Consider the following 94843-nt stretch of genomic DNA (forward strand, 5'->3'; position numbering starts at 1 on the left):
GAGACTCTGGAATGAGTAAGCTCAGCTTTCGCCAAAAGCTTTGGCTGCCGCTGATCATCAGCCTTGTCGCGCTGACCTTGATCTCGGTATTCAACGCGTATCAGGCGCGCGAGATCCGCGTCGAGGAGCGCAAGAACAACCTCGTCAGCGTGACGACCATGGCCGTGAACCTGGTCAAGCAATATGACGACCTGACCAAGAACGGCACGTTGAGCAAAGACGCCGCGCAGAAAGAGGCGCTCGACCGCTTCAAGGCGCTGCGCTACGACAAGGACGGCTACTTCACCATCACCAGCTCCAACAACGTGGTGGTGATGCACCCGATCAAGCCCGAGTTCATCGGCAAGGACCAATCCGGCTTCAAGGACGCACAGGGCAATGCCGTCTACGTGGGCTTGTCCAACGCGGCCAAAGATCCGAAGGGCGGATTCACCAGCTATGTGTGGCCGAAAGTCGGCGGCTCGGAGCCGGTGCCCAAGACGGCTTTCGCGATGCGCTATGAGCCGTGGGACTGGGTCTTCTCGACCGGCGTCTACATGGACGACATCAATGCCGCGTTCATGACTTCGCTGTACCAAACCGGCGGGCTGCTGGTATTGGTCGGCGGTTTGCTGTTGCTGCTGGGCGGCGTCGCGAACCGCAGCCTGCAGCGCACGCTGGGCGGCGACCCCGCCTACGCGGCTGATGTGGCCAACCGCATTGCCGGCGGTGACCTGACGCTGGAGATTGCCACCCGCGCCGACGACAACAACAGCCTGCTCTACGCCATGAGCCGCATGCGCGGCGCGCTGGTGGACACCATCGGCCGCATCAAGGGCGCGTCGGAGACCATCGGCACCGCCACGCGCGAAATCGCCAGCGGCAACCTGGATCTGTCGTCGCGCACCGAGCAGCAGGCCAGCTCGCTGGAAGAAACGGCTTCGGCCATGGAGCAGCTGATGTCGACCGTGCAGCAGAACGCCGACAACGCCCAGCAGGCCAACCAGTTGGCCGCGTCCGCCTCGGATGTGGCCGTGCGCGGCGGCGACGTGGTGACGCGCGTGGTGGAAACCATGGGCTCAATCAACGCGTCGTCACGCAAGATCGTCGACATCATCGGCGTGATTGATGGCATTGCGTTCCAGACGAACATCCTTGCACTCAATGCGGCAGTCGAAGCCGCGCGTGCGGGGGAACAGGGCCGTGGTTTTGCTGTGGTGGCCGGTGAGGTGCGCAGCCTTGCGCAACGCAGCGCGGCTGCCGCCAAAGAGATCAAGGCGCTGATCGATGATTCCGTCGTCAACGTGGATGCAGGCAGCGCGCTGGTGGAAGAAGCCGGCACGACCATGCGGGAGATCGTCGCGAGCGTGAAGCGCGTGACCGACATCGTTGGCGAGATTTCGTCGGCCAGCCAGGAACAGCGCTCCGGCATTGAAGAAGTGAGCCACGCCGTCACGCAGCTTGACGACGCCACGCAGCAGAACGCTGCGCTGGTGGAGCAGGCCGCTGCTGCTGCGCAATCGCTGGAAGAGCAGGCCGTGAGCCTGACGCAGGTGGTGGCGCAGTTCCGCCTCGATGCGCATGCGCTGCGTGCGCCGGCCATGGTGGCGCGGGTTGAGCCGGCTGTTGCGCCGGTCAAGCCCGTGGCACTCGCAACGCCGATGGCACCGGCATCACCCAAGGACGAAGCGCCGCGGCGCGGGGCCGCCAGGCCGAGCACCGAAGCTGCCAAGCCCAAGCTGACGTCGCGCAAGCCGCCTGTGTTGCGAAAGGCTGCTGCCAAGCCGGTCGAGCGAACCGAAAAGAGCCTGGCTGCACCGGCAGCGATACCCGCGAGCCTGGCCAAGGCGAAGCCTCTGGTCGCCGCTGGAGACAACGCTGACTGGGAAACGTTCTGACCCACGATTGACCTTCACCTCGTTGACCCCGCACACCGCAAGCATGGGTTTGCCTGCCGGGACCCCGGAGACAAGATGGACCGCATTTTGAAGAACACCAGCGTGCGCGCTGGCCTGCTGGCGATTCTGATCACCTTTGCACTGATGATCGTGGTCGGCGCGGCGGTGGGTGTGCTGGCCTTGCGCACCACCAACGCGGCCACCGAGCGCGTGCATCAGATTTCCGACCGCAGCATGCTGTTGAACGACGCGTACAAGGACATGCAGCGCGCGCGCACCGGCATGTCGCGCCTGTACAGCGTCCTGCGCGAGAACATGGATGGCGCTGCCAAGACGACAGCGCTTGCCAGCTCGGAGAAGGGCCTGAAGAAGTCCATCGAACAGGTCGAAGCCTTCAAGAATGCGCCGCCCATCGAAGGTGTGGACGAGTCGCTGCGCCAGGCGATCGTGCAGGCCGCACAGACGCACATCGAAGCCGTGCAGCGTGGCATGGCGGCCTTGCGCGCAGGTGATGCCTCAGCTTATGCCCCGATCAACTACAAGGACGTGACCGATACCGGTGCAGCGTGGTCGGTGCAAATCGAGAATTTCCAGCAGCTCGTCAAGAAGCTGGCCAAGGACGAGGCCGACAGCGGCCGCGCGCGCTACGAAACGATCCTCAAGTTCGTGGCGCTCGGTATTGCCATGGCGCTCGCGTTGATCGTGGCGGTGTTCTACGGGCTCAAGGCCTTCGTGATCACGCCGCTCAACGAAGCCGTGACCGTGCTGAGTCGCGTGGCTGAAGGCGATTTGGCCGTGCATGTCAAGACGGGTGGCCGCAATGAACTGGGCCGCCTGCTGGCTGCCGTGGGTCGCATGCGCGAAAGCCTGGTGAACACCGTTCGCCAGGTGCGTAACAGCTCGGATTCGGTCAACACCGGCGCGCACGAAATCGCCAGCGGCAACCTCGATCTGTCTTCGCGTACCGAGCAGCAATCCGCCTCGCTCGAGAAGACGGCTGCCAGCATGGAGCAGATGACCTCCACCGTCACCAACAACTCCGAGAACGCCCGCCAGGCCAGCGCGCTGGCGTCGAATGCGGCAGACCTGGCTTCGCGTGGCGGCGATGTAGTGCGTGGCGTGGTGGCCACCATGGACGACATCAGCGCGGGCTCGCGCAAGATGGCCGACATCATCGGCGTGATTGACGGCATTGCGTTCCAGACCAACATCCTGGCGCTCAACGCTGCCGTGGAAGCTGCCCGCGCCGGCGAGCAGGGCCGCGGCTTTGCCGTGGTGGCAGGCGAAGTGCGCGCGCTGGCTCAACGCAGTGCTGCTGCGGCCAAGGAAATCAAGACGTTGATCGACGATTCGGTGTCGCGCGTGCAAGCGGGCCACACGCAGGTGGCGCAGGCCGGCGAGACTATCACCGAGACCGTGGAGGCCGTGCGCCGCGTCGCCAACATCGTTGAAGACATTGCCTCCGCATCGGTCGAGCAGACGCAGGGCATCCTGCAGATCGGCCAGGCCGTGACGGAAATGGAGCAGGTGACGCAGCAGAACGCCGCGCTGGTCGAACAGGCGGCCGCCGCCGCGCAATCGCTGGAAGAGCAGGCGCAGAACCTTACGCAGGTCGTGTCGCAGTTCCGGCTGGATGGGGCAGGGAACGCCGCGATGGCTGTGCGCAAGCCCGAGAAGGTTTCCAAGCCGGTGGCCAAGGCCGCTGCACAGCCGGTCAGCGCGGCCAAGCCGGCACGGGCGGCGCTGCGCAAGCGCGAACCGAAGATCGCAGTTCAGCCGGTGGCTTCGGTGCCGGTCGCACCTGCCGCTGCCGCCCGGAAGCAACAGCAACCTCTGGCCGTAGCCGGTGGCAGTTCCGACGCGGATTGGGAAACGTTCTAAACGGTTGAGAACTCAGGCTTCGAGCGCTGGGCCATCGATGCGTCTGGCCCAGCTTTCCACCTCGCCACGTGCGAGGCGGCCTTCCACCAGCTTGCGCCATGAGGGCGTGAGCGGCAGCGTCAGCATCTCGGCCAGCGCCGCACGATCGAGCATGTTGCGGTAAAGCACATCGAGTACACGCGCCAGCGGCCAATGCGGCCATGGACGCTCGAACCATTCGAGCATATCGCCCGCGCGCAGCGTGCCACCTTCCAATACCCGGTAATACCAGCCCGTGCGGCCCGTGTGCTGCACGCGGCGCGCCATGTCGCGCGTGTTGAACCGGTCGTTGAGCTTCCAGCACGGCTGACGGAGTTGCGACACTTCCAGCACCACGCTGCCCGCACGCAGGCGGTCACCTACGCAGATGTCGGCTTCGGTGATGCCCGTCGTGCTCAGGTTCTCGCCAAACGCGCCGGGCTGTGCGAGCATGGGATGCGCGCCGATATCCGCCTGCCAACCCGCGTAGTGGTCGAACGGGTAGTGATGGATTGCTTTGTCGGGGCCGCCGTGCACACGCAAATCGCCTTGCTCATCACCGACGATGCCGTTGATGCCTACCTCCACCGCATCGTGCACGGGGCGCTTGTCAATGGCGCTGCGCGAGCCTGGGCGGGTGTAGTCGACAGCGCGCCCGGTGAGGACGGTATCGATGCAGACGGGAGCCGGCAGCGTCATGCGGCCTCCGCGCGATCCAGCCAAGCGGTGAAGACCTCTCGCGCGCATTGCGACAGGCGTTCCGCAACCGCCGGCACCTGCGCGCGGAACGCACGTGGGTCGATGCCCGCTGCGCCGAGTTCCGCCGCATGCCCGATCAGCCAGGCTTCAAGCTCGTCCAGGTCGGCCTCCAGATGGAATTGCAACCCCAGTGCGTGGTTGCCAATGGCGAAAGCCTGCTCGGCGCAGATTTCAGTGAATGCCAGCCGTTGCGCGCCGGGCGGTAAGTCGTACTGGTCGCCATGCCAGTGCAGCACCGGCGTGCCGTCGGCCAGCGGCGCGAGCGGTGAGCCTGCGCCTGCGGCCGTGAGCGTGATGGGTGCAAAGCCGATTTCCTTCACGCCCATCGGCTTGACCGCCGCACCGAGCGCGCGAGCGATCAGCTGGGCGCCCAGGCAGATGCCAAGCAGCGGCTTGCGTGCGGCCAGCCGCTGCGCAATGGCGGCCGCTTCATCGCGCACGAACGGATACGTTGCATCGTCATACGCGCCGATGGGTCCGCCCAGCACGATCAGCAGATCCGCATCCACCACGTCGTCGGCCGGCACCGGCTCCACGCCCACGTCCACGGTGCGCACCGTGTAGCCCCTCGCTTCCAGCAGCGGCTGCAGTATGCCGAGATGCTCGAACGGAACATGGCGCAGGGCGAGGGCGTTTTTCATGGCAGTCGATGGCGTTGAGGGCGAGGCTCATTGTGAATGAGGGGCGAGGCGCGCAAAACCCGTTCGGCTTGCGGGGGATTGTTTCGGGGCATTGGCAGGTTGCTCGACACGCTCGCCGATGGGGTGGTCCGCGCCGCCGGTAGCGAACCTGCTACCGAACACGCCGGCTAAGCGTCGCTTATATCGGTTGTTAGTAACGTGCATTGCACTCCCCACGAAAAACCCGATTCGAGGGGGTGTCAGTCTCGCGTCATCTCATTGAGATCGTTCTCCACAGAGTGCCGCCTCGGTACCGATAAAAAAGATTCTGGAGGGAGTTGTGCAGAAGCCAATGCTGCATTGGGCTGTGGCGTGCATTGCCGTGGCTTGCCTGGGCGCGTGCGCGCCGATGGTGTCCACCGCACCAGCCACGCTGGCCAGCGACAACGCGACAGGCCCGTCGCGCATTCAGTTGAAATCTTCAACGGAGATACGCCTGGAAACTGGCTATACGCGCACGCTTGCGGCCGGCTCCAACTGGCAGCGCGTGGGTACGCTGTCGCAAGGCGCTGTCTATCGCCCGGTCGGCACGATCTTCACGATTGAAGGCCGCCAGGTCCACGAGGCCTATCTGGTGATCGCCGGTCAACGCCTGGTCGGGTTTTACCTGCCAGGCGAGCAGGCGTACTCCCCGCTTTCTACCGCTGTATCCATCACAACAGGAGAATCACAATGAAGGGAGTTTTGCGCGCATTGGCTTCGGCCATCGGTGTCACGGTTCTGATGGCGGGTTGCGCGTCGGGCGTGAAGTATTCCGAAATGGCTTCGTCGATTCCGACGCTCAAGCAGGATCAAGGGCGCGTGTACTTCTTCCGCTCGTCGTCGCTGATCGGCGCGGCACTGCAGCCGGACATCAAGCTGAACAGCGAAGTGATTGGCCAATCCAAACCGGGCGGCTTCTTCTTCGTTGACCGTCCGGCTGGCAAGTATGTCGTGTCAACAGCCACCGAGACCGAGAAGACGCTGAGCTTCGCACTGGACGCCGGTGAGACAAAGTACGTGCGCACGTCGCCGTCGCTGGGTCTGATTGTCGGCCGCGTGGTGCCCGAGCTTGAAACGCCGGAAAAGGCGCAGGCCGAACTGCCCTCGTTGAGCTTCGCGCCCAACGAGCCGCCGGTTGCCAAGAAGTAAGCTCCGAGACGTGAAAAAGCCCGCATAAAGCGGGCTTTTTGTTGGCGGCTACTGGCGCAGCGCCGCAATCAAGCTTCAGCCTTCGACCGCGAGAACGGCGAGGTGATCTTGATCATCTGCACGAAAGCCTTCGGGTTGCCGGCCAGGATTTCACCTTGGTCCAGATAGCCCGATTCGCCGGTGTAGTTGCCCACCAGGCCACCCGATTCCGTCACGAGCAGCGAGCCTGCGGCCATGTCCCACTTGCTCAGGCCTTGCTCGAAGAAGCCGTCGAGGCGGCCGCAGGCGACGTAGGCGAGGTCCAGCGCGGCAGCGCCTGGGCGACGCAGGCCGGCGCAGTTTTCCGTCATGGTCGCAAACAGGCGGGTGTAGTCGTACAGGCCTTCCAGATCGCGGTAGGGGAAGCCCGTGCCGATCAGGCAGTCAGCCAGCTTGTCGCGGCGCGTGACGCGGATACGGCGGTTGTTCAAAAACGCGCCGGCGCCCTTGGAGGCGGTGAAGAGTTCGTCGCGCGTCGGGTCGTACACCACGGCCTGCGTGACGACGCCACGCTGCATCAGCGCGATCGACACACCATATTGCGGAAAGCCGTGGATGAAGTTGGTCGTGCCGTCCAGCGGGTCGATCACCCAGACGTTTTCGCTGGCGGTTTCGCCGTCGGCCCAGGATTGGCCTGACTCTTCCGCTAGAATCGCGTGATCGGGGTAGGCAGTCTTGATGACTTCGATGATCGCCGCTTCCGCTGCACGATCGACTTCGGTGACGAAATCGTTGTGTTGTTTGCGCTCGGTGCGCAGGCTATCAACGTCGAAGGACGCGCGGTTGATGACGGTGCCGGCCTTGCGAGCAGCCCGGACGGCGATATTGAGCATCGGATGCATGTGGGATCTCCGCGCCTGACGCGCCGATTTTTCGGAAGCGGCCGCAGGCGAAACAACACAACGAATTGTAGAAGAACGAGCGGCGGGCCAATCTTGCGATCCTGCCCGCCGTCAAAAGAGTGGCCGTATTGTATATGAACCCCGCCCCCCGGCGCCCCGCGAATTGCGCCAATGAGCACACCGAACACCACACCCGCCGACCCGGAAATCCTGCGCCAGCAAGCCACGCGGTGCCGCTTCGTGCTGGTCGAGACCAGTCACCCGGGCAATGTCGGCTCCACGGCACGTGCGCTCAAGACCATGGGGTTTGGCGAGCCCGGTAGCTTCGTGCTCGTCCGCCCGCGCGAGGCCGACGCAAAGCGCCACGCTGATGCCGTTGCCATGGCAAGTGGCGCCGATGACGTGCTGGCCGCCGCCCGCGTCGTCGACGACATTGGCGAGGCGTTGGCCGGTGCCTCGCTCACGATTGCGCTGACGGCCCGCCCGCGCGAATTCGGTCCGCGCCGCATCGGCCCGCGTGCTGCGGCAGAAGAAGTGGCCGCATTGCTGGCCGCGCCGGACGCCACCGTCGCCTTCGTCTTCGGCAACGAGCGATTCGGCTTGCCCAACGAGGTGGTGGAGCGCTGCCACGTCGTCACGCACATTCCAGCCAACCCGGCGTATGCCTCGCTGAACCTGTCGCAGGCCGTGCAGTTGATTGCGTACGAGGTGCGCATGGCGCTGCTGGCCGGCACCGGCACGGGCGACACGCGCATGGAAGGCGTCGGCTTTGTCGGCGAGCCGGCCACGGCCGAGCAGATCGACGGGATGTTCGAACATCTGGAGCAGGGCTTGGTCGAGATCGGCTTTCTCGACCCGGCCCAGCCGAAAAAGCTGATGCCGCGCCTGCGACGTCTGTTCGCCCGCACGCAGCTGGAGACCGAAGAGGTCAACATCCTGCGCGGCATCGCCAAGCGCATGCTCGGCCGCCGTGCCGAAGCCACCACGCCGCCCACCGGCGCCGCCGACGACTGTCGCTGATCGCCCAGAAAGCCGCCTCCTGGCTGATCCAGCAGGGCGGCATTTCCTGCATGTCTGGTTAAAACCCTTGCCGCAGCGCGGTAAGGCAATGCCTTACACTGCCCTCAGCGCATCGCGCATATAGATATAACAATCTACACACCTCAAGATGTTCACACGCATTCGCGAAGATATCGGCGCCATCATGGAGCGAGACCCGGCTGCGCGCAGCCGCTGGGAAGTGCTGACCTGCTACCCAGGTCTGCACGCCATCATCGTCCATCGGGTCGCGCATGCGTGTTGGCACGGCGGCTTCCGGTGGCTGGGGCGCTGGTTCTCGCACCTCGGGCGCTTTCTCACCGGCATCGAGATTCATCCCGGCGCGACGGTCGGCCGGCGCGTGTTCATCGACCACGGCATGGGTGTCGTGATTGGCGAGACGGCCGAGATCGGTGACGACTGCACGATCTACCAAGGTGTCACGCTCGGAGGCACGTCGCTCTACAAGGGCGCCAAGCGGCATCCGACGCTCGGCAAGGGCGTGGTGGTGAGCGCGGGCGCCAAGGTGCTTGGCGGCTTTGTCATCGGGGATGGAGCGCGCGTTGGCTCCAACGCGGTCGTGCTCAAGCCGGTACCGCCGGGTGCTACGGCGGTTGGCATTCCGGCGCGCATCATCGAACGCGATGTGGCCACCGAAGCCCAGTCTGCGCTGAAGCAGGAGTTTTCCGCCTACGGCATCACGCCGGATGCGGACGATCCGGTATCGCTGGCACTCAAGCGGCTGATCGACCACAGCGAGCTTCAGCAGGAGCGTATCGAGTCGATTCTTTCTGCGCTGGATCGCCTGGGCGCGCACCTGGAAAACTCGCCGAACGATCCGTTCGATGCGAGCGAGCTGAAGCGGATGCTCAAGTAAGCAAAGGGCCGGTGGCGACGGCTTATGTCGTCACTTGCTCGACCGTCAGCGTGCCGTCTTGCAGTTTGAGGAAACTGCCGCGCGGGTGTGCTTGATCGAAATCCCAGTCGGAAAGTACCCAGCGGCTGCCGCTCGGCTCGTGATGCAATTGCGGGCGGTGCGTGTGGCCGTGGATGAGCGTGGACGTATTGGATGCCTTGAGCAGCGCGTCCACCGCATCAGGTGCGACGTCGCCCATCATCGCAGCGGCGCGGGGTTCGCCGGCAACATTGGCGGACATGGCGCGGCCAGCTTCGCTTTCTGCGCGCATCTTCTGCGCGATCTTCAGCCGCCAGCGCAGCGGCATCGTCAGGAATATCCGCTGCACCCAGCGCTTGCGCGTCCAGTGGCGAAAGCGCATGTAGGCCGCGTCGCGCGTGCAGAGGGCGTCGCCGTGGGCAAGCACGATGCGCTGGCCATCATCCGCTTCCAGCACGGTGGGATCAGGTAGCAGCGTAGCGTGCGCGGCATTCAAGAAACGCTTGCCGAGCAGGAAGTCGCGATTGCCGTGCATGAACAGCACGCGCGTGCCGGCCACTGAAAGCTCTGCGAGCAGGCTGGCGATGTGCTGGTGGAACGGATCAGCCAACTCTTCATCGCCGACCCAGTATTCAAAGAAGTCACCCAGGATGACGAGCGTGCGTGCCTCGCGGGCGCGCGTGCGCAGGAAGCGCTCGAACGCAGCGGCGGTGGCCGGCATGCTGGCCGTGAGGTGCAGATCCGAAATAAAAAACACCGGCCCGGAAACCCGGACCGGTGTCTTCAGCGCGGAGGCCTGTGCGGCGTGCGCTGCGTCGATCATTCGATCACTTCGGCGCTTTCGATGATCACGTCTTCCATCGGCACGTCCTGGTGGAAGCCGCGGTTGCCCGTGCGCACCGAGCGGATTTTGTCGACCACATCCATGCCTTCGGTCACTTTGCCGAACACGGCGTAGCCCCAGCCTTGCGGCGTCGGCGAGGTGTGGTTCAGGAAGTCGTTGTCGACCGTGTTGATGAAGAACTGCGCCGTGGCCGAGTGCGGGTCGTTGGTGCGAGCCATGGCAATGGTGCCGCGCTCGTTCTTCAGTCCGTTGTTGGCTTCGTTGTCGATCGGCGCCTTGGTGGGCTTCTGGCTCATCTTCTCGCCCGGCTCGAATCCGCCGCCCTGGATCATGAAGCCCTTGATGACGCGGTGGAACACCGTGCCGTTGTAGTGGCCATCCTTCACATAGGCGACGAAGTTGGCAACCGACTTGGGTGCCTTCTCAGCGTCCAGGGCCAGGGTGATGTCGCCGTGGTTGGTGTGCAGCTTGACTTGGGTCATGGTGAATTCCTTGGGTGGGGCAAAAATGCGTTACTTGGAGACGACGGTGGCCGATTCAATCACGATCGGCTTCACGGGCACGTTCTGGTGCGGGAACTTGGTGGTGGTTTCCACCGCCTTTATCTTGTCGATGGTGTCAGTGCCGTCAACCACCTTGCCGAAGACGGTATAGCCGTAACCGTCCTGACCAGGGTAGTTCAGCATGTTGTTGTCGACCACGTTCACATAGAACTGCGCCGTGGCGGAGTTCGGGTCCATGGTGCGTGCCATGGCGATCGTGTACTTGTCGTTCTTCAGGCCGTTCTTCGATTCGATCTCGACCGGCGGGCGCGTGTCCTTCTGTTTCATGTCGGGCGTGAAGCCGCCGCCCTGGATCATGAAGCCGTCCATCACGCGGTGGAAAATCGTGCCCTTGTAGAAGCCGTCCTTCACGTACTGCAGGAAGTTGGCGACCGTCTTGGGCGCCTTGTCCGGATACACCTCAACGGTGAAGTTACCCATCGATGTCTTGAACTGGATGCGCGGCGCGGACGCGGTGGCTGCCGTGGCTGCGGTGGCGGTTACGGCCAGTGCACACACGAGCCCGGCAAAGAGGGAGCGAATACGGAGCATGGTCAGGAAGAGAGAGCTTGTGGGTGGGAAAGCAGGATCGGGCCGCGTCTTCTTATTGACGCTTCGCCGGCTTGGCAGTCACACCGCTGGCTGCAGGCAGCGTGGTCGTGACAGGTTTGGTGGCAGGGTGCACGCCCGGCAGGTCGGGCAGGGCATCCAGACGTGCCCGGGCGGTGGCGTTCTTGGGGTTCAGCTTGATCGCGCTCTGGTACGACTGCGCGGCCAGGCGGACGTAGACATCGCCAAGATTGAATTGCGCCAGCGCATTTTCCGGTGCCACGCGGTTCGCCATGATCAGGCTGTCGCGGGCACGGAGCAGCTCACCGCGCTCGGCATACAACGCAGCCAGGTTGATGTATGGCTCGGGCAGTTCCGGGAAATCCTGTGTCATCTGGCTGAAGGCCACGATGGCGTCGTCCGCGCGGCCCAGGCCGGCAAGTGCAACACCGCGCTGGAAGCGTGCCTGCGCGTTGCGCGGCTGGGAGGCGACGTCCTTGTCCAGCTCTGTCAGCGCCTCGGCGTATTGCTTCTTGGTCAACGCGTCGTCGATGCGCTTCTGGCGCGCGACCTGCGGCGCTTGCTGCGTGCTGGGCATCAAATCGGCCGGCAAGGCAAAGCCGGCGGTCTGGGCGAAGGCCGGTGCCGCCGACATGGCAAGCAGGCAAGCCAGGGTTGCAGCGGTCTGACGCAGCGGTCTGTTCATGAGAATCGGTTCCGTTATACTCCGCCGCATTCTAACAAACCGTCTTTGTGCGCAGCAGCGGCCGTGCGCGCCAGGAAAGGTTCTTGACGGGGAGCATGCCTCACGCACTGGCAGGCCGCCCTGTCAGCGCAGTTCCGGTAAGATATGCCGCTAGTTTTGCAGGCGCCGTGCCGGCGCCGATTGCCTCCAATTTAGTCCGCCCGCAACGTTGTACCTCGCATGCGCGGCGCGCTGAGTCTCCCGACACCGCTTCATGGAATCACTCAAGATCTACAACACGCTCGCGCGTGAGAAACAGACGTTCGTCCCCATCGAGCCCGGCCGCGTGCGCATGTACGTGTGTGGCATGACGGTGTACGACTACTGTCACGTCGGGCATGCGCGGGTCATGGTGGTGTTCGACATGGTGCAGCGTTGGCTGCGCGCGGCCGGTTACGACGTCACCTACGTGCGCAACATCACCGACATCGACGACAAGATCATCAAGCGTGCGGTCGAGAACGGCGAGACGATGAGTGCGCTGACGGGCCGCTTCATCGCTGCCATGCACGAAGACGCCGATGCGCTTGGCGTGCAGCGCCCGGACCACGAACCCCGCGCCACCGAATACGTGCCGCAGATGCTGAGCATGATCGGCAGGCTGCAGACGAACGGCCTCGCCTATCAGGCGACCGACGGCGATGTGAACTACGCGGTGCGCAAATTCCCCGGTTACGGCAAGCTGTCCGGCAAGTCGCTCGAAGACCTGCGCGCCGGCGAGCGCGTGGCGGCCAATGATGCCAAGCAGGACCCGCTCGACTTCGTGCTGTGGAAATCCGCCAAGGCCGACGAACCGGCTGAATCGCGCTGGGCGTCGCCGTGGGGCGAGGGCCGTCCGGGCTGGCATATCGAATGCTCGGCGATGAGCTGCGAGCTGCTGGGCGAGCATTTCGATCTGCACGGTGGCGGCGCCGATCTGCAGTTCCCGCATCACGAGAATGAAATTGCGCAGTCCGAAGGGGCGACCGGCAAGACGTTCGTCAACATGTGGATGCACAACGGCTTCGTCCGTGTGAATGACGAGAAGATGTCGAAATCGCTCGGCAACTTCTTCACCATCCGTGACGTGCTGAAAGTGTACGACGCGGAAGTCGTGCGTTTCTTCATCCTGCGCTCGCACTATCGCAGTGACCTGAATTACAGCGACGCCCACCTCGACGACGCGCGCCATGCGCTCACGCGCCTGTACACCGCGCTCAAGGATGTGCCGGCGGCGGTGGGTGCAAAACCCGACTGGAGCGAGTCGCATGGCAAGCGCTTCCTCGAAGCGATGAACGACGACTTCAATACGCCGGTCGCCGTGTCGGTGTTGTTTGAACTCGCGAGCGAAGTGAACAAAACGCGCTCGCCCGAACTGGCCAGCCAACTGGCTGCGCTGGCCGGCGTGATCGGCCTGCTCGGCCGCGATCCGCATGTGTTCCTGCAGGGCGGTGTGTCGGCCGATGGTGTGGACGCGGCAGAAGTGGAAGCGCGTATCGAAGAGCGCCGCGCCGCCAAGGCTGCCCGCGATTTTGCCCGCGCTGATGCCATCCGTGCCGATCTGCTGGCCGCCGGCATTGTCCTCGAAGACAAACCGGGTGGCCTGACCGAGTGGAGACGCGCATGAGCGCGGTGGCCAAGAAAGCCAACGTAGGACGCAGCACCGCTGCCAAGAAGCGCCGGCGGTGACGGTGTCGGCTGCCAAGAAAGCAGTCGCCAGAAAAGTCGACGGCGTGGCGAGCAAGACGGTCGTCGCCAAGAGCGCACCGATCAAGGCCGCCAAGGCCCCGGCCAAACGCGTGCCTGCGAGCAAGGTGCCACTGCCCGAAGCACTTGCCGCCAGCGAGACGCTGCCTGTGCCCGCCGAAGTGGTGCTCTCGGGGCCGCCCGAGTACTGGCAAGAAGCTTGCGCAGACCTGATGAAGCGCGACCGTATCCTGCGCAAGATCATTCCGACGTGTGGCCCGGCGCACTTGGCTTCGCGCGGCGATCCGTTCGTCACGCTGGCGCGCTCGATTGTCGGGCAACAGATTTCCGTGAAGGCTGCGCAGTCGGTGTGGGAACGCGTCGTGGGTGTGTGCCCCAAGCTCGTGCCCGCCCAGTTCCTGCGTGCGGGCCAGGAAAAGCTGGCGGGTTGCGGCCTGTCCAAACGCAAGGCCGAGTACATCCTTGATCTGGCCGATCACTTTCGCAACGGCACCGTGCACGTCGCCAAGTGGGCCGAGATGGAAGACGAAGACGTGATCGCCGAGTTGACGCAAATCCGCGGCATCGGCAGATGGACAGCAGAGATGTTCCTGATGTTCAATCTGATGCGCCCGAACGTGCTGCCGCTGGACGATATCGGCCTCATCAACGCGATTTCCCAGAATTATTTCAGTGGCGAACCCGTCACTCGCAGCGAGGCGCGGGAAGTGGCCGCCAACTGGGAGCCATGGCGCACCGTGGCCACTTGGTATATGTGGCGCAGCCTAGACACGGCGACCACCTATTGATCTGTTCATTTCGATGAAACGGAGCGCGTCGCCGGGCGGTCAAAATCCGGTAGAATGCGCGCCTTCAAGAGCCTTTCAGAAGATCCATGAAAACAACCTTCCTGGAGTTCGAGCAGCCGATCGCAGAACTTGAGGCGAAGATCGAAGAACTTCGCTTCGTACAAGACGATTCCGCTGTCGACATTTCTGAAGAAATTTCCCGCCTGGCTTCCAAGAGCCAGCAGCTCACCAAAGATCTGTACGCCAACCTGACGCCTTGGCAGGTCGCGCAGATCGCCCGGCACCCGCAGCGTCCATATACGCTCGATTACGTCCGCGAGATCTTTACCGACTTCCACGAACTGCACGGCGATCGCACCTTCGCCGACGACCTGTCGATCGTGGGCGGTCTGGCGCGCTTCAACGGCCAAGCTTGCATGGTGATCGGTCACCAGAAGGGCCGCGACACGAAGGAACGCGCGCTGCGCAACTTCGGCATGTCCAAGCCCGAGGGCTACCGCAAGGCCAAGCGGCTGATGGAGCTGGCGGACAAGTTTGGCCTGCCGATCTTCACGTTTGTCGATACACCGGGCGCATTCCCGGGCATTGATGCGGAAGAGCGTGGCCAATCCGAAGCCATCGGGCACAACCTGTTTGTGATGGCTGGCCTGAAGGTGCCTCTGATCGCCACCATCATCGGTGAAGGCGGTTCGGGCGGCGCACTGGCCATTGCCATGGGCGACTCGGTGATCATGCTGCAGTTCGCCACCTACGCCGTGATCTCGCCGGAAGGCTGCGCGTCGATCCTGTGGAAGACCGCAGAGAAGGCGCCGGAAGCCGCTGAGGCACTGGGCCTGACCGCGCATCGCCTGAAGGCGCTCGGCCTGATCGACAAGATCGTCAACGAGCCGCTGGGCGGCGCACACCGTGATCCGAAGAGCATGGCGACGATGCTCAAGCGCGCGCTGGCCGAATCGCTGCGCCAGTTCCAGGGCATGAAGACGTCGGAACTCCAGGCGCGCCGTCACGAGCGCCTGATGGCTTATGGCAAGTTCAAGGAAACCGAAGGTCGCTGATTCGTCGGCTGATCTCGTCAACAAGGTCGCACAACGCGTTGCCGCGTGTGCGGCCTTTGTTGTTTCTGGCGAGATCGAAACACCGACCGTGGCGATTGCACTGTCGGGCGGGCGGGATTCCGCCGCGCTCCTGCACGCGTGTGCTGCGTGGCGGGATGCGGGCGCCCGTGTGCAGCTCGTTGCCCTGCATATTCACCACGGCTTGCAGGCCGATGCCGATGTCTGGGAATGTGCCTGTCAACGTATGGCCCAAGCCGCTGGCGTGGCGTTTCATGCGCGTCGCGTCTACGTAGAGATTGATGCGGGGCAGGGCGTTGAAGAAGCGGCGCGCGAAGCCCGGTATGCAGCGCTCGAAGCGCTGTGCGCGCAGACAGGCGCCTCCATTCTGCTGACGGCCCATCATCAGGATGACCAGGCTGAGACGGTACTGCTGCAATTGATGCGCGGCGCCGGCCTCGATGGCCTCGCCGCCATGCCGATGGCCCGGGCGGGTGCAGTCACGTTGCTGCGTCCATGGGTCGATGCACCGCGCAGCGAGATCGAGCTGTACGCACACGCCCACGCGCTCTGCTGGGTCGAAGACCCGTCCAACACCGACGCACGCTACGCACGCAATGCATTGCGTCCACTGCTCGCAGGCATGGCGGACCATTTCCCGGCCTATCGCGAGGCGCTGTCGCGCAGCGCGGCACATCTGGCGGATGCGGCCGCATTGATCGACGAGATCGCTCAGGCGGATTTGACGCGCATTGCTTCGGCGAATGGACTGGATGTAGCGGCGCTGATTGCGCTGTCCGCGCCACGTCAGCGTGCGGTGCTGCGTGCATGGTTGACCAAAGCGGGCATGCGCGCGCTGTCGAGTCGCCGCCTGGAGGATCTGCATACGCAACTGATTGACGCACGAGATGACGGTGCACTGCGCATTGAATTGCCGACTGGGCAGGTCAGGCGCTACCGTGGCGTTGCATGGATCGACACTGGCGCCAACGATCGCCCCGGGCAGGCCGCGGTCGCCATCGGGGCCCAGCTGTTCGAGCCGGCGCATCCGGCCGAGCAGCGTGTGACGGTGGACGCATGGGGCGGGGCGCTGTTGTTTGCGCCCGTGGCGAGCGATGGCGTTGCGACGCAAACTTTGCAAGCGCCGCTGGTCCTGTCGCCCCGGCGCGGCGGCGAGCGCATCGCGCTGCGCCCGGGCGGGCCGTCGCGGGCGCTCAAGCAGGCTTACCAGGAAGCCGGCATTCCTGCGTGGGAGCGCCAGCGTTTGCCACTGCTCTATGCAGGCGAAATGCTAGTGTTTGCCGCGGGGCTGGGAATGAACCAGGCGGCCACGCATAGCGGTACTGGCTGGCGCATCACGTGGCGTCCTGGCCTTGAGGGTGCGTCGTGATACGCATCGTCACCGGCGGATTGCTTGCCGATCGATGCAAATTGCTGTATTTTCAAAAGCTTTTGCACCGCTCCGCCTCCTCCTGATCTTTCCAAGATGGCTCTCATCGTTCACAAATACGGTGGCACCTCGATGGGTTCGGTTGAACGCATCAAGAATGTCGCCAAGCGCGTTGCCAAGTGGCACCGTGCAGGTCACCAGATCGTGGTCGTTCCGTCGGCCATGTCTGGCGAAACCAACCGCCTGCTGGGTATGGCCAAAGAGATTTCGGCCCAACCCGACCCGCGTGAACTCGACATGATTGCCTCGACTGGCGAGCAGGTGAGTGTGGGTCTGCTGGCCATTGCTCTGCATGCTGAAGGCATCGATGCCCGCAGCTACACCGGCTGGCAAGTGCCGGTGAAGACCGATTCGGCCTACACAAAGGCGCGCATCCAGTCGATCGACGACGAGCGTGTGCGCGCCGATCTCGACGCCGGTCGTGTGGTGGTCATCACGGGCTTCCAGGGCATCGACAGCGAAGGCCATATCACCACGCTGGGCCGTGGTGGCTCGGATACCTCGGCCGTGGCGGTTGCCGCCGCGCTCGAAGCCGAGGAATGCCTGATCTACACCGACGTCGACGGTGTCTACACCACCGACCCGCGCGTGGTGGACGACGCTCGCCGGCTGGACAAGATCACCTTCGAAGAGATGCTGGAAATGGCCAGCCTTGGCTCGAAGGTGCTGCAGATTCGCTCGGTGGAGTTTGCCGGCAAGTACCGCGTGAAGACGCGCGTGCTGTCGTCGCTGACCGACCCGCTGATGCCGCTCGACATTGAGATGAACTCGGGCACGCTGATTACTTTTGAGGAAGATTCGAACATGGAAGCCGCCGCCATTTCCGGCATCGCCTTTGCCCGCGACGAAGCCAAGATCACCGTGATCGGTGTGCCGGACAAGCCTGGCATCGCTTATCAGATCCTGGGCCCGGTCGCCGACGCCAACATCGACGTCGACATGATCATCCAGAACCAGTCGGTGGAAGGCAAGACGGACTTCACCTTCACCGTGCCGCGCGGCGAATACCAACGCGCCTTGGCGATCCTGAACGACAGCGTGAAGGCGCACATCGGCGCGGCCAGCGTGTCGGGCGACCCGAAGGTGTCGAAGGTGTCGGTGGTGGGTGTGGGCATGCGCTCGCACGTGGGCATCGCCAGCAAGATGTTCCGCACGCTGTCGGAAGAGGGCATCAACATCCAGATGATCTCCACCTCGGAAATCAAGATCTCGGTGCTGATCGATGAGAAGTACATGGAGCTGGCCGTGCGCGCGCTCCACAAGGCGTTCGAGCTGGATCAGGCGTAATCGGCTGAACTGGCACTGTATGGCCGGGGTGGCGCCCCCCGGGGGCCACAGATTCTCACCGCGTGTCATGCAGTTGTCGTTGACCGGGTGGGGTGAAGTGGCTAGAATACGCGCTTCGTTGCACGGGCTCCTTCGTGCAACGCGAGTTTGGGAGACGTGGCCGAGAGGTCGAAGGCACTCCCCTGCTAAGGGAGCATCCGGGCCAAAACCTGGATCGAGGGTTCGAATCCCTCCGTCTCCGCCAGTTTGGCGCTTCTCGCGGGAAGCGCACACAACAGGCGGATGCGAGTCGAGCTGACGTGACGGCTCGCATTGCAATGCACGTCAAAAAGCCCGCATGGCGCAAACCATGCGGGCTTTTTCTTTGTCTGCTGGGGTCTTGTACGCGTCGCGCCCTGACTTGCAAGCGCCATCCGAAGATGGCGCCGCTTGCACCCATCAATCAATGCATCAGCCTTGGCCGACGCTCTCCGGCACGCCTGCGGTCACGTTGAAGCCGCAGTCGACGTAGGTGATCTCACCGGTCACGCCGCTTGCCAGGTCCGACAGCAGGAACGCGGCCACGTTGCCGACTTCCTCGATCGTGACGTTACGGCGCAGCGGGGCGACATCTTCCATGTACTTCAGCAGCTTGCCGAAATCCTTGATGCCGGAAGCAGCCAGCGTCTTGATCGGGCCAGCCGAGATGCCGTTGGCACGAATGCCCTTCGGCCCCAGCGCGCCGGCCAGGTAGCGCACGCCGGCTTCCAACGACGCCTTGGCCAGGCCCATCGTGTTGTAGTTCGGGACGATGCGCTCAGCACCCAGGTACGTCAGGGCGAGCAGCGAAGCAGTGGGCGAGAGCATCGGCAGCGCGGCCTTCGCCAGCGCCGGGAAGCTATATGCCGAGATGTCGTGCGCGATGCGGAACGACTCGCGCGACAGGCCTTCGATGAAGTTGCCGGCAATCGCTTCGCGCGGCGCAAAGCCGATCGAGTGCACCAGGCCATCGAAGTGGCCCCAGTGCTGGCCAAGATCTTCGAACACCTTGGCGATCTGTTCATCGCTGCCGACGTCGCAATCAAACACCAGCTTGCTGTCGAACTCGGTGGCGAATTCAGTAATGCGGTCTTTGAAGCGTTCGCCGACGTAGGTGAACGCCAGTTCCGCGCCTTCGCGCTTGCAGGCGTTGGCGATGCCGTAGGCGATCGAGCGATTGGACAGAAGGCCGGTAATCAGAATGCGCTTGCCAGCGAGGAATCCCATAGTTTCTCCGTACAAATGTGGGGCAACGTCGCGCCCGTATGTTGCTGTGGTCACTCGTCGCTGCGGTTGCGCAGCGGCGGTATCCGGGGCACGAGGCAATTAGGTGGGCGCGATCATACCGGAAAGCACGGGGCAGCTCCGCATTTGCGCAGTGCCGCACAACCCCTGCCAGCCTTGTCAATGCGGGACGATCCCCGGGGCCGGAATTGGCGGGATTGCCGCGTGAGGGCGTTAGAATCGTCTGAAACAGTTTTTCAGACAGCGATCAATCGGATCAACGCATGCAAGGACAATGGGGGCTAGGGGCGCAATGAGCGTGCGCGTTGCGACACACAAGCGATTCATGGCGCTGGTCTGCCTGCTGGCGGCAATCTGCGTGACACCCGCCTGGGCGGCACACGGCTACGCCGAATATGGTGACCTCAAGTATCCGGCCGGTTTCTCGAACTTCGGCTATCTGAACCCGAAGGCGCCCATCGGCGGCATGCTGCTGCTCGGCAACCCAGACCGCCGCACGAGCTTCGACAAGTTCAATCCGTTCACGATCAAGGGAACGTCGGCGCCGGGGTTGAATCAGCTGGTCTTTGAAAGCCTGCTCATTACAAGCTGGGACGAAACCGCCAGCGGCTATGGTCTGCTTGCGGACGACGTGACGGTCGCCCCCGACGAGCTCTCGGTCACCTTCCACATCAACCCGCGCGCACGATTCTCCGACGGCGATCGCGTGCGCGCGTCCGACGTCAAATACTCCTACGACATGCTGATGGGCAAGGGGGCAAGCCCCGCCTACCGCAGCATGACCGCGGATGTGGCCAAGGTCACGGTGGTGGACGCGAGCACCATCCGCTACGACTTCAAGCGCAGGAACAAGGAGTTGCCGCTCATCGTCGGTGGGCTGCCGGTGTTCTCGCCAAAGTGGGGCAAGGGCAGTGGCAAGCCCGATGATCCGGACGGCGGCAAGGATGTCGCGTTCGACAAGCTGACCTTCCAGGACCCGGTCGCGAGCGGCCCGTATGTGATCGAGCGCTTTGACCCGTCGCGCGGCATTACCTTTCGGCGCAATCCCGCTTACTGGGGGCGTGACCTGAACGTGCGCCGTGGCTCGTTCAATTTCGAGCGCATTCAGTACAAGCTCTACAAGGACGAAACCGCCCGCCTGGAAGCGTTCAAGGCCGGCGAATACGACGCCATGGTGGAGTACCGTGCCAAGAACTGGGCCAAGAGCTATGTCGGCGTGAAGTTCCGCAGCGGCGAGCTGATCAAAAGCGAATTCCCGCATCGCAACGGTGCCGGCATGCAGGGTTTTGTGATGAACCTGCGGCGGCCGCTGTTCCAGGACCTTCGCGTGCGCAAGGCGCTGACGTTGGCGCTCGATTTCGAATGGCTCAATCGCCAGCTCTTCTATGGTGCGTATCGCCGGCTTGACAGCTACTTCGCCAACAGCGAGCTGGCCGCGTCGGATTCACTCACGGGCATGCCCAGCGCGGGCGAACTGGCGTTGCTGGAGCCGCTTCGCAGCAAGCTCGACCCAGAGGTGTTTGGCGTGCTGCCCGCACCCCCCTCGACTGATGCTCCCAGCTCTCTGCGTGACAACCTGCGGCAGGCGCGTCGCCTGCTGGCCCAGGCAGGTTGGACATACTCCGATGGCGCGCTGCGCAACACCAAGGGCGAGCCGTTTGTCTTCGAGATGCTCGACGATGGCGGCGCCATGAGCCGCGTCATGGCGGCATATGCGCGCAACCTTGAGAAGCTCGGCATCCAGGTCAACCAGCGCATGACCGATTTCGCGCTCTACCAGAAGCGACTGGAAGAGTTTGATTTCGACATGATCTCGCTGCGCTTCCCCGATTCGCAAAGCCCGGGCAACGAGCTGAAGGACCGCTTCGGCTCCGCCGCAGCTGACGAGGCCGGCTCGGACAACGTGATCGGCCTGAAATCGCCAGCCGTGGACGCGCTGATCGACGATGTACTGCGTGCCAACAATCGCGACGAGCTGGTCACGGCTTCACGCGCGCTCGACCGCGTGCTGATGCGCGGCTGCTATGTGATTCCGCACTGGTATTCGGCCTCGCACCGTGTGGCTTACAACAAGAACCTGATGTACCCGGATCGTTTGCCGTACTACTACTCGGCCGAAGCCTGGGTGCTGACGGCTTGGTGGCGGACGCCGGACTCCGCCCAATCGGCTGCCAAATGACCGCATCGGTGACACCATGTTCGCGTACCTGATCAAACGGTTGCTGCTTCTGATCCCGACGCTGATCGGCGTGGTCACGCTGACGTTCGTCGTGATCCAGTTCGTGCCTGGCGGCCCCATCGAACAGATGATGATGGAGATGAAGGGGCGAGGCGGCGGAGGCGAGGCCAGCGGTGGCGGCGCGTTCGACTATCGCGGGCGTCGCGGCGTAGACGCCGAGAAGATCAAGGAAATCCGCGCGTTGTATGGCTTCGACAAGAGCCCCGTCGAGCGCTACTTCCTGATGCTCGGCCGCTTTGCGCGCTTCGACTTGGGCGAGAGCTATTTCCAGCACCGCAGCGTGTGGGATCTCATCAAGTCGAAATTGCCGGTATCGATTTCGATCGGGTTGTGGACGTTCTTTCTCACGTACCTGATAGCTGTGCCGCTCGGCATTGCGAAGGCCGTGCGTGCGGGCAGTCGGTTTGATCTGGTGACGAGCATCATCGTGCTGGTGGGGTATGCCATCCCGGGCTTCGTGCTGGGCGTGCTGCTGCTGGTGCTCTTTGGTGGCGGCACGTTCTTCCAGTGGTTCCCGATCCGGGGCATCACTTCCGACAACTGGGATCAGCTCAGCCTGCTCGGCAAAATCACGGATTACCTTTGGCACATCACGCTGCCTGTCATGGCGTCGGTGGTGGGCAGCTTTGCCGTCATCACCATGCTGACGAAGAACGCGTTCCTGGAGGAAATCCGCAAACAGTATGTGCTGACCGCGCGTAGCAAGGGCTTGTCGGAGCGGCGCGTGCTGTGGAAGCACATTTTCCGCAACGCGTTGCTGCCGCTGGTGACGGGCTTCCCGTCGGCCTTCATTGGCGCATTCTTCACAGGTTCGCTGCTCATCGAGCAACTGTTCTCGCTTGATGGCATGGGCCTGCTGTCGTATGAGGCGGTGATGCGACGCGATTATCCGGTCGTGCTCGGCACGCTGTACTTGTTCACGCTGATTGGCCTGGCTGCGCGGTTGATTTCCGACGTGTGCTACGTGCTGGTTGATCCGCGTATCCATTTCGGCTCGGTTGGGCGATAGGCGGGCCGGCGACCATGACCCAGTATTCGCGCACTTCAACGCATGCACCCAACACGGCAGCGCCACATCCGGTGCGCCACTCGCCGTCGCCGCTCAAGCGCGCGTGGCGGCGCTTCAAGCAGCATCGGCTGGGCTATTGGAGCCTGCTCATCTTCGTGGTGCTGTTCGTGCTCAGTCTGGGCGCCGAGTGCATCTCCAATGATCGGCCGCTGGTGGTCAGGTACCACGGCAACTGGTATTTCCCGATCGTGAAGGCATACCCCGAGATGACCTTCGGGGGGGATTTCCCCACACCGACGGACTACCTTGATCCGTTCATCCGGGACAAGTTCAAGGAGCCGGGAAGCTTTGCGATTTACCCGCCCAATCCGTATTCGTACGAGACGCTGAACTACTTTTCGAAAGAGCCCAATCCGGCGCCCCCTTCTGCGGAAAACTGGCTCGGCACAGATGATCGCGGCCGCGACGTGTTTGCGCGGCTGCTGTATGGCTTCCGTGTCTCGGTGCTGTTCGGGCTGGCGCTTACGGTGCTTGGCGTGCTGGTCGGCACGCTGACCGGCGCGCTGATGGGCTTCTTCGGCGGGCGCTTCGATATGGTGTCGCAGCGCCTGATTGAAATCTGGAGTTCGATGCCGGAGCTGTACCTGCTGATCATCTTCGCGTCGATCTTCACCCCCAGCCTTGGGCTGCTGATCATCCTGCTGTCGCTGTTCGGCTGGATGAGCCTGTCGGATTACGTGCGCGCCGAGTTCTACCGTAACCGCTCGCTCGACTATGTGAAGGCCGCGCGAGCGATGGGCCTGTCCAGTTGGCAGATCATGTGGCGCCACATCATGCCCAACAGCCTGACACCGGTGATCACGTTCCTGCCGTTCCGCATGAGCGCGGCCATTCTTGCGCTCACGAGCCTCGATTTCCTTGGCCTTGGCGTACCGCCATCCACCCCGAGCCTCGGTGAGCTGCTTGCCCAGGGTAAGGCCAACCTGGACGCGTGGTGGATCTCGCTGTCGACTTTCGTGGTGCTCGTGCTGACCCTCGTGCTGCTGACTTTCATGGGCGACGCGCTGCGCGATGCCTTCGACACGCGCCTGTCATTCGCGCAACTGCGCACGCGCCAGAAACCGGCGGGGGTGAAATGACCCGCGTCGATCTGCGTTCCTCAGCGCCGAAGTACGACGGCCCGCTGCTGCGCCTGGATGACCTGTGCGTGCATTTCGAATCCGAGCACGGCGAGGTGACGGAAGCCGTCAAGCATGTCTGCTTCGATTTGCACGCCGGCGAGCGGTTCGCGTTGGTGGGCGAATCCGGCTCGGGCAAGTCCGTCACCGCGCTATCGATCATGCGCTTGCTGGCCGACGCGCAATACAGCGGCCGCATACTGCTCGAAGGGCGCGACCTGCTGGCCGCCAGCGAGCGCGAAATGCGCGGCCTGCGTGGCGCCGACGTCGCCATGGTGTTCCAGGAACCGATGACAGCGCTCAACCCGCTGTACACGATCGGCAACCAGATCGTCGAAACGCTGGAATTGCACGAGGGACTGGACAAGCGCGCTGCCAAGGCACGTGCGATTGCGCTGCTGGAACGCACCGGCATTGCCGAGGCGCCGCGCCGGTTTGACGCCTTCCCGCACCAACTGTCGGGTGGTCAGCGCCAGCGCGCAATGATCGCCATGGCGCTGGCGTGCTCGCCCAAGCTCCTGTTGGCCGATGAGCCGACCACCGCGCTCGACGTGACGGTGCGCATGCAGATCCTGCAGTTGCTGCGCGAACTGCAGGCCGAGTTCGGCATGGCGATCATGCTGATCACGCACGACCTGAACATGGTGCGTGCCTTCGCCGAGCGCGTCGGCGTGATGGAGCGCGGCATCCTGGTCGAAACCGGCAGCACGGCCGACGTATTTGCCGCGCCCCAACATCCGTACACCGTGCGCCTGCTTGAGAGTCGTCCGCAGCGCGACGTGCTGCCGCTAGTGCCGCTTGCGCCCGTGCTGCTCGAAGCCGACAAGCTGACGGTCATCTACGAGCGCCATCGCCCCGGGTTTGCCGGCTGGTTCAGGGCAGATCCGTTCACCGCGGTCGATGCCGTGTCGCTGCAACTGCGCGAAGGCGAGACGCTCGGCATCGTGGGTGAATCCGGCTCCGGCAAGACCACGCTCGCGCAGACGCTGCTGGGTCTGCAAGCAGCAAAGAGCGGCGACTTGCGTTTCCTTGGCAACTCGCTGCTGCACATTTCGCGCGACGAGCGCCGCGCGGTGCGTGCGCGCATGCAGGTCGTGTTTCAAGACCCGTATGGCTCGCTGTCGCCACGCATGACGATTGAGGAGATCGTCGGCGAAGGACTGGCACTGCACCAACCGCATGTCAACGTTACAGAGCGGCGCCACCGCGTGATCGAGGCGCTGCGCGAGGTCGGCCTCGACCGCACGGCGCTGGGCCGCTATCCGCATGAGTTTTCAGGCGGGCAGCGCCAGCGCGTCGCCATTGCCCGAGTGCTTATCCTCAAGCCGCAGCTGCTGGTGCTGGATGAACCGACTTCGGCACTTGACGTGTCGATCCAGCAGCAGGTGCTCTCGCTGCTGTCTGCCCTTCAGAAAAAGTACAACCTGTCGTATCTGTTCATCAGCCACGACCTTGCTGTCATCCGCGCGATGTCACATCGCGTGGTGGTGATGAAGGATGGAAAAGTGGTGGAAGAGGGCGACACTGAAGCGGTATTGGCGTCGCCTTCGCACCCCTATACCTGCAAGCTAATGGCGGCGGCTTCGCTCATCCCCACCCGGGATAACCCGTAAAATCCACCGTTTTCGCCCTAGGGCAGTGCAGTTTAGATGCGCTGTTTTTGTAAGAATGCGCATCTAAAGTCATGTCTAAGTACATGATTTGCATGTGGATTCCGAGGAATTTGTAACGACCTTTGACAAGTCAACGTGTCACTTTTATCATCCTGCGAGATTGTTTTAACAAGATTCGGACTGTTCTCATTTGCGGCGGCGTATGTGCGCCGCATCATTACAAGTTTCCGAGGGAGAACCAATGCAGCATTTCGTACTTCATTCCATGGCGCGCCTGGCGGTAGGGGTTGTGATCGGCTGCGGCGTGATGCTGTCGAATGCAGTGCATGCTGATACGGTCTTCAAAGACACGGAAGTCCGCGCCGACGTCAAGCCCGAGGCCAAACCGGGCCTCATCTCAAACGTGATGAGCAAGACCGGCGACGTCGTCATGAACGCTCTGGGCATGATCGGGCTGCGCTACCGTTTCGGCGGCAACACGCCGGAATCGGGCCTCGACTGCAGCGGCTTCGTCCGCTACGTCTTCAACGATACTTTCGGCTTCCTGCTGCCGCGTCGCGCCGTGGAAATGAGCCGCGTTGGCACCAGCGTGGACACGGCGGAACTGCGTCCGGGCGATTTGGTGTTCTTCAACACCATGCGCCACACGTTCTCGCACGTCGGCATCTATATCGGCGACAACAAATTCGTGCACGCTCCCTCCACCGGCAGCAAGATCCGCGTGGATGACATGACCGCTTCGTACTGGGTGACACGCTACAACGGCGCCCGCCGCATCGAGGGCAAGTCCGGTGCCGCAATCAAGGACGGCGCCGACAACTTTGTCGAGCAACTCAAGCGTGTCGACCCGAATGCCGCCGGCAAGCCGCTGGCAATGTACGGCGGTTGATTCGCTCTGATGCGCATCACGCAATAGAAAAAAGCCACGCAGCTACGCGTGGCTTTTTTTTGTTCGCTGACCCGTCCTGAATAAGGTTGACACTTTTTCCCCGCCAGGGAGTGAGGGTCAAGATGGACGGGCAGAAGAAGCGAACGCAGAGGGACTACACGCTGGCTTTTAAGTTGGCAGTGGTTGAGCAGGTGGAAAAAGGCGAGCTGACCTACAAAGAGGCGCAGCGACGCTATGGCATTCAGGGTCGCTCGACGGTGCTGGTATGGTTGCGCAAGCACGGACGACAGGACTGGAGCGCCTCGGCGGCGGCCAAAACCACGATGGGAAATCAAACCAGCCAGCGCAAGCCGCTCACGCCTGAGCAGCGCATCAAGGAATTGGAAGTGCAGTTGCGGGAGGCCCAAGAGAAGGCACGCCTGTTCGAGGCGGTGATCGACGTGATCCAGAAAGAGCATGGGGCGCGCGTCGTAAAAAAGCCTTCGGGCAGGTCCTCACGCAAAAGCTCGTCCAAGGGCTGAGTGTGGGCAGGGCCTGCCGCTACATTGGCATCAGCCGCCAAGCGTACTACAAACGCCAGCAAAGCGAGACACGGCAAATCGCGCGTGAGGCCAAGGTCTGTGCGTTGGTCAACCACTTACGGCTGCGCCAGCCGCGCTTGGGTACGCGCAAGCTCCAGCACGTGCTGCGCACGCCGCTGGCCGAGGCAGGCATCCAGGTTGGCCGGGATCGCCTGTTCGATATCCTGCGTGCAGCCCGGCTGCTGGTCGTGCCGCAGCGGGCGTATCACAAGACCACACACAGTCATCATCGCTTCCGGCGCCATCCCAATCTGCTCAAGGACGGCCCGAACCAGGTCATCCCCACCGGGCCGGAGCAGGTCTGGGTGGCCGACATTACCTATCTGCCGACCGCCCAGCGCTGTGCGTACCTGAGTCTGGTGACTGACGCCTACTCGCGCAAGATCGTGGGCTACCGCGTGCATGACAGCCTGCATGCCGAGTCGGTCGCCCAGGCGTTGAAGATGGCGCTGAAGACGCGCCATACGCGACAGCCTCTGGTTCATCACTCGGATCGGGGCATCCAATACTGTTCAGCCGAGTACCAGCGCATCCATCAGCGGCACGGCATCACGTGCTCCATGACCGATGGCTACGACTGCTACCAGAATGCCCTGGCCGAACGGGTCAACGGCATCCTCAAAGGGGAGTTGCTGCTCAAGCGCCCCGCCGACCTAGAGCAGGCCGCACGCATGGTGGCGCAGGCCGTGCATATCTACAACCACGAACGGCCTCATCTGGCCTTGAAATACAAAACGCCCGATGCGGTGCATCGGGCGCTCGGAGACTGAGCACAGTGTCAACCTATGGCAGGACTTGACACCGCTGACAGGGGTGTCAGTGCGGCGGCAACGGGGTGCCCACGATGGTCTGCGTCAGATGCAGCTTTTCCCGCAGCAGCGGCATGGCGGCCTGAGCAGCCTGCTCGCCCGCGAGAATCGCCTCGTTGCGCGCGGTAAAGTCGCTGCCCTTCACAAACGGCAGCGACGGTGTGATGACCACATCGGCCTGGGCCAGCTCGGTCTTGCTGATGCTCTGACCCATGATGGCTGTCGTCTGCAGCAGCATGCTCGCCTGTCCCGACACAGCCTGGTTGGCAGGGTCTGCCGAGATGTTCACTGCAATCACGAACGTCGCGCCCATCTGCTTGACGTAGGTAACCGGCACTGGCGCCACCAAGCCGCCGTCCACATATTGGCGACCGCTGATCGTTACCGGCTGGAACACGCCCGGGATACTGCAGGACGCACGCACCGCCTGACCGGTATTGCCGCGCCGGAACAGGATCGGCTTGCCGCTCGCCAGGTCCGTCGCAACGATGCCGAGTGGAATGCGCATCTGCTCGATCGTCTTCTGCTTGACCAGCCGGTTGATGTATTTCTCCAGCGCCTCGCCCTTGAGCCAGCCGCCGAAGCGCGTGCCGAAGGGCAGCGCCCAATCGGCGATCATGGCCTCGTCCATCTTGAGCGCCATGCGGTTCATCTCCAGCCCCGACATGCCCGACGCGTAGATCGCCGCTACCACGCTACCCGCGCTCGTGCCGGTGATGAAGTCGATCTGAATGCCTTGGGCTTCCAGCATCTTGATGACGCCGATGTGCGCAAAACCGCGCGCGGCACCTCCGCCCAGTGCCAACCCGATCCGCACGGGCTGTGTGGCTGGTTGAGTCGTGGGCGGCAGCACGGCCGTGGCGGGGGTGACGGGCGTTTCGGTTTTGCCGGACGAGAAACCCGTCACGGTGCAGGCGGAGAGCACGGAGGCGCCGGCGGCACCCAGGAAAAGGCGGCGTTGCATGAGTGAGTTGGGGCGGTTGGTATGCCGCGCAGTTGTGTTCAGTCGTGACCGAGCGCACTGCGGCCGGCCGCCATTGTGCCAAAGTTCAGCGACAGGGTCGGCCAGACACGTGCAGGACGGTTGCTATAATTTCAGTTTTGATAGAGGCCGCTCAGGATCCGCGCTCAGGGTTCGATCACGCGGCCTTATTCGTTCAGCCATTCCTATGACACAGCGCGTCCGTACTCGTTTCGCTCCCAGCCCCACCGGCTTCATCCACCTCGGCAACATCCGCTCGGCACTCTATCCGTGGGCCTTCGCACGCAAGATGAAGGGAGACTTCATCCTGCGCATCGAAGACACCGACGTGGAGCGCTCCAGCCAGGAAGCCGTCGACGTGATCCTGGAAGCGATGGATTGGCTCGACATGGACATCGACGAAGGCCCGTTCTACCAGATGCAGCGCATGGACCGGTACCGCGCCGTGGTTGCTCAGATGGTGCAGCAGGAACTCGCCTACCCGTGCTACATGAGCACCGAAGAACTCGACGCCCTGCGCGAAGCGCAACGCGAGCGCGGCGAGAAGCCCCGCTACGACGGCACCTGGCGCCCCGCACCCGGCAAGATTCTGCCGCCGCCGCCGGCCGGCGTGCAGCCAGTGATTCGCTTCAAGAACCCCATCGGCGGGAGTGTCGTGTGGGACGACGCCGTGAAGGGCCGCATCGAAATCTCCAACGATGAACTCGACGATCTCGTGATCGCGCGCCCGGACGGCACGCCTACGTATAACTTCTGTGTGGTCGTCGACGACATGGATATGCAGATCACGCATGTGATCCGCGGCGACGACCACGTCAACAACACGCCCCGGCAGATCAACATCCTGCGCGCGCTGGGCGGTACGCCGCCGGTCTACGCACACCTGCCGACTGTGCTAAACGAGCAGGGCGAGAAGATGAGCAAGCGCCACGGTGCCATGGCTGTCACGGGCTATCGTGATGCGGGCTATCTGCCAGAAGCCATCGTCAACTACCTCGCCCGTCTGGGCTGGGCGCATGGCGACGCCGAGATCTTTTCGCGCGAGCAGTTCATCGAGTGGTTCGACCTCGAGCACCTGGGCAAGTCGCCGGCGCAATACAACCCTGAGAAGCTTGCCTGGTTGAACAACCACTACATCAAGCAGGCTGACAATGTGCGCCTGGCGGGGCTGGTGAAACCGTTCATCGAGGCGCTGGGTGGCAAGGTGGATGGCGGCCCTGTGCTGGCTGACGTGGTTGCGCTCGTGAAGGATCGCGCCAACACGCTGCGTGAAGTCGCCCAGACAGCGCTGCTGTTCTATCGCTCGGATCTGGCTGTCGAGCCGGAGCTCGCTGCGCAGCACCTGACCGACGACGTGCGTCCTGGCATTGCGGCGCTGGCTGAGAAGCTCGGGGCGCTGCCCGAGTGGAAGCGCGAGGCCATCGGCGCAGTCTTCAAGGAAGTTCTGGCGGCCCACGGCTGGAAGATGCCCAAGCTGGCGATGCCGGTGCGCCTGCTGGTGGCAGGGCAACTGCAAACGCCGTCGATTGATGCGGTGCTGGAGTTGTTCGGTCGCGACGTCGTTCTGCATCGTCTGGCGGCGTGACGTGTGCAGCGCAAAAATTTTTGCGAAAGGGTATTGCCAAGCGCCAAATACTTCCCCTATACTCTTGTTTTCGCTGCAACACGAAGCGAAATGCAGTAAGAAGCAAGCAGTAAAAGGCAGTACCTCGGGGCTATAGCTCAGCTGGGAGAGCGCTTGCATGGCATGCAAGAGGTCAGCGGTTCGATCCCGCTTAGCTCCACCAAAATGCCGGAAGATTCGATTCAAAAAATAAATTTGAAAAGAGGCTTCCAAAACGCAAAGAAGTTCGTTATAGTAGCGGACTTCGCAGCGTAAGACAGAAAGCGTTGCAAAACAGTTTCTGTCCCCTTCGTCTAGAGGCCTAGGACATCACCCTTTCACGGTGAGTACAGGGGTTCGAATCCCCTAGGGGACGCCAAAATAAGAGCTTAACCAGAAGCTCATTAGCAAAATCAGTCTCTAGCTGATTTTGCAACCGACACGGAGCGGTAGTTCAGTCGGTTAGAATACCGGCCTGTCACGCCGGGGGTCGCGGGTTCGAGTCCCGTCCGCTCCGCCAAATCAAAACCCGCTGCTTGCAGCGGGTTTTTTCTTTTGCGCTTTCTATTCAATTCTAGTCATTCCAGATTGACGTCGTTTTAAAGCGGCGGCGAATGGCTTTCTTTAATCGGGCGCACGGCTAACTCGATTGAAATAGCTGACCAGCAACGCGCCGGCCACCATCAAACTGAGCGCATTGGCCGCCCAGAAGCCGGCTGCGCCACGCAGAGGCGTCGCAAACTCGCCCAGTAGTCCAAATCCGAGCACGTAGCCGCCGCCCAGACCCACGCCCCACAGCGATAAGGCGTAGATGACGGTCGGGATGAGCGCGATCTTGTATGCGCGCAGGATGAATGCAGTCATGACCTGCAGCGCATCGAACATCTGATAGAAGGCGATGAAAGGCAGCAGCGGCACCGCAATCGCCAGGACAGTAGCATCGTGCGTGTAGAGGCTGACCAGCTCGCGACGCAAGAACAGCACGGCCGCGCAAACGATGATCGCGCACATCACCGCCAATTTGATGCCGTTCAGCGAGATGCGTCGGGCCGCAACGCGATCGCGCGCGCCGATCGACTGCGCAGCCAGCGTCGACGTCGCGATCGACAAGGACAGCGGCACCATGTAGGCCACTGCCCCGAGGTTGGCGGCAATCTGATGCCCTGCCAAGACCACCGTACCGAGACGCGCGATGAAGATCGCCATCAACGTGAACGATGTGATCTCGATCAGGTAGGTGAAGCCCATCGGCACACCCAGGAGTACGAGTGCCCACAGCCGCGCGCGATTGGGTGGCGAGTAGTGCGTGAAAATCGCAAGCGGCTTGTACGCTGGATTGCGCATCAGGATGGCGGCCGCAGCCACAAACCATAGCCAGCTGATAATCATCGAGGCGAGTGCACAGCCCGGGCCACCCATCGCGGGGACGCCCATGCCGCCGTACAGAAACAGTGCGTTGAGCGGAAATTTGATGGCGAGGCCGGCGAGCTGCAGCACCGTCACCATCACTGGGCGCGACAGCGCGTTGTTCAACGCAGAGTAGATCCGGAAGCCGAGCGCAGCAGGCAATGCGAGTGCTTCATACCGCAAATAGGCGGTGGCTTTCTCGGTGAGTTCCGGTGTCGCATCCGCCAGTTGCAGTAGCGGCGCAGGGAACCACAGGATCAGCATGCCGATAGCCGCGAGCACCAGCCCGAGCCAGACAGCCTGGCGCACTTCTTCGCCGATCTCGCTGTGCCTTTGCGCGCCATACAGTTGGCCGGCGATGGGCGAGAGCGCTTGCAGCACACCCATCAGGCTGATGTACACCGTCACGTAGATCGACCCGCCGAGTCCGATGGCCGCGAGGTCTGCTGCAGTCGCGCGGCCAGCCATCGCCGTATCGAGTACGCCGAAAGCGATGACCGCCAACTGGCCGATCAGCACCGGCCAAGCCAGTGCGGTAATGCGGCGGACGTCGGCGACAAACATGTGGGTACGACCGAGAGCGTTATTGGCGCAGCTTGCGCCGGCGTGTGGTGGCCGGCGCGGGCGGCGGATGTGTGGCGGTGGCCGCCTCGGTCAGGCGGTACATGCGGAAGTGCTCGTCGCGGTCGGCGGGGCGTCGGCCTTCCCAGATCGGGCGCCACTCGTAGTTGGAGACGCTCGTCGGTGCACCGTAGTCGTACGGGTCGTGACGCAGCAGGATGTCGCAATTGTCTTCTGCATTGCCAAAACGGATGTGGCCGAAGTACGCGAACGAGGCAAGCTGCGCATCGCCCATGCGGATCGGCTGCACGCACACGTAGGAACGCGGCAGCGCAAGCGCGGCTGACTGCGCGACATCGCGGTACGTCTTGGCGTAGTTGATGGTGGGCAGCCACAGCGTCATCATCAGCACCCACATCAGCGTGGTGCCGGCGGCCGAGATCACCACTGCGCGCCAGATCGCCTTGGGTGCGCGCGATGTGCGCCAGACGACGATGAGCACCCACGCGGCCGTCACGAGCAGTGCGCAGACCAGTGCGGTCCAGCTGAACTCAGGCCGATAGCCCGGCACGATGCGGTAGACGTTGCGCGCAAGCTGAGGCGGAAAACCTGTCATCTTGGCGATCCACAGTAGCCATAGCGTCCCGCCCAGGATCGTGAAGGCCAGCAGCGCAAACCAGTCGATCGCGCTGATGGCGCCGCGCTTGAGCGTCGGCAGCGCGAACGTGGCCATCACGGCCATCGGTGGAATCAGCAGCAGGAAGCCGTCGTCGCCCGGGTGGGGCTGCATGAGCAGCAGCACCAACTGCGGCAGCAGCACGGCCAACGGCAGCGTGATATGCGGGGCGGTGCGCATGCCGCCCCAGCTCTTCCACGCCCACGCGGCCAGCGGCCAGACCGGCCAGGCGAACAGTGGCAGGTTGCGTGCGACAAAGCCAAGCGAATGCGCCGTGGGGCCGGCGTATTGATGGCGATCGAAGCGCGCCCATTCGCGGACGTAGGTCACGGCGTCCGTCGGATTGTTTGCCAGCAAGTACGTCATCACCGGCCATGAGCAGCCGAGTATGAGCGACACGGGCAGCGCCACTGTCAGCAGGGGTCGCAGCGGCAGTACGCGCGTGGCATGCGCGGCCATCAATACGGCCACCGTGATGGCCAATGGCAGGATTGGCCCGCCCGCCAGCGACAGGCAGCCGATGCCGATGCCGTAGATGAGGCTGCCGTGCACCGGCTTGTCGAGCGCTCGGATCAAGCCATACACCGCGACAGCCACGAAGCACAGCGCCCCGACCAGCGGTGTCGTTTCGTGACCGCGCTGTGCCAGGCCCACGCAGGCGAGGAAGATCAGCAGTGCTCCATCTGCCAGCGTACGGCCGTAGTCGCGCGTGTTTGGCTGGCCGCCAAAGACGAACTCAAACGGTTGGACTTCTGGGCGCCGACCCAGCAGATAGGCCCCGTACCAGATGCAAGCGCTGGTAACGAAGAAGAAGAGGGCGGTGGCCAGGCGAGACGCGTCCGCGGGGCCGAGCCATTGTCCGAAGAGGCGAATGAACGCGCCACCGATCCAGAACACCAGTGGCCCAGATTGCACGACGGGGCGCCCGACGATGTTCGGCATCAGCCAGTCCTGCGCATTGCCGGTGGCCAGTGTCCACATCGCGCCGAAGCCGGCGGCGTCTTCGTTCTTCCACGGGTCGCGCGAGAACAGCCCTGATAGGCCGTAGATCACGCAGATGGCGAGCAGCAGCCAACGCGGCAACTCGCGGGTGGCGGCGGCAGTCAGGCGGATGCGCGAGACGCGGGTGGTGTTCATCGAGTGTCAGGCCGGGCGAGCCCAGCCGGGATTGCACAGCGACGTGCGGATCGTAAAGAGGGCCAAATCAACGGCCTACCATGTGCCGAGAAACAAAAAAGGCAGCCGGAGCTGCCTTTTTCTGACCACTAAGACGGTCTGCACTGAGCGAGTCATGCGCTGAGCCGTCTCCGGCGCCGATATTACTTGGCAGCCTTGCCGATCTTGCTGCCGAACTTGTTGCGGAACTTCTCGACGCGGCCGGCCGTGTCCAGAACCTTTTGCTGGCCCGTGTAGAACGGGTGCGATTCGGACGAGACTTCAATCTTGGCCAGCGGATATTCCTTGCCGTCCAGCGTGATCATTTCCTTGGTCTGGATGGTCGAGCGGGTGATGAACTTGAAGTCGCTGGACATGTCCTGGAACACGACTTCGCGGTAATTCGGGTGAATGCCTTCTTTCATGATGGGCCCTGGGGTAGAGGTAGCCAATTCGCGGCGCGCTTCAGGTGCTCACATGGTAGGAGCCACCGTGCGACCAGCCCTCGAATCACTTGCCGGGTGGAGAAACGAGGATTATGCCAGAGAAACAAGGGCTTGAGCAACGCGCCTGCCGCAAAATCCGTCGTGTCGGGGCATCGAAAAGTGACTCGAAACGCTTATTTCGATCAAGGTTTGCCGAGGCGCTCGATCGTAAGCATGCCGTGACCGTCCAGATCCATGGTCTTGGTGTCGCCGACGCGCAACGAGGTGTCGAGGTTGCGTGCCCAGGTGTCGACCCGGGCAGGGGACTCGGCGTCGGGCGACGGCTGGAACCGATGCAGCGTTACGCCGATGGACAGCGTCTGGAACTCGCCCGATACGACCATCGGCCGCAGGGTGACATCGACGCCGGTCTTGGCCCAGCGGTGACGTATGAATTGGCACGTGGTGGTGTCGCAGCCCAGCGGGATCGTGTCGTCGGGCAGGCCGGCGGCGAAGCGCGCCTCCCATTCCTTGCGTGGTATCGAGCCGCCCACGTCGTACGTATGGGTGCGTTCGAGCAGTGCGACGTGCTGGCCCGTGGTGGATGTTTCGGCCGAAAGCGTGACGCGTTTGGTTTCGGATTGCCCATCGAATTGCGCGGTGACGCTGAGGATCACGGGCGTGGTTGGTTGCGCCAAGGCTGGGGCGGCGGCGAGGCAACAACCGAGCAGCATTGCACGAACCGTTTGGCGAATCGTCATGGCAGGAATCCCTCCTGGCGTTGTTCAGAGTCCAGCACGCGCCGTGCCGGATCTTGCAGGTAGAACGCTTGCAGGAGCGCGTACAACGATGGCAGCGTCTCAAGCAGGGCCAACGGTTCGACGAAGAACGCCTCTGACGCCACCGCAAAGAACTCGGCAGGATGCTGCGCGCCATAGGGATCGAGCAGCGAAAGAATCGGATCCTCGCCCCACCGGCGCTCCGGAAGCTGCTCGCAACGATTGGCAAAGGCGTCGTACTCCGCGTAGAGATCATCGGCCCATTGCTCGCGGTCAACGTTGGCATGCAAGCGCGATGAAAACGCAGGGATGCCGTCCGACTCGCCGTTGAGCATGTCGAGCTTATGCGCGAACTCATGCACCACCACGTTATACGGCTGCGCACCCGGCTCGGCCAGTGCGCCCCCGAGTTCGATGTCCTGCCACGAGAGGATGACCGGACCGTGCTCCCATGCCTCACCGGCGGCTTCTTCGCGCACGTTGTGCACGACGCCGTCTTCATCCATGACTTCCTTGCGGATGACGAACTCGCCAGGGTAGATGACGACGCCGTGCCATCCGCTGTACCACGTGATGCCCAGCTCCAGGATCGGCACGCTGGCTTGCGCGGCAATGCTGACCACCATGTCGTCGGTGAGCGGCAAATCGTGCGCGGTGGTGAATTCCTTTTCGGCGATGAAGAGCGTGGCCGTTTCACGCAGGCGTGCGAGGTCCGTGCCGGGCCAGTCGAGCAAAAAGGGCAGTCCATCCAGCGCGCGTGACCACCGCGCGTCTGAGATGGCGTAACGCGTCAGGCGCCGCGCACGTGCGCGGCCTGAGAACCAGCGGAAAACGGACGAAAGCATACGGCCAGTATATCGACCGTCGCGCGCGACTTCGCGACGCGCGCTTTCATTTGGGGATGGGGTCAGGCGACCGACAGCAGGCGCGCGCCGCGCTGGTTGGCGACGTACACGGCCTCGGTACGGCTGCGTACTTTCAGGCGCCGATACAGGGTGCTGATATGCGCCTTGGCTGTCGCCTCGGAGATGTTCAGCATGCGGCTGATCGTCTTGACCGGATGCCCGCGCGAGAGCAGCACCAGAATCTCGTACTGCCGGGGCGTAATGCCGAGCAGCTTCGGATCGGTCTGAGGGTCGCCAGCGAGCGCAGGGTTGGGCGCACCGTCCAGGCGCGATTCCGGCAGCAGTGCGCTGGCCGGAATGTATTGGCCACCCACCAGCACCAGTTCCAGCGAAGCCGCGATGACTTCGCCCGGCGAATGCTTGAGCGTGTACCCGGACAATCCCATCTGCATCAGCGTACGGATGATGTCGGGCGATTCGGATTCAGCCAGCACGACCACGTGGCGCGCGTGCGGCCGGTGCATGATCTCGCCGATGGCCGACAACTCATCGAGATGTGGCAGCGGCAGGCCGATGACAAGAAGACCCGCGTCGGCATTGGTTTCGATGGCGTCGAACATCCCTTCGTCTGGCTCGACGACAGTGACGCCGGTGACGCCTTTGAGCGTCCGTAGCAGGTGCGCAATGCCTGTACGCACCAACGGATGGGCTTCGATCAAAACAGTGTTCATCGTTGTTCTCGACCTGTTACCGATCTTGCGAACATCCTTGTCGCCCAGGCGAGATACAGGCCGGAGCAGACCCCCGTTCCGAATCATTTTAGTGGCGGAAGTCAAAAATGACAGCCGCCACGGCCATGCCTCGGGACTCTCGTTGCTGCGTCCAGGCTACTGTAGCCCAGCGTTTGCCAGGGCGCGCAATTCGACCACTGGAGAGCCTGCGCCCGACCACCGCGATTTTTGATGGCGACAGCTGTTTCAGTCGCGACACAAAATCGCCTGTCATGCCGGGTTGGATGGTTCTCCGCGTTGAAAATATCCCGTTAAAACAAGGCGTTAGCCGTCATGGCATGGATGTCGCTCTATCCCCGACGGGGAGGAGCTAGCCATGCCGACAATCGCGCAGCGCTGTGCTCGACGTTTGCCGTTCGGGTGGACGGTCGAGAGGACCGGAGTGGTGGCAAACCGCGCGGCCATGATCGTCATGATGCCGGCGCTCGCAATAGACGGCGACCTCATCGTGCGGCGTGCAATCGCGCTGCTGGTCGCCCTTCGAAGCGTTCTCGCCGATACGTTGCCGGCGCGACTCGCATTCGGTCTTGTTCCCACCCGCGCATTCGATCCATCCACCGGTTCTGTCGTGTCCGCACTCACGGACGGCGAACTGAGTACGTCGCATGCGTGGCTTAACAATCCAACGGCGAGGGGGCTTGCGCAATCCCCCCGGAAGTGGGGTGTATCCGGGTGTGTGTCAGCTACCACGCCGGATGATCGGCGCCGCGACAGTCTCTTGGCGCAGGTCGGCGCTGTTGGTGCGACTCCGCGTGCACTAAATGTGGCGCTTTCGCAACGTACGCTGCAGGAGCAGGTACGGCGGCTGTTCAACGGTTTCGTGCTCCGTCCCCCGGCGGGCACTCTTTTCTCATTAGCCATCCTCAAGCGGGATCCCGATGCAAGCCAACCTGACCGCATTTGCCGCGCTAGCGCCGCCGATTCCTTCGCATGCCAGCTGCTGGGTTCAGCGCACTGAACCAAGTATTGGATGAATCGGGTGAGGAAAGCGAGAGGCTGGCCGGGGCGCCATTCCTTCGGCTTGCCCAAAAAAAAGCGCATCCGGGGGGCATAGCACCCACGCTATGCCCCCGCCGATCGGAATGAAAACGATGAGCCCAGGCCTAGGCCGGGTGCAGTGGATGCTCTGCTCGAATGCCGTGCTTCTGCATCAACCGATACAGCGTGACGCGAGACACCGCCAATTCGCGCGCGGTCATGCCCATATGGAAGCCGTTGCGGGCGATGGCCGTGCGGATGGCATCGGACTCTGCACCCTCGCGCGCTTCCTCCAGTGTCTGGCCCGAGACGGATGCATAGCCTTCGAGGTGCAGGTCGGCCGCGGAGATCTTGCGGTTGTCGGTCATCACCAGCGCGCGGCGCACGCGGTTGATGAGTTCGCGCACGTTGCCCGGCCACGGGTAATGCATCATCGCGTGCAGCGCGCAGGGCGTGAACCCGCGGATCCGGTGCGACGCCTCGCTGGCATGCTGGGCCAGGATGTGTTGGGCCAGCAGCACGATGTCGCTGCCGCGCTCGCGAAGCGGTGGCACCGACAAGGTGAGCACGCACAGTCGATGAAACAGATCGGTGCGAAATCCGCCGTGGTGTTGGGCGGCTTCCAGATCCACGTGCGTTGCCGAAATGATGCGGATGTCCAGCGGAATCGCCTGGTGCCCGCCAAGCCGCGTAATCGTGCCTTGTTGCAGGAAGCGCAGCAGGCTGACTTGGCTCTCAAGCGGCAGGTCGCCGATTTCATCGAGGAACAGCGTGCCGCCGTTGGCATGCTCGACCCAGCCGATATGACGCTGATGCGCGCCGGTAAACGCGCCTTTTTCGTAGCCAAACAATTCGGACTGGATCAGGTGCGGCGGAATCGCCCCGCAATTGATGGCGATGAACGGCCCGCCTGCGCGCGAGGAAGCCTCGTGAATGGCCTGGGCAGTCAGCTCCTTGCCCGTGCCTGACTCCCCCGCGATGAAGGCTGGCGCGCTGTTCTGCGCGACCTTGCGGATGGCGCGAAACAGGCCGTGCATGGCAGGGCACTCGCCCAGCATGCGCGCATGATTGGCCTTCGGCGCTGGCGTGACTTCCTGCGCGAGCGAGGCCATGCCCCAGGCGTGACGCAGCGAATACGCAGCCTCGTCCGTGCGCAGCGGCATCTGCACGTAGTCCACGCAGTAATCGCGCACGAGCTGGCGCACGCGTTCGTGGTTCAGCATGGCCGGCGGCAGGGCCGCCACCCAGCCCACATGCGAGACTTGCATGCAGCGCTCGAGCAAATCCAACTCCGCAGCAGAGAACGCGCTGCCGAAATCGACCAAGCCCGCCTTGGGAACGCCGTCACGAATGGCACAGCCCAGTTCGCGCATCGACGCTACGCGTCGCACGTGCCAGTCCGCACCCAAAATCGTCTCGTCGATCTCCCCCATCCCCGCGCGTGACGCCACTACGACGGTTCGGCACGCGGCAGTACATTCCAGCGACTCTTCGCGCATGGTTTCCCCCGTTCGATTTTTCGTGTGGTTCGTTCTTTGCCGAGGCGGCCCGGCCAGGGCAGGCTTGCAGTATGGTTGCCGGGTTTCTCTTTTGCGATGACGTTTAAGGACGATGGTGGCAAACGCTTGCGCGCCCGGACTGTAATGCAAATGAACTAGCGAATTTCACGACTTTGACAAGAGAACACCGAGGAAAAACTTGTAGTTGACACAGCAATAAAAAAAGCGCACCACGATGGGTGCGCTTTTCGCTATGCAGGCAGGAGACTTAGCCGCCGCGTCGCATCATGTCGAAGAACTCAGCGTTGTTTTTCGTCGTCTTGAGTTTGTCGAGCAGGAATTCCATCGCCTCGACCTCATCCATGTCATGGATGAACTTACGCAGAATCCACACCTTCTGCAGGATGTCCGGCTTGATCAGCAGTTCTTCCCGGCGCGTGCCCGACTTGTTCAGGTTGATGGCGGGGTAGACGCGCTTTTCGGCCAGGCGGCGTTCCAGGTGCACTTCCATGTTGCCGGTGCCCTTGAATTCTTCATAGATCACGTCGTCCATGCGGCTTCCGGTTTCGATCAGCGCCGTACCGATGATGGTGAGCGAACCGCCTTCTTCCAGGTTACGTGCCGCACCGAAGAAACGCTTCGGGCGCTGCAGCGCATTGGCGTCGACACCGCCGGTTAGCACCTTGCCCGAGGTTGGCACCACAGTGTTGTAGGCGCGGGCCAGTCGCGTGATCGAGTCCAACACGATCACCACGTCCTTCTTCAGTTCGACCAGGCGCTTGGCCTTTTCGATGACCATTTCGGCCACCTGCACGTGACGCACGGCAGGCTCATCGAACGTCGATGCCACCACTTCACCGCGCACGGTGCGCTGCATTTCGGTCACTTCTTCCGGGCGCTCGTCGATCAGCAGTACGAACAGCTCGGCTTCCGGATGGTTGGTCGCGATGGCGTGCGCAATGTGCTGCAGCATCACGGTCTTGCCCGACTTCGGGCTTGCTACCAGCAGCGCCCGCTGGCCGCGACCGATCGGGGCGATCATGTCGATGATGCGGCCAGTGATGTTCTCTTCGGCCTTGATGTCGCGTTCGAGCGTGAGCGGCTTGTTCGGGTGCAGCGGCGTCAGGTTCTCGAACATGATGCGGTTCTTCACCGCTTCAGGAGGCTGCGTATTGACCTTGTCGACCTTCACCAGCGCGAAGTAGCGCTCGCCATCCTTGGGCGTGCGGACTTCACCTTCGATGGTGTCACCGGTGTGCAAATTGAATCGGCGGATCTGCGACGGGCTGATGTAGATGTCGTCGGTGCTGGCCAGATACGAGGTTTCCGGCGAGCGCAGAAAACCGAAGCCATCGGGCAGCACTTCAAGTGTGCCGTCCCCGAAAATCGTTTCCCCCTGTTTCGCCTTCTTTTTCTAGGATGGCAAACATCAATTCCTGTTTGCGCATGCGCTGCGCGTTATCGATCTCCAGCTGCCCCGCCATTTCCAGCAATTGGGACACGTGCAAGGATTTCAGTTCTGTCAGATGCATAGACGAAAGATGAGGGAAGGGCCCGAACGGGCGGCGAAACGAGAAACGGGGGAGGGGGGGCAGGTCGAGCGAACGCTCGGGGAAACAGATTGGCTGCAATCTTAGCACAACGCTGGCGGGCTTCCAGGCGGAAGTGCGCCAGCGTGTGTGTGGGGCAACGCGAAAGGTCGCCTATAGCCGAAAAACGGCTTACAGGTGGCTGTCCAGGAATGCAGTCAGTTGCGACTTGGACAGCGCGCCCACCTTTTGCGCGGCCACAGCGCCATTCTTGAACAGAATCAGCGTTGGGATGCCGCGAATGCCGAACTTGGCCGGCACGCCCTGGTTCTCATCGACGTTGATCTTGGCGATTTGCACCTTCTCGCCGTAGTCCTTGGAAACCTCGTCCAGGATCGGGGCGATCATTTTGCAAGGACCGCACCATTCGGCCCAGAAATCGACCAGCACGGGTTTGTCGGACTTGAGCACGTCTGCCTCGAAGGACGCGTCGCTCACATACTTGATCTGTTCGCTCATGGCGGGAACCTCTGTTATTTCGTAAAAGCTGGCGACGTGCGCCGAACCCATACATTACACGATTACACGGACCGGCGTGCATTGAGACCACTGTCGGCGCGGATGCTGCTGATATAGTACCGACGCCTCTATTTTCAACCGATTCGACTGTTGATTGTGGCTATCTCGCAGATAGCCGCAGGTCTTCGCTTCCCGGTATATCGCCATATTCCCTCGCATGCAGACGCTTGCCTTCGCGCCTGGCCCAGCATTCCTTTCCCGTGCCGCCGACGCTGCATGGCGCTTTCTGGATGCGCATGCGCAATCCCCCGGTACCGCGACGATCGTCGTGCCGACAGCCGCGCAGATTCCCGGGGTGCGCAGTGCCCTGCATGCCAATGCGCAAGCGGCCGGCACGCCGCGTTTGCTTCCGCGCATTCTGACCCTGGGGCATTGGCTGCTCGATTTGCCACCGGAAGCAGGTTCGCCCGCCGGGCGCACGCCGCTGTCGCGATTGCTTGCGGTGCAGCAGGCGCTCAAGACGCAGGCTTGGCTGCGTGAAGCGCTGGGCGCGCAGGACGATGCCGCCCTGTGGGGCGTAGCGCAGGTGCTCGTGACGGTGTCGGACGAGTTGTCGCAACGTTGGCTGACGCTTGATGCCGCACACAGTGGCGCAGATAGGCGGCCTGATGCGCTGGAGTCGGCGTTGGCGGAAGCGTTGGAGCGCACTTACGCACAATTGTCCGAACGCTTTCTCGGCACCGAATCGCGCATTGTGCTGACGTTCTGGCGGTTGCTTTCAGGCGCGGCGGACCCGATTCCAATGCGGCTGCGTGCCATGCGGCGCTTGCTGGACGAATTGCACGGCCCCATCGTCTGGATGAGCCCGTCGGACCCTGAGGCGGTCGATCTGGATTTCCTGCAGCGTGCCGCCGAGCGCGTGCCAGTGCTGAGCATCGGCTACGACTGGAATGCGCCCGAGGCCGGCACATCTGCGACGCCTTCCACGCATGCGGATTTCCGCGACTTGCTGCTGCACGCCTGGCCTGAGTGCGCGACGGCCGCACAGGCTGCGGACGATGGCGCCGATGCGCGGATGCAGGCGCCAATCCTGCGCATTGCTGGTGCTACACGCTTTGAGGACGAAGCGGCCTTCGCCGCGCATACGCTGGTCGATTGGTTGAACGCCGGGCGCCGCTCGTTGGCGTTGGTGGCGCAGGATCGCATCGTTGCGCGGCGCGTTCGCGCATTGTTGGCGCGCGTGAACGTGCCGGTGCGGGACGAGACCGGCTGGAAGCTTTCCACGACGCGCGCCGCCGCAGCGCTCATGCGCTGGGTCGACGTGGTGCAGGGCGATGGCGACACCGCTGCGCTCCTCGATCTCGTCAAAAGCCCTTTCTGTCTGCGTGACGCCGATGCCGGCACGGCCACGCCCGCATGGGTCGCAGAACTGGAGCGCCGAGTGCGCCGGCACAACGTTTCGGGTGGCTGGGGGCGGCTGCGCCGGCTGGTGGCGGATCGCCCCGCCAATGATGCCGATGCCGATGCCGATGGCGAAGCGAAGGTCAGCCGCCTGGCCGATCGCCTCGGCGTGCTGGCCGACGAAGCTGCGCTGTGGCGCCGTGTCGGCAGCGCGACGCTTGACGCGTGGGTAACGCTGCTGGCAGGCACGCTCGATCGTCTGCATATGCGCACCGGCTTGCAGAACGACGACGCAGGGCGCCAATTGCTCGATTGGATCGACCGCCTGCGGGCATCCATACATGGCAGCACCGATGCGGGCGCGCGTTTTTCGCTCACGGAGTGGCGTGCACTGCTGTCGATGCTGCTCGAATCTGCGGTCTTCAGTGAGCCTTCACCGCCTGCTGATCGGCGTGTTGTCATCCTGCCGCTGAATGGTGCGCGCATGCGGCGCTTTGATGGTGTCGTGGTGGTGGGTTGCGACGATGCGCAGTTGCCGTCGGCGCAGCCGGAGTGGCTGTTTTTCTCCAACGACGTGCGCCGTGAACTGGGTTTGCCCGACCGCGCGCAGCGCTTTGCGCAGCAGGCGCGCGATTTGGCTGAAGTGTTGCTCAACCAGCCCGAGGTCGTGTTGACCTGGCAGCGCCACGGCGGACGCGGCGAGCCGCATCGCCTTTCCGGTTGGCTCGAACGCCTGCAACGCCGGTTGGCGGTGTGCGGCGTGCGTATTGATACGTCCGTCGTGTTGCCCAGCCTGCAGACCACGAGCCAACCAGCCGGCATGCCAGCGCCGGCCGCGCCTGTGCTGGTGCCGTCCACGCTGAGTGCGGCCGCGTACAACAGCCTGCGCCGCTGTCCGTACCAGTTTTTCGTTGGTCGCATGCTTCGCCTGGGCGAGCTGGAAGAGGTCTCCGACGAGCTGGAGAAACGCGACATCGGCGAAATCCTGCACGCAATCCTGCATCGCTTTCATCGGCAGTTGCTGGAAGTGCCGATGCATGACCCGGCTGATCGTCAGGCGCTCCTGCAGGCCATCACCGACGAACAGTTCGGCCCGCTGCTGGCCGAGGATGGCAACGCACTGCGCTTCTATCGGCGTTGGCTCGGTGTGATGCCGTCGTACCTGGCGTGGCAGGCCGCGCGCGAGGCTGACGGCTGGCGCTTTGAGGCTGGCGAGGTCGATGTCGATACGTCGATCACGTTGCGGGACGAGCGCCCGCTGCGCTTGCGCGGCCGTATCGACCGCATTGACGTGCACGACGAACACGGCGTGGCGGTGCTTGATTACAAGACGCAATCGCAGATGGTGCTGGTGCGTCGCGCCAAGGCACCGTTTGAGGATTGCCAGCTCCCGTTTTATGGCGTGCTCGATGCGCGTGCAGTTGCGGGCGGCTGGGTTTCGCTCGACGGCGAGGCGCGCGGGGACAAGCGCGACGTTGCGTTGCCCGACTTCACGCAAGTCGTCGACTGGTTGATTGAACAGATGCAAAAGGACATGACGGCTCTCTCAGCCGGTGCGCCGCTGCCGGCCTTCGGTGATGAATCGGCGTGCCGTTACTGCGCGGCGCGCGGCCTGTGCCGCAAGGGATACTGGACCGACGGTGCTCCGCGCGAGCCGGAGAGCGCGGCATGAGCGATCACGCTTACGAATGCGACGGCGCACCCGTCTCGCCTGAAGCCTTCTCGCGCGCTGCGTGCGAACCGCAGCGCTCGGTCGTGGTGGAAGCATGTGCGGGCAGCGGCAAGACGTGGCTGCTGGTCACGCGTATGTTGCGCTTGCTGCTGGCGGGCGCCGCGCCGTCGGACATTCTCGCCATCACGTTCACGCGCAAGGCCGCCGAAGAAATGCGCCAGCGTTTGCTGGACATCCTCGCGCAACTGGCCGCCGCCGACGATGAGGGCGTCGTGCGCGAACTCGTCGCGCGCACGGTGGACGAGCGCGATGCGCCGGCGCTGATTGAAACCGCGCGAGGCTTGTATGCGCGCGTGCTGGAGTCGCCCTCGCGCATGGCGATCGATACGTTCCACGGCTGGTTCGGGTCGCTGCTGCGCGGTGCGCCGCTGTCGTCGGGGGTGCAGCAGGGCGCGTCGTTGCGTGAAGATGCCGGACGGCTGCGGCGTGAAGCGTGGGCGCCTTTCTGGCGCGGCCTGCTGGCGGAAGATCACGCTGAGTTGCGCGCCGCGTATGAAACGCTTGCCGATCTGGTCGGCGATTTCCAGGCCGGTCGCCTGCTCGATGCAATGTTTCATCAGCGCAGCGATTGGTGGGCGTACAAGGCGCAGGCGGGCGGCCGTCCGCTGGCTGCGTTGGACGAACTGCTTGGCGACGATGCGACGGTCGATCCGTTGATCGAAGCGCTGCAGGATGCGGCATTGCTGGCCGACATGCTGCACGTGTCCGGCTGGCTTGGGCAGGGCGGTGCGGCCGAAGGCAAGCGCGCGGTGGCCATCGAATCGGCGGTGACTGCTGCGCGCGGAATGGATGTCTCTGATGAAGCCGCGCGCGTACGAGCATTTGATGCGCTCTTTGCGGCCTTCCACACGCAGGCCGGCAAGGCGCGTGCCTGCAAGCCGACCAAGGCACTGATCAAGGCCGTCGGCGACGAACACGCGCGAACGCTGGTGACCCTGCACACTGCGCTCTGCGAGGCGCTGACCACCATCCAGGCGCGGCGCCAGGAAGCCCGCGTGCGCGCCGCCAATGCTGCATTGTTCGCTCTGGGTGACGCACTCATCGATCGCTACCAGGCGTACAAACGTCAGACGCGCGCGATGGATTTCACCGATCTCGAATGGGAAGCGGCGCGCCTGATGCAGCAAGACGACACGGCCGCCTACCTGCAGGTGCGGCTCGACGCGCGCTACAAGCATCTGCTGCTCGACGAGTTTCAAGATACGAACCCGATGCAGTGGCGCATCCTGCAAGGCTGGCTGGCCGGTTATGCGGGCACCGGCACGCAGCCGAGCGTATTCCTGGTGGGCGATCCCAAGCAATCGATCTACCGTTTCCGTCGTGCGGATGCCCGGCTGTTCGATGCTGCGCGTGAAATGCTGGTCGCAGAATTCAACGCGACCGTGCTGCGCACCAACCGCACGCGTCGCAACGCGCCGGCGGTGCTGGAGTGGGTTAACGCCGTGTTCCTGCAGGCGCGGGCGCGCGGCGACTATCCCATCTACGCCGAGCAAAGCACGGCCGTGGATGCGCCTGTAGGCAAAGCGCTGCTGTTGCCGCTGGTGCCCGTGTTGGAAGCCGAGCGGGTCGACGAAACCACGCCACGCGACACGCTTACCGAACCGCGCGAAGAGGCCGGCGATTCGCAGCGATATGCAGAGGGCCGCCAAGTAGCCGCCTGCCTGCGCGCGTTGCACGCCAGCGAGCGCATTCGCGAAGGCGGCGTCGAGCGCTCCGTGCGCTGGAGCGATTTCCAGCTGCTCGTCCGCCGCAAGCGCTACCTCGCCGATTACGAACGTGCGCTGCGCGACGCCGGCGTGCCGTATCTGAGCCCGCGCCGTGGCGGTCTGCTGGCGACGCTCGAAGCCCTCGATCTGTGCGCGCTGCTTGATTTTCTGATGACGCCGCAGGCCGATCTGTCGCTTGCACATGTGCTGCGCAGCCCGGTGTTCGCCGCCACGGACGATCACCTCATCGCACTGGCGCAGTTTGGCGAAGGCACTCTCGCATTGACATGGTGGGAGCGGTTGACTGCCTTGGCCGGTCAGGCTGATGCGTCGGACACCTTCCACTATGCGCATCGCATGCTGTCGCGCTGGCTGGCGGTGGCGCCCACGCTGCCCGTGCACGATCTGCTCGATCACATCGTCTACACCGGCGAACTCAAGCGCCGCTATGCCGAACGCGCGCCCGCCGCCAATCGCGATCAAGTGCTCGCCAACCTGGATGCGTTTTTGAAGCTCGCCCTCGATCTGGACGGTGGCCGCTATCCGAGCCTGCCGAAGTTCATGGCGGAGCTGCGGGCCATCCGCCAGGGCGACGAGGACGAAAGTCCCGACGAAGGCATGCAGGGCGACACCGATGCGCCGGATGCCATCGATGCCGAAGTTGCCAGCGAAGGCCTCGATGCCGCACAGATACTGACCGTACATGCCTCGAAGGGGTTGGAAGCGCCGTTCGTCGTGCTGCTCGACAGCCACCATAGCGACGCGCGTGTCGATACCGCCGGCATCCTGATCGACTGGCCGCCGGGCGCGCAGGCACCTACGCATTTCTCCGCGTTTGGCAAGACGTCCGAGCGGGGCCTCGCACGCGATCCGCTCTTCAAGCAAGAACATGATCTCGCCGAGCGCGAGAACTGGAATCTGCTTTACGTGGCGATGACGCGCGCGCGACAAGCGTTGATCGTTTCCGGCGTCGCAAACAAGCGTGATGCCGCTGCAGCCCAATCTGTCGATGAGGGCGACGCGCCCGAAGTGGACGGCACGGCGAGCTGGTACACACACCTTGCCACGGCGGGCGTGGCGTCACCCGCGCCCATGGTGGATGGCGCAGCCGATTCGGCTGACAATGCGGCAGGGCCTGAGGCAGTCTCCTATCACGACTTCCGCGCGCCGCTTACGGTGACAGTGCGTGTCGGCGCCGCTGGCGCATCCGCCGAGGGCCCCGCCGATATCGTCTTCGACCAAGGCGCCGTCGCACAGGGCGAACTGCTGCATGCGGTGCTCGAGCGCCTGACGCGTCGCGGCTTGCCCGAACAGGCGCCCGACGCTGAGACGATCGCGCGCTGGTTCAGCGCCACCGGCGTCACGCAGGCCGACGCCACACGCACCGCTGACGCCGTGCGCAGAATGTTTTCAGCCGAGACGCTGATGCATGTCTTCGACCCTGCGTGTTTCGACGCCGCACATAACGAGATCGAGCTTTTCGCTCCGGACGGTGCGCTGTTGCGCATCGATCGCCTGATCGAACGCGGTAACGACATCCTCGTGGTCGACTACAAGCTGCGCCTGCTGCCCGTCGAACGCGCCGCCTATGCGGATCAGCTGCGCGGCTATGTGGCCGCCATCTCGCCGATGTACCCGGGTCGCAACGTGCGCGCGGGCGTCGCCACCGCGCAGGGCGAATGGATCGACCTGGACGCGTTACCCAAGCCGGTACAGACGTCACACGACGACAGCCAAGGCGCGCTGTTCTGATGCGGGCGGCACAGACGACACAGACGAAAAAGGGGAGGGTGATGCGGGAGGAGGAAAGAGAAGGGGGACGAGCCTGACCCTCGGCACTGGCGGAAAACGGCTGTGGCTGCTTCGTTCCCGACCTGACCAGGTTGACCGCGCCACCATGCGAGGAGGCCCGTCCGACCGCCATTGTAACCGACTCGCACGTCCCCACTTGAATATCCTTGCAATTCGCTCGGCGCGCATGGAGGTTGACGCCTCCAAAACCGCGTCGGAAATCCACCTCGCTTTGCTACAATCCGCCGCATGAGTTATCAAGTGCTCGCCCGCAAGTGGCGCCCTCGCGATTTCACCACGCTGGTCGGTCAGGAACACGTGGTGAAAGCGCTCACGCATGCGCTCGAACAGCAGCGCCTGCACCACGCATACCTGTTCACGGGTACGCGCGGTGTCGGCAAGACGACGCTGTCGCGCATCCTTGCCAAATCGCTCAATTGCGTCGGCGCGGACGGGCAGGGCGGCATCACTGCGCAGCCGTGCGGCGTGTGCCGCGCCTGCACTGAAATCGATGCCGGGCGCTTTGTCGATTACATCGAGATGGATGCCGCCTCCAACCGCGGCGTCGACGAGATGGCCCAGTTGCTGGACCGCGCGGTCTATGCACCCACAAGCGGCCGCTTCAAGGTCTACATGATCGACGAAGTGCACATGCTGACCAACCACGCCTTCAATGCGATGCTGAAGACGCTGGAAGAGCCGCCCGAGCACGTCAAGTTCATCCTCGCGACCACCGATCCGCAGAAGATTCCGGTGACGGTGCTGTCGCGCTGCCTGCAGTTCAACCTCAAGCAGATGCCGCCGGGGCACATCGTGTCTCACCTCGATCGCATCCTTGGCGAAGAGGGCATCGCCCACGAGCCGAACGCGCTGCGTCTGCTGGCCGCCGCCGCCCAGGGTTCGATGCGTGATGCGCTGTCGCTCACCGACCAGGCCATCGCGTACAGCGCCGGCGACGTGAGCGAAGCCGCCGTGCGCGGCATGCTCGGCGCGATTGATCAGAGCTACCTCGTGCGCCTGCTCGATGCACTGGCCGATGAGAACGGCGCCGCGCTTGTCGAGATTGCCGACGAAATGGCCGGGCGCAGTCTGAGCTTCTCGGGCGCGCTGCAGGATCTTGCATCCCTGCTGCAGAAGATTGCGCTGGCGCAGGTCGTGCCCGCCGCTGTGCAGGACGATTGGCCAGAGGCTGATGATGTACGCCGCCTTGCCGAGCGGTTCGATGCGCAGTCCGTGCAACTGTTCTACCAGTTTGCCAACCTGGGCCGCAACGAATTGGCGCTCGCGCCGGATGAGTACGCCGGCTTCACGATGACGCTGCTGCGCATGCTTGCGTTCCAGCCCGGGCAGTCGGGTGGGGACACGGCGCCGCCTTCTGGCGGTGGCGGCGGGAAGCGCGCGATGCCGTTGGCTGCAACGCCAGCCGCATCGACGCGTCCGGCGGTTACGGCGACTGCGCCTGTGGCGGCGCCGGTTGCTCAGGTGGCGCCGGTGGCGGTGCGTCCGGAGCCGGTGGTCGAGGCGCCGCGTGCGACTTATCAGGCAACACCGCCGGCGCCTGCGCCCGTTGCTGCGGTTGCGCACACGCCGGCTGCAGCGCCAGCGCGTCGCTCGCCGGCGATGGAAGCCTTGGCCGCAGCCCGCCAGGCTTCGAACCGTGGCCGTGGCGGTGCTTCCGCACCTGTCGCCTCGCCGGTAGCCGCGCCTGCGCCTGCCGCACGTCCAGCTGCGCCCGCTGTGGGTCCACGTCCGAATCCTGCTGCTGCTGCGCCGGCATCCGCGCCGCCGCGCCGCGAACAGCCGGCTGGCGCTGCCGCTGCGTCCGATGACGGGCCGCCGCCCTGGGATGAAATGCCAGGCGAATTTGCTTCGCCGCCGCTTGACGAGATGGACGCCGCGTTTGCCGGCTGGGATTCCGCGTCGAGCATGCGCCCCGGTGCGCCTGAACCGGCAGCACGTCCAGCGCAGATCGAGGCGCCGTCAGCCGCGCTTGTGCCGGTCACGACGATCGCCCCGGAGCCGTTCGCCGCTGCTACGCCGCCTGATCTGAGCGCCAGCAGTCTTACAACGTTCGACGGCAGTTGGCCGGCGCTGGCGGCCAGCCTGCCGATCCGCGGCCTGGCTCAACAGCTGGCTTACCAGAGCGAGTTGGTGGCCGTGGAAGGCGCCACGATGCGCCTGCGTGTTCCGTTGCCCCCGCTGACCGACGCCAATGTCGTCGAGCGTCTGGAGGCAGCACTCACGGAACACTTCAGCACGCCCGTTCGCGTGGCGTGTGATATCGGACCGGCGCGCGCCACCGCGGCGGCGGTGGACGCCGAGCAGCGCGCCGAGCGCCAACGTAGTGCCGAAGACGCCATCGCCGCCAACCCGTTTGTTCAGGCTCTGGTCCGGGACTTTGCTGCGCAGGTCGTCCCCGGATCGATCCAACCGCACGCGCACTGAACGGAATTTCAGGACTGAACATTGAACCCCGGCGTGCCCCGCTGAGCGGCACGCCTTGCACGACCCATTCCAAGGAGCAATGACCATGATGAAAGGCCAGATCGCCGGGCTGATGAAGCAGGCCCAGCAGATGCAGGAAAACATGAAAAAGGCGCAGGAGCAGCTCGCCCTGATCGAGGTGGAAGGCGTGTCCGGCGCGGGCCTCGTGAAGGTAGTGATGACCTGCAAAAACGACGTGAAGCGTGTGTCGATCGACCCGAGCCTGCTGGCCGAAGGCGAAGACAAGGATCTGCTGGAAGACCTGATCGCCGCCGCATTCAACGACGCCGTGCGCAAGGCCGAGGCCACCACGCAAGAGAAGATGGGTTCGCTCACTTCAGGCCTGGGCGGTATGGCCGGCATGCTGCCGCCCGGCTTCAAGCTGCCCTTCTAAGCAACGCCCGCCAGGATTGCGCCATGGTGCTGGAATCTGCACTGCTGCACGTCACGCCCGGCCAGGAAGCCGCCTTCGAGACGGCCTTCGGCGAGGCTCGCCACATCATCGGTGCGATGCAGGGCTTCGTTTCGCTGTCGCTGTCGCGCTGCATGGAGAAGACGAGCGACTATCTGTTGCTGGTGCAGTGGCAGACGCTGGAAGACCACACCATCGGCTTTCGGCAATCGCCCGAGTACCAGCGCTGGCGTGCGCTGCTGCACCACTTCTATGATCCGATGCCGGAAGTGCTGCACCACACGACTGTTGTGGAGCACGCGTGATGCGTAACGCTCCAGGCACGCCGTCGGCGCTGCAGATGCTGGTTGAAGCCTTGCGCGTGCTGCCGGGCGTGGGCCCCAAGTCTGCCCAGAGGATGGCGTATCACCTGATGCAGCATGACCGCGAGGGGGCGGCGCAGCTGGCACAGGCGCTGTCTGAGGCAACGGAATCGATCCAGCACTGCAGCCGCTGCAATACCTTTACCGAGCAGGAAGTTTGCGAGACCTGCTTGGACACGCGCCGCGATGCATCGGTCCTGTGCGTGGTGGAAACGCCCGCTGATCAGATGATGATCGAGCAGACGCTGACCTATCGCGGCCAATACTTCGTGCTGATGGGGCGGCTCTCGCCGCTGGACAACATCGGCCCGAAAGAGATCCACCTCGAACGCTTGCTGGCCCGTGCGACCGATCCTGCGCTGGGCGGGCCGTGCACCGAGGTCATCCTCGCAACCAACTTCACCAGCGAAGGTGAGGCGACAGCCCATTACATTGGCGAGATGTTGAAGGCGCGCGGCATCAAGGCGACGCGTCTTGCGCGTGGCGTGCCGGTAGGCGGTGAGCTGGAATACGTGGACGCGGGTACCATCGCTCGCGCCGTGCTGGACCGGCGCCAACTCTGATCTTCCGCAGTTGCTTAAAATTCAGCGTGGACGCGTGCCCCGACGATTGATACCGGGCCGCGATCCCGGTTGTACGCCGGATGGACCACATACTGGTAGTTCAGGCCCAGCGTGAGGTGTTTGATGGCCGCCCAGTTGTAGTACAGCTCGGCGATGCGTTCGGTGCCGTAGTTGAGGGCGCCATCACCAATCAGTACGCCCATGCCGCCGGCCGCGAAATATTGGCGTGCCGCGCGCGACAAGCCGTTCACCACCACGGCGGCACCGAACGTGTCGTTCGGGCGTCCCCAACGATTGCCTTTCAGGGAGAACCCGGCCGACACCGACTGGTTGATGTCGGTGAACTCGAATGTTTCCTTGCTGCCGTCGTTCATGCTGGCCCGTGCGAAGACGCCCAGGTCGGAGGTGATTTCCTGCTCCAGGTTCAAGGCAACACCGGGGCGCCAGGCGAGGCGCCGCACGAGGCCCGTGTCCGGCGTGTTGCCCGTCTGTTGGGCGAGGTTGACCGCATCGCCATAACCACCCATCCGGCCTCGCGTTGCAAAGGCGAGCAGCTTGACCTTGCCCGGGCGGCCGAACCAATCATGGCGCGCTTCAAATTCGCCCACCCACTGGTACTGCTTCCACGTGGTGTCGATCGTGACACTGTTGGGTACCATCGAAAGCGCGAAGAGTCCGCCGCGCAGCGACCACCACGATTGCGTCCATTCCACCGCCAGACCATGCGTGTAGCCCCAGGCGTCCGCTGCATAGTCGAATGCGCCGGCATCGATCACCGCCCAGTTCAGGAAATCGCCCCGCGGGTCGTGCGCGTACGTGTTCGTGTCGAATATGTCTGCCACCGAGAACTTGCCGACGGTGATGGTGACGTTGTCTGCCGAGCGGCTGCCGGCAAGCTGGTTGGGGGCTGACTCTACTGCCTGCTGCTCGCCGCCGAGATTGATGACCTGCCGCAGGAACAAGCGCGGCAGCTTGCGGTAGGGAGCATTGTTGCCGATCTTGTAGGCCTCCCCGCTTGAGAAGCCGGCCAGGCCGACCGTATTGCTTAGTCCGAAACCTTGGTCGATTTCCGGGTTCGCGTACAGCTCGGCACCCTTCCACAGGCGCAGCCCGAGGTAGAGCGTGACGTCGACCGTCTCCTTGGTGTTGTTGTCAGGCGTGAGGCTATTGGTGCCGCTGTACGGCGAGCGGAACGACGGATGCCATTGCGTCACATTGGTGAACTGTCCATGCACGTTCCATCGCTCCGGCTCTGGGATGTCCGTGGCAGGCGTATCGGCGCCAGCCGCCAGCGCAGCGCTTTGCAGACTCAATACGAGCATGAAGGCCGCCGTGGCTTGTTGCACGGCTCCCATCAGAGTGAATGGACGGCGAGGGATGACGTGAAGAGGCAGCGAGGGCATGAGGCACGACAAATGGGGCAACCGCTAGAATTCCGGGCTGGCGCAGCCGGAATGAGGCAAAAACCCGGCCATGCTAAGCGCTATGTCATGACTTGCCGATGAAAACTGTAACGATTCGCATTGACCTGTCGCGTTTCTCCAACTCCGCCGGATTATCCGCATCATGAATCTCGCCCGCTTCGATCTCGTCACCCTCGGCCTGTTTGTGGCGGTGGCCCGGCTGGGCAGCATCTCGGCCGGGGCGCGCCAATCGCACCTGGCTGTGGCGGCGGCCAGCAAGCGGATTTCCGATCTGGAAGCGGCCGTGGGCGCGCCGTTGCTGTATCGCCATGCCGCGGGTGTAGAACTGACCGAAGCGGGGCAGGCGTGCTTCCGCCACGCTGTCGGCATCCTGCAGGACGTCGAGCGTATGGCCGGCGCGCTGTCGGACTTTGCCGCCGGCACGCGCGGGCTGGTACGCGTGTGGGCCAATACCTCGTCGATTACGCAATTCCTGGCTGACGACCTGGCCGCCTTCATGCTGGCCAATCCGGCCATCCGCATCGCGCTGGAAGAGCAGGACAGCGGCGATATCGTTGCCGCGCTGCGCGAGAACCGCGCGGACCTCGGCATCTTTGCGGCCGGTACACCGTGCGAGGGGCTGCAATCGTTCGACTATCGCGAGGACGATCTCGCCTTGGTCACGCCGCGCGGGCATCCATTGGCCGGGCGCAAGCAGGTTCACTTCGCCGACGCCGTGGATTTCGACTTCGTCAGCCTGCCGCCGGGCACGTCGCTGGCCGCGCAACTGGTCGACGAAAGCTTGCGTCTGGGCAAGCCGTTGCGCCTGCGCATCCAGGTGCGCAGCTTTGAAGCCGTTTGCCGGATGGTGGCCTCCGGCCTGGGCGTGGGCGTGTTGCCGCGCATCGCCGCACAAAGCCATGTATCGAGCCTGCCGGGCGCCGGTCTGGCGCTCGTGGCGCTCCAAGACGAATGGGCGCATCGCCGCCTGCTGGTGGGCGTGCGTGACCCCGATGCGCTGACCAGCTCAGCACGCCTGTTGATGACGCATCTGCTTGGCAACCCCGCCGCACTCTGAATTCAACGCTCTCTATACGACCATGCCGACACAGGTTTTGCAGGACATCCGCGTGCTCGAACTCGGGCAACTGATTGCCGGGCCGTTTGCCGCCAAGACGCTCGCCGACTTTGGCGCACAGGTCATCAAGATCGAGCCGCCGGGGCAGGGCGATCCGCTGCGCAAATGGCGGATGCTGCATGAGGGCACGTCAGTCTGGTGGGAAGCGCAGTCGCGCAACAAGCAGTCGGTCTGTGTCGACCTGCGTGTCCCGGAAGGACAGGAAGTCGTTCGCAAGCTGGCTGCCGAAGCCGATGTGCTGATCGAGAATTTCCGCCCCGGCACGATGGAAAAGTGGGGGCTGTCGTACGAGGCGCTGTCGACCGACAACCCGAAGCTCATCATGCTGCGCGTGTCGGGCTATGGCCAGACGGGCCCCAAACGGGATGAACCGGGCTTTGCGGCCATTGCCGAAGCCATGGCCGGCCTGCGCTATTTGACCGGTGAGCCGGGGCGCCCACCTGCCCGTGCAGGGCTGTCGCTTGGCGACACGATCGCCGGCCTGCATGGCGCGCTGGGCGTGTTGCTGGCCTTGTACGAACGCGATGCGCGCGGCGGCAAGGGGCAGGTGATCGACGTGGCGCTCTATGAATCCGTGTTCAACCTGACGGAGAGCCTGTTGCCCGAGTATTCGGTGTTCGGTGCGATCCGCCAGCCGGCGGGTGGGGCGCTGCCGGGCATCGCGCCGTCGAACGCCTACCGCTGCGCCGGCGGTGAATACGTCCTGATTGCCGCCAACGGCGACAACATCTTCCGTCGCCTGATGCAACACATGGGCCGGCATGATCTGGCCGACGATCCCGGCCTGGCCCGCAACGACGGCCGCGCGGCGCGTGCCGAGGAAATCGACGCTGCCGTCAATGCTTGGACAAGCACGCTCCCCATCGCCGATGTTCTGGCTGCGCTGCATGCGGCCGAAGTGCCCTGCGGTCCGATCTACACCGTCGCAGACATTGCCGCCGACCCGCACTATCGCGCACGCGGCGTGATCGAAACGGTGCGCGCGCAGTCGGGCATCGAGGTGGAGATGCCGGGCGTGGTGCCCAAGCTTTCCGCCACGCCGGGCGCCGTGCAGGCGAGCGCGCCGCGCCTGGGCCAGCACACGCGTGACGTACTGCGCGGCCACGGCCTGACCGATGGGCAGATCGATGCGCTGGTTTCGCAAGGCATCATTGCCGAAGTCAAAAGCTAAACAGCTAGGACGATCCCGCATGTTGTGTTGCAAATCGTTGCGGTAATATCGCCGCCGAGGCAGTGAACGCACAGAACAGGAGACAGGCATGGGGACACAAGTCATCGGGCGCTGGGCAAAGTGGATGGGCGCTGCACTGTGTGCGACGAGCCTGCTGGCTGCCAGTCCAGCCGTTCTGGCGCAGGGCAAACCTGAAAAGAGCAAGGTCACCATCGCGGTGGGCGGCAAGGCGTTGTTCTACTACCTGCCGCTGACGATTGCAGAGCGTCTGGGTTACTTCAAGGACGAAGGCCTGGACGTTGAAATCGTCGACTTTGCTGGCGGCGCAAAAGCCCTGCAGGCCGTGGTGGGCGGTAGCGCCGACGTGGTGAGCGGCGCGTACGAGCACACGCTGGTGCTGCAGGCCAAGGGGCAGATGTACCAGGAGTTCGTGCTGCAAGGGCGGGCCCCGCAGATCGTGCTGGCGGTCAACAACAAGACGGTGCCCAACTACAAGTCGATTGCCGATTTGAAAGGCAAGAAGATCGGCGTGACGGCTCCCGGTTCGTCGACCAACATCATGGTCAACTATGTGCTGGCGCGCGCCGGCATCAAGCCGAACGAAGTGTCGATCATCGGCGTGGGTCCGAGCAGCGGGGCGATTGCCGCCGTGCGTGCTGGGCAGATCGATGCCCTGGCCAACCTGGACCCGGTGATGTCGATGCTCACGCAAAAGAACGAAGTGCGCGTCGTGTCCGATACCCGCACCCTGGCCGATACCAAGGCGGTGTTCGGTGGCAACATGCCGGCCGGCTGCCTGTACGCGTCTACCGCGTTCATCCAGAAGAATCCCAACACGACGCAGGCGATGACCAACGCCATGGTGCGTGCGCTCAAGTGGCTGCAAAAGGCGGGCCCGTCGGACATCGTCAAGACGGTGCCCGAAGCCTATCTTTTGGGCGACCGTGCGCTGTATCTGGCGGCGTGGGAGAAGGTGCGTGAGGCCATCTCGCCGGATGGCACGATGCCGGCCGACGGCCCGGCTACGGCGCTGCGCACGCTGTCGGAGTTCGATGCGGAAGTGAAGGGCAAGCAGATCAAGCTCGACCAGACCTTCACCAATACCTTCGTGCAGAAGGCCAACGCCAAGTACAAGTAAGTCCCACAGGCTTTCAGCAACGCGCCCGGTTCCGCCCGGGCGCATTGCTTTTGGACCGCAGACCATGTCCCATCCCGCGCTTTCGTTCGATCAGATCACCTGCACGTTCATCTCGCCCGACACGCCGGGCCAGCGTTACACCGCTGTGCAAAACACCTCGCTGGAGGTGCATGCCGGCGAGTTCGTTTCGGTGGTGGGCCCGACGGGTTGCGGCAAATCCACGTTGCTGAATCTGGCGGCCGGCCTGTTGCAGCCGTCTTCCGGGCAGGTGCGGGTGTTTGGCGAGCCGCTGGTCGGTATCAACCGTCGCGCCGGCTACATGTTCCAGGCCGAGGCGCTGATGCCATGGCGCAGCGCGCTCGACAACGTGATGGCCGGGCTGGAGTTTCGAGGCATGCCCGACAAGGAGGCGCGTGATTTGGCGATGTCCTGGCTTGCGCGCGTGGGTTTGGCCGGCTTTGAAGACCGCTACCCGCATCAACTCTCCGGCGGCATGCGCAAGCGTGTAAGCCTGGCGCAAACGCTGGTGCTCGACCCCGACATCATCCTCATGGACGAGCCGTTTTCCGCGCTCGATATTCAGACGCGCCAGTTGATGGAAAACGAGGTGCTCGATCTCTGGGCCGCCAAGCGTAAGGCGGTGCTGTTTATCACGCACGATCTGGACGAAGCGATTGCCATGAGCGACCGCGTGGTCGTTCTGGCTGCCGGCCCCGGCACGCACCCGATCGGCGAATTCACCATCGACCTTCCGCGCCCGCGCGATGTGGCAGAGATTCGCGATCAGGCCGGCTTCGTCGACCTGCACTCGCGCATCTGGGATGTCCTGCGCGAAGAAGTGCTCAAGGGCTATGCGCAGCACCGCCGCGTGGCTTGACCTGAATCTGAACGATTGCATCCATGGCTAACCGTCCGCTTTCTCCATTTGCGCTGCGCACCTGGCAGCTTGGCCTGTTGGTCGTCACGTTGGGTGTGTGGCACTTCGCCACGCGCTCGCAGGAAGTCGCGTTCTTCTTTGGGGAACCGCTGATCGTTGCCCAGCGCATCTGGGCGTGGTTCGTGACCGAAGGCGATATCTATCAGCACCTTGGCGTGACGCTGGCCGAGACGGTGCTGGCATTTGCCATCGGCACGGCCACCGGCCTGGGTGCGGGGCTGTGGCTGGCGCTGAGCCCGGCTGCCTCGGCGGTGCTTGATCCGTACATCAAGGCCGCCAACTCGATGCCGCGCGTGATCCTGGCGCCAATCTTTGGCGTGTGGTTCGGACTGGGGATCTGGTCAAAGGTCGCGCTGGCGGTGACGCTGGTGTTCTTCATCGTCTTCTTCAACGTCTATCAGGGCGTGAAGGAAGTGAGCCCGGTCGTGCTGGCCAATGCACGCATGCTGGGCGCATCGCAGCGGCAGCTGCTGCGCTTCGTCTATCTGCCGAGCGCGACGAGCTGGGTGTTCTCATCGCTGCATACGTCAGTGGGCCTGGCCTTCGTCGGGGCGGTGGTGGGCGAGTACCTGGGCTCGCGCGCGGTGTCGGTTACTTGATCCTGCAGGCCGAAGGTACGTTCGACATCAACACTGTCTTTGCGGGCATCGTCGTGCTGACGGTCTTTGCGCTGGTCCTGGACTGGCTCGTGGGCTTGATGGAAAAACGCCTGATGCGCTGGCAACCGAAGAGCGGCGAGACTGAAAAGCTCTGAGCGCGCTGACGACGCGAACGTCACATCGACCCTGCCAGGAGCAGGGTCATGCAGCTAGACGGTCGGTCTACTACAATGCGATCGGTCATGAGCAAGCACCCCGAACCCGTCACCGCTGAAGGCGCCGAAGCCCGGCACGACACCCGCGACCGCATCCTGGACGCTGGCGCCGAGCTGATCCTCGGGCGCGGTTTTTCGGCCGTCGGTTTGGCGGAAATCCTTGGCCGTGCGCAGGTACCCAAGGGCTCGTTTTATTACTACTTCGGGTCGAAGGAAGAATTTGGCGTCGCCATGCTGGAGCGCTATTTCCAGGACTACGACGCGGGCGTTGTCAGCCTGTTCAACGACACGCGCATCACCGCCCGTGAGCGGCTGCTGCGCTATTTCTTGGCCTGGATCGATCTGCATGAGCGCAGCGCGTGCGAGGTCACGTGCCTGGCGGTCAAGCTTTCAGGCGAGGTATCGGATTTGTCGGAGCCGATGCGCAAGGTGTTGTCGACAGGGATGACGCGCATGGTCGAGCGCATTGCCACCGCGATCGAGGCCGGTGTCGCCGACGGCTCGTTGGCGCCGGTGCAGGACGCGCACGAACTGGCCGAAGGCCTGTACGCCATGTGGATGGGTGGTGCACTGCTGGCCAAGGCGCACCGCACGGTCGACGCGTTCAAGAGCTGTGTCGCGCAAACGGAAGTGCTGCTGGCCAAGCCCAAACACTGATTCCATTCTGAAACCAATTGCCTGCGAGGCACGTTCCTCGCTTTTTCTTTGATTCCGGTTCTAGATGACCGGTCGAATAGTCCCTCTTCCAGGAGCTGATATGACTCAACAACTGCTGTCCCCGGTTCAGACCGGCCGTACGACCCTCGCGAATCGTGTCGTCATGGCGCCGCTTACGCGCTCGCGCGCCGGCCAGCCGGGTGATGTGCCGACCGAATTGAACGTGACCTATTACGCGCAGCGCGCAACCGCTGGTTTGATTGTCACGGAAGCCACGCAAATTTCCCGCCAGGGCCAGGGCTACGCCTGGACGCCGGGCATGTACACCGATGCACAGGAAGCCGGCTGGAAGACCGTGGTGGATGCTGTGCACGCCAAGGGTGGCCGCATCTCGCAACAGCTTTGGCACGTGGGCCGCATCTCCAACACGCTGCTGCAGGAAAACGGTCAGGCTCCCGTCGCGCCGTCAGCCATCGTCGCCAAGGGCGCGCAGAGCTTTGTCGTGCAGCCCGACGGCACGCCCGCCAATGTGCCGACCAGCGAGCCACGTGCCCTGGCCACGGAAGAAATCCCCGGTGTGATCGCGCAATACCGCCAGGCCGTGCTGCGCGCGCGCCGCGCCGGTTTCGATTTCGTTGAAATCCACGCCGCCAACGGTTATCTGCTGCACCAATTCCTGTCGACCAACAGCAACCAGCGCACCGACCAGTACGGCGGCTCTCTGGAGAACCGCGCCCGACTGATTCTCGAAGTCGTTGACACTGCCATCGACGAGATTGGTGCAGATCGCGTCGGCATTCGCCTGTCGCCGCACTTCGTCGCGCATGACATTGCCGACGCACAAGCCGAAGAAAGCGCGTTGTACCTCGCCCGCGAGCTGACCAAGCGTGGCATCGCCTACCTGCACATCGCCGAGCCGGATTGGGCCGGCGGTCCCGAGTTGACCAACGATTTCCGTCGTCAACTGCGCGACGCCTTCAAGGGCACGCTCATCGTGTGCGGCCAATACACGGCGGAAGAGGGCGAGCAAATGATTGCCTCCGGTCTGGCCGATGCCGTGGCGTTCGGACGCCCGTTCATCGCCAACCCCGACCTGGTGGCGCGCTTCCGTGCCGGCGCATCGCTCAACAAGCCGGATCGCGAAACGTTCTACGGCGGCCAGGAAAAGGGCTACACCGACTATCCGACGCTGGAGGAGGCGGCCTGATAAGTCGCTGCACCAAAGAAAAAGCCGCGCAGGTTGATCGCCTGCGCGGCTTTTTTTGTCTGGCGCCTAAGTCTTTAAGGCTGGATCACCACCTTGCCCGTCACCTTGCGTGCGGCCATGTCCAGCAGCGCTTGTGTCGTCTGCTCCAGCGGATAGCGCGCCGAGATATGCGGGCGGATCTTGCCTTCCTGCATCCAGCCGAGCATCTGCATCATGTTCGCCAGATTCGCCTTCGGCTCGCGGCGAGCGAATTCGCCCCAGAACACCCCAACCAGCGATGCGCCTTTCAGCAGTGCCAGGTTCAGCGGCATCTTGGGGATCTCGCCATTGGCAAATCCGACAACGAGGTAGCGGCCACGCCAGGCAATTGAACGGAACGCCGGTTCCGCATAGATGCCGCCGACCGGGTCATAGATCACGTCCGGGCCCTTGCCGTCGGTCAATTCCTTGATGCACTCGCGCAGGTCTTCGGTCGAATAGTTGATGAGCGCATCAGCGCCGTGGTCCTTGCAGACCGCCAGCTTCTCGTCGCTCGATGCTGCGGCGATCACGCGTGCGCCGATCGCCTTGCCGATCTCGATGGCCGCCAGCCCGACGCCGCCCGCAGCGCCCAGCACCAGCATCGTCTCACCAGCCTTCAGTTGCCCGCGATCGACCACCGCGTGGTGCGACGTACCATACGTGAGCGTGAATGCCGCAGCGGTGTCGAACGCCATGCCCGGCGGCATCGGCATCACCACCTTGGCCGATGCCTTCACCTGTGAAGCAAACGCGCCCTGGCCAAGAAAGGCGATCACGTGGTCGCCGGCCTTGAGGTGCGACACGCCTTCGCCTACTGCATTGACCACGCCCGCGACTTCCGAGCCGGGGGTAAACGGCAGCTCCGGCTTGAACTGGTACTTATTCTGGATGATCAGCACGTCAGGAAAATTCACCCCCGCAGCCTTCACGTCGATCACGACTTCGCCAGCACCCGGCGAGAGGTCCGGCAGCGTTTCGATCACCAGCGACTCGGGCGGGCCCCAGGTCTTGCAGACGACGGCTTTCATCATGTGTCTCCTCAACAGTCTTGCGTTGGATTGTTCGCCATCTCGCATGCATTGCACGCGATCTCGTCTGGCAGTGTAACCGAATAAAAGCACGATCGTTCGATTTGACCGGCTGCGATGAAGCGTCCAGCCTGTCGATGCGTATTTTGTAAGCGTGTAGAACGTGTGCCCAAGCACGATTCGCGAACGTTGCTCGGTTACAATCCGCGCCATGCATATTCTCATTGCCAACGACGACGGATACCTCGCCCCCGGGCTTGCAGCGCTGCATCGCGCGCTGAGCCCCCTCGGCCGCGTGACGGTGGTCGCACCAGAACAGAACCACAGCGGCGCGTCGAACTCGCTCACGCTGCAGCGTCCGCTTTCGGTGTTTGAAGCGACCGACGGTGCCCAGAAGGGTTTTCGCTTCGTCAACGGCACGCCGACCGATTGCGTGCACATCGCGCTCACCGGCATGATCGAAGAGAAACCCGATCTTGTCGTCTCCGGTATCAACCAGGGCCAGAACATGGGTGAAGACGTGCTGTATTCCGGCACGGTCGCCGCCGCCATCGAAGGTTACCTGTTCGGTATTCCGTCGATTGCGTTTTCGCAGGCCGACAAGGGCTGGGCGCACCTTGACGCTGCCGAGCGCGTCGCCCGCGAGGTGGTCGAGCGCTATCTGTCCGATCCGCTGGACGGGCCGGTCCTGCTGAACGTCAACATCCCGAATCTGCCGTACGCCGAGCTGGCAGGTTGGCGTGCGACGCGTCTGGGCAAGCGGCATCAGTCGCAGCCGGTGATCCGCCAGGCCAATCCACGCGGCGAGCCGATCTTCTGGGTCGGTGCCGCCGGCGATGCGAAAGACGCCAGCGAGGGCACCGATTTCCACGCCGTTGCGCACGGCTTCGTCTCGCTGACACCGCTGCAGCTCGATCTGACCGATACGGCCCAACTGCGCACCGTGCGCCGCTGGCAGACGCCATGATCGCCACGGTGGCTCATGTCTGAACGCCCGCGCGATCGGCGCTTCCCGTTGACGCTCGACGCGGTGGTCGAGCGTAAGCCCGTGGAGCGCCAGCGTGAGACGCGTATCTCGTCTGGGGTGAGCGCGGTGTCACGTCCCACGCCGGTGCGTGCGGCATCCGTCGAACGCGCGTCACCCGCATCCGCCCCCGCACCTGCGCGCAACGCGTGGCGGGGGTCGACGCTGCGGTCGGCGCCGTCGCTGCGAGCGCCGTGCAGGCACGCACGGCGGCAGCGCATGCGGCGGCGGGCGGCATGGCGTCGGACCGCGCGCGTCAGGCATTGGTTGGCCGGGTGCAAGCAGGTGGCGTGAGTGACAAGCGCGTGCTGGCAGCAATCGGCACTGTGCCACGCCATCTGTTCGTCGATGCCGGCCTGGCGTCGCAGGCGTATGAGGATTCCGCATTACCGATCGGCCATCAGCAAACGATCTCGAAGCCGTCAGTGGTCGGACGGATGATCGAGTTGTTGTTGAGTGGACGGTCGGGCCGCACCGGCATGCCGCTGGCACGTGTGCTGGAAATTGGCACCGGCTGCGGCTACCAGGCAGCCGTTCTGGCGCAACTCGCCGACGAGGTGTACTCCATCGAGCGCGTTCGCCCGCTGCACGAAAAAGCCAAAGCGAACTTGCGGCCACTCCGCGTGCCAAACATCCGTCTGCACTATGGCGACGGCATGCTGGGGCTGCCGAAGGCCGCGCCGTTCGACGCCATCATCCTGGCGGCGGCGGGGCTGGAGGTGCCGCAGGCGTTGCTCGACCAGCTGACCGTCGGCGGCCGGCTGATCGCCCCCGTTGCCACCGACCGCAACAGCGGTCCGGCGCAGCAGCTCGTTCTCATTGAGCGTCGCAGCCGCTTCGAGTTTCACAGTACCGCGCTTGAAGGCGTTTTCTTTGTCCCGTTAAAATCAGGAACTGTTTAGCATGTTCATTTCCCGGAGCTCCATGAACCGTCCAAGCCCCGCACGCGCAGGCCGGCTCGCCGTGGCGATGGTGTCGGCCGCACTACTGGCGGCTTGCGCATCCTCCGGCAACCAGGCCCCTGTTCTCGACCGCACCTCGCGTGCAGGCAACGCTGGCACCGTGTCGCAAGAGCCGCCGCCCCCCGGCTACTATCGTGTCAAGCGTGGCGATACCTTGTACAGCATCGCATTGCGTAACGGCCAGGCGCCGCGAGACCTGGTAGCCTGGAACAATATCGCCAACCCGAACCAGATCGAAGTCGATCAGTTGTTGCGCGTTGTACCGCCGAACGCGGATGTCAGCAGCACTGGGGCCGTCGTTACGCCGGTTCGCCCGACCAATACAACTACGCAGCCAGTCGATTCCATCGCGGTCACGCCGCCGCCCACTGCGTCGTCCAGCGCTCCTGCCGGGGCAAGCGACAGTGCAATCTCGCTGGGCTGGCCGGCACGCGGCTCACTCATCAACCGTTTCGATGACAAGAGCAACAAGGGCATCGACATTGGCGGCAAACGTGGCGACGCGGTGGTTGCTGCTGACGACGGAAAAGTGATCCACGTTGGACCCTTGCGTGGGTACGGGAATCTTGTCATCATCAAACACAACGACACGTTCCTGACCGCCTACGGCAACAACGACAAGGTTCTGGTCACCGAGCAATCCACGGTCAAGAAAGGGCAGAAGATCGCCGAAATGGGCAGTACCGATGCGGATCGCGTGAAGCTTCATTTTGAAGTGCGCCGCAACGGTAAGCCGGTCGATCCGATGCGCTACTTGCCGCCTCAATAGAGGAATGCATGCCGCGCCAGAAAGCCGCCACGCCCGTCACCCCAGCCGATGACAACATCGACGCTGCTGTAGAGGGCCAGCGCACCCCAAACGGGCGCGCTGGGCGGCGTGCGCGCGGTGCGGCGCAGCCTCCTGCTGAAGAGATCGAAGTCGTCGATGCGCTTGTCGACGACCTCCCTGTTGCCGATTCCGCCGATCTGAACGACACGTCCGACAGTGCTGACGAGTCGGACGAAGAAGAGGAGGAGGGCGAAGAGGCCGAGGAGGCTGCACCCGAGGAAGATTTCCGCAAGGTGCTGCAGGCCGAGCTGGCCGCCGACACTGTTCAGCACTATCTCAATCGCATCAGCATCAAGCCGCTCCTGACGCCAGCGGAAGAGCTGCATTTCTCGACGCTGGCCAAGGCGGGCGAATTTGCCGCGCGTCAGGTCATGATCGAGCGCAACCTCCGCCTGGTCGTGAGTATCGCCAAAGGTTATCTGAACCGCGGTGTGCCGCTGCTCGATCTGATCGAGGAGGGCAACCTGGGTCTGATGCACGCGATCGAAAAGTTCGATCCGGAACGCGGGTTCCGCTTCTCGACGTATGCAACGTGGTGGATCCGCCAAAGCATCGAGCGCGCGATCATGAATCAGGCGCGCACCGTCCGTTTGCCGGTGCATGTGATTCGCGAGCTCAATCAGGTGCTGCGCGCTAAGCGCCATCTGGAAAAGAGCGGCGTGGATGGCCGAGACGCGAGCCTTGAAGACATCGCCCACCTGCTTGGCAAGACCACGGAAGAAGTGCAGGACGTGCTCTCGCTCAACGAGCACACGACTTCGCTGGATACGCCGTTTGATCTTGATCCGGGCACGAGCCTGCTCGACTTCCTATCGGACGAGCATGGCGCATCGCCGGATCAGGAAGTGGCCCATCGCGAGCTGTCGCAGTTGATGAAGTCGTGGCTCGCACGCTTGTCCGACAAGCATCGCTATGTGGTCGAGCGCCGCTTTGGCCTCAACTACATCGAGCCTGCAACGCTGGAAGAACTGGCCGCCGAGATGGGTTTGACGCGCGAACGCGTGCGGCAGATCCAGCAGGAGGCGCTGGTCAAGCTAAAGCGTCATTTCGCCTCTCAGGGCGTACGCAAAGACGCGGTGCTGTAAGGCGCCGCTGTCCCTCTTTCGTTCCCCTTTTTCAGTCGTTCCGCAGCGCCAGCAGCATCGGTTGATGATCCGATGCCTGTGTAGCGCTGTTGATTTCCAGGCGCAGCACACGCGGTTTCAGTGGCTCGCTAATCAGCATGAAATCGCACGCGTAGGCTGGTTCAGTCCAGTCAGCGCGGTCGTAGACACCGAAGGTCGGCGGCTGCGGCGTTGCGCCGTGCGCAATCTCCCACGCATCATGCAAAGCGGGTTCGCGAGCGAATGGCGCGGTGGCCAAGCGCTTGGGCATGGAATCCGCTTTGCAGTTGAAATCACCGCAGATGATGGTTGCCTTGGTCTGCGCGAGCGGCCGGAAAGGGCCCGCTTCGGGTTCTGCGCCAAGCGTGGCTGGTTGATTCGCACGCGCGCAACCTTCCGTGTGGATGGCTCGCAGCGCATCGATTTGCGCCACACGTTGCAGCTCCGAGTAGTACTCCAGATGGGTGGTGACGATGCGCAAGACACCAAACGGCGCCTGCACCACCGCCTCAATGGCCATTCGCGGCATGCACGGTGTGGCATCCGGCGGACAGGGCAATGCATGGCGCTGGATGTAATGCACGGGCAGGCGGGTGGCAATGGCGTTGCCGAAGCGCTGCACATGCGCGCCGTTGTGGCGCTCCAGCGCGAAGCCGCCGATGACGGTGTACTCGCTGCCAAGCGCCTCGGCGAGCTCGCTCCATTGGTCCGCGCCTGGTTGCCCCGGCAGATCACTGAAGCCGGAGGTGACTTCCTGCAGGCACAACACGTCGAATTCGGCCATCTCCCGCCCTTGCTTGAGTTGGCGCGCGAGGCTGACGTGCCCGTCGGCGCCACGGCCCCACTGGATATTCCACGTCAGGATGACGGTGCCCATGCTGGTCCTCCGGTATCTTACAATGCCGCCCTTGTCCTCATTTTGCCCAGGCTCGCTCGTGTCTCAAGCTGCACCCAACGTCACGCCTTCCTCTTCTGCTCCAGTAACGGTCGCGCCGGACACGCCGCCGGCCAAGCCTCGTGGTCGCCGCAAGCCCGAAATGCCCGTGGCGGGCCCGCTCGACATCGTCTCGCTGGATGGCGAAGCGCGCGGCATCGGCCGTTTGACCAACGAGGACGGCACGCCGGGGAAGGTTGTGTTCGTGGAAGGCGCGTTGCCGGGGGAGCGGGTCATGTACCGCAGTCACCGCGTAAAGCCGTCGTACGAGCAGGCGGGTGTCGTCAACATTCTGCGCCAGTCTGCTTCACGCGTGACGCCGCAGTGCAAGTTCTTTGGAGTGTGCGGTGGCTGCTCGATGCAGCATCTGGATTCGCGCGCACAGGTTGCGATCAAGCAGCGCGTGCTGGAAGACGACCTCTGGCATCTGGCCAAGCTGCGTCCCGACGTAGTATTCCGCCCCATTGCTGGCCCGGATTGGGGCTATCGCTATCGCGCCCGTCTGACCGTGCGCCATGTTGCGGCCAAAGGCGGCGTACTGGTGGGTTTTCACGAGCGAAAGAGCAGCTATGTGGCGGACATGACGTCGTGCGAGGTGTTGCCGCCGCACGTGTCCGCGCTGCTGGTTCCGTTGCGCGAATTGGTGGGCCGCCTGTCGATCGTACAACGTATGCCGCAGATCGAACTGGCGGTCGGCCAGGATGTAACCGCGCTGGTGTTGCGCAACCTAGAGCCGATTACCGCTGAGGATGAGGCGGAGCTGCGTGCTTTCGCCGATCATCACAACATCCAGTTCTGGCTGCAGCCGAAGGGCCCGGATACGGTCTATCCGTTCTATCCGCTCGATCGCACGCTGACGTACACGTTGCCCGAGTTCGGCATCACCATGCCGTTCAAGCCGACGGATTTCACGCAGGTCAATCACCAGATCAACCGGGTGCTGATGTCGCGCGCGCTGAAACTGCTCGACGCGCAGCCGGGCGATCGGCTGCTCGACCTGTTCTGCGGTATCGGCAATTTCACGCTGCCGATGGCCACACGTGCCCGCGAGGTTATGGGCATCGAAGGCAGTGAGGCGCTGACGACACGTGCGCTTGCCAACGCCCAGCACAATGGCCTGCACACGAAGACCTCATTCGCTTGCCGCAATCTGTTTGAGGTGTCGGCTGATGACGTTGCCGCGCTGGGCAAGTTTGATCGTTGGCTGATCGATCCGCCCCGCGAAGGGGCGCTGGCCGTGTCCAAGGCGCTGGCCGAGCTGTCGCAGAGCGGCGGTGATGCGGCCGATTTGCTGCCGAAGCGCATCATCTATGTGTCGTGCAATCCGGCGACGCTGGCGCGCGACGCAGGCTTGCTGGTGCACGAGGCAGGCTACCGACTGGCGGGTGCGGGCGTGGTGAACATGTTCCCGCACACGTCGCATGTTGAGTCGATGGCGGTGTTCGAGCGCGACTGATCTGAGCGATTCCGCGTCTCACGGACAAAGAAAAACCGGCGCACCAGGCGCCGGTTTTTTTCGCTGCGCTGTTGCCAGCGTGCTGTGCGTGCTTAGTTACGATTGCCGCCGAAGATCCCCAGGATCGCCAGCAGGTTCGTGAAGATATTGTAGACGTCCAGGTAGATCGCCAGGGTGGCGGTTACGTAGTTGGTCTCGCCGCCGTTCACGATGCGCTGCACGTCGAACAGGATGTAGGCGGAGAAGATCGCGATGGCCAGCACCGAAATCGTCAGCATCATCGCCGGCAATTGCAGCCAGATATTGGCCACCGAGCCAACGATCAGCACCAGCACGCCCATGAACAGCCATTTACCCAGGCCCGAGAAATCGCGCTTGCTGACCGTGGCTACCGTCGCCATCACACCAAAGATGATCGCCGTGCCGCCGAACGCCGTCATGATGAGCGACGCACCGTTCGAGAAGCCCAGAATCATGCCGATCAGCCGCGACAGCATCAACCCCATGAAGAACGTGAAGCCGAGCAGCAGTGCCACGCCCAGGCTGCTGTTCTTGAAGCGCTCAATGGCGTAGAAGAAGCCAAAGGCCACTGCCATGAAGATGACGAAACCCATCAGCGGGTTACGCCCCATCAGGTTGAATCCGGTGGCGACACCAATCCACGCACCGAGGATGGTGGGGATCATGGAAAGCGCGAGCAGCCAATAGGTATTGCGCAGCACGCGGTTGCGGACGGCCAACGCGCCGGCGGTGCCGGAAGCGCCAAAACCGTACGTGTTGAGTTGGTTGTCCATGCGAACTCCTTGGGTGAATGACATTGCAGACAATACGACGATACAGCGAATGTGGCATCCGAACCGGGCTTTTGCAAGCCACACCGTCCCTACTTGGAGAGTCAGCATGCCACGCGGTTCCGACTACTGGTGGGCGATCGCGCCGGAAAATGCCCTTGACGGGTGATTTTTTGTGCTCTCGATAAGGGGATGCTAAGGCGTGTTCGTCGGGCCGACGAGCCCTGTAGTGAAACGTGACGATATCGTCTCCTGATGCGGCCGGCGTACGCGGCATCCGGTTGCACCGCTTGACATCCATCCGGTTCCCTCCCGTGTTAGAATCTAACGTTTATCTTTCACGTAACACCTTCATTTTTTGGAGTTTTTGATGGCGCTCGAACGCACTTTGTCGATTATCAAACCGGATGCCGTGGCCAAGAATGTCATCGGCCAGATCTACGCCCGCTTCGAAGGAGCCGGCCTGAAGATCGTCGCAGCCAAGATGATCCACCTGTCGCGCGCAGAAGCCGAGCAGTTCTACGCCGTGCACAAGGAGCGCCCGTTCTTCAAGGATCTGGTGGACTTCATGATCTCTGGCCCGGTGATGGTGCAGGCTCTGGAAGGCGAAAACGCAATCGCCAAGAACCGTGACCTGATGGGTGCTACCGACCCGAAGAAGGCTGAGAAGGGCACGATTCGCGCCGACTTCGCTGACAGCATCGACGCCAACGCCGTGCACGGTTCGGATGCTGCTGAAACGGCTGCCGTGGAAGTCGCCTTCTTCTTCCCGGGCCTGAACATTTACAGCCGCTAAGCGTCAACACTAGACTGGGATTGGTGGTTTCGGGTTGCAAGTCATGAGCGATGTGGTGAATCTCCTCGATTTCGACGCACAGGGTCTTCTCGCGTACTGCGAGAGCCTGGGTGAGAAGTCGTTCCGCGCCAAGCAATTGCAGCGCTGGATTCACCAGTCGGGTGCGTCCGAGTTTGGCGAGATGACGGATCTCGCCAAGTCGCTGCGCGAAAAGCTCGCGACCCGCGCCAACATCCAGGCGCCGGCGGTCATTTCCGATCACCTTTCGTCGGACGGCACACGCAAGTGGCTGGTCGACGTTGGGCAGGGCAATGCCGTCGAGACGGTCTACATCCCCGAAGAGACGCGCGGCACTCTATGTGTGTCGTCTCAGGCGGGGTGTGCCGTCAACTGCCGGTTCTGTTCGACCGGCAAGCAAGGTTTCTCGCGCAATCTCAGCACTGGCGAGATCATCGGCCAGCTCTGGATGGCCGAATTCGCCATGCGTAAGCAGCTTGGCCGTGGCCCCAAGGACGACCGCGTTATCACCAACGTGGTGATGATGGGCATGGGTGAGCCGCTGCTGAACTACGACGCTGTGGTGCCGGCTCTGGCTCTGATGCTTGACGACAACGCGTATGGCCTTTCGCGCCGGCGCGTAACGGTATCCACGTCCGGCGTGGTTCCGATGATGGACCGCCTTGCGCGGGATGTGCCGGTGGCGCTTGCTGTGTCGCTGCATGCGTCCAACGATGCGCTGCGCGACGTGCTCGTGCCGCTCAACAAGAAGTACCCGCTGGCCGAACTGATGGCTGCCTGCCGCCGCTATCTCGAGTTTGCCCCGCGTGATTTCATCACCTTTGAATACTGCATGCTCGACGGCGTCAACGACACCGTCGAGCATGCCCGTGAACTGCTGCGCGTCGTGGCCGACGTGCCGTGCAAGTTCAACCTGATCCCATTCAACCCGTTCCCGGAATCGGGCTTGAAGCGCTCGAACAATGAGCAGATCCGCCGCTTCTCGCAAGTGCTGCTGGATGCCGGCATCGTCACCACCATCCGCAAGACGCGGGGCGACGACATCGATGCGGCCTGCGGCCAGCTCGCTGGCGAGGTCAAGGACCGCACGCGCTTGGCCGAGCGCGGCAAGTTCGGCAAGATCGTCGAGATCCCCGTGGTCGGGGCCGACTCAACTCACCGCATGGGTACCGCATGAAGCGTTGGTCGACTGCTGTCAGTCTGGTCTTCACGCTGGCAGCCGCCGGGTGCGCGTTGTCGCCGCCGGTCCAGACACAGACACGAGAAGTTACAACAGTACCCGATCAAAAGGCCGACGCCGGTCGCCGGGCCGCGATCCGATTACAACTCGCGACGCAGTACCTGGAAGCCGGCCAGAATGCGACAGCGCTTGAGGAAATCAAGAACGCCATCGCGATCGACTCGAACGTGCCGAATGCGTATCACATCCGCGCGCTGGCTTACATGAACCTTGGTCAACGCGAACAGGCTGACGAGAGTTTCCGCAGCGCTCTGGCCGCGACACCACGAGACGGTGACCTGCTGAACAACTACGGCTGGTTCCTGTGCTCGCAAGGCGGCAAGCCAGATCAAGGCATGGCGATGCTGCGCCAAGCCATCGAGGCGCCGGCCGCCGGCAGCCCCGCCAAACCGTGGACGAACCTGGGCGTTTGCCAGATGCGTCAGGGCGATCTGGATGGCGCCGAGAAGAGCTTGACGCGCGCTACCTACATCGATGCAAACAATTCGCTGACCAACCTGACATTGGCGCAGCTGTACTACAAACGCCGCGAATATTCGCGTGCCATGCCGTTTATCGAGCGTGTGAATGGCCGCGGCAATCCGACGGCAGAAAGCCTGTGGCTGGGCGCTCGCATCGCGCGCCGCCTCGGCGACACTTCGCAGCAGAACGCATGGAGCGCGCAATTGCAGCGCCGCTTCCCCAATGCGCCCGAAGAGGCGGCATTCGAACGAGGAGCCTGGGATGACTGACCGCGAGGTGGCAAGCGCTGCCGATTTTTCTCATGGCGCGGCGCCTGTCTCGAATCCGCCTGCCGCCCCTTCGCCGGAGCGCGACGATGCGCTGCGCGAGATTGCCGAACGTCTGCGTGCCGGCCGTGAGCGTCAACGGCTGACTGTCGACGATCTGGCCACGCGCCTGAAAGTGGCCCCGGGCAAGTTGTTGGCGGTGGAATCGGCGGATGTCAGTGCGTTGCCTGACATGACGTTTACCAAGGGCCTCATGCGCGCCTATGCGCGCGCCCTGCAGGTCGATGTCGATGACCAGGTTGCGCGTTTGAACGCGCGTGCGCCGGTCACCAACATCGGCTTGCGTCCCGAGGGCGGGCTGGGTGAATCGTTTTCCGACAAGCCGAGTTTCGCCAAGCGTCGCGGCGGCAATGGCCGCTGGCTGATTGGTGCGCTGGTTGCGGTGATTGTGGCGGCCGGTGCGCTGGCCGGTATGGACCGTCTGAAGCAATGGTTCGCCACGCAAACGGCAGCCACGCAAAATACCGAATCCACCGCGAAGGAAACGCCGGCTGCGGAGCAAACCGCGCCCGCGCAAGTGGCTCCAGCAACTGAGCAGGCTCCGTCCGAAACGCCGGCCGCTTCGATGCCGACACCGCTGACGCCTGTTACACCGGCCGCTCCAGCATCGGGTGTGGTGACTGCGCCATTGGCGCCGCCGCCTACGCTGCCGCGTTCGGACAACGGTGCCGTTCCGGCGCCCGCCGTAGCGGCTGCGGGTGGCAAGCCGGCTGTCATCAACGTCGAGGCTCCGGTCGCTGCTCTGCCGACAGAAGCTGCCAAGCCGGCTGAATCGGGCGGCGGTTCGGTCTCGGTGCGCTTCTCCGGTTCGTCTTGGTACGAGATCAAGGACAAGACCGGCAAGACGCTCGCCAGTGGCATTTCCAAGGAAGGCGACGCGCGTGATCTGACCGGCACGCCGCCGTTCAAGGTCGTCTTCGGCAATGCAGGAGCCGTTGAATCGCTGGCCGTGGGTGGCGCGACCGTCGATCTGCAGAAGTACGCCCGCAATCGCGTGGCACGGGCCACGTTGCCCTGAACCGTTTTGTAATTGGCGCGGTGCCTGTAGGCAGCGCGCCCTGTCTGATCATGGAAATCTCCACGCCTCTCGATTGCGCTCCAGCCTTGGTGGGCCCGCTGCCGCGCCGGAACTCGCGCGCCGCGCAAATCCGCTGGGGTGATCGTGTCGTGCACGTCGGTGGCGACGCGCCGGTCTGCGTGCAATCGATGACGAATACCGACACTTCGGACGCCATCGGTACCGCAATCCAGGTAAAGGAGCTGGCGCGTGCCGGCTCTGAGTTGGTGCGCATCACAGTGGATACCCCGGCCGCCGCGGCCGCGGTGCCTGCCATCCGCGAGCAGCTCGACCGCATGGGTGTGGATGTGCCGCTTGTCGGCGATTTCCACTACAACGGCCACAAGCTGCTGCAGGACTATCCGGAGTGCGCGCAGGCGCTATCCAAGTACCGGATCAACCCCGGCAACGTCGGGCAGGGTGCCAAGCGCGACACGCAGTTCGCGCAGATGATCGAGATTGCTTGCCGCTATGACAAGCCGGTGCGTATCGGCGTGAACTGGGGCAGCCTCGATCAGGATCTGCTTGCGCGCATCATGGACGAGAACGCGCAACGTGCAACCCCCTGGGATGCCCGCGCCGTGATGGTCGAGGCGCTGATCACCTCCGCGATCCAGTCCGCGCAAAAGGCTGAAGAACTGGGCTTGCCAGGCAGCCAGATCATCCTGTCGTGCAAGGTGTCGGCGGTGCAGGATCTGATTGCTGTGTACCGCGAGTTGGCGCGTCGCTGCCATTACGCGCTGCACCTGGGCCTGACCGAGGCCGGCATGGGGAGCAAGGGTATCGTCGCTTCCACGGCGGCGTTGTCGGTGCTGCTGCAGGAAGGCATCGGCGACACGATCCGCATTTCGCTCACGCCGGAACCGGGTGCGCCGCGCGAGAAGGAAGTCATCGTCGCGCAAGAGATTCTGCAGACCATGGGCCTGCGCAATTTCACGCCCATGGTGATCGCGTGCCCGGGTTGCGGGCGCACGACCAGCACGGTGTTCCAGGAACTGGCGGCGCGCATCCAGTCGTATTTGCGCGAGCAGATGCCGGTGTGGAAGGAGCAGTACCCCGGCGTCGAAGAGATGAATGTGGCCGTGATGGGCTGCATCGTCAACGGCCCCGGAGAGAGCAAGCACGCCAATATCGGCATTTCGCTGCCAGGCACGGGCGAGTCGCCGGCGGCGCCGGTTTTCGTTGACGGCGTGAAGGTGAAAACACTGCGCGGCGAGCGCATCACAGAAGAATTCCAGGCGATCGTCGACGAGTACGTGCGGACGCATTACGGCGCACAGACTCCTGCGACGGTCTAAAGCGACATCAGGCTTCGGAAACCAAAGCCGAAGCACGAAACGACCGGCCGGCTCTGCATGAAGGTAGATGCGAGAAGTCGGCTTTCAACGTGACATCATGAGCGATACACAAAAACAACGCGTGCAGAAGATCGCTGGCGTCAAAGGCATGAACGACTTGCTGCCTGCTGATGCCCCGCTGTGGGAGCACTTTGATAACGCCGTGCGCAGCATGCTGCGCGCCTATGGCTACCAGCAGATCCGCACGCCGATCGTTGAGCAGACGCAACTGTTTGTGCGTGGCATCGGCGAGGTGACGGACATCGTCGAGAAGGAGATGTACACCTTCACCGATGCGTTGAACGGCGAACAACTGACCATGCGCCCCGAAGGCACCGCTGCCGCTGTGCGCGCCGTGATCGAGCACAACCTGCTGTACGACGGCCCGAAGCGCCTGTGGTACACCGGCCCGATGTTCCGCCACGAGCGTCCGCAGCGCGGCCGCTATCGCCAATTCCATCAGGTGGGTGTGGAAGCGCTGGGCTTTGCAGGCCCGGACATCGACGCTGAAGTCATCCTGATGTGCCAGCGCCTGTGGGACGACCTCGGCCTGGTCGGCCTGAAGCTGGAGCTGAACTCGCTCGGACAGGCGGAAGAGCGTGCCGCGCACCGTGCCGATCTCATCAAATATCTGGAAGGTTTCCAGGACGTTCTGGATGAGGACGGCAAACGCCGTCTGTACACCAACCCGCTGCGCGTGCTCGACACCAAGAACCCCGCGCTGCAGGACATGGCTGCCGGCGCGCCGAAGCTGCTCGACTACCTGGGCGACGAATCGCGCGCGCACTTTGAAGGCGTGCAGAAGCTGCTCAAGGCGAACAACATTCCGTTCATCATCAACCCGCGTCTGGTGCGCGGGCTAGATTACTACAACCTCACGGTCTTTGAGTGGACGACCGACAAGCTGGGCGCGCAAGGCACAGTGGCGGGGGGTGGCCGCTATGACCCGCTGATCGAGCAGATAGGCGGCAAGCCTGCCCCCGCATGCGGCTGGGCGATGGGCGTGGAGCGCATCATCGAATTGTTGCGTGAGGAAAAGCTGGAGCCTGAAGCGCAAGGCTGTGACGTCTACATCGTCCACCAGGGCGACGAGGCGCAGGTTCAGGCGCTGATCGCGGCAGAGCGACTGCGCGACGCCGGCCTCGACGTCATCCTTCACGCCTCGCCGGAAGGTCGTAACGGTAGCTTCAAGTCGCAGTTCAAGCGTGCTGACGCAAGTGGCGCATCCTATGCGGTTATCATTGGCGACGACGAAGTCACCCAAGGCGTCGCCCAGATCAAGCCGCTGCGGGGCGATCCGACCGCGGATGCCCAGCAGACCGTGCCGTCGGACCAACTGGTCGACCGCCTGATCGACGCCATGGTGGCCAATAACGACTAACAGCGGGCAGCTGACCTCGGCAGCGAACGACCGCGATTCACTCCCAATATTCAAGCTCTGCAAAGCATGGCCTACGATCTCGAAGAACAGGAACAAATTGAGAGCCTCAAGCACTGGTGGCGTGATAACGGCAACGTAGTCACATGGGTCGCCATCGTGGTGCTGCTGGCTGTGGCCGGTTGGTTTGGCTGGAAGAACTGGCAGCGCAAGCAGGCCGGCGAAGCGTCCGTGCTGTACGAGCAGGTACAGAAGGCCGTTGATGGCAAGGATGCTGAGAAGATCAAGCGCGCCGCCACTGACATGGAAGACAAGTTCGGCGGCACGGCTTACGCGCAGATGACCGCGCTGGCCGCAGCCAAGGCGCTGTACGAAGCCAACGATGTAGCCAGCGCCAAGGCGCAGCTGCAATGGACGGTTGATCATGCGCGCGACGACGAATACAAGGCGCTCGCCAAGCTGCGCCTGGCTGGCCTTCTGCTCGATGAGAAAGCCTACGATCAGGGCATCGCGCTAGTCTCCGGCGACGTTGCGCCGGCGTTCGCCGGGCTCTACGCCGATCGTCGCGGCGATCTGCTGGCCGCGCAGAACAAGAACGAAGACGCCCGCGCTGCCTACAAGCTGGCGTTGGAAAAGTTCGGTCCGGCTGACGCTTCGGCGCGCCAGATCGTGCAGTTCAAGCTGGATGCCCTGGGCGGCGCCTGATTGGCGCACCCTCGTGCAGTTCAACGCATAACAAAAGGATCCCGATTTCATGATTCACGCACTTGAGCAGGGTGGTGTCGCGCGCGGTATTGCACAGGCGGCGCGCGTGGCAGTGCTGGCACTGGCAGCGACGGCTGTCCTTGGCGGTTGCTCGCTGTTCAGCAGCAAGAACAAGCATGAGCCGGCCAAGCTGATGGAAGTTCAGCAAGTGCTGGCCGTGCGTCAGGTGTGGAGCGTCAGCGTCGGCAAGAGCGGCCGCTATGTGATGCAGCCGGCTGTGGCGGGCAACAACGTCTACGTGTCGGCCGCCGGCGGTACTGTGACCGCCCTGGATGGCGCGACCGGCCGCACGGTCTGGCAAGGCAAGGCGGACGTGGACCTGACCACTGGCCCTGGCAGCGACGGCTCGCTGACCGTCGTGGCGGGTGAGAAGGGCGCGGTCATCGCTTTCGACGAGAAGGGCACGCAGAAGTGGAAAGTCGCCGTCAACGGTGAAGTCCTGACGGCGCCGCTGGTTGGCCAGGGATTGGTGATCGTCCGCACGACGGATGGCCGCGTCCTGGGTCTGGACCCAAGCAATGGCGAACGCAAGTGGATCTATCAGCGTTCTCCCTCGGCGCTGAACCTGCGCAGCAGTCTGCCGATGATTTTTGCCGGCGATAACATCATCCTGGGTTTTGCCGGTGGCAAGCTGGGCGCGCTGTCGGCCAGCAATGGCGCGCTGCGCTGGGAAGCTGCCGTGTCGTATCCGCGTGGCGTATCGGAAATCGAGCGGCTGAACGATGTGACCGGTGCGCCGTCGGTCAACGGTTCGCAAGTCTGTGCAGCCAGTTTCCAAGGTCGCGTGGCGTGTTTTGATATGAGCACTGGCGCCCCGCGCTGGGGTCGTGATTTCTCGTCGCCGACCGGCGTGACGCAAGATGATGGCGGGTTGTTCGCCGCTGACGAGAAGTCGGTTGTCTATGGCTTTAACGCACAAAACGGTGCCGACCTCTGGAAAAACGACGCGCTGCTATGGCGCGACCTCGGTACGCCGCTGGCGTTTGGCCGTGCGGTCATCGTGGGCGATTCCGAAGGTTGGCTGCATTTCCTGTCGCGCGATGATGGCAAGTTCGTCGCGCGCGTGAAAACCGACGGCAGCGCCATTGGCGCAGCACCTGTGGTGGTCGGCCAGACACTCGTCGTCCAAACCCGCGGCGGCGGTGTCTACGGCTATCTGCCGAAGTAACATTCGCGGCCGCGGCCCGAGTGGTCTGCGGCGGCACACGCATCACATCGGGGCGGCTGCGCCGCCTTGAACTTGCGCCCGCGTACTCCGCGGGCGTCTTGCATCTGCGTCATCAGGCATTCAGCCGTGCAGATGCCAACCGCAGTTGCAGCAACCAGAATTTGCCGTGGCGCCATTCGCGTACGGCACACAAGCATGAAACCAGTCATTGCCCTTGTAGGGCGGCCGAATGTCGGCAAATCGACCCTCTTCAATCGTCTGACCCGCTCGCGTGACGCGTTGGTCGCGGATATTCCTGGCCTGACGCGCGATCGCCACTACGGCGAAGGCCGCGTGGGCGACCGTCCGTTCATCGCCATCGATACCGGCGGCTTCGAACCCGTTGCCAAGGAAGGCATCGTGGCTGAGATGGCCAAGCAGACGCGCCAGGCCGTGGTTGAAGCCGATGTCGTGATCTTCATCGTCGATGGACGCCTGGGACTGGCGCCGCAGGATCGCGTGATCGCCGATTACCTGCGCAAAACCGGGCGCCGCATCCTCCTCGCCGTCAACAAGGCCGAGGGCATGCGCTACACCGCCGTCGCCAGCGATTTCTACGAGCTTGGTCTGGGCGATCCGGCTGCCATTTCGGCCGCGCACGGCGACGGAGTCAATGATTTGGTGGCGGAGGCGCTCGACCTGGCATTTGCCGAGCGCCCCGAGCTTGCCGAGGCAGCCGACGCGCACGACCACGGTACCCGTATCGCCATCGTTGGCCGTCCGAACGTGGGCAAGTCGACGCTGGTGAACGCGCTGATCGGCGAAGAGCGCGTGATTGCGTTCGATATGCCCGGCACCACGCGCGACGCCATCTACGTGGATTTCGAACGTAACGGCAAGCCTTACACGCTTATCGATACGGCAGGCTTGCGCAAGCGCGGCAAGGTGTTTGAAGCAATCGAGAAGTTCTCGGTGGTGAAGACGCTGCAGTCGATTGCCGACGCCAACGTGGTTGTGCTGATCCTCGATGCGCAGCAGGACATTTCTGATCAGGACGCGCATATCGCCGGCTTCATCGTCGAATCCGGCCGCGCGCTGGTAATCGGTGTGAACAAGTGGGATGGCCTGACCGGGCATGCCCGCGATCGCATCAAGCACGATATGGAGCGCAAGCTGCAGTTCCTGTCGTTTGCCAACGTGCATTACATCTCCGCCAAGGAACGTACGGGCATTGGTGCGCTGATGAAGTCCGTGGACGCCGCTTATGCTGCCGCCATGGTCAAGCTGCCGACGCCCAAGCTCACGCGTGTGCTGATGGAGGCGGTCGAGTATCAGCAGCCGCGACGCGCAGGCGTTTCACGCCCTAAGCTGCGCTACGCGCACCAGGGCGGTTCCAACCCGCCGATCGTGGTGATTCACGGCAATGCATTGTCGAATATTCCTGAAACCTATCGCCGCTTCCTGGAAGGGCGTTTCCGCGAGGCCTTCCAACTGAAGGGCACACCGCTGCGGATCGAATTTCGTACGAACAAAAACCCGTACGCCCAATCGAACGATTGAGCAGCGCGCGGGCGGTGCTCGTCGGCAGGGGCGTGTGACGCGGGGGCATTCGAACGGGGGATCACCAAAAAGGCCGAGCCAATTCATATGGCGGGGTCATCGGTTTTCCGTTTGCTTTCCCTGATTTCTAAGGCTAAATTCTCGAGACATGGCGCTTGGTGTCTGCAAACCCCAGGCGCCATTGGCGTCATTTGGACGCGTCTGGCCGACTCTTTTGACGAACTTTTTTTGCGTCGCCTGCTTGAACCCGGGCTTCCTAGCCCCATAACCCATCACTAAACCTATAAATCTGGAGTGTGCCATGAGCAACAAAGGGCAATTGCTACAAGACCCGTTTCTGAATGCGCTGCGTAAGGAGCATGTGCCGGTGTCGATCTACCTCGTCAACGGTATCAAGCTGCAAGGCAACATCGAGTCGTTCGACCAGTACGTCGTGCTCCTGCGTAATACCGTGACGCAGATGGTGTACAAGCACGCAATCTCCACCGTGGTGCCGGCCCGTGCCGTGAATTTCCGTGTGGACGAAGCGCCTGACGCCTGATTCTGCCTCGCTCCCGCCGCCGTCCGCGCGGCGGGACGCACCCACCCCGTTTCTCCCTTCTCCATTCCCCGTTTGGCATCCCATCCCACCTCCAGCTCGGAGCCGACACGCGCTATTTTGGTCGCAGTCGATTTCGGCAAACATGATTTCCAGGAAAGTCTGAGTGAACTGGCGCTACTGGCCTCGACCGCCGGCTCTGAACCGCTGCGCGCGGTTACCGGTAAGCGCACCAGGCCCGATGCGGCGCTGTTCATCGGTGCTGGCAAGGCGGAAGAAGTGAAGATCGCCGCAGACGAGGAGGATGCGGAGATCGTCATCTTCAACCACGCGCTGAGTCCCGCTCAGCAGCGTAACCTCGAGCGCTTTTTCGGGCGCCACGTAGTCGACCGGACTGGCCTCATCCTTGACATCTTCAGCCAGCGCGCGCAGAGCCACGTGGGCAAGGTGCAGGTAGAACTTGCTCGCGTGCGGTACCAGGCGGCCCGTCTGGTCCGGGCGTGGAGCCACTTGGAACGCCAGAAGGGCGGCGTCGGCCTGCGCGGCGGCCCGGGCGAGCGTCAGCTCGAACTGGACCGCCGGATGCTGGACGAACGCGCCAAGCGTCTGTCGTCCGAGTTGGACAAACTCCAGCGTCAGCACGACACCCAGCGCCGTTCACGCAGCCGCAACGACGCGTTTTCCGTCTCCCTGGTCGGCTATACCAACGCCGGCAAATCGACGCTGTTCAATGCGCTGACCAAGGCACGCGCGTACGCTGCCAACCAGTTGTTCGCCACGCTGGATACGACCTCTCGCCGTTTGTACCTGGAAGGGCTGGGCAATGTGGTGCTGTCGGACACGGTCGGTTTCATCCGCGATTTGCCGACGCAACTGGTGGCCGCATTCCGTGCCACGCTGGAAGAAACCGTGCACGCCGACGTGCTGCTGCATGTGGTGGACGCCGCCAGCACAGTCAAGCACGAGCAGATGGAGCAGGTCGATCGCGTGCTGGACGAAATCAATGCCAGCGGCATCCCCCAAATTCTGGTGATGAACAAGATCGACGCGGCTGAGGAGCTGCGCGCGGCTGGCCCGCGCATCGAGCGAGACGAAACCGGCGCTGTGCGGCGCGTGTTCGTTTCCGCCATAGAAGGGACCGGGCTCGATCTGTTGCGCGAAGCGCTGGTCGAGACTGCGATCCGCCTGCGTGAGCACCCCGCGTCGCATGGCGGCGATTTCGATCCGCGCTTCGACACCCGACGTGATTCGCCGCCGGCCCACCGTGACGAACTGTCGCAAAGCTTGCCGAGCAGCGGTTCTTCCGCCAAAGGTGACGAAGAGGGCTGATAGAATGGCCCGCTACTTCTTCGCAGTCAGACAATCAGGACAAGCCCGACCGCTCATGCCCGAGATTTCGACCCAGTCTTCTTCCATGGCCTCGCCGCGTCCGGCGCGAGGTTTGTGGCACCGCTTGCGTGTGCTGCTTTCGCTGAACGATCCGCGCTGGGGTCGCGGCGATGACAACAACAACGCCGAGCGCGAAGGCAACAAAGACGAACCAAAGCGTCAAAGCAAACCGCCTCAGGATGGCCCCCCCGACCTTGACGAGTTGTGGCGCGACTTCAATCGCCGCCTGAACAACCTGTTCGGCCGCAAGGACAGCGGTAACGGTAGCGACGGCCCCACGCCGCTGCGTCCCGGTAACGGCCGTGGCGGCTCGGGCCTGGGCATCGGCGTGCTGCTGGCGGTGCTCGTTGGCCTGTGGCTAGCCAGCGGTTTCTTTATCGTGCAGGAAGGCCAGACGGGCGTGATCCTGCAGTTCGGCCGTTTCAAGTACCTGGCAACGCCGGGTATTAACTGGCGTCTGCCGTATCCGGTCGAATCGCACGAAATCGTGAACCTGTCGGGTGTGCGCACGCTTGAAATCGGTCGGACTACCCAGATCAAGGACACGAACCTGAAAGATTCCTCGATGCTCACGCAGGACGAGAACATCGTCGACGTGCGCTTCTCGGTCCAGTACAACATTGCCAATCCCGTCGACTACCTGTTCTACAACCGTACGGACCGTGGCGGCGATGAAGAACTGGTGACGCAGGCGGCCGAGACGTCGGTGCGCGAGATCGTCGGTCGCAACAAGATGGATGCGGTTCTGTACGAAGGTCGTGATGCTGTGGGCCGTAATCTCGCGGAATCGATTCAACGCATCTTGTCGGCGTACAAGACCGGGATTCGAATCCTCAGCGTGAACGTGCAGAGCGTGCAGCCGCCCGAGCAGGTGCAGGCCGCGTTCGATGACGTGACCAAGGCTGGCCAGGACCGCGAGCGTGCCATTTCTGAAGGTCAGGCTTACGCCAATGACGTGGTGCCGCGCGCCAAGGGCACGGCCGCGCGTCTGGGCGAAGAGGCCCAAGGCTACAAGGCACGCGTCACTGCGCGTGCGGAAGGTGATGCGGCGCGCTTTGCGTCGGTGCAACGTGAGTACGCGAAAGCGCCGCAGGTCACGCGCGACCGTATCTATCTGGAAACCATGCAAGACATTTACGCCAATTCGACGAAAGTCTTGGTCGACCAGAGCAATGGCAGCCTCTTGTATTTGCCGCTGGACAAGCTGATCGCGCAAACGCAGGGCGACACATCGCGCCCGGCTCCCGCGCCGGGTGCTTCTGCGCAGGACAGCGGTTCTGCGCAGGGCGTGCCCACTCCCTCCAATCCGTCACCGGCCAATGACGCAGATTCGCGCTCGCGCGAAGCGCTGCGCAACCGTGACCGCGATTCGCGCTAACAGGAGGGCACTATGAATCGTCTGATTTCTGCCTTCGTGGCGCTGGTCATTGCCCTGGCGGTGTTCTCGTCGGTGGTGTTCGTGGTGGATCAGCGGCAGTACGCCGTGGTATTCGCCTTTGGGGAGATCAAGCAGGTCATCAAGGAGCCGGGGCTGCATTTCAAGCTTCCGCCCCCGCTGCAGAACGTGGTGTTCATGGATAAGCGCCTGCAGACCATCGATGTGGCCGGCGCCGATCGTTTCATTACGGCAGAGAAAAAGAACCTGCTGGTCGACTGGTTCGTGAAGTGGCGCGTGTCCGATCCGCGTCTGTTCTACGTGAGCTTCAAGGGCGATAGCCGCCTTGCGCAGGACAGCATGACGCAGAAGATCAACTCCATCGCCCGAGATGAGTTTGCGCGCCGCACTGTTTCCGACGTGGTATCGACGGATCGCGAAGCTGTGATGCAGAGCATCCTCAAGGGCGTACAGGAGTACGGCAAGTCGGTCGGCGTGGACATCATCGACGTGCGCCTGAAGCGGGTGGATCTGCTGGCCAGCGTGACCGAATCGGTCTACCGTCGCATGGAAGCCGAGCGCAAGCGCGTGGCCAACGAGCTGCGTTCGACGGGGGCTGCTGAGGGCGAAAAAATCCGCGCCGATGCCGACCGTCAGCGCGAAGTCGTCCTGGCCGATGCCTACCGAGATGCGCAGAAGATCAAGGGGGAAGGCGATGCCCGCGCCGCTGACATTTATGCCGAGGCGTTTGGCCGTGATCCGCAGTTCGCCGCATTCTGGCGCTCCATGGAGGCGTATCGCGCATCGTTCCGAGATCGGAAGGACGTGATGGTGCTGCAGCCGAACAACGATTTCTTCAAATACATGCGCAGCCCGAACGGCGGCAGCTCGTCAGCAGCGCCGGCTGCCCAGACGGGGCGACATCGCTAGTACAATGCTTCGCTGATTATTTGAGGCGGACAGACCCCGGCTTGCCGGGGTTTTGTTCGTTTGCCAACCGCATCCCATGGAAGAGTCACTCCCCAACGTTTTGCTCGCAGCGTGCGCGCTGGTGCTCGTATTCGAGGGCATCTTGCCGTTCGTGGCGCCCCACGCCTGGCGACGCGCGTTCCAGACGCTGACTGATCTGCCCGACGAAAAGCTTCGCATGGTCGGCCTTGTGTCGATGGCGATCGGGCTGATCCTCCTGCGGTTGCTGCATCGCTAGCGCACTTCCTGCCTTTTTACGAATTTCTGCCGTACCAAGACTCCAGAGCGAGACCGCCATGCCGACCAATTGGTTGCTGCCTGAATCCATTGCTGACGTGCTGCCTTCCGAGGCACGCAAGATTGAAGAGTTGCGTCGCCGCATGCTCGACCTGTTCCGCACCTACGGCTACGAACTGGTCATGCCGCCGATGCTGGAATACATCGAGTCGCTGCTCTCGGGCACCGGCCATGATCTGGACCTGAAGACATTCAAGCTGGTCGATCAGCTCTCGGGCCGCACCATCGGCCTGCGCGCGGACATTACGCCGCAAGTCGCCCGCATCGACGCCCACTTGCTGAATCGTGCTGGCGTGACGCGTCTGTGCTACGCGGGTTCGGTGTTGCATACGCGCCCAAGCGGATTCCACGTCACGCGCGAGCCGCTGCAGATCGGTGCCGAAATCTATGGCCATGCCGGTCTGGAGGCCGATCTGGAAATCCAGGAGCTGATGCTCGCCGCGCTGTCGGCCGCTGGTTTGGCAGATGTGCGCCTGGACCTCTGCCACGTTGGCGTGGTGGCGGCGCTGCTGGAGCAATCGCCGATCGCCGCCCGCATTCAGGACGACCTCTTCACAGCGCTCGCCGCCAAGGATGTGCCCGCTCTGCGCGCCATCACGGTCGATCTGCCGCCGGCGCAGCGCGATGCCATCAATCTGCTGCCGGCACTGTACGGCGGTGTGGATGTGCTCGCTCGTGCGCGCAAGCAGTTGCCCGCGCTGCCAGCCATTGGCCGTGCGCTCGACGACTTGGCTACGCTGGCAGAGCGTGCAGGCGGTGCGACCGTTAACATCGACCTCGCCGATTTGCGTGGCTACCATTACCACAGTGGTGTGATGTTTACTGCCTATGTGGCCGGCGTACCGAATGCCGTGGCGCGTGGCGGCCGGTATGACAAGGTCGGAGAGGCTTTCGGCCGCGCGCGTCCTGCGACCGGTTTTTCGCTGGACCTGCGTGAGGTCGCCGGGATTTCGCCGGTGGAAGCGCGGGCCGCTGCCATTCACGCGCCCTGGTCGGGGGACGCCAAACTGCGCGAGGCGATTGCCGCGCTGCGCGCTGCGGGCGAAATCGTGATCCAGTCGCTGCCGGGCCACCCGGAAGACCTGGAGGAATTCGCCTACGACCGGCAACTCGTCGAAGAGAGCGGCCGCTGGATCGTCAAGCCGCGCAACGCTTCGATCTGAGGCTGTTGCATAACGTTGTGTAAATACCCCGTAATTTCAGGGAAGCCCCTGGCAACAAGGGTAGAATACGTTTTTAACCCATCTGCAAATTCAACATGTCCGCACCAGCAGTGAGCCAAGGACGCAATGTCGTCGTCATCGGCACCCAATGGGGTGACGAAGGTAAAGGGAAAATCGTCGATTGGCTGACCGATCATGCGCAAGGCGTGGTTCGTTTCCAGGGCGGACATAACGCAGGCCATACCCTCATCATCGGCGGTAAGAAGACGATTCTGCGTCTGATCCCGTCGGGCATCATGCGTGACGGCGTCGCGTGTTACATCGGCAACGGTGTTGTGCTGTCGCCTGAGGCGCTGTTCAAGGAAATCGACGAGCTTGAATCCGCCGGTGTGCAGGTGCAGAACCGACTGCGCATTTCGGAAGCGACCAACCTGATCCTGCCGTACCACGTGGCCATCGACAAGGCGCGCGAAGCCAAGCGCGGCGCCGCCAAGATCGGCACCACCGGTCGCGGTATCGGCCCGGCGTACGAAGACAAGGTGGCCCGCCGCGGGCTGCGCGTGCAGGACCTGTTCGACCCGGCTTACTTTGCCGAGCGTCTGCGCGAGAACCTGGATTTCCACAACTTTGTTCTGACGCAGTACCTGAATCATCCGGCGCTGGACTTCCAGCAAACGCTGGACGAGATGCTGTCCTACGCCGGCCGCCTCGCCCCGATGGTGACGGACGTGTCGGCTGAACTGTTCGCTGCCAACGCCGCCGGTAAGAACCTGATGTTCGAGGGCGCGCAAGGTACGCTGCTCGATATCGACCACGGCACCTATCCGTTCGTCACGTCGAGCAACTGCGTGGCGGGTAATGCCGCCGCGGGCGCGGGTGTCGGCCCGGGCCAACTGCATTACATCCTTGGCATCACCAAGGCGTATTGCACGCGCGTGGGTTCCGGCCCGTTCCCGAGCGAACTGTATGACGCGGACAACCCCGCGCGCCAAGATCCGATTGGCGTGCGTCTGGCCAATGTCGGCAAGGAATTCGGCTCGGTCACCGGCCGGCCGCGCCGCACGGGCTGGTTGGATGCTGCCGCGCTGCGCCGAGCGATCCAGATCAACGGTGTGTCGGGCCTGTGCATGACCAAGCTCGATGTGCTGGATGGCCTGGAAACCCTCAAGCTGTGCGTTGGCTACATGCTCGATGGCAAGCAAATTGACATCTTGCCGCGTGGCTCCGATGCCGTGGCGCGTTGCCAGCCGATCTACGAAGAATTCCCGGGTTGGAACACCTCGACCTTCGGTTTGAAGGAGTGGGATGCGCTGCCCCAGACCGCTCAGGCTTACCTGAAGCGCGTCGAAGAAGTGGCCGGTATTCCGATTGCCATGATTTCGACCGGTCCTGACCGGGACGAGACCATCCTGCTGCGTCATCCCTACAAGGACTGACGCGCAGCTCCCAGATTCGCCCGGTGATTTGCCGGGCGAATTTGCATGGAGCCCGTTTTCAACAGAACACGATAGCGGCAACTCACGCCGTATTGACGATACGAAGAGGTACACCATGAACCAGCCGATCAACGACGACTCGCACCTGTGGGTGTCCTGGGACGACTACCACGGCCTGATCGAGCGCTTGGCGCTCGTCGTGCACGAGTCGGGCTGGAAGTTCGACAAGATTCTGTGCCTGGCGCGCGGCGGCTTGCGTGTTGGCGATCAGCTTTCGCGCATCTACGATCTGCCGTTGGCCATCCTGGCGACCAGCAGCTATCGCGAAGCCGCCGGCACGCAGCAAGGCGATCTCGACATCGCGCAATACATCACTATGACGCGTGGCGAGCTGTCCGGCCGCGTGCTGCTGGTGGACGATCTGGTGGATTCGGGGGTCACGCTGGAGCGTGTCGGGCGTCACCTGAAAGAGCGTTATCCGGCCGTGACCGACGTGCGTACCGCTGTGCTGTGGCACAAGGGGTGCTCGAAGATCAAGCCCGACTATGCCGTTCAGTTTCTGCCGACCAACCCCTGGATCCATCAACCATTCGAGGAATACGATACGCTGCGTCCCCACAATCTGGCGGCGTGGATCAAGCGCGGCAAGTCGCGCCCGGCTGGCAACGGTGAGGCGCCGGGGGTTTGAGGCGTTGGTCGATTGCGTCGAGGCGCGATGGAGTGGCGTGTGCGGCTTGCGTCGTGCGTGCCACTTCGGTAACCTGATGTCACGGGCGCAGCGTTGGCCCGAAACCCGCGTACGGATTGGCTTTGCAGGAGTTGTCCAATGCGAGCTGCGCGGTTGATCGAAGCGTGGTGTGTCTTTTGTGGACGCATTGGCTTCGAGCCCACCCAGCGTTGGGGCAGGTGAGGCCAGTGATCCTGGTTCGGCCCTGGCGCGATAGCCAAGACACAATGCACGTCGCCCTTAGCGGAATGTCGCGTCAGCTACTGAACAACAACAATCCGGCCGCGGAAAAGAAAAACGGCGCAACTTGCGTTGCGCCGTTCCTAAACTCTGGTGCCCAGGAGAGGACTCGAACCTCCACGGAGTTACCCGCTAGTACCTGAAACTAGTGCGTCTACCAATTCCGCCACCTGGGCAGGTGTGCGTGTACCGAAGCTGTAATTATTACGGGATCCTGCGATCCTGTCAACACTCTAGAAGAAAAAATTGAATCAACCGACTTATCCGATCCCGAGCCGCGAGGAAATCCTCGGTGTGCTGCGCACGTCGGGGTCTCCGCTGTCTGCCACCGATATTGCCAAGGCGCTGTCGGTCACGCGCAAGGAGCATGACGGCTTTATCAAGCGTCTGACCGCCATGGAGCGGGACGGTCAGATCGAACTCAACCGCAAGGGGCACTACGAACTGGCGCACCAGCCCAATTTCATCGAAGGCCGGGTAATTGGCCATCGCGATGGCTTCGGCTTTTTCGTACGCGATGACGGCGAGCCCGATATCTTCCTGCCCGAACGAGAGATGCAGAAGGCCATGCACGGCGACCGCGCCCTGGTGCGCACCGTCGGCTACGATCGACGCGGGCGTTCGGAAGGGCAGATCGTCGAGATCCTGCAGCGGGCCAACAAGCGCGTCATCGGCCGGTTGCTTTCTGAAAGCGGCACGCTGGTCGTGGCGCCCGAAGACAAGCGGCTCGGCCGCGACATCCTGATCGCGCCCAAGGGCCAGGGCAAGGCCAAGGTCGGTCAGGTGGTGAGCGTTGAGATCCTGGAGTATCCGGATCGCTACGTGCAGCCGATTGGCCGCGTGGTCGAAGTGCTGGGTGAGATTGATGACCCTGGCATGGAGATCGAAATTGCCGTGCGCAAGTACGGCGTGCCGCACGAGTTTTCTGAGCCGACGCAACGCGAGGCGGAAGCGCTGTCCGACGTGGTGCGCGATGCCGATCTGGCTGGCCGCATAGACTTGCGCGATGTGTCGCTCGTCACCATCGACGGAGAAGATGCGCGCGACTTCGATGATGCTGTCTATGCAGAGCCGGTCAAGATCGGTCGCACCAAGGGCTGGCGCCTGATTGTGGCGATTGCCGACGTGTCGCATTACGTGCGGCCGGGGCATCCGCTGGATGCAGACGCCATTGATCGCGCGACTTCGGTCTATTTCCCGCGCCGCGTGATCCCGATGCTGCCGGAGAAGCTCTCCAACGGCTTGTGCTCTCTGAATCCGGAGGTGGACCGCCTGTGCATGGTCTGCGATGCGGTGATCACGGCCAAGGGCGAGATCAAGGCCTATCAGTTCTATCCGGCGGTGATGCACTCGAAGGCGCGCCTGACCTACAACGAGGTCTGGGCCATCCTGTCAAACGTAAAGGGTCCGGAAGCGGCCAAGCGGGCGCCGCTGGTGCCGCATCTGCAAGACCTGTACGAGCTGTATCAGACGCTGCTCAAGGCACGCCGCGAGCGTGGCGCGATCGACTTCGACACCACCGAGACGTACATCGTCTGCAACGCCCAGGGCAAGATCGAGCAGATCCTGCCGCGCACCCGAAACGATGCACACAGGCTGATCGAGGAGTGCATGCTGACGGCCAACGTCTGCGCGGCCGAGATGCTGGAGAAGTACAAGCACCCGGCGCTGTACCGTGTCCATGCAGGTCCGACTGAGGAAAAGCTGCAGGCTCTGCGCGCCTTCCTGAAAACCAGCGGCTTGACGCTGGGCGGTGGCGACAAGCCGCAGGCCGCCGATTACGCCGAACTCATGGAAAAGGTGGCCGCCCGTCCTGACGCACCGATGCTGCAGACCATGTTGCTGCGCTCGATGCAGCAGGCGGTCTACAGCCCGGACAACATCGGTCACTTCGGTCTGGCGTATCCCGCGTATGCGCACTTCACGAGCCCGATCCGCCGCTATCCGGACCTGCTGGTGCATCGCTCCATCAAGGCGATTCTGCATCGCACGCGTTATGTGCCGGCGCTGGCACCGGGCGTGCTGTTGAACAGCGCGCTATCGCCCAAGGCGCGTCGTCTGCAGGCCGAAGCTGAGAAAGGCGTGCCGGCTGCGGTTGTCAACAAGGCGAAGGTCGAAGCGATCTGGCATGAGCTGGGCGTGCATTGCTCGGCCAACGAGCGTCGCGCCGACGAAGCCTCGCGCGACGTCGAGGCGTGGCTCAAGTGCTACTTCATGCGCGACAAGCTCGGCAACGAGTTCTCGGGCACCGTCAGCGCCGTCACCTCGTTCGGCATCTTCGTGCAGCTCGACGAGTTGTACGTGGAAGGTCTGGTACACGTGACTGAGCTGGGCAGCGATTACTTCCAATACGACGAAGCGCGCAACGAGCTGCGCGGCGAGCGCACGGGCATCCGTTATCGCCTGACCGACCGCGTGCGCGTGCAGTTGCTGCGCGTCGATCTGGATGCCCGGAAGATGGATTTCCGCCTGATCCAGGAGCCGTCGACCAAGGCGCTGCGCCCGGCCAAGGTGACCGGCGCGCCCGAAGCCTCGGTGGCGCGTCAGCCTGCCGGGGCGACGCCGGCGCCGCCGGTTGGCCGCAAGAAGCCGCGCCAGTTGGCCGCATTGTTGGGCGGTACGGCCAAGCCGGAGGAGTCGTTCGACGAGACGCTCGATCGCGTCATCGAAGAGCAGCCGGTGTTCGAGCCGGGTAGCCGTGCACTGCCCCCGGGCCATGCCCACGCAAAGCCTGCGCGCAAGAAGCAGACGGCGCGTGGCACCAAGCCCAAGGGTGGCGCCAAGACCGCTGCGCCGCGCAAGGTGGCAGGCAAGGCCCCGCGCAAGACCAAGGGGCGTTAAAGCGGCCGGGGAGCGAGGGCGGGCGGGTACAATCGCGCCATGTCTAAATCCAAGCTCCTCATCGGCTTTCATGCCGTCACCGCCCGACTGCGCCACGGCGCCAAGTCGATCGACGAAATCTACTTCGAGGCCAACCGCCGCGACCGCCGCATGCAGGATTTCCTGAAAGCGGCGGAAGCAGCGGGCGTGCGCCTCATTCCCGCTGACGCCGACCGTCTGCGCGGCATTGCCGGTACCGACCGCCACCAGGGCGTGGTTGCCAAGGCAGAGTCGCTGTCGTTGGCGCTCAATCTTGATGAACTGCTCGACGGCATCGAAGGCACGCCGCTGCTGCTGGTGCTCGACGGTGTGACGGACCCGCACAACCTCGGCGCTTGCCTGCGCGTGGCCGATGCTGCCGGCGCGCATGCCGTGATCGCGCCGAAGGACCGCAGCGTTGGGATCAACACGACGGTCGCCAAGGTCGCCAGCGGCGCGGCTGAAACCGTCCCGTATATCACCGTGACCAACCTGGCGCGCACGCTGCGTGAATTGCAGGAGCGCGGCGTGTGGGTGATCGGCACGGCTGACGAGGCCGAACAGGATCTCTACCAGGCAGACTTCAAGGGCCCCACCGCCATCGTGATGGGCGCCGAAGGCGAAGGCATGCGCCGCCTCACGCGTGAAACGTGCGACGCGCTGGTCAGCATTCCGATGGCCGGCAGCGTTGAAAGCCTGAACGTGTCGGTAGCCAGCGGGGTTTGCCTGTTTGAGGCTGTGCGCCAACGCGCAGCGGCACCTGCCAGGAAGTAATGAGCATCGAACCCTCGGTCGCATCCGATGCGGCCGCATTGGCCCAGGCCCGCGCCTGGGTCGAGGCCGCCCAGCACGTCATGGTGCTCACGGGCGCGGGCGTCTCGGCCGAATCCGGTGTCCCTACGTTTCGTGATGCCCTGACTGGCTTGTGGTCGCGCTTCAACCCGGAAGACATGGCGACCGAGGCCGCGTACCGCAAGCACCCCCGCATGGTGTGGGACTGGTATCAGGAGCGCCGCGAGCGTGTGCTGCAGGTGCAGCCGAATCCGGCCCATCTTGCAATTGCCGCGCTAGCCAAGCGCAAGGCGGTGACGCTCGTCACGCAGAACGTCGACGGTTTGCATCAGCGCGCCGGCAGCGAAGGGGTGATCGAGCTGCACGGCAACCTGTTTGCCAACAAGTGGTTGGGTGGCTGCGGCAAATGCGATATCGCCACCGCCGAGCCGGGCAGGCCGCCGCGTTGTGCGACGTGTGGCGCGATGCTGCGCCCGGGCGTGGTGTGGTTTGGCGAGCAACTGCCGCTGGTCGCGAACTACCGTGCTGAAGAGGCGGCCAATACGTGCGACGTTTGTCTGGTAGTTGGCACATCCGGCATGGTATATCCGGCCGCTGGCTTGCCGGGGCTGGCGAAGGACCATGGCGCCAAGGTGATCGTCGTGAATCCGGAGCCAAGCGCCCTGGATGCAACGGCGGACCTCGTGATCCACCAGCCGGCGGGCGTGTGCCTGCCCGCCATGCTGGGATAAGACCCGGCTTTCTTCTTACGCCGCTGCGCGCAGCGGCTCAATCAACGCTTCCAACTTGATCGCGTCCGCTGCAAACAGGCGGATGCCTTCGGCCAGCTTTTCGGTGGCCATGGCGTCCGCGTTCATGTGCCAGCGGAACGATTTCTCGTCAGCCGGCAGGCGCACGATATTGGCCGCGTTGGCGTTGTCCGGAGACAGCTTGCGCTCGACCGGCGCGTCGGACTGCTGCAGTTGGGCGAGCAGATCCGGGCTGATGGTCAGGAGGTCGCAGCCAGCCAGTTCGACGATCTGCGAGATATTGCGGAAGCTCGCGCCCATCACTTCGGTCGGGTAGTCGAACTTCTTGTAGTAGTTGTAGATGCGCAGAACGGACTGCACGCCGGGGTCGTTCGGGCCGCCTTGGGCGATCGGGTCCCAGTTGGCGCCGGCATCCTTTTTGTACCAGTCGTAGATGCGGCCGACGAAGGGCGAGATGAGCTGCACGCCTGCTTCCGCGCACGCCACGGCCTGGGCCAGCGAGAACAGCAGCGTCATGTTGCAGCGGATGCCTTCGGCACGAAGCTGATCTGCTGCGCGGATGCCTTCCCACGTCGACGCAATCTTGATCAGCACGCGCTCGCGCGCCACGCCGCGCGCTTCGTACAGCGCAATCAGATGCTTCGCCTTGGCGACCGTCGCCTCGGTGTCAAACGACAGGCGAGCATCGACTTCGGTGGACACTCGGCCCGGGATGATCGACAGGATCTCGCAGCCGAATGCCACGAGCACGGCATCGATGATGTCTTCCACGCTGTCGCTGCGAGCGTCGCGCACGGCCTGTTCGAGCAGCGGGCGGTATTCGGCTTTCTGCACAGCCTTGAGGATCAGCGACGGATTGGTCGTTGCATCGTGCGGCGCGTAGGCGCGCATGGCCTGGAAATCGCCCGTGTCGGCGACGACGGTGGTGAACTGCTTGAGTTGATCGAGCTGAGTCATGAAGCGAGTCCGAAGTACGTTCCTGCGTTGCGCTGGAGGTGGAAGGATGAATCGATTGTACTCCGCAGGTCTCGCTCCGCCAGACGGCCGAGAGCTGTCGTGTTGATCCGGTACACTAGCGGGCTTTCCGATCCGACCGAGTGTTTGCGATGACGCAGGATGAACTGAAGGCGCTGGTGGCACAAGCCGCCGCAGACTACGTATTGGCCAACGTGCCCGAGGGCGCCGTGCTGGGTGTCGGCACCGGCTCGACGGCCAACCTGTTCATCGACGCGATGGCGCCGCACAAGGCACGCTTCGCCGGTGCGGTGTCCAGCTCCGAGGCTTCGACGCGCCGCCTACAGGGCCACGGCTTTACGGTGCTCGATCTGAACGAAGTCGACGCCATCCCCGTCTACGTGGACGGCGCTGACGAGATCGACGCCTCGGGCGCCATGATCAAGGGCGGCGGCGGTGCGCTCACGCGCGAAAAGATCGTTGCCTCGGTCGCCAGCGTGTTTGTCTGCATCGCCGATGGAAGCAAGCTTGTCGAGACGATGGGTGCCTTCCCGCTGCCGGTGGAAGTGGTGCCCATGGCACGTGCGGCCGTGGCGCGCCAACTGGCTGCGCTGGGCGGTCAGCCGCGCCTGCGCATGACCAAGGAAGGCCAGATCTACAAGACCGATAACGGCAACGTGATCATCGATGTGGTGGGCCTGCGCATTGCCGATCCGAAGGGCCTGGAATCGGTGGTCAACGAGATTCCGGGCGTGGTGACGGTCGGCCTGTTTGCCAAGCGCGGCGCCAATGTGCTGCTGCTGGGGACCGAAGCGGGCGTGCAGCGTCGCGATTTCTGATCGCTGTTTGCGCATTGTCGAAAAGCTGCTCATGCAAATGGGCAGTTTTTTTTGCGCCCGTTGCGGCACGTTCAATGGCGTTGCCCAAACAAAAAGCCGTTCAGTTTGCGCTGAACGGCTTTGTTGTTGATGGCGGCAGATCAGGCCGAGGGCGGCGGCACGTAGCCGGCGGCTTCATCTGCACCATCGCCAAAGAAGTACTTCTCGGTCTGCTTGAGCAGGTACTGGCGTGCGCGCGAATCGGCCATGTTCAGGCGGTTTTCGTTGATCAGCATGGTCTGGTGCTTGAGCCAGCCGGCCCATGCTTCCTTCGAGACGCTTTGCCAGAGTTTCTTGCCCAGTTCGCCGGGCAGGGGCGGGAAGTCGAGACCTTCGGCTTCCTTGTTGAGCTTGACGCAGTGGACCATGCGGGCCATGGGGGTTCCTCTTGTGTGGCGGAAGCGCCGCTCAAGCGCGACGCAGGTGCCGCTATTGTAAAGGTCGCGCGCCGCCGGGCTTGGATTCCACGACGCACGCCAAGGGTTTAGAGCTTCTTCATCAGCACCATCGAGCGCCGCTGCCAGTTGTACAGCTTGCGGCGGTCTTCCGGCAGATCGTCCACGCTGGCACGTACGAAGCCGCGCTTGAGGAACCAGTGTTCCGTCCGCGTGGTGAGCACAAACAGGCGCTTGAGGCCCAGCGCTCGGGCGCGCACTTCGGTGTGCTTGAGCAGGCGTTCGCCGTCGCCGGTGCCTTGGCTGTCGGGGGAGACGATTAGGCAAGCCATTTCGGCCATGCCGTCCTTCGGGTACGGATACAGCGCCACGCAGCCAAAGATGATGCCGTCGTGCTCGATGACCGAGAAGTTGGCGATGTCGCGCTCCAGCAGCCGGCGTTCGCGCGGCACCAGCGTGCCGTCAGCTTCGAGCGGTTCGATGAGCGAGACGATGCCGCCCACGTCATCCAGCGTGGCATCGCGCAGGTATTCCAGATCGGTGTGCGACACCATGGTGCCCACGCCGTCGTGCAGGAACAGCTCCAGCAGGATGCTGCCGTCCAGCGCGAACGGAATGACATGTGCACGGCGCACGCCACCACGCATCGCCTTGACGATGTGCTGCAGGTAGTACGCCGTGTCGTGCGACAGGCTGCCGTCGCGCAGGCGTTCGATGGCCGTTTCCATCGACAGATCCTGTTGCAGCTTGCCCACGCGGTCCATGATGCCGGGCAGCTCCGTGATGAAGATGAGCTTGTCGGCCTTGAGCGCCGTGGCGGTGTTGGCGGCCACGTCTTCCATCGAAAGGTTGAACGCCTGGCCCGTGGGCGAGAAGCCCAGCGGCGAGAGCAGCACGATCTTGCGGTTGGACAGTGAGTGCTGGATCGATTCCGCGTCGATCTTGCGCACCAGCCCCGTGTGCTGGAAGTCCACGCCGTTGACGATGCCCACCGGCCGCGCCGTTACGAAGTTGCCGGATACGACCGACATGCGCGCGCCTGCCATCGGCGTGTTGGGCAGGCCCTGGCTGAAGGCGGCTTCGATATCCAGGCGCAGTTCGCCGGAGGCTTCCTTGGCGGATTCCAGCGCAGCGCCGTCCGTCACGCGTACGCCATCCACGAACGTGGTTTTCACGTTGCGCAGGGCGAGCTGTTCTTCCACCTGCGGGCGCGAGCCATGCACCAGCACGATGCGCATGCCCATGGCGTGCAACAGGGCGACATCGTTGACGAGCGCGCCCAGCATGCCGGCCTGGACCAATTCGCCGCCAAAGCCGATCACGAAGGTTTTGTCGCGGAAGGAATGGATGTACGGCGCCACCTCGCGCAGCCAGTCCACGAACTGCTGCTGTTCGGGCGTGGGCGGGATCGGAGCGATATCGACGGGGGCGGGCGTGTGCGCCACCAGGGAAACGCCGGGGGCAGGGGCGGAGGAACGAGCGGTCACGGGCGGAGGAGG

Annotated in this window: 78 protein-coding genes, 5 tRNA genes, 1 other RNA gene and 5 pseudogenes; 62 read left to right on the forward strand and 27 right to left on the reverse strand. The window is 63.3% G+C overall.

The window, feature by feature from the left end:
• Window positions 1-11 precede the first annotated feature (11 nt).
• Window positions 12-1877: a methyl-accepting chemotaxis protein gene (locus tag BEK68_RS04475; RefSeq protein ID WP_012435279.1), complete on the forward strand. Its 1866-nt coding sequence runs from the start codon at window positions 12-14 to the stop codon at window positions 1875-1877.
• Between the two features lie 75 nt (window positions 1878-1952).
• Window positions 1953-3758: a methyl-accepting chemotaxis protein gene (locus BEK68_RS04480; protein ID WP_012435280.1), complete on the forward strand. Its 1806-nt coding sequence runs from the start codon at window positions 1953-1955 to the stop codon at window positions 3756-3758.
• Window positions 3759-3770: 12 nt separating this feature from the next.
• On the opposite strand, the gene BEK68_RS04485 is transcribed toward BEK68_RS04480, so the two are convergent.
• Entirely contained in the window at window positions 3771-4475 is a 705-nt protein-coding gene (locus BEK68_RS04485; protein WP_012435281.1) for an MOSC domain-containing protein, read from the reverse strand.
• Complete coding sequence (locus tag BEK68_RS04490; RefSeq protein WP_012435282.1) at window positions 4472-5176, reverse strand: glutamine amidotransferase; 705 nt, start codon at window positions 5174-5176, stop codon at window positions 4472-4474. The genes BEK68_RS04485 and BEK68_RS04490 overlap by 4 nt, the downstream gene beginning before the upstream one ends.
• Before the next feature lie 331 nt (window positions 5177-5507).
• Here BEK68_RS04490 and BEK68_RS04495 point away from each other — a divergent pair, with 331 nt between their 5' ends.
• Both BEK68_RS04495 and BEK68_RS04500 read left to right on the forward strand, forming a co-directional pair.
• Window positions 5508-5891 carry a hypothetical protein gene (locus tag BEK68_RS04495; RefSeq protein ID WP_027693039.1) on the forward strand — a complete coding sequence of 128 codons (384 nt, stop codon included), beginning with the start codon at window positions 5508-5510 and terminating at the stop codon, window positions 5889-5891.
• Window positions 5888-6346 (forward strand): DUF2846 domain-containing protein, encoded by a 459-nt coding sequence (locus tag BEK68_RS04500; RefSeq protein ID WP_012435284.1) that lies wholly within the window; start codon window positions 5888-5890, stop codon window positions 6344-6346. Before BEK68_RS04495 ends, BEK68_RS04500 begins: the two co-directional genes overlap by 4 nt.
• Window positions 6347-6414: 68 nt before the next feature.
• On the opposite strand, the gene BEK68_RS04505 is transcribed toward BEK68_RS04500, so the two are convergent.
• Window positions 6415-7227 carry an inositol monophosphatase family protein gene (locus BEK68_RS04505; RefSeq protein WP_012435285.1) on the reverse strand — a complete coding sequence of 271 codons (813 nt, stop codon included), beginning with the start codon at window positions 7225-7227 and terminating at the stop codon, window positions 6415-6417.
• 171 nt (window positions 7228-7398) lie between these two features.
• On the opposite strand from BEK68_RS04505, the gene BEK68_RS04510 reads away from it, so the two are divergent.
• Together BEK68_RS04510 and cysE are read left to right on the forward strand one after the other, a co-directional pair.
• Complete coding sequence (locus tag BEK68_RS04510) at window positions 7399-8247, forward strand: RNA methyltransferase (RefSeq protein ID WP_012435286.1); 849 nt, start codon at window positions 7399-7401, stop codon at window positions 8245-8247.
• Window positions 8248-8395: 148 nt separating this feature from the next.
• Window positions 8396-9142 (forward strand): serine O-acetyltransferase, encoded by a 747-nt coding sequence (gene cysE, locus BEK68_RS04515; RefSeq protein WP_012435287.1) that lies wholly within the window; start codon window positions 8396-8398, stop codon window positions 9140-9142.
• 22 nt (window positions 9143-9164) lie between these two features.
• Here cysE and BEK68_RS04520 read toward each other — a convergent pair whose 3' ends face one another.
• Genes BEK68_RS04520 through BEK68_RS04535 form a run of 4 tightly spaced genes read right to left on the reverse strand, consistent with a single transcriptional unit; the run spans window position 9165 to window position 11801 of the window.
• Window positions 9165-9983: a UDP-2,3-diacylglucosamine diphosphatase gene (locus BEK68_RS04520; protein WP_012435288.1), complete on the reverse strand. Its 819-nt coding sequence runs from the start codon at window positions 9981-9983 to the stop codon at window positions 9165-9167.
• Entirely contained in the window at window positions 9980-10486 is a 507-nt protein-coding gene (locus BEK68_RS04525) for a peptidylprolyl isomerase (protein ID WP_004626191.1), read from the reverse strand. The genes BEK68_RS04520 and BEK68_RS04525 overlap by 4 nt, the downstream gene beginning before the upstream one ends.
• Window positions 10487-10516: 30 nt before the next feature.
• On the reverse strand, window positions 10517-11098 hold the full coding sequence (locus BEK68_RS04530) for a peptidylprolyl isomerase (protein WP_004626193.1): 582 nt from the start codon (window positions 11096-11098) through the stop codon (window positions 10517-10519).
• A 52-nt stretch (window positions 11099-11150) separates the two neighbouring features.
• Window positions 11151-11801: a tetratricopeptide repeat protein gene (locus BEK68_RS04535; protein ID WP_012435289.1), complete on the reverse strand. Its 651-nt coding sequence runs from the start codon at window positions 11799-11801 to the stop codon at window positions 11151-11153.
• 253 nt (window positions 11802-12054) lie between these two features.
• Here BEK68_RS04535 and cysS point away from each other — a divergent pair, with 253 nt between their 5' ends.
• The 6 genes and pseudogenes from cysS (at window position 12055) to BEK68_RS04565 (ending at window position 18347) form a co-directional block, all read left to right on the forward strand.
• Window positions 12055-13446 (forward strand): cysteine--tRNA ligase, encoded by a 1392-nt coding sequence (gene cysS / locus BEK68_RS04540; RefSeq protein WP_012435290.1) that lies wholly within the window; start codon window positions 12055-12057, stop codon window positions 13444-13446.
• Window positions 13443-14314 (forward strand): annotated as a pseudogene (locus tag BEK68_RS04545) (DNA-3-methyladenine glycosylase family protein). The gene cysS and the pseudogene BEK68_RS04545 overlap by 4 nt, the downstream one beginning before the upstream one ends.
• An 86-nt stretch (window positions 14315-14400) precedes the next feature.
• Window positions 14401-15369 (forward strand): acetyl-CoA carboxylase carboxyltransferase subunit alpha, encoded by a 969-nt coding sequence (locus BEK68_RS04550; RefSeq protein ID WP_004626201.1) that lies wholly within the window; start codon window positions 14401-14403, stop codon window positions 15367-15369.
• Entirely contained in the window at window positions 15338-16756 is a 1419-nt protein-coding gene (gene tilS / locus BEK68_RS04555) for a tRNA lysidine(34) synthetase TilS (RefSeq protein ID WP_012435292.1), read from the forward strand. The genes BEK68_RS04550 and tilS overlap by 32 nt, the downstream gene beginning before the upstream one ends.
• 96 nt (window positions 16757-16852) lie before the next feature.
• Window positions 16853-18103 carry an aspartate kinase gene (locus BEK68_RS04560; protein ID WP_012435293.1) on the forward strand — a complete coding sequence of 417 codons (1251 nt, stop codon included), beginning with the start codon at window positions 16853-16855 and terminating at the stop codon, window positions 18101-18103.
• A gap of 150 nt (window positions 18104-18253) precedes the next feature.
• Window positions 18254-18347 (forward strand) — tRNA-Ser (locus BEK68_RS04565).
• Between the two features lie 206 nt (window positions 18348-18553).
• Here the strand turns inward: BEK68_RS04565 and fabI are convergent.
• A complete protein-coding gene (gene fabI / locus BEK68_RS04570) occupies window positions 18554-19348 on the reverse strand; it encodes an enoyl-ACP reductase FabI (protein ID WP_004626209.1) in 795 nt (264 codons plus the stop codon).
• Between the two features lie 310 nt (window positions 19349-19658).
• On the opposite strand from fabI, the gene BEK68_RS04575 reads away from it, so the two are divergent.
• The 6 genes and pseudogenes from BEK68_RS04575 to BEK68_RS04605 all read left to right on the forward strand — a co-directional run.
• Window positions 19659-21545: an extracellular solute-binding protein gene (locus tag BEK68_RS04575; protein WP_004626211.1), complete on the forward strand. Its 1887-nt coding sequence runs from the start codon at window positions 19659-19661 to the stop codon at window positions 21543-21545.
• A 16-nt stretch (window positions 21546-21561) separates the two neighbouring features.
• The gene (locus tag BEK68_RS04580; protein WP_004626214.1) at window positions 21562-22614 is read left to right on the forward strand and encodes a microcin C ABC transporter permease YejB; all 1053 of its coding nucleotides are present in this window, start codon (window positions 21562-21564) and stop codon (window positions 22612-22614) included.
• A 14-nt stretch (window positions 22615-22628) separates the two neighbouring features.
• Complete coding sequence (locus BEK68_RS04585; RefSeq protein WP_004626216.1) at window positions 22629-23753, forward strand: ABC transporter permease; 1125 nt, start codon at window positions 22629-22631, stop codon at window positions 23751-23753.
• Window positions 23750-25405 (forward strand): ABC transporter ATP-binding protein, encoded by a 1656-nt coding sequence (locus tag BEK68_RS04590; protein ID WP_012435294.1) that lies wholly within the window; start codon window positions 23750-23752, stop codon window positions 25403-25405. Before BEK68_RS04585 ends, BEK68_RS04590 begins: the two co-directional genes overlap by 4 nt.
• A 241-nt stretch (window positions 25406-25646) precedes the next feature.
• Entirely contained in the window at window positions 25647-26294 is a 648-nt protein-coding gene (locus BEK68_RS04595; RefSeq protein ID WP_004626223.1) for a C40 family peptidase, read from the forward strand.
• A gap of 122 nt (window positions 26295-26416) precedes the next feature.
• Window positions 26417-27633 (forward strand): annotated as a pseudogene (locus BEK68_RS04605) (IS3 family transposase); the annotation flags it as partial.
• 58 nt (window positions 27634-27691) lie between these two features.
• Here BEK68_RS04605 and BEK68_RS04610 read toward each other — a convergent pair.
• Window positions 27692-28648, reverse strand: coding sequence for a patatin-like phospholipase family protein (locus BEK68_RS04610; RefSeq protein WP_012435296.1), 957 nt, complete (start codon window positions 28646-28648; stop codon window positions 27692-27694).
• A gap of 205 nt (window positions 28649-28853) precedes the next feature.
• Between BEK68_RS04610 and gltX the strand changes: the two genes are divergently transcribed.
• The 4 genes from gltX to BEK68_RS04630 all read left to right on the forward strand — a co-directional run bounded on the left by gltX (window position 28854) and on the right by BEK68_RS04630 (window position 30789).
• On the forward strand, window positions 28854-30251 hold the full coding sequence (gltX, locus tag BEK68_RS04615; RefSeq protein ID WP_012435297.1) for a glutamate--tRNA ligase: 1398 nt from the start codon (window positions 28854-28856) through the stop codon (window positions 30249-30251).
• A 126-nt stretch (window positions 30252-30377) separates the two neighbouring features.
• Window positions 30378-30453: transfer RNA gene (locus BEK68_RS04620), tRNA-Ala, on the forward strand.
• 119 nt (window positions 30454-30572) lie between these two features.
• Window positions 30573-30648 (forward strand) — tRNA-Glu (locus tag BEK68_RS04625).
• 64 nt (window positions 30649-30712) lie between these two features.
• A tRNA-Asp gene (locus tag BEK68_RS04630) sits at window positions 30713-30789 on the forward strand.
• A gap of 104 nt (window positions 30790-30893) precedes the next feature.
• Here the strand turns inward: BEK68_RS04630 and BEK68_RS04635 are convergent.
• From BEK68_RS04635 to BEK68_RS04660, 6 genes are all read right to left on the reverse strand, one after another.
• Entirely contained in the window at window positions 30894-32240 is a 1347-nt protein-coding gene (locus tag BEK68_RS04635; RefSeq protein WP_012435298.1) for an MATE family efflux transporter, read from the reverse strand.
• Between the two features lie 19 nt (window positions 32241-32259).
• The gene (locus BEK68_RS04640; protein WP_012435299.1) at window positions 32260-34050 is read right to left on the reverse strand and encodes an ArnT family glycosyltransferase; all 1791 of its coding nucleotides are present in this window, start codon (window positions 34048-34050) and stop codon (window positions 32260-32262) included.
• 182 nt (window positions 34051-34232) lie between these two features.
• A complete protein-coding gene (locus BEK68_RS04645; RefSeq protein WP_004626237.1) occupies window positions 34233-34493 on the reverse strand; it encodes a type B 50S ribosomal protein L31 in 261 nt (86 codons plus the stop codon).
• Between the two features lie 203 nt (window positions 34494-34696).
• Entirely contained in the window at window positions 34697-35254 is a 558-nt protein-coding gene (locus tag BEK68_RS04650; protein WP_004626239.1) for a hypothetical protein, read from the reverse strand.
• A complete protein-coding gene (locus BEK68_RS04655) occupies window positions 35251-36117 on the reverse strand; it encodes a zinc-dependent peptidase (protein WP_012435300.1) in 867 nt (288 codons plus the stop codon). Before BEK68_RS04655 ends, BEK68_RS04650 begins: the two co-directional genes overlap by 4 nt.
• Before the next feature lie 62 nt (window positions 36118-36179).
• Window positions 36180-36848, reverse strand: coding sequence for a LuxR C-terminal-related transcriptional regulator (locus BEK68_RS04660; RefSeq protein WP_009238433.1), 669 nt, complete (start codon window positions 36846-36848; stop codon window positions 36180-36182).
• Window positions 36849-37224: 376 nt separating this feature from the next.
• Here BEK68_RS04660 and BEK68_RS04665 point away from each other — a divergent pair, with 376 nt between their 5' ends.
• Window positions 37225-37866, forward strand: a complete 642-nt coding sequence (locus BEK68_RS04665) for a hypothetical protein (RefSeq protein WP_012435302.1) — start codon at window positions 37225-37227, stop codon at window positions 37864-37866.
• A gap of 145 nt (window positions 37867-38011) precedes the next feature.
• On the opposite strand, the gene BEK68_RS04670 is transcribed toward BEK68_RS04665, so the two are convergent.
• The 3 genes and pseudogenes from BEK68_RS04670 to trxA all read right to left on the reverse strand — a co-directional run bounded on the left by BEK68_RS04670 (window position 38012) and on the right by trxA (window position 41433).
• A complete protein-coding gene (locus tag BEK68_RS04670; protein WP_004626248.1) occupies window positions 38012-39385 on the reverse strand; it encodes a sigma-54 dependent transcriptional regulator in 1374 nt (457 codons plus the stop codon).
• Between the two features lie 268 nt (window positions 39386-39653).
• A pseudogene (rho, locus tag BEK68_RS04675) lies at window positions 39654-40917 on the reverse strand (transcription termination factor Rho).
• 189 nt (window positions 40918-41106) lie between these two features.
• Window positions 41107-41433, reverse strand: coding sequence for a thioredoxin TrxA (trxA, locus tag BEK68_RS04680; RefSeq protein WP_004626253.1), 327 nt, complete (start codon window positions 41431-41433; stop codon window positions 41107-41109).
• A gap of 217 nt (window positions 41434-41650) precedes the next feature.
• Between trxA and BEK68_RS04685 the strand changes: the two genes are divergently transcribed.
• Both BEK68_RS04685 and BEK68_RS04690 read left to right on the forward strand, forming a co-directional pair.
• Window positions 41651-44506 carry a PD-(D/E)XK nuclease family protein gene (locus BEK68_RS04685; protein WP_012435303.1) on the forward strand — a complete coding sequence of 952 codons (2856 nt, stop codon included), beginning with the start codon at window positions 41651-41653 and terminating at the stop codon, window positions 44504-44506.
• Window positions 44503-48024 carry a UvrD-helicase domain-containing protein gene (locus BEK68_RS04690; RefSeq protein ID WP_012435304.1) on the forward strand — a complete coding sequence of 1174 codons (3522 nt, stop codon included), beginning with the start codon at window positions 44503-44505 and terminating at the stop codon, window positions 48022-48024. The genes BEK68_RS04685 and BEK68_RS04690 overlap by 4 nt, the downstream gene beginning before the upstream one ends.
• 63 nt (window positions 48025-48087) lie before the next feature.
• On the opposite strand, the gene ffs is transcribed toward BEK68_RS04690, so the two are convergent.
• Window positions 48088-48186, reverse strand: an RNA gene (ffs, locus tag BEK68_RS04695) — signal recognition particle sRNA small type.
• 126 nt (window positions 48187-48312) lie between these two features.
• On the opposite strand from ffs, the gene BEK68_RS04700 reads away from it, so the two are divergent.
• The 4 genes from BEK68_RS04700 to recR all read left to right on the forward strand — a co-directional run bounded on the left by BEK68_RS04700 (window position 48313) and on the right by recR (window position 51884).
• Window positions 48313-50508, forward strand: a complete 2196-nt coding sequence (locus BEK68_RS04700; RefSeq protein ID WP_012435305.1) for a DNA polymerase III subunit gamma/tau — start codon at window positions 48313-48315, stop codon at window positions 50506-50508.
• Window positions 50509-50593: 85 nt separating this feature from the next.
• A complete protein-coding gene (locus BEK68_RS04705) occupies window positions 50594-50941 on the forward strand; it encodes a YbaB/EbfC family nucleoid-associated protein (RefSeq protein WP_004626260.1) in 348 nt (115 codons plus the stop codon).
• A 23-nt stretch (window positions 50942-50964) separates the two neighbouring features.
• Window positions 50965-51264: an antibiotic biosynthesis monooxygenase family protein gene (locus tag BEK68_RS04710; protein WP_012435306.1), complete on the forward strand. Its 300-nt coding sequence runs from the start codon at window positions 50965-50967 to the stop codon at window positions 51262-51264.
• Window positions 51264-51884 carry a recombination mediator RecR gene (recR, locus tag BEK68_RS04715; protein WP_012435307.1) on the forward strand — a complete coding sequence of 207 codons (621 nt, stop codon included), beginning with the start codon at window positions 51264-51266 and terminating at the stop codon, window positions 51882-51884. Before BEK68_RS04710 ends, recR begins: the two co-directional genes overlap by 1 nt.
• A 14-nt stretch (window positions 51885-51898) precedes the next feature.
• Here recR and BEK68_RS04720 read toward each other — a convergent pair whose 3' ends face one another.
• The gene (locus tag BEK68_RS04720; protein ID WP_024542252.1) at window positions 51899-53239 is read right to left on the reverse strand and encodes a carbohydrate porin; all 1341 of its coding nucleotides are present in this window, start codon (window positions 53237-53239) and stop codon (window positions 51899-51901) included.
• A 211-nt stretch (window positions 53240-53450) separates the two neighbouring features.
• Here BEK68_RS04720 and BEK68_RS04725 point away from each other — a divergent pair, with 211 nt between their 5' ends.
• From BEK68_RS04725 to BEK68_RS04755, 7 genes and pseudogenes are all read left to right on the forward strand, one after another.
• Complete coding sequence (locus BEK68_RS04725) at window positions 53451-54365, forward strand: LysR substrate-binding domain-containing protein (RefSeq protein ID WP_004626267.1); 915 nt, start codon at window positions 53451-53453, stop codon at window positions 54363-54365.
• A gap of 22 nt (window positions 54366-54387) precedes the next feature.
• Window positions 54388-55596: a CaiB/BaiF CoA transferase family protein gene (locus tag BEK68_RS04730; protein ID WP_004626269.1), complete on the forward strand. Its 1209-nt coding sequence runs from the start codon at window positions 54388-54390 to the stop codon at window positions 55594-55596.
• An 88-nt stretch (window positions 55597-55684) separates the two neighbouring features.
• The gene (locus tag BEK68_RS04735; RefSeq protein WP_012435309.1) at window positions 55685-56734 is read left to right on the forward strand and encodes an ABC transporter substrate-binding protein; all 1050 of its coding nucleotides are present in this window, start codon (window positions 55685-55687) and stop codon (window positions 56732-56734) included.
• A gap of 64 nt (window positions 56735-56798) precedes the next feature.
• Complete coding sequence (locus BEK68_RS04740; RefSeq protein ID WP_012435310.1) at window positions 56799-57611, forward strand: ABC transporter ATP-binding protein; 813 nt, start codon at window positions 56799-56801, stop codon at window positions 57609-57611.
• A 23-nt stretch (window positions 57612-57634) separates the two neighbouring features.
• Window positions 57635-58425: pseudogene (locus BEK68_RS04745) on the forward strand (ABC transporter permease).
• Between the two features lie 87 nt (window positions 58426-58512).
• On the forward strand, window positions 58513-59142 hold the full coding sequence (locus BEK68_RS04750) for a TetR/AcrR family transcriptional regulator (protein WP_024542253.1): 630 nt from the start codon (window positions 58513-58515) through the stop codon (window positions 59140-59142).
• A 100-nt stretch (window positions 59143-59242) separates the two neighbouring features.
• Window positions 59243-60349: an alkene reductase gene (locus tag BEK68_RS04755; RefSeq protein WP_004626279.1), complete on the forward strand. Its 1107-nt coding sequence runs from the start codon at window positions 59243-59245 to the stop codon at window positions 60347-60349.
• 74 nt (window positions 60350-60423) lie between these two features.
• On the opposite strand, the gene BEK68_RS04760 is transcribed toward BEK68_RS04755, so the two are convergent.
• On the reverse strand, window positions 60424-61398 hold the full coding sequence (locus tag BEK68_RS04760) for an NADPH:quinone oxidoreductase family protein (protein ID WP_004626281.1): 975 nt from the start codon (window positions 61396-61398) through the stop codon (window positions 60424-60426).
• 211 nt (window positions 61399-61609) lie between these two features.
• Between BEK68_RS04760 and surE the strand changes: the two genes are divergently transcribed.
• The 4 genes and pseudogenes from surE to rpoS all read left to right on the forward strand — a co-directional run bounded on the left by surE (window position 61610) and on the right by rpoS (window position 65298).
• Window positions 61610-62365 (forward strand): 5'/3'-nucleotidase SurE, encoded by a 756-nt coding sequence (gene surE, locus BEK68_RS04765; protein ID WP_004626282.1) that lies wholly within the window; start codon window positions 61610-61612, stop codon window positions 62363-62365.
• Between the two features lie 15 nt (window positions 62366-62380).
• Window positions 62381-63324 (forward strand): annotated as a pseudogene (locus tag BEK68_RS04770) (protein-L-isoaspartate(D-aspartate) O-methyltransferase).
• Window position 63325: 1 nt separating this feature from the next.
• Complete coding sequence (locus BEK68_RS04775) at window positions 63326-64153, forward strand: peptidoglycan DD-metalloendopeptidase family protein (protein WP_012435314.1); 828 nt, start codon at window positions 63326-63328, stop codon at window positions 64151-64153.
• An 8-nt stretch (window positions 64154-64161) separates the two neighbouring features.
• The gene (gene rpoS, locus BEK68_RS04780; protein ID WP_012435315.1) at window positions 64162-65298 is read left to right on the forward strand and encodes an RNA polymerase sigma factor RpoS; all 1137 of its coding nucleotides are present in this window, start codon (window positions 64162-64164) and stop codon (window positions 65296-65298) included.
• A 31-nt stretch (window positions 65299-65329) separates the two neighbouring features.
• Here rpoS and BEK68_RS04785 read toward each other — a convergent pair whose 3' ends face one another.
• Window positions 65330-66193, reverse strand: coding sequence for an endonuclease/exonuclease/phosphatase family protein (locus BEK68_RS04785; RefSeq protein ID WP_004626291.1), 864 nt, complete (start codon window positions 66191-66193; stop codon window positions 65330-65332).
• Between the two features lie 160 nt (window positions 66194-66353).
• On the opposite strand from BEK68_RS04785, the gene rlmD reads away from it, so the two are divergent.
• Window positions 66354-67706 carry a 23S rRNA (uracil(1939)-C(5))-methyltransferase RlmD gene (gene rlmD / locus BEK68_RS04790; protein ID WP_012435316.1) on the forward strand — a complete coding sequence of 451 codons (1353 nt, stop codon included), beginning with the start codon at window positions 66354-66356 and terminating at the stop codon, window positions 67704-67706.
• Between the two features lie 92 nt (window positions 67707-67798).
• Here rlmD and BEK68_RS04795 read toward each other — a convergent pair whose 3' ends face one another.
• Window positions 67799-68500 carry a Bax inhibitor-1/YccA family protein gene (locus BEK68_RS04795; RefSeq protein WP_004626295.1) on the reverse strand — a complete coding sequence of 234 codons (702 nt, stop codon included), beginning with the start codon at window positions 68498-68500 and terminating at the stop codon, window positions 67799-67801.
• A gap of 367 nt (window positions 68501-68867) precedes the next feature.
• On the opposite strand from BEK68_RS04795, the gene ndk reads away from it, so the two are divergent.
• The 17 genes from ndk (at window position 68868) to BEK68_RS04880 (ending at window position 86438) form a co-directional block, all read left to right on the forward strand.
• Window positions 68868-69293, forward strand: a complete 426-nt coding sequence (ndk, locus tag BEK68_RS04800; RefSeq protein WP_004626298.1) for a nucleoside-diphosphate kinase — start codon at window positions 68868-68870, stop codon at window positions 69291-69293.
• Between the two features lie 43 nt (window positions 69294-69336).
• Window positions 69337-70488, forward strand: a complete 1152-nt coding sequence (rlmN, locus tag BEK68_RS04805) for a 23S rRNA (adenine(2503)-C(2))-methyltransferase RlmN (protein WP_012435317.1) — start codon at window positions 69337-69339, stop codon at window positions 70486-70488.
• Window positions 70485-71282 (forward strand): type IV pilus biogenesis/stability protein PilW, encoded by a 798-nt coding sequence (gene pilW / locus BEK68_RS04810; RefSeq protein ID WP_012435318.1) that lies wholly within the window; start codon window positions 70485-70487, stop codon window positions 71280-71282. Before rlmN ends, pilW begins: the two co-directional genes overlap by 4 nt.
• Window positions 71275-72357, forward strand: a complete 1083-nt coding sequence (locus BEK68_RS04815) for a RodZ domain-containing protein (protein ID WP_012435319.1) — start codon at window positions 71275-71277, stop codon at window positions 72355-72357. The genes pilW and BEK68_RS04815 overlap by 8 nt, the downstream gene beginning before the upstream one ends.
• Before the next feature lie 50 nt (window positions 72358-72407).
• Window positions 72408-73694, forward strand: coding sequence for a flavodoxin-dependent (E)-4-hydroxy-3-methylbut-2-enyl-diphosphate synthase (gene ispG, locus BEK68_RS04820; protein ID WP_004626306.1), 1287 nt, complete (start codon window positions 72408-72410; stop codon window positions 73692-73694).
• Window positions 73695-73791: 97 nt separating this feature from the next.
• Window positions 73792-75114: a histidine--tRNA ligase gene (gene hisS / locus BEK68_RS04825; protein WP_024542254.1), complete on the forward strand. Its 1323-nt coding sequence runs from the start codon at window positions 73792-73794 to the stop codon at window positions 75112-75114.
• A gap of 66 nt (window positions 75115-75180) precedes the next feature.
• Window positions 75181-75816 carry a YfgM family protein gene (locus BEK68_RS04830; RefSeq protein ID WP_004626309.1) on the forward strand — a complete coding sequence of 212 codons (636 nt, stop codon included), beginning with the start codon at window positions 75181-75183 and terminating at the stop codon, window positions 75814-75816.
• A 49-nt stretch (window positions 75817-75865) separates the two neighbouring features.
• The gene (gene bamB / locus BEK68_RS04835; RefSeq protein ID WP_004626311.1) at window positions 75866-77044 is read left to right on the forward strand and encodes an outer membrane protein assembly factor BamB; all 1179 of its coding nucleotides are present in this window, start codon (window positions 75866-75868) and stop codon (window positions 77042-77044) included.
• 195 nt (window positions 77045-77239) lie between these two features.
• On the forward strand, window positions 77240-78583 hold the full coding sequence (gene der, locus BEK68_RS04840; protein WP_004626313.1) for a ribosome biogenesis GTPase Der: 1344 nt from the start codon (window positions 77240-77242) through the stop codon (window positions 78581-78583).
• A gap of 301 nt (window positions 78584-78884) precedes the next feature.
• A complete protein-coding gene (gene hfq, locus BEK68_RS04845; protein ID WP_004626316.1) occupies window positions 78885-79124 on the forward strand; it encodes an RNA chaperone Hfq in 240 nt (79 codons plus the stop codon).
• Window positions 79125-79196: 72 nt separating this feature from the next.
• Window positions 79197-80450: a GTPase HflX gene (gene hflX, locus BEK68_RS04850; RefSeq protein WP_012435321.1), complete on the forward strand. Its 1254-nt coding sequence runs from the start codon at window positions 79197-79199 to the stop codon at window positions 80448-80450.
• 55 nt (window positions 80451-80505) lie between these two features.
• On the forward strand, window positions 80506-81888 hold the full coding sequence (hflK, locus tag BEK68_RS04855) for an FtsH protease activity modulator HflK (RefSeq protein ID WP_024542255.1): 1383 nt from the start codon (window positions 80506-80508) through the stop codon (window positions 81886-81888).
• A gap of 12 nt (window positions 81889-81900) precedes the next feature.
• Complete coding sequence (gene hflC, locus BEK68_RS04860) at window positions 81901-82815, forward strand: protease modulator HflC (RefSeq protein WP_012435323.1); 915 nt, start codon at window positions 81901-81903, stop codon at window positions 82813-82815.
• Between the two features lie 76 nt (window positions 82816-82891).
• Window positions 82892-83092, forward strand: coding sequence for a DUF2065 domain-containing protein (locus BEK68_RS04865; RefSeq protein ID WP_004626323.1), 201 nt, complete (start codon window positions 82892-82894; stop codon window positions 83090-83092).
• Window positions 83093-83150: 58 nt separating this feature from the next.
• Window positions 83151-84314 carry an ATP phosphoribosyltransferase regulatory subunit gene (locus tag BEK68_RS04870; protein WP_012435324.1) on the forward strand — a complete coding sequence of 388 codons (1164 nt, stop codon included), beginning with the start codon at window positions 83151-83153 and terminating at the stop codon, window positions 84312-84314.
• Window positions 84315-84409: 95 nt separating this feature from the next.
• Entirely contained in the window at window positions 84410-85750 is a 1341-nt protein-coding gene (locus BEK68_RS04875; RefSeq protein ID WP_004626326.1) for an adenylosuccinate synthase, read from the forward strand.
• Between the two features lie 115 nt (window positions 85751-85865).
• The gene (locus BEK68_RS04880; RefSeq protein WP_004626329.1) at window positions 85866-86438 is read left to right on the forward strand and encodes a phosphoribosyltransferase; all 573 of its coding nucleotides are present in this window, start codon (window positions 85866-85868) and stop codon (window positions 86436-86438) included.
• A gap of 370 nt (window positions 86439-86808) precedes the next feature.
• Here BEK68_RS04880 and BEK68_RS04885 read toward each other — a convergent pair.
• Window positions 86809-86893, reverse strand: a tRNA-Leu gene (locus BEK68_RS04885).
• Window positions 86894-86963: 70 nt separating this feature from the next.
• On the opposite strand from BEK68_RS04885, the gene rnr reads away from it, so the two are divergent.
• From rnr to BEK68_RS04900, 3 genes are read left to right on the forward strand one after another with little or no spacing between them, the layout of a single operon-like run.
• Window positions 86964-89558 carry a ribonuclease R gene (rnr, locus tag BEK68_RS04890; protein ID WP_012435325.1) on the forward strand — a complete coding sequence of 865 codons (2595 nt, stop codon included), beginning with the start codon at window positions 86964-86966 and terminating at the stop codon, window positions 89556-89558.
• Between the two features lie 39 nt (window positions 89559-89597).
• Window positions 89598-90350, forward strand: coding sequence for a 23S rRNA (guanosine(2251)-2'-O)-methyltransferase RlmB (gene rlmB / locus BEK68_RS04895; protein ID WP_004626332.1), 753 nt, complete (start codon window positions 89598-89600; stop codon window positions 90348-90350).
• The gene (locus tag BEK68_RS04900) at window positions 90350-91099 is read left to right on the forward strand and encodes an SIR2 family NAD-dependent protein deacylase (RefSeq protein WP_012435326.1); all 750 of its coding nucleotides are present in this window, start codon (window positions 90350-90352) and stop codon (window positions 91097-91099) included. The genes rlmB and BEK68_RS04900 overlap by 1 nt, the downstream gene beginning before the upstream one ends.
• Window positions 91100-91114: 15 nt before the next feature.
• Here BEK68_RS04900 and tal read toward each other — a convergent pair whose 3' ends face one another.
• Window positions 91115-92074, reverse strand: a complete 960-nt coding sequence (gene tal / locus BEK68_RS04905; protein WP_004626336.1) for a transaldolase — start codon at window positions 92072-92074, stop codon at window positions 91115-91117.
• Window positions 92075-92223: 149 nt separating this feature from the next.
• Here tal and rpiA point away from each other — a divergent pair, with 149 nt between their 5' ends.
• Window positions 92224-92910 (forward strand): ribose-5-phosphate isomerase RpiA, encoded by a 687-nt coding sequence (gene rpiA / locus BEK68_RS04910; RefSeq protein WP_004626337.1) that lies wholly within the window; start codon window positions 92224-92226, stop codon window positions 92908-92910.
• Window positions 92911-93050: 140 nt separating this feature from the next.
• Here the strand turns inward: rpiA and BEK68_RS04915 are convergent, their stop codons facing one another.
• Together BEK68_RS04915 and argA are read right to left on the reverse strand one after the other, a co-directional pair.
• On the reverse strand, window positions 93051-93326 hold the full coding sequence (locus BEK68_RS04915; RefSeq protein WP_004626344.1) for an oxidative damage protection protein: 276 nt from the start codon (window positions 93324-93326) through the stop codon (window positions 93051-93053).
• Between the two features lie 107 nt (window positions 93327-93433).
• Window positions 93434-94831 carry an amino-acid N-acetyltransferase gene (gene argA, locus BEK68_RS04920; RefSeq protein ID WP_004626346.1) on the reverse strand — a complete coding sequence of 466 codons (1398 nt, stop codon included), beginning with the start codon at window positions 94829-94831 and terminating at the stop codon, window positions 93434-93436.
• Window positions 94832-94843: the final 12 nt, after the last annotated feature.

Origin of the sequence: Ralstonia pickettii, assembly GCF_001699815.1 — a bacterium.
GTDB classification, from domain to species: domain Bacteria; phylum Pseudomonadota; class Gammaproteobacteria; order Burkholderiales; family Burkholderiaceae; genus Ralstonia; species Ralstonia thomasii.

What these genes read in the sequence shown, in the direction of transcription:
- gltX (WP_012435297.1), top strand. Translation starts at nt 28,854, where the DNA reads ATGACACAGCGCGTCCGTACTCGTTTCGCTCCCAGCCCCACCGGCTTC.
- surE (WP_004626282.1), top strand. Translation starts at nt 61,610, where the DNA reads ATGCATATTCTCATTGCCAACGACGACGGATACCTCGCCCCCGGGCTT.
- BEK68_RS04485 (WP_012435281.1), bottom strand. Translation starts at nt 4,475, where the DNA reads ATGACGCTGCCGGCTCCCGTCTGCATCGATACCGTCCTCACCGGGCGC.
- BEK68_RS04635 (WP_012435298.1), bottom strand. Translation starts at nt 32,240, where the DNA reads ATGTTTGTCGCCGACGTCCGCCGCATTACCGCACTGGCTTGGCCGGTG.
- rlmN (WP_012435317.1), top strand. Translation starts at nt 69,337, where the DNA reads ATGAGCGATGTGGTGAATCTCCTCGATTTCGACGCACAGGGTCTTCTC.
- BEK68_RS04575 (WP_004626211.1), top strand. Translation starts at nt 19,659, where the DNA reads ATGAGCGTGCGCGTTGCGACACACAAGCGATTCATGGCGCTGGTCTGC.
- fabI (WP_004626209.1), bottom strand. Translation starts at nt 19,348, where the DNA reads ATGGGATTCCTCGCTGGCAAGCGCATTCTGATTACCGGCCTTCTGTCC.
- BEK68_RS04720 (WP_024542252.1), bottom strand. Translation starts at nt 53,239, where the DNA reads ATGGGAGCCGTGCAACAAGCCACGGCGGCCTTCATGCTCGTATTGAGT.
- BEK68_RS04785 (WP_004626291.1), bottom strand. Translation starts at nt 66,193, where the DNA reads ATGGGCACCGTCATCCTGACGTGGAATATCCAGTGGGGCCGTGGCGCC.
- BEK68_RS04475 (WP_012435279.1), top strand. Translation starts at nt 12, where the DNA reads ATGAGTAAGCTCAGCTTTCGCCAAAAGCTTTGGCTGCCGCTGATCATC.
- BEK68_RS04500 (WP_012435284.1), top strand. Translation starts at nt 5,888, where the DNA reads ATGAAGGGAGTTTTGCGCGCATTGGCTTCGGCCATCGGTGTCACGGTT.
- recR (WP_012435307.1), top strand. Translation starts at nt 51,264, where the DNA reads ATGCGTAACGCTCCAGGCACGCCGTCGGCGCTGCAGATGCTGGTTGAA.
- BEK68_RS04505 (WP_012435285.1), bottom strand. Translation starts at nt 7,227, where the DNA reads ATGCATCCGATGCTCAATATCGCCGTCCGGGCTGCTCGCAAGGCCGGC.
- BEK68_RS04915 (WP_004626344.1), bottom strand. Translation starts at nt 93,326, where the DNA reads ATGGCCCGCATGGTCCACTGCGTCAAGCTCAACAAGGAAGCCGAAGGT.
- BEK68_RS04590 (WP_012435294.1), top strand. Translation starts at nt 23,750, where the DNA reads ATGACCCGCGTCGATCTGCGTTCCTCAGCGCCGAAGTACGACGGCCCG.
- BEK68_RS04735 (WP_012435309.1), top strand. Translation starts at nt 55,685, where the DNA reads ATGGGGACACAAGTCATCGGGCGCTGGGCAAAGTGGATGGGCGCTGCA.
- pilW (WP_012435318.1), top strand. Translation starts at nt 70,485, where the DNA reads ATGAAGCGTTGGTCGACTGCTGTCAGTCTGGTCTTCACGCTGGCAGCC.
- BEK68_RS04730 (WP_004626269.1), top strand. Translation starts at nt 54,388, where the DNA reads ATGCCGACACAGGTTTTGCAGGACATCCGCGTGCTCGAACTCGGGCAA.
- BEK68_RS04795 (WP_004626295.1), bottom strand. Translation starts at nt 68,500, where the DNA reads ATGGACAACCAACTCAACACGTACGGTTTTGGCGCTTCCGGCACCGCC.
- cysS (WP_012435290.1), top strand. Translation starts at nt 12,055, where the DNA reads ATGGAATCACTCAAGATCTACAACACGCTCGCGCGTGAGAAACAGACG.
- BEK68_RS04870 (WP_012435324.1), top strand. Translation starts at nt 83,151, where the DNA reads ATGCCGACCAATTGGTTGCTGCCTGAATCCATTGCTGACGTGCTGCCT.
- BEK68_RS04685 (WP_012435303.1), top strand. Translation starts at nt 41,651, where the DNA reads ATGCAGACGCTTGCCTTCGCGCCTGGCCCAGCATTCCTTTCCCGTGCC.
- BEK68_RS04495 (WP_027693039.1), top strand. Translation starts at nt 5,508, where the DNA reads ATGCTGCATTGGGCTGTGGCGTGCATTGCCGTGGCTTGCCTGGGCGCG.
- BEK68_RS04520 (WP_012435288.1), bottom strand. Translation starts at nt 9,983, where the DNA reads ATGATCGACGCAGCGCACGCCGCACAGGCCTCCGCGCTGAAGACACCG.
- ispG (WP_004626306.1), top strand. Translation starts at nt 72,408, where the DNA reads ATGGAAATCTCCACGCCTCTCGATTGCGCTCCAGCCTTGGTGGGCCCG.
- hfq (WP_004626316.1), top strand. Translation starts at nt 78,885, where the DNA reads ATGAGCAACAAAGGGCAATTGCTACAAGACCCGTTTCTGAATGCGCTG.
- BEK68_RS04900 (WP_012435326.1), top strand. Translation starts at nt 90,350, where the DNA reads ATGAGCATCGAACCCTCGGTCGCATCCGATGCGGCCGCATTGGCCCAG.
- BEK68_RS04700 (WP_012435305.1), top strand. Translation starts at nt 48,313, where the DNA reads ATGAGTTATCAAGTGCTCGCCCGCAAGTGGCGCCCTCGCGATTTCACC.
- BEK68_RS04760 (WP_004626281.1), bottom strand. Translation starts at nt 61,398, where the DNA reads ATGAAAGCCGTCGTCTGCAAGACCTGGGGCCCGCCCGAGTCGCTGGTG.
- BEK68_RS04580 (WP_004626214.1), top strand. Translation starts at nt 21,562, where the DNA reads ATGTTCGCGTACCTGATCAAACGGTTGCTGCTTCTGATCCCGACGCTG.
- BEK68_RS04725 (WP_004626267.1), top strand. Translation starts at nt 53,451, where the DNA reads ATGAATCTCGCCCGCTTCGATCTCGTCACCCTCGGCCTGTTTGTGGCG.
- BEK68_RS04750 (WP_024542253.1), top strand. Translation starts at nt 58,513, where the DNA reads ATGAGCAAGCACCCCGAACCCGTCACCGCTGAAGGCGCCGAAGCCCGG.
- hisS (WP_024542254.1), top strand. Translation starts at nt 73,792, where the DNA reads ATGAGCGATACACAAAAACAACGCGTGCAGAAGATCGCTGGCGTCAAA.
- BEK68_RS04660 (WP_009238433.1), bottom strand. Translation starts at nt 36,848, where the DNA reads ATGAACACTGTTTTGATCGAAGCCCATCCGTTGGTGCGTACAGGCATT.
- BEK68_RS04650 (WP_004626239.1), bottom strand. Translation starts at nt 35,254, where the DNA reads ATGACGATTCGCCAAACGGTTCGTGCAATGCTGCTCGGTTGTTGCCTC.
- BEK68_RS04645 (WP_004626237.1), bottom strand. Translation starts at nt 34,493, where the DNA reads ATGAAAGAAGGCATTCACCCGAATTACCGCGAAGTCGTGTTCCAGGAC.
- bamB (WP_004626311.1), top strand. Translation starts at nt 75,866, where the DNA reads ATGATTCACGCACTTGAGCAGGGTGGTGTCGCGCGCGGTATTGCACAG.
- BEK68_RS04610 (WP_012435296.1), bottom strand. Translation starts at nt 28,648, where the DNA reads ATGCAACGCCGCCTTTTCCTGGGTGCCGCCGGCGCCTCCGTGCTCTCC.
- BEK68_RS04490 (WP_012435282.1), bottom strand. Translation starts at nt 5,176, where the DNA reads ATGAAAAACGCCCTCGCCCTGCGCCATGTTCCGTTCGAGCATCTCGGC.
- BEK68_RS04525 (WP_004626191.1), bottom strand. Translation starts at nt 10,486, where the DNA reads ATGACCCAAGTCAAGCTGCACACCAACCACGGCGACATCACCCTGGCC.
- BEK68_RS04710 (WP_012435306.1), top strand. Translation starts at nt 50,965, where the DNA reads ATGGTGCTGGAATCTGCACTGCTGCACGTCACGCCCGGCCAGGAAGCC.
- BEK68_RS04880 (WP_004626329.1), top strand. Translation starts at nt 85,866, where the DNA reads ATGAACCAGCCGATCAACGACGACTCGCACCTGTGGGTGTCCTGGGAC.
- BEK68_RS04670 (WP_004626248.1), bottom strand. Translation starts at nt 39,385, where the DNA reads ATGCGCGAAGAGTCGCTGGAATGTACTGCCGCGTGCCGAACCGTCGTA.
- BEK68_RS04530 (WP_004626193.1), bottom strand. Translation starts at nt 11,098, where the DNA reads ATGCTCCGTATTCGCTCCCTCTTTGCCGGGCTCGTGTGTGCACTGGCC.
- BEK68_RS04480 (WP_012435280.1), top strand. Translation starts at nt 1,953, where the DNA reads ATGGACCGCATTTTGAAGAACACCAGCGTGCGCGCTGGCCTGCTGGCG.
- hflK (WP_024542255.1), top strand. Translation starts at nt 80,506, where the DNA reads ATGCCCGAGATTTCGACCCAGTCTTCTTCCATGGCCTCGCCGCGTCCG.
- rpoS (WP_012435315.1), top strand. Translation starts at nt 64,162, where the DNA reads ATGCCGCGCCAGAAAGCCGCCACGCCCGTCACCCCAGCCGATGACAAC.
- der (WP_004626313.1), top strand. Translation starts at nt 77,240, where the DNA reads ATGAAACCAGTCATTGCCCTTGTAGGGCGGCCGAATGTCGGCAAATCG.
- BEK68_RS04535 (WP_012435289.1), bottom strand. Translation starts at nt 11,801, where the DNA reads ATGAACAGACCGCTGCGTCAGACCGCTGCAACCCTGGCTTGCCTGCTT.
- BEK68_RS04560 (WP_012435293.1), top strand. Translation starts at nt 16,853, where the DNA reads ATGGCTCTCATCGTTCACAAATACGGTGGCACCTCGATGGGTTCGGTT.
- BEK68_RS04865 (WP_004626323.1), top strand. Translation starts at nt 82,892, where the DNA reads ATGGAAGAGTCACTCCCCAACGTTTTGCTCGCAGCGTGCGCGCTGGTG.
- BEK68_RS04550 (WP_004626201.1), top strand. Translation starts at nt 14,401, where the DNA reads ATGAAAACAACCTTCCTGGAGTTCGAGCAGCCGATCGCAGAACTTGAG.
- BEK68_RS04595 (WP_004626223.1), top strand. Translation starts at nt 25,647, where the DNA reads ATGCAGCATTTCGTACTTCATTCCATGGCGCGCCTGGCGGTAGGGGTT.
- rlmB (WP_004626332.1), top strand. Translation starts at nt 89,598, where the DNA reads ATGTCTAAATCCAAGCTCCTCATCGGCTTTCATGCCGTCACCGCCCGA.
- ndk (WP_004626298.1), top strand. Translation starts at nt 68,868, where the DNA reads ATGGCGCTCGAACGCACTTTGTCGATTATCAAACCGGATGCCGTGGCC.
- hflC (WP_012435323.1), top strand. Translation starts at nt 81,901, where the DNA reads ATGAATCGTCTGATTTCTGCCTTCGTGGCGCTGGTCATTGCCCTGGCG.
- BEK68_RS04655 (WP_012435300.1), bottom strand. Translation starts at nt 36,117, where the DNA reads ATGCTTTCGTCCGTTTTCCGCTGGTTCTCAGGCCGCGCACGTGCGCGG.
- cysE (WP_012435287.1), top strand. Translation starts at nt 8,396, where the DNA reads ATGTTCACACGCATTCGCGAAGATATCGGCGCCATCATGGAGCGAGAC.
- BEK68_RS04815 (WP_012435319.1), top strand. Translation starts at nt 71,275, where the DNA reads ATGACTGACCGCGAGGTGGCAAGCGCTGCCGATTTTTCTCATGGCGCG.
- BEK68_RS04510 (WP_012435286.1), top strand. Translation starts at nt 7,399, where the DNA reads ATGAGCACACCGAACACCACACCCGCCGACCCGGAAATCCTGCGCCAG.
- BEK68_RS04640 (WP_012435299.1), bottom strand. Translation starts at nt 34,050, where the DNA reads ATGAACACCACCCGCGTCTCGCGCATCCGCCTGACTGCCGCCGCCACC.
- BEK68_RS04775 (WP_012435314.1), top strand. Translation starts at nt 63,326, where the DNA reads ATGTTCATTTCCCGGAGCTCCATGAACCGTCCAAGCCCCGCACGCGCA.
- trxA (WP_004626253.1), bottom strand. Translation starts at nt 41,433, where the DNA reads ATGAGCGAACAGATCAAGTATGTGAGCGACGCGTCCTTCGAGGCAGAC.
- BEK68_RS04705 (WP_004626260.1), top strand. Translation starts at nt 50,594, where the DNA reads ATGATGAAAGGCCAGATCGCCGGGCTGATGAAGCAGGCCCAGCAGATG.
- BEK68_RS04830 (WP_004626309.1), top strand. Translation starts at nt 75,181, where the DNA reads ATGGCCTACGATCTCGAAGAACAGGAACAAATTGAGAGCCTCAAGCAC.
- rlmD (WP_012435316.1), top strand. Translation starts at nt 66,354, where the DNA reads ATGCCCGTGGCGGGCCCGCTCGACATCGTCTCGCTGGATGGCGAAGCG.
- BEK68_RS04690 (WP_012435304.1), top strand. Translation starts at nt 44,503, where the DNA reads ATGAGCGATCACGCTTACGAATGCGACGGCGCACCCGTCTCGCCTGAA.
- BEK68_RS04665 (WP_012435302.1), top strand. Translation starts at nt 37,225, where the DNA reads ATGCCGACAATCGCGCAGCGCTGTGCTCGACGTTTGCCGTTCGGGTGG.
- rpiA (WP_004626337.1), top strand. Translation starts at nt 92,224, where the DNA reads ATGACGCAGGATGAACTGAAGGCGCTGGTGGCACAAGCCGCCGCAGAC.
- BEK68_RS04755 (WP_004626279.1), top strand. Translation starts at nt 59,243, where the DNA reads ATGACTCAACAACTGCTGTCCCCGGTTCAGACCGGCCGTACGACCCTC.
- BEK68_RS04740 (WP_012435310.1), top strand. Translation starts at nt 56,799, where the DNA reads ATGTCCCATCCCGCGCTTTCGTTCGATCAGATCACCTGCACGTTCATC.
- tal (WP_004626336.1), bottom strand. Translation starts at nt 92,074, where the DNA reads ATGACTCAGCTCGATCAACTCAAGCAGTTCACCACCGTCGTCGCCGAC.
- BEK68_RS04875 (WP_004626326.1), top strand. Translation starts at nt 84,410, where the DNA reads ATGTCCGCACCAGCAGTGAGCCAAGGACGCAATGTCGTCGTCATCGGC.
- tilS (WP_012435292.1), top strand. Translation starts at nt 15,338, where the DNA reads ATGGCAAGTTCAAGGAAACCGAAGGTCGCTGATTCGTCGGCTGATCTC.
- BEK68_RS04585 (WP_004626216.1), top strand. Translation starts at nt 22,629, where the DNA reads ATGACCCAGTATTCGCGCACTTCAACGCATGCACCCAACACGGCAGCG.